Genomic DNA, 115,343 nt, shown 5'->3' with positions numbered 1-115,343 from the left:
GATGCCGGCGTCCAGGAAGGCCCGCATCTGGTCGGTCAGCTTGGCCAGGTAGGTCTGGTCGAGCTGGCCCCGGGTCGGTTCCGCGCCGGCCCAGGAGACCAGGAAGCGGACCGCGTTGGCCCCGGTCAGGCCGCGCATGGCCTGGGCCGAGGACTGCGCGTCGGCCGTGCTGGCGAACGGCAGGAAACCGTTCTCGGCCAGCTTCACCTCACCCGAGACGTTGAAGCCCCGCAACACCACCTCGCGGCCATAACCGTCCACAAAGGATCCGTTGTGGACGGTCAGCTGGCGCGCCCGGACGTCTTCGGCCACCGCCGCGGGGGCCGTGCCGAGCACCGCCGTCGCCGCCGCGAGCACCGCGATCAGTGCCCTCATCACGCTCCCAATAACGTGAAAAAAATTCGCGACTGACGGTAGTGGGCGAGGGAAGGCGGGGGCAATGGGCCGTTCCGGTGGCAGGCGACGCCAGGAACGGCCCGATACTGGCGCTGGGCGCAGTGAACGGCCCTTTCCTGGCGTCCAGTGCAGTGAACGGGCCTGGCGTTTGGAGCGGGGCGAAGGGACTCTTTCGGGCGTTGGATGCCAGGAAGGGCCCCTTCATGACACCGAACGTCATGAAGGGGCCCTTCCTGGCGTTGGGCGAGAGGATCGGTCCCTTGATCTTGGTGGGGGTGCTCGGAAGGGGGCTTTCCTCCACTCGGAGTGGAGGAAAGCCCCCTTCCGAGCGTCACAAGGGCGTCGCAAGGGCGTCGGGAGGGGTGGGTGGGGTGGGTTAGGAGTGTTGGGCCTTCTCGTACAGCGGCTTGGTGATCTTGGTGTCGAACTGGGGGCCGACCAGGTGCCGGGTGCAGCCGCTGTGGTCCGGGGTGGCGCAGACGTCGTCGGCGCCGGTGGTGAAGAAGCCGGCGTGGGTGTTGTTGCCGACGACAGTGCCGATGCCGTAGGCGAAATCGGCGATGCGGGGGCCGCCGCTGGAACCGCCGCCCATGGTGCAGGCCGGGCCCCACTGGCCGGGGGAGTCCGGATAGTCGGGCGTGCCCGGGTACTCCTTGGCGACGCCGTGGCAGTAGGCCAAACGCTCGCCGGTGTACTCCGGCAGGTTCTGTCGCGCGGGATCGCTGCTGGCACGGGGATAGCCGAACTGGAATTCGACGGTGGCGCCGGGCCGGTCGAAGCCGATGCGCTGGGCCTCGCCGACGGCGTCCTGCACGCGTCGCCCCTGCGCGTTGGGGTTGAGCACCACGAAGGCCTGGTCGTAGGCGTCGAACTTCGCGGCGTTCTGCTGGTCGTTCACCAGCCACGTCGAGTCGGCCACGCCGAGCTTGCCGACGAACTTCCCGTACGGGGCCTGTCCGTCGTGATAGCCGGGAATGAACAGCACATTGGTGGTCCACTGGTCGTTGTCGCCGATGAGGTCGGTGTTGTTGACGCAGTGCCCGGCGGTGACGACCGTGCTCCGGTTGGCGCTGTCGACCACGGTCGCGGTGCAGCTGGCGTCCTCGCCGTGGTCGGTGAAGAACAGCCGGCCGATGGTCGCCGCCGGCCCGGTCCACGGCGCGCCGTCCGGGCCGGCCTTGGGCGGATTGTCCACAGTGGACGGCACGATCAGCGCCTTGATCCGCTCCGGCGTCCAGTAGGCCAGCACCGCCTGCCGCGCCGCGGCGTCGACCGCCTGCGGATGCGTCGCCACGGTGTCCGCGGCCGCCGCCGGCGCGGCCAGAACCGTGCCGGCCAAGAGAATTCCGATACCCAGTGCGGTTCGCATGCCACGCAAGGTAGGCAGCGGATGTCAGGAACCTGTTGCCACGGAATTCAGGTGTTGTGGTGCGAGTGGTCCGCATCTGGCAGTCGGCGGACCCTTACCCCAGCACTTCCCGCAGCTTCTCCGCGTAGGCCTTGGGGTGGGTGGTGTTTCCATTGTGGCCGCCGGGGAACTCGGCGAGGTCGTGGCCGACGAGTGCGGCGAGGAGCTGGGCGCAGCGGTAGTCGAAGACGGTTCGGGGCGTGGTGCGGCCGGCGGCGGGGACGACGAGGGCCGGGGAGAGGTCGCCGAGCGTCAAGGAGTCCTTGACGACGGCGGTGAAGTCGTGGCGGATGAACAGGTCGAAGTTGGCGCGGCGCTGGTCGGTGAGGGGCTGCGGGGTGAGATCGGGTTCGGTGTCCTGGGCGGCAGGGTCGATGCCGAGGACGCGGGCGATCTCGGGGAAGGCGGCGGCGAGGCCACCGGAGGCGTAGACCTCTTGTAGAGCAAGGAGTTCCTGGCGGTGGTGGGCAGCATCGGCGTCCGGCAGCAGCCAGGGGGCCACGGGCTCGTGAGCGACGAGGGTGTGCAGCTGCCCGGGGTGTTTGACCGCGAGGTGCAGGCCGATGACGGCGCCGAGGCTGCACCCGAGCATGGCCACCGGCTCGTCGGTGAGCTCGGCCAGCAGGAGGTGCACGTCATCGGCATGGTCGGCGATGGCGCCGGGTGGGCCGGTGAGGGTGCTGCGGGACAGGCCACGGCGGTCGTAGGTGATCACGGTGTGGTCGTCGACCAGATGGTTCACCAGGTCGACGGTGCGGTTGGCGTCGCCCTCGCCGCTCTGGCTGATCAACAGCGTCGGCCCCTGACCCCGAACCTCGTAGTACAGCGTGGCCCCGGGCACCGTCATCGTGGTCATGGGCGCAGGCTAGACGCCGACCGGCCGCGAGGACGGGCGTTTTGATCACCGGTCACCCCGCCTGCTGGGCCTCCTGTTCCGGGGCGGTGCTCTCGGTCAGGGAGGCGGCGCGCAGGGCGACCTCCAGCTCGAAACGGGCGTCGGGGCAGCGGAGCTGATCGCCGAAGAGGCGTTCGACCTGGCGCATGCGGTAGCGGACGGTCTGTGGGTGCACGCGCAGGCGGGCGGCGATCTCGGGGGCGCCGCCGCGGGTCTCCAGCCAGGCCAGCAGGGTCTCGCCGAGGCGTTTGTGCTGCTTGTCGGTGAGTGGGGCCAGCGGGGCGAGGCGGGTGCGGATGAGCTGCTCGACCAGGAACTCGTCGGTGAGCAGCCACAGCGTCGACAAGTGATCCGCGCAGCGCACGGGGAACGTGTCGGCGATGGTGGTGCGGCGCACCAGGTCCCGGGCCAGCTGGGCGTGCCGGTGCGACTTGGCCGCGTCGGCCAGCACGGTGGTGGGGCCGATCACCACCCGCCAGCCGGCGAGCGCCTCGGCGCACGCCGGCCACCAGTCGGAGCCGTCGGGATCGGGCACGAGCAGGCAGCCGGCCGCGCCCTGGAAGTCGGCGAGGACCTCGGCCGGCAGCTCGGGCTCGGCCTCGACCGGGCCGACCCGGTCGACCAGCACCACGCACAGCCGCTCGGGCAGCGGCCAGCGGGCGGCGGTGGCCAGCTCGGCGGCCTCGGCCCTGGCCGTGTCCTCCTCGCTGATCAGCAGCCGCAGCAGGCGCTTGCGCCGCCGCTGCCGACCTTGCTCGCTGCGGGCCTGCATGTCGGCGTAGCCCTCCACGGACAGCGCGATGAGCTCGTCGGCGTAGGCCAGGGTGGCCTCGCCGAGCGTCCACATCATGGCCGTGGGCAGGCCGCTGCGCTGGCGGAACCGGATCAGGTGCCGCCACGCCACCCGGGTGCCCAGGCGGTAGGCCTTCTGCAGCGAGTCCAGGCTGCGGCCCTCGCTGGCCTCCAGCCGGCCGAGCTGGCGGTACACCTCGGCGAAGTCCGGGCGGGCCCGGTCGGGATCGGCGATGCGGTCCACGAACTGCGTCAGGGCCTGGTTCACGCCCAGCCGGATGGCCTGCCCGTAGCAGCCGTCCAGCGGTTTCGCGTACTCCGGGATGGTCGCCCGGATGGCGTGGACGATCTCCTCGGCCAGCGGGGCCAGCTGAGGCCGGATCAGTGTCGCCAATTCCCTGGGCAGCCGTTCGGCGGTCGTTCTCATGGCTTCATCCCCAGAACTGTCGGGTGTCCGGCGATTCTGCCACATCGGACCCGGTTTTGACTCCGGTCGGTAATCGTCAGAATCGTGACAGTGAATGCTCACGCGCATGACAAAACACCGGGGTGGAGCGCTTCCACGCGCCCCACCCCGGTGTAGAAAGGCCTTTCAGCTCAAGGTGAGCGCCGTGTCGTCCACGACAAAAGACGTCTGGAGTGAGGAGTCCTCGCTCCCGGAGAATGAGACGGTGACGGTCTGGCCGGCCAGACTCGAGACGTCGTACGAATGCTGAACGTAACCGGTGGCCGCGTTGAGGTTGGAGAACGTGGCCACGGTGGTCGAGCCGACCTTCACGGTCAGCTTGTCGTACTGCGTGGTCTTCGTGGTCTCGGCGGTGTCGACGTGCAGGTAGAACGACAGCGACGCGTGGCAGCCGGCCGGGATGGCGACGGACTGGGTGGCCGAGTCGGTGTGCGTGCTGCCGTAGCCGTCCAGCCAGGCGAAGTGGGTGCCGCCGTGCGCGGTCTCGCCGGAGCCGTTGGCGCTGACCACGCCCGAGGTGGTGGTCCACGGCGCGGTCCCGGACTCGAACCCGGCGTTGCCCAGCTGCTGGCCGGAGCAGCCGCCGCCCCCGCCGGTGGTGATCGTCCACGAGAACGAGGCGCTGCCGGTCTTGCCGGCGGCGTCGGTGACGGTGGCGTTCACGGTGTACGAGCCGGCGGTGGTCGGCGTGCCGGAGATCAGGCCGGACGTGGAGATCGACAGGCCGGGCGGCAGGCCGGTGGCGCTCCAGCTGTACGGGGTGGTGCCGCCGGTGGCCGAGAGCTGGAGGCTGGCCGCGGCGCCGACGACCCCGGACTGGCTGCCCGGGTTGGTGACGCTCGGCGAGCCGGGCGGCGGCGGGGTGCCGCCGGCGGTGAAGGCGGCGGTGCCGTTGGGGGTGCCGAGGCCGGTCGGCCCGTCCCAGCCGGCGCCGGCCTTGCACTGCACCGCGGTGGAGCAGCTGCCGTTGCTGCCCGAGGTCACGTCGTAGAGGGCGCTTGGGTTGGCGTACGGGTAGGCGGCCGGGCGGTCGCCGGAGCCGGGGACGCCGGCCAGCGCGTAGACGGAGGCGATGATCGGCGAGGAGGCGCTGGTGCCGCCGTAGACGGCCCAGCCGCTGCCGCCGTAGGTCTGGTACACCGCGAGGCCGGTGTTGGGGTCGGCGACCGCGGACACGTCGGCGTCGGCGCGGTTGGCGCAGCCGGTGGTGACGCCGCTCTGGAACGACGGCTTGGCCACGTCGCTGGAGCAGCCGGATCCGGCGCCGCTCCAGGCGGTCTCGCTCCAGCCGCGGGAGTTGCTGGCCTTGCTCAGCGAGGTGCCGCCGACCGCCGTCACGTATGCCGACGAGGACGGGTAGCTGATGCCGTAGCCGCTGTCACCGGTGCTCGCGGTGATCGCCACGCCCGGGTGGTTGAAGTAGCTGGAGTCGGAGGAGTTCTCGGTGCCGTCCTCGGATCCGCCGTAGCTGTTGGACACGTACTTCGCGCCCATGCTGACCGCGGTGTTCACGGCCGTGCCGAGGTCGTCCATGGACGGCTGGTTGGCCTCCACCAACAGGATGTGGCAGCCGGGGCAGATCGCCGACACCATGTCCACGTCCAGCGAGATCTCGCCGGCCCAGCCGGTGTCGCCTGACGGCAATGGGCTGGTTTGCCCGTTTTCGTTGACCTTCTTGAAACATCCGTTGGCGGTGGTGCACGCCGGCAGCCCGTAGGTGGACCGGTAGGTGGCCAGGTCGGACTCGGCGTTGGGGTCGTCGTTGGAGTCGATGATGGCCACGGTGGCCGAGGCGCTGCCGGTGGCGGTGAGGTTGTAGGCGCTGCGCAGGTCGCTGGGGCCGTAGCCGCTGGGTAGGGCCGGCGTGTTCGGCGTGGCGGCGACATCGGTTCTGCGCAAGGCGAAACAGGACACGAAGCCGGGCTTCGGGTTCTGGTCGCAGACGTGGGCTGCGGGGTGGGCGGCGGGCGTGACGACCGGGCCCGAGGTGTCCAATGGCGCCGCGGCGGCCGTCGCCGAGCCGGCGGTCAGCGCGAGCGCCGCCGTCGCGGCGAGGGCGGCCAGCCATCTGCTGGTACTGCGCACAGTTTCCTCCCTGGCAGGGTAGAGGGAAAGCCGTGTCTGGATGTGTACCGTGCCCTGGCGTCAACCGGTGGCGCACCGGTGTCAGTGGCACTAATGTGCCGAAACGACGCCAGCCCAGGGAGAGACCATGGTTTCGGCGGACACCGGTCATCTGGTCACCCTCGGACTCGGCGAACAGGCCGCCCGGGCCTATCTCGCGCTCGTCGCGCTGGGAACGTCCACACTGGACCAACTGGCCGATGCGGCCGGCCATCGACCGGAGCAGATTCGTTGCAGTGTCGAGGAACTGCTCCAGGTGGGGCTGGCCGGGCGGTCCGGGGCCGAGCTGGTGGCCATGCCGCCCGGCCCGGCGCTGGACCTGCTGGCCCGGCGCCGGGAGGTCGAGCTGGCGGCGGCGCGGGTGGCCGCCGCGGACACCTTTCGCCTGCTGCGCCAACGGGTCTCGGTCGGCGTGGATAGCCTGCTGGAGATCATCGACGAGGCCGCCGTGCAGGACCGGATCCGGCAGCTGGAGCAGTCGGCGCGGGCCGAGGTGCGCGGCCTTGACTCGCCGCCGTACTACGCCGGGCCGGACGGCAATCCGACCGAATTGGACAATCTGGCCGCCGGCGTGCGCTATCGCGCGGTATACGCCAAGACGGCGCTGGAACGCTCGGAGTACTTGGCGGACAACGTGGTTCCCGCGGTGAAGGCCGGCGAGGAGGCCCGCACCCTGCCCGACGTGCCGGTGAAACTGTTGATATTCGACACGGACTGCGCGGTGGTGTCGCTGTCGGCGGCCGAGGCCGACAACGTGGGCGGCTCGGCGCTGCTGATCCGCCCGTCCAGCCTGCTGTCCGCGCTGATCGGGCTGTTCGAGATGTGCTGGCGGGCCGCGCTGCCGCTGGCCCTGGGCGAGTCGGCCGGCGGCCCGTTCCTCCAGCCGAGCGAACGTCGGCTGCTGGGCCTGCTCGCCGCCGGCCTCGGCGACGAGCAGGTGGCCCGGACCCTGGGCATCAGCCGGCGAACCCTGTTCCGGCACCTGGAAAGCCTGATGTCCCGCACCGGCGCCGCCAACCGCTTCCAGCTGGCCCTGCACGCCAAACGCAACAACTGGATCTGACCGACCCCCACTGTCCCGCTCAGCGTCACAGCGAATGTGTGAAACGGATTCGGCAGTTCGGTGTGACTGTGGGCGGGACTGCGGGGGTTTCAGGGGTGGATGGCGACTAGGGACTTGGTGAGGCCGGCGGCGCGCTCGTGCCAGATGTCCGAATCGGGGAAGAGCAGGCGCATCTCGGTCAGGGACAACAGCTCGGTGGCCAGGACGGCGTCGGCGGAGGCGGCCCAGCCCTCGGCCTTGGCGTGCCCCAGCGGCCACACCCGGATCGCCGCGGCCCGCGCCGACACCGGCAGGAACTGCAGGCCCGGGAAGGCCCAGTGCGGCTCGATCGGGAAGTACCGGTACGGGGTCTGCACCCAGTGCCCGTCGGCGAAGCCGTGGATCACCTCGGCCAGCTGCCGCCGCCGGGCGTAGCCGCCGACGTGCTCCAGCAGGCTGTTGGACACCACCAGGTCGAACTTCTCGCCGTCCAGGCCCTCAGGCGCGCAGGCGTCGCCGACGATGTGGTTCACCCACGGCTCGTCGGCGTCGGCCGGGACCAGGTTCACGGTGGTGACATGGGCGGGCCGCACCGCCGACTTGCGCCAGAAGTCGGGCAGGCCGCCCAGATCGAGCACCCGCATCTCGGCCAGCGACGGGAAGCGCCGCATCAGCTCGTCCCAGCGCTTGGCCCGGGCTCGCGCGGACAGCGACCGGGGATTGTTCGGATTGGTCAGCCGCTGCTGGATCCGCCGGGCCACGGTCATGACAGGCTCCTCGTCCATCGCGTCATACGGGACCCATCGTCGCGGCGGCCGATCAGTTACGGGTGGCCGGCCGGATCGGCGCGATCGGGCCAGCGCCCTTCGACCACCCGCGTGACTCCGTAGACTCCGCCAGGTGAGCGAAACGGCCGGTGTCCCAGTCCGCCAACAGGGGATGCGCGACCACAACCTGGGCGTGGTGCTGCGCTGCGTGGCCGACGGCGAGGGCGTGTCCCGGGCCGAGGTGGCGGCCGCCACCGGGCTGACCAAGGCGACCGTGTCCAGCCTGGTCGACGAGCTGGCCCGGCACGGGCTGATCGTCGAGGCCGGCCCGGCCGGCAACAGCGTCGGCCGGCCAGGGCAGGCGCTGCGGCTCAACCCGGACGGCCCGGTCGGCCTGGGCGTGGAGATCAACGTCGACTACCTGGCGTGCTGCGTGCTGGACCTGTCCGGCCGGCCCCGGCACCAGGCGGTGTCCCTGGTGGACAACCGGGATCGCCCGGTGGCCGAGGTGCTGGCCGCGGCGGCGGGCCTGGTCGAGGCGGCGCTGGACGCCACCCGGGCGGCCGGCCTGCCGGCGGCCGGTGTGGTGGCGGCGGTGCCGGGACTGGTCCGCACGTCGCAAGGGTGGCTCGCTTCGGCCCCGAACCTGGGCTGGACCCAGGTGCCGGTGGCGGCCGAGCTGTCCCGGGACGGCTGGCCGCCGGTGAGCGTGGAGAACGAGGCGAACCTGGCGGCGCTGGGCGAACTCTGGTTCGGCGAGCCGCCGAGGACCGATTTCATCCACGTCTCGGGGGAGATCGGCATCGGCGCCGGCGTGATCGTCGGCGGCGAGCTGTTCCGTGGCCGCAACGGTTTCGCCGGCGAACTCGGCCACGTCACGGTGCGGCCGGACGGGCCGGTCTGCGGCTGCGGGGCGCGGGGCTGCCTGGAGGCGATCGCCGGGCAGGAGGCGATCCTGCGCGCCGCCGGCCTGCCGCCGCGCACCGGCACCACCCTGGCCACGCCGGCCGGTCCGCTGGCGCGACTGGTGGAACGGGCCGAGGCCGGCGACGAGCGGGCGGTCGACGCGGTGGAGGTGGCCGGCGAGGCCCTGGGCGTGGCGCTGGCCGGCATGGTCAACCTGCTCGACCTGGACGCCGTGCTGCTCGGCGGCATGTTCGCGCTGCTGGCCCCGTGGCTGCGGGAGCCGGTGCAGGCCGAGCTGTCGGCGCGGGTGCTCGGCGCGCAGTGGACCGAGCCGCAGGTGGTGGTGTCCCGGCTGGGCTGGGAGGCGGCGGTGCGGGGCGCGGCCGGGTCGGTGATCAACCGGATCGTGCAGAATCCCGCCGATCACGTGCGCCGCAGTGCCTAATTCCTTGGGCGCCGACGGTGCGGGTCGTCGGCATGGGGCTGACGACCCTCGGCGGCGGGTTCCGCGTCCCGTTGGCGCACAAGGCTCTTCTGACCGACGGCGCCGTGACTTCGCTGGTGCTGCACGATCACGCGTTGGCTCTCGTGACATCGGTGAAGGCGGTCGAGCGCTCGGTCATCGAAGCCGCCTCCTCCGGATCGAGGGCCGCCGCGCTGCGGGCGTTCGCCGCCAATCCGCTGGTCGACTCGGTGTCGGTCGCCGCGCGCCTCTTGGACCGACACGTGGAAGAACATCCCGAGCTGGCCTGCCTTCGCCGACCGTGACCGTTCCCGCCGATAAGGTTGTGTCCTCAAACTTTCGGCTACAGTGACGCTCCGGGGGAGGTGAGGATCTTGAACATCAAGCGCGCCTATCACCAGTACTGCGGCCTGGCGGTCGCGCTGGACGTGCTGGGCGAGCGGTGGACGCTGCTCATCGTGCGGGAGCTGCTGCTGGGGCCGCGCCGCTACAGCGACCTGCTGGCCGACCTGCCCGGGCTGGGCACCAACCTGCTGGCCGACCGGCTGAAGTTCCTGGTCGACAAGGGGGTCATCCGGCAGGGCCCGAGCCGGCCGGCCTACGAGCTGACCGAGGCCGGCGCGCTGCTGCGGCCGGTGGTGCTCGACCTCACCCGCTGGGGCTTCGCCTTCACCCCCGACAAGTCCACTGTGGACGCCGTCCGGCCGCGCTGGGGCTTTCTCGCCGCCGAGACCCGGCTGCGCGCCGAGCTGGCCGGGGACGTGGACGAGGACTACGAGTTCCACGTCGACGACGAGGTCTTCCGCTTCGAGGTCCGCGCCGGCCAGGTCCAGGCGGCCGCCGGCCGCGCCTCCGGCCGGCCCACCGTCGTCGCCACCGCCGACGCCGTCACGCTGGTGCGATTAGGCTCCGGCCAGATGACCGCCTCCGACGCCCTCGCCGCGGGCGAGCTGACCATCAGCGGCCCCGACGACGCCGTGCGGCGCTGCCGCCGCCTCCTCGACCTCGCCTGAACCCGCACACCCCTCCCCACGTGAGTGGCTCATTTACCCCTGTGCGCCACCTGAGCCACTCAGGTAAGGCCGGCGTGCGCACGTGAGTGGCTCACTCGACTCCGTGCGCCAAGTGAGCCACTCAGGTGAGCCATCAGGTATAAGCCGGAAGCCGCGGGGATTGCGACATCAGGGGCAGGTCTTCCACGCGAAGTGGTAAGTGGTGGTGATGCTGCCGTCCGTAGAGTCCATCGACAAGAAGCTGGTTGTCGTCTTCGGGTTGGACGTTCCGGCGGCAACCCGCAGTTCGGTGTTAATGTTGAAGTTGCGTTCCTGGCCGCACGGCTCCCAGATCAGGGAGGCGATGTCGGTCTTGTCGGTGAACTGCCAGTCGTCGTCGAACGACCCGTTGATGTTGTGAGCAATGAACGCGGTCGGCGCGTTACCCTGGAAGTAGTAGTTGGCACGCTCCTGTCCGGTGGCACCTGTCTCCAGATGGCCGTATCCGCGGTAATCGGCCTCGGCGATCGCGTAGGTGAATCCTGACGGCACGTGAACCGCCAGGTTCAGCTGACAGTTCTTCCGTAGGTCGGTCGGCAGCGCGCCCACGCCGACCTGCGCGGTGTAGTTGCTGTAGGTCACCGTGAACGCCGTGTTGTCCGGGGACACGGCCACTGCGGCCGTGCCCGTCGGGCACCCGGAGCCGATCACCGTCGCGACGTCGATGACAATCTTGTCTGGCGGCGGCGGGTTGGTCCACGCAAACGGTTGGGGTGTTTGCAACAGTGATAAAAGCACACCGGTTGCGGCCAGCGCTTTCAGCATGGGTGTCCTTCCCAATACTCCACGACTGGGGGGCGGGTGCGACCCACGGTAGCCGCAAATGCGAATAATGGGGCCCACTGAACGGAGTAACAAGTTGAGTCGTATTCAGCTTCGTCCTGACAGGGCACGATGGGATCGTCCCATGAGCGGTCTTGATTGTGTCAGCCGCGCCCGATGAATGGCATCGTTGTCGCCATCACCGTCATGAACTGCACATTGGCGCTCAAGGGTAGTCCCGCCATGTAGAGCACCGCATCGGTCACCGCCGAGACATCCATACGCGGTTCCGGGCGAATGGAGCCGTCGGCCTGCGGCACACCGTCGGCCATTCGGGCGGTCATCGCCGTCTCGGCGTTGCCGATGTCGATCTGGCCGCACGCGATGTCGTGCTGACGGCCCTCCAGGGACAGCACGCGGGTCAGTCCGGTGACGGCGTGCTTGCTGGCGGTGTAGGCCACCGAGTTGGGCCGCGGCACGTGCGCGGACAGCGAGCCGTTGTTGATGATCCGGCCGCCCCGGGGCCGCTGGCGCTTCATCACCCGGAAGGCGGCACGGGCGCACAGGAACGATCCGGTCAGATTGGTGCCGATCACGTGCTGCCACACCTGCGCCGACATGTCCTCCACCGGCGCGGCCCGGCCGTTCGTGCCGGCATTGTTGACCAGAAGGTCGAGCCGGCCCCAGGTCCGCTCGACGGTGTCGAACAGGTGCCCCACCTGCTCCTCGACGGCCACGTCGGTGGGCACGACCAGGGCGTTCTCCCGGTCCCCGGCCGTGTCGGCCAGCGTCTGCTCGCGCCGCCCGGCCAGCGCCACGTGGTAGCCGGCGTCCAGCAGGGCCACCGCCACCGCGGCCCCGATGCCGGCGCCCGCGCCGGTCACGATTGCAGTCCTCATGCTGGTCAACGTACCGTCGGACGTCCATAGTGGACCGGCTGCGGGTGTGGCGAACACCTACTGCCCGTAGTAATGCGTGGTCGCTATTGTGTGACCCACGAGGACGTGCGGGTTTGGGTGTTCACGAGGAGTAATCGGTCATCGACACGGGGCAGCTGATCGCCGGGCACTACCGGCTGGTCGAACGGGTGGGCAGCGGCGCCATGGGCGTCGTCTGGCAGGCCAGGGACGAGCGGCTCGAGCGCATGGTCGCGATCAAGCAGCTCGTGCTCCAGCCGGGCCTGTCCGAGCAGGAGTGGGACGAGGCGCGGCGGCGCGCCATGCGCGAGGCCCGGATCGCCGCGCGGCTGCAGCACCCCAACGCGATCACCGTGTTCGACGTGGCCGAGAACGACGGCGAGCCGTGCCTGGTGATGGAGTTCCTGCCGTCCCGCAGCCTGTCCTCGGTACTGGCCGAGCGGGGCACGCTCTCGCCCGAGGAAGCGGCCAAGATCTGTGCCCAGGTGGCCTCGGCGCTGTCGGCCGCGCACGCCGCCGGCATCGTGCACCGGGACGTGAAGCCGGCCAACATCCTGCTCACCGAGAACGGCACCGCCAAGATCACCGACTTCGGCATCTCCCGCGCGGTCGGGGATGTCACCGTGACGCAGACCGGCATCTCGGCCGGCACCCCGGCCTACATCGCGCCCGAGGTCGCCCGCGGCCACGACCCGAGCCCGGCCGCCGACGTCTTCTCGCTCGGGGCCACGCTCTACAACGCCGTCGAGGGCCGCCCGCCGTTCGGCACCAGCCAGAACCCGCTGGCGCTGCTGCACGCCGTCGCCACCGGCGTGGTGCCGCCGCCCAAGCAGGCCGGCGCCGTCACCACGCTGCTGATGGGCATGCTCGACGCCGAGCCCGAGGCGCGGCCGACCATGCGTGAGGCCGCCGCGGCGCTGACCGAGGTCGGCGCCGGCCGCGCCGCCGGCTGGACGCCCACCGCCCGGACCACCGTGCTGGCCGCCGAGTCCGCCGACCCGGAGCCGCCGCTGTTCCTGGCCACCGCGGTGATGCCGGCCGACCAGTCCAGCGCCACCACCCAGAGCGCGCGGGTGGTGGACGACAAGCCGGCGTCGCGGCGGGCGCTGATCATCGGCACGGTCGCCGTGGTGCTGGTGATCGCCGCCGGGCTGACGGTGATCGCGCTGCTCAACAACAACACGACCACGCCGCCGCCGTCGAACACGACCAACCCGCCGACGACCAGCGCGGGCCAGGCGCCCCCGCCGGCGACGACCACCACCCCGTCGCCGACCACGCCGACCACCTCGTCCTCGACCACCGGCAGCTCCACCACCACGACGACGCCGTCGACCACGACGACCACCCCCGGCAGCGTCACCAACGACCCGACCGGCGGCCCGATCGACTTCGGCCAGGCCGGCACGCTGGTGATCAACTTCTTCGACCAGGACCCCGGGCCGTCGGCCCACTGGGCCATGCTCTCGCCCAACGCCCAGGCCCTGTTCGGCAGCCAGGACCAGTTCAACGCCTACTGGGCGCAGTACAGCAACGTGGTCGGCAACAACGCCATGGGCGTCACCGCCAACCCGGACGGCTCGGACAACGTGCCGGTCGACGTCACGTACACCAAGCAGGGCCAGCCCGGCGTCACCGTGCACAAGAACATCAAGGTGATCCGCTACAACGGCCAGATCCTCATCGACGGCGACCCCCGCCAGTAGCGGCCCCTGTCAGCTCTACGTGAGTGGCTCAGGTGGCCCTGGAGCGCAAATGAGCCACTCACGTAGCGCAGATGGAGCGCCTCAGCCGGTGAAGGCCTCGAAGCGCTTGCTGAAGTCCCACGGCTGCTGGGTGACGTTGGTGCAGGTGGTCAGGCTGCCCTGGCAGGCGTTGCGGTCCCGGGTGACCTCCCAGAACGCCAGTTCGCCGAGGTGCTTGCCGTTGGCGTAGGTGGCCAGCGCCGAGGCGTCGGCCAGCGTGAACGTGGACGAGTCGTCGTTCACGCCGAGCATCGGCGTCACCCCGACCAGGCCCCACAGCTGGGCGTCGGTCTTGGCCGGGTAGATCGTCTTGAGCTGGTCGTGGGTGGCCTGCGCCGCCTGCTGCGCCTTGAGCCCCATGTCCACGCCGTCGTGCTGGCCGTAGTCCATGGCCATCACGTTGACCAGGCTGAGGTTCACGCCGTGGCTCGCCGCCGACTGCACGATGTAGGCGCCGTCCGCGGTCAGGCCGTAGGGCATCACCGGCAGCGTGTACGAGATCTGTAGGCCGGGGTTGGCCGCCTGGAGCTTGGCCAGCACGGCGTTGCGCCGGTCCACCGAGGTGTGGTCGACGACCGCCGCGCCCTCGATGTCGAAGTCGATGCGGCTGGCGGCGTAGGCGGTGACGATGGCCTGGTACTGCTGCTGGATCGCGGCCTGGTCGGTGCAGGAGCCGGCCAGCTCGGTGCCGGCCTCGCCGCCGAAGGAGATCGTCACGTCGCCGCCCTGGGCTCGCAGCGCGTCGATGTCGTCGCGGTCCCAGCCGGTGGTCGGGTCGTAGGCGTTGAACCAGGTCGCCTTGCAGCCGTTGCCGGTGACGAAGGCCAGGGTGAAGTTCTGCAGGCCGGAAGCGTTGGCGGTGTCGGTCAGCACCGGCGTCGGCCACGAGCCCATGTCCACGTACGGGGCGACCTTGAGCGGCCAGGTGCTGCCGCTGCCGGAGCCGGCCTGGGTGGTGACGGTGATGGCGTTGGATGCCGCCGACTGGTTGCCGGCGAGGTCGTGCGCCCTGACCGTGAACGTGTACGAAGTGGACGGTGCCAGCCCGGTGACCGTCGCCGAGGTGCCGGCGATGGTCAGTGCCTTGGTCGTGCCCTTGTAGACGTCGTAGCCGGTGACGCCGATGTTGTCAGTGGCCGCCGACCACGACAGCGAGACGCCGGTGGTGGTGATGGCGCCGGCCTTCAGGCCGCTGGGGGCCGACGGCGGCGTGGTGTCCACGACCCCGGCGCAGGTGGCCCCGTTCAGCAGGCAGTTCGTCGGCACGGCGGATCCGGCGGCCACGAAGCCGAAAGCGGCGGTCGCCCCGGCGGCGACCGTGCCGTTGTAGCTCTTGTTGGTGAACGTGTAGTGGTTGCCGCTCACGGTTTCGGTGGCGTCCCAGGATGACGACACCGTGGTCCCGGCGGGCAGGTCGAACTCGACCTTCCAGCTGGTGATCCCGTGGTTGCTCTGGTTGGTGACGGTGTACTGGCCCTGGTATCCGCCGCCCCAGGTCGAGGTCTGGGCGAAGTCGGCGCTGACCGCGCCGGGTGTCGCCGCCGCGGCGGGGACCGCGGCGATCGCCGCGAGCGCCAGGACGGCCGCCGCCGGCAGGGTGAGGCGTCTGAACATGTGGCTGCTCCATTGTGGTGGTGGCAGCCGTGCACATGGTGCGGGACCCTCCGGCGGTCGCGCTAGGGCCGTTCGCCGTAGCCTCCACCCATGCAACCGGTGTTGACCTCCATCTCGGTCGTGGTGTTCACGGTGGTGACCTCGCTGCTGTTCGCGGCCATGGTGTCCCGGCTGCTCGGGATGAGTTTCGGGCTGGTGCGGCGGCTGGCCGCCGGCGCGATCGCCATCGCGCTGCTGGACCCGGTGCTCAACGGGATGCGGTCGACCATCGCCGACGCCGGCGCGGCCGCGCAGTTGTTCCTGAGCCTGCTGGGCCTGTGCGTCTGCGTGCTGGGCGCGATGATCTTCCTGGTGCTGGCCGAGGTGCTGGTGCCGACCGGTTCCCTGCCGCAGCCGATGGAGCTGGCGCGCGGCCTGCGCGGCCGGCTGGCCCGGGCCCGGCGGTACTCCAGGATCACCCGGATCGCCGTCAAGCACGGCCTGGGCCCCTACCTGTCCGGCCGCCGCCGCGCCGACTTCGAGCTGCCCAGCGGCCGGTCCCGGCTGGCCGCCTCGCTGGCCGAGGCCCTGGACGAGGCCGGCGTGACCTTCGTGAAGCTGGGCCAGATCCTGTCCACCCGCCGCGACCTGCTGCCGCCGGAGTTCGTGACCGAGCTGAGCCGGCTGCGGGACCGGGTCGCCCCGGCCCCGTGGGTCGAGGTGGAGGCGGTGCTGGTCGCGGAGCTGGGCCGCCCGGTGGCGGAGGTGTTCGCCGAGTTCACCCGGGAGCCGCTGGCCGCCGCCTCGATCGCCCAGGTGCACGCCGCGACGCTGAAGTCGGGGGAGCGGGTCGTGGTCAAGGTGCAGCGGCCGGGCATCGGCTCGGTGGTGGAGCGCGATCTGGACATCGTGGCCCGGCTGGCCGCGACCCTGCACGCCCGGACCCGCTGGGGGCGCGCGATCGGCGTGCGGGAGCTGGCCACCGGCTTCGCCGACGCCATGCGCGAGGAGCTGGATTTCCGTGTGGAGACGGCGAACATGTTGGCGGTGGCGGCCGGAAGCCGTACCGGGGTTCGGTATCCCGTGCCGCAGGAGTCGTTGAGCGGCCGGCGGATCCTGGTGATGGAGCGGCTGGACGGGGTGTCGCTGAGCGAGGCCGGCCCGGACACCCCGGACCGCGAGGGGCTGGCCCGCACGCTGCTGGACACCATGCTCCGCCAGGTCATGATGGACGGCGTCTTCCACGCGGATCCCCATCCCGGCAACGTGTTGCTGCTGGCCGACGGCGGACTCGGCATGATCGACTTCGGCTCGGTCGGCCGGCTGGACGGCGCGCTGCGGGAGGCGTTGCAGCGGCTGCTGCTGGCCATGGACAAGGCCGACACGCTCGGCGTGGCCGACGCGCTGCTGGAGGTGGTGCGCCGGCCCGACGAGATCGACCAGGTGGCCCTGGAGCGGGCGGTCGGCCAGTTCCTGGCCCGCCACCTCGGCCCCGGCTCCTCGGCCGGCGTGCGCATGTTCACCGACCTGTTCAAGATCGTCGCCGATTTCGGGCTGTCGGTGCCGCCCGAGGTGGCGGCGGTGTTCCGCGCGCTGGCCACCCTGGAGGGCGGCCTGACCCAGCTGGCCCCGGGCTTCGACCTGGTGGCCGAGGCCCGCGGCGTGGCCACCGGGTACGTGCGCCAGAGCCTGGACGGCGACACCCTGCGCCGCGCGGCGATGGACGAGCTGGTGACCCTGGTGCCGATGCTGCGCCGGCTGCCGCGCCGGGTCGAGCGGATCGCCGGCGCGCTGGAGAACGGGCGGCTGAGCCTGAACATCCGGCTGTTCGCCGACCAGCGCGACCGCGAGCACGTGACCGGGCTGCTGCACCAGGTGCTGCTGACCGCGCTGGGCGCGACCGCCGGTGTGATGGCCGTCATGCTGCTCACCGCCGAGACCGTGACCCCGCAGATCACCCTGTTGCAGCTGTGCGGGTACAGCCTGCTGATCATTAGCGCCGTGCTCGTCCTCCGCGTCCTGGCGCTCATCTTCCGGCGAGAACGGTAACGTCACGACCGTGATCGAGGATCTGCTGCCCGCCGAGGTGGTCTCCGCGGACGTGCTCGGCGACGACCCCGACGCCCGGCTGCTGCCCGAGGAGGAGCCGGAGGTCGCCAGGGCGGTGGAGAAGCGGGTGCGCGAGTACACCATCGCCCGCAGCTGCGCCCGTCGGGCGCTGGGCAAGCTCGGCCTGCCCGAGACGCCGATCCTGCGCGGGTCCAAGCGGCAGCCGCTGTGGCCGGACGGCATCGTCGGCAGCATCACCCACACCCGGGGCTACTACGCGGCGGCGGTGGCGCGGGCCGAGGAGATGCTGACCGTCGGCATCGACGCCGAGACCCACGACGTGCTGCCCGAGGGCGTGCTGGGCATCGTCACGCTGCCCGAGGAACGGGAGATGCTGGACCGGCTGCCGGCCGGCACGCACTGGGACCGGATCCTGTTCAGCGCCAAGGAGAGCGTGTACAAGGCCTGGTTCCCGCTGACCCACAAGTGGCTGGGCTTCGACGACGCCCGGCTGACCTTCCACCTGGACGAGAACCGGTTCTCGGTCGAACTGCTGGTCGAGCCGCCGCTGGTGCGCGGCGTGCCGTTGACCGGTTTCACCGGCCGCTACTTGATTCGCGACGGTTATGTGGTGACGGCGATCGCGGTCCGCTGATACCGTGTACTAGAACACGTTCTAGTACACGGTGAGGTGTCATGAGGTTCGGTGTGGTGCTGTTCAGCAGCGACCGGGGCATCGCGCCGGCCGTGTGCGCGAAGGCGGCCGAGGACGCCGGCTTCCACTCGTTCTACGTGCCCGAGCACACGCACATCCCGGTCCGGCGGGACGCCGCCCATCCCCGCACCGGCGGCGCGGACCTGCCCGACGACCGCTACCTGCGCACCCTGGACCCGTGGGTCTGCCTCGGCGCCGCCGCCGCGGTCACCTCCACCATCCGGCTCGCGACCGCCGTCGCGCTGCCGGTGGAGTCCGACCCCATCACCCTGGCCAAGACCATCGCCACCCTGGACTTCCTGTCCGGCGGCCGGGTCACGCTCGGGGCCGGCTTCGGCTGGAACACCGACGAGCTGGCCGACCACGGCATCCCCGGCCGGTTCCGGTACACCGCGCTGCGGGAGTACATGGCGGCCATGCGGTCGCTGTGGACCGAGGACGTCGCCTCGTACCAGGGGAAGTTCGTGTCCTTCGGCGACAGCTGGGCCTACCCCAAGCCCGTGCAGGCCCACCTGCCGCTGCTGATCGGGGCCGGCGGCACCGAGCGCACCTTCGACTGGATCGCCGCCCACGCCGACGGCTGGATCACCACCCCGCAGGAGGGCGACGTCGACGGCAGCGTGCGGCTGCTGGCCGAGCGCTGGGCCAAGGCCGGGCGGGCCGGCAAGCCGTACATCGTCGCCCTCGACCGGGCCACCCCCGACCGCGTCGAGCACCTCGCCGGCATCGGTGTGGACGAGATCGTCATCGGCGTGCCCGACACCGACGAGCCGGCCGCCCTGGCCTTCCTGGCCAAGATGGGCGGCCGGCTGTTCGGCTGATCAGAGGTGGTCGAGCACGAAGTTGAAGCCGGCTTCCTTGTGCTCGTTGCCGGCCGGGCAGCGGCCGTTGGTGGAGTAGCCGAAGAAGAACAGCCCGTAGCACTTCACGCAGAACCGCCAGGCGTCCTGGGACTTCGGGCCCGGCGGCACGTCGTGGTTGAGCACGAAGTTGTGGAAGAAGGACTGCTGGTCACCGTCGGGACCCGAGTCGTGGCCGCCGCCCGTCGCGCACACGCCGTCGGTCGGGTAGCCCCGCCAGAACAAGCTGAAGCACTTCTGGCACAACCGCCAGTTGGCCTGGGCGTTGGCGGTCTCCGAGACGTTGTAGGGCAGGATGAAGTTGTAGCCGGCCTGGGTGTGGTTGCCCCCGGCCGGACAGATGTTCAGCCCACCTGGGGGCGTGATCACGCCGACCGTCATACCGAAGCACTTGGTGCAGAAGAAGTAGTAGCTGTGCGCGGACGCCGAGGCCGGGCCGGCCAGCGCGGTGGGCAGGACCGCCGCCGTGGCGGCGACGGCGGTGATCTTGGCAGCCTTGGCCAGGAAGGCCCGGCGGGAGTCGGTCATGGCGATCACCCTCGGTCCCGGCGCTTCCCGGCCACCAGGGGGTGCGCACATGCGCACCCGGGCACTTTTCCCGACCCCCCGGGACAACCCACGCTGGACGACCCGCGCCGGGCGTTGCCCGGTTTCTGATTCCGCCTCGCTAGTTGCCGCCGGCGCTGGTGATCACGCTGATCGCGACGCCCAGGGTGGCGGTGTTGTAGAGAAAGCTCAGCACGCCGTGGGAGAGGACCCGGGCCCGCACCGCCGTGGTCCGGGTCTCCACATCGGACACGGCGAAGGTGGTGCCGACGGTGAAGGCGAAGTACGCGAAGTCGGCGTAGCCCGGCTGCTCGGTGTTGGGGAACTCGAACTGCTTGACCGGCAGGGCCGAGTAGTACGCGGTGGCGTAGCGCTCGGCGTAGCCGAAGTGCAGGATCGCCCAGGCCAGCAGCACCGCCGGCACGCCGATGAACTTCTCCTCCAGCGTGCCGCCGAGGATGATGGTGAAGGCCGCGCCCACGCCGACCAGGCTGGTGAAGACCGTGAACAGCAGCCCGAGCCGGGCGAACAGCCCCGCGGTCACCGGCATGAGGTCGTCGCCGGCGGCGGAGTGGCGCACCCGCCACGCGCCCAGCAGCACGTAGATGAACGCGAGCATCACCCAGATCGCCAGGTATGTCTCGTTCTCCGAGAAGAACACGAACAAGCCGAAGATGAACAGGGCGAGCTCGTCCAGCAGCAGGATAATCCGGAAGATCACGGCACGGACGGTACCGCAGCCAGCGCGGCCAGCACCGCGCCCACCGCGGGGCGGGTCCGGGAGCCTGCCCGCACGACCGCGTCGATGCTGCGCGAGCGGTCGGTGGGCGTGACGGGCACGTCGGCGTGCCGCAGCGCCAGCCGGGGCAGCACGGCCGCGCCGACCCCGGCCGCGACCAGACCGGCGATGGTGGCCAGACCCATGAACTCCCAACGGGAATCGGGCCGCACCCCCAGTTCGGCCATCACCTCCTCGGCCACCCGGCGGGACGGCTGGTCGTCCGGGGCGACCAGCCAGGTCGAGTGGTCCACGGGTCCGGCGATGACCACCGGGTCGACCATCAGCCGGGTGCGGACCAGGCCGGGCGGCGGGGGAGCGTCCCGCCAGGTGTCGATGACGGCGATGTCCACCTCGCGGGCGCGGAGCCGGTCCAGCGCCTGGGTGTCGTCGGTGTGCTGGCGCAGCACGACCCGTGGACCGCTCAGTTCGACCAGCCGGGGCGCGACGGCGACCGCGACGGTCGGGATGGTGCTGATGACGATCCGGCCGCTGGTGTCGTCGGCCGCCCGGGCCAGATCGGCCTCGGCCGCCTCCACCGCGTCCAGCACCGTGGCGGCGTGCCCGGCCAGGCGGCGGCCGGCTTCGGTGAGGGTGGCGCTGCGGGCGGTGCGCTCCAGCAGGGCGACGCCCGCTTCCCGTTCCAGCACGGCCAGCTGCTGCGAGACCGCCGAGGCCGAGTAACCGGTGGCGGCGGCCACGGCGGCGATGCTGCCGAGGGCGGCGAACCGATGCAGCAGGGTGAGACGGTGCAGATCGAGCATCGGCACAGCTTATGCTCGGCCTCGACGATTCGCGCTGTACGTGATGCTCCCGTCACGGCACGGTGGGGTCATGGCCGTCTCCGCAACGCTCGCCGCCAACGACGTGATCGCCCGCCGCCGGGCCGAGGGCCTGCCGGTGGTGCCGCTCGGCTTCGGGGAAGCCGGCCTGCCGGTGCACCCGCTGCTGACCGCGGCCCTGGGCGAGGCCGCCGGCAGCGCAGGGTACGGGCCGGTCGCCGGCATTCCCGAGCTGCGCGAGGCGGCCGCCGGCTACTGGAGCCGGCGCGGCCTGCCGACCTCGACGGCGCAGGTCGTCGCCGGGCCGGGCAGCAAGCCCCTGCTGTGGGCGATCCTCGGCGCCCGGCGCGGCGTCATCGCGCTGCCCAGGCCGAGCTGGGTCAGCTACGCCGCGCAGGCCACCATGCAGGGGCTGGACGTCGTTCGGATCCGAAGCATCGGCGGGGTGCCCGACCCGGCCGAGCTCGACGCCGTCGCCGCGGCCCTGCGGCTGTCCACGGTGATCGTCACCCTGCCGGACAACCCGACCGGCCGGCTGGCCCCGCCGCCGGTGATCCGGGAGCTGTGCGAGGTGGCCGAGCGCCGTGACCTGCTGATCATCTCCGACGAGATCTACCGCGACCTGACCGATGCCCAGTTCCTGAGCCCGGCCGAGATCGCGCCGCATCGGACGGTCGTCACCTCCGGCCTGAGCAAGAGCCTCGCCCTCGGCGGCTGGCGGCTCGGCGTCGCCCGCTTCGCCGACGAGGACCTGCGTGACGCCGTCGTCGACGTCGCCAGCGAGGTCTGGTCGGCCCCGGCCCGTCCGGTCCAGCACGCCGCCGCCCTCGCCTTCGCCGAGCCGCCCGCGCTGGTGGAACGCGTTGCCCAGAGCCGAAAACTGCACCTCGCCGTCGCCTCCGCCGTCGCCGAGCTCTTCGGCACGCCCGCCCCCGACGGCGCCTTCTATCTCTACCCGCACGTCCCCGGCTTCCGCACCGACCGTGAGATCGCCGAGCACCTGTTGTCCCGCAACGGAATCGTCGTGCTACCGGGCTCCGAGTTCGGCGACGACCCGGCCGCCGGCATGATCCGCGTCGCCACCAGCCAGCTCTACGGCGAAACGGACGAGCAGAAGGAGCAGGCCCTCCGCAGCGACAACCCGACCGCGCTGCCCTGGATCGCCCAACACCTCGACCGCATCGCCGCCGCCCTCTGACCCCGCTCGCCTTTGTCCCCACGTGAGTGGCTTACTTCGCCTCCACGGCCACCTAAGCCACTCACGTGGGGCCGATGGCGCAAATGAGCCACTCACGTGGGGCAAAGGCGCACAGGTGGCGTCAGGTCCATTCCCAGCGGATGCCGTGCACGCCGGGCCGGGCGTCGAGGGTGACCGTGTGCGCCGAGAGGTCGCCGGTGAGGGCGATGGGCGTCTCCACCATGGCGGCGCCGATTCCCTGGTACCCCAGGCATCGCGCCGGCGGGGCGGCCGGATGGAAGCGGACCTGGATGACCAGGTCCCAGGCCGGTGCGGTGAGGACCTGCTCCCAGTGATCGGCCGGCAGCCGGTTCTGCTCGTACTCGACGATGCACGTCTCGCCGGTGAGCAGCGGGTTGTCCAGTAGCAGCACGGGTCCGGCGGCCCGGCAGTTATGAGTGTCGATCACCCGCGCTCCCGGCTCGATGCCGGGCAGGAAGCGGTCGACGCCGTCGCGGCGGGCGCGCAGCACGGCCCGGGTGCGGGCGGTCTGCCGGGGCGCGTGGACGACGGTGTGCAGCGAGACGATGAAGGTGTCGGCGGCATCCAGAGGGTCGCAGGTGGTTCTGGGGGCGGGAATCGTCGGCACGGTACTCCCCAACGCGGCGGTCGTCCGGTGTTGATTCTCCGCCGCCGAACGGTCCCCCGGATGCCTTAACTCTTCACTGCCGGCGGGACGAACATCACCACGATCGTACTAGGATAGGCTGACCTAAGTTAGGTTAGGGTTCCCTGAACCGTGGGGACAGTCTAGGGAGCGACATGACTGCTGAGGCCGGCGAACAGGTCCCGATCTACGACGTCGTAGGGGTGGGGTTCGGGCCGTCGAACCTGGCGCTCGCGATCGCGCTCGCCGAGCACAACGGCAGCTCGGCCGAGCCGGTGACGGCGCATTTCCTGGAACGGCAACCGCAGTTCGGCTGGCATCGGGGCATGCTGATCGACACCGCCACCATGCAGGTCTCGTTCCTCAAGGACCTGGTCACCATGCGCAACCCGACCAGCGAGTTCAGCTTCGTCAACTACCTGCACTCGGTGGGCCGGCTGGTCGACTTCATCAACCACAAGAACCTGTTCCCGCTGCGGGTCGAGTTCCACGACTACTTCGAGTGGGCGGCGGCCAAGGTCGACGACGTCGTCTCCTACGGCGTCGAGGTCACCTCGGTCGAACCGATGCGCGACGGCGACGAGATCGCCTTCTTCGACGTGACCACATCGGACGGGGGCACGCTGCGGGCCCGCAACCTGGTGATGGGCACCGGCCTGCGGCCCCAGCTGCCGGCCGGAATCGAGGTGGGGCCCCGGATCTGGCACAACAACGAGCTGCTGCACCGCGTGGAACGCCTGCGGGACAGCGATCCCCGGCGCTTCGTGGTGGTCGGGGCCGGGCAGAGCGCGGCCGAGGTCGCCGCCCTGCTGCACGACGAGTTCCCCCGCGCCGAGGTGTGCGCGGTGTTCGCCCGCTACGGCTACAGCCCGGCCGACGACAGCTCGTTCGCGAACCGGATCTTCGACCCCGAGGCGGTCGACCAGTTCTACCGGGCCGGCGAGCCGGTCAAGGACCGCCTCATGCGCTACCACGGCTCCACCAACTACTCGGCCGTGGACGTGGACCTGATCGACGAGCTCTACCGGCGGATGTACCGGGAGCGGGTGCTCGGCACGCAGCGACTGCGGCTGCTCAACGTCTCCCGGCCGGTCGAGGTCGTCGACACCGGCGCCAGTGTCACCGCCGCCATCGAGTCGCTGACCACCGGCGAGCGCACCGTCCTCGATGCCGACGCCGTCATCTACGCCACCGGCTACCTGCCGGCCGACCCCACGCCGTTGCTCGGCGAGCTCGGCCCGCAGTGCGCCCGCGACGAGGAGGGCCGGCTGCGCGTGGAGCGGGACTACCGCATCACCACCCACCCCGAGGTGCGCGGCGGCATCTACCTCCAGGGCGGCACCGAGCACACCCACGGCATCACGTCGTCGCTGCTGTCCAACACCGCCGTCCGCGTCGGCGAGATCCTGGCGTCCATTGTGGACCGTCGCGCCGCCGCCACCCCCGCCGCCGAATACGCCATCAGCGCCCACTAGCCCCACCCCGCCCCACTGTCAACCCTTCGTTGCTTGGAAGGGGGCCTTCCTCCACTCCGAGTGGAGGAAGGCCCCCTTCCAAGCGCGGAGGTCAGGCCGGGGTGCGGTGGTGGCGGCTGATGGGGATGACCAGGGGGGTGCCGCTGACCGGGTCCGGGGAGATCTGGCAGCGGACGCCGAACACGGTGTCGACCAGCTCCTCGGTGATGACCTCGGACGGCCGGCCGGCGGCGACGATCCGCCCGGCCTTCATGGCGATGACGTGGTCGGCGTAGCGGCAGGCCTGGGGCAGGTCGTGCAGCACCATCACCACGGTCCGGCCCTCGTCCCGGTTGAGGTCCACGACCAGGTCCAGCACGTCGATCTGGTGGGCCAGGTCCAGGTAGGTCGTCGGCTCGTCCAGCAGCAGCACGGGAGTGCCCTGGGCGACGGCCATGGCGATCCAGGCCCGCTGCCGCTGCCCGCCGGACAGCTCGTCGACGCGGCGGTCGGCCAGGTCGGTGAGTTCCGTTGCCGCCAAAGCAGCCGTGACCGCGCCTTCATCCGAAGTGGACCATTGCCGCCACCAGTTCTGGTGCGGGGCCCGGCCCCGGCTGATGAGGTCGGCGACGGTCATGCCCTCGGGGGCGACGGGGGACTGGGGCAGAATGCCCAGCCGCTGCGCGACCTGGCGGGTGGGCAGCGAGTGGATGGACTTGCCGTCGAGGTACACCCCGCCGGCTCTCGGTGTCAGCAGCCGGGCCAGGGTGCGCAGCAGAGTGGACTTGCCGCACGCGTTGGCCCCGACGATGGCGGTGATCTGCCCGGGCGGGATCTCCAGGTCCAGCCCGTCGATGACGACCCGGTCGTCGTAGGCGACCCGCAGCCCCCGCACGCGCAGCGATGGCGTCTCAGATGTCATTGTCAGCCTCCGGAGCCGGATCGGTTGGCCCTGATCAGCAGCCAGAGCAGGACGGGTGCGCCGAGCGCGCCGGTGACGATGCCGACCGGCAGGCCGGACGGCGTGATCACGCGGGCGATGATGTCGCTGCCCAGCACCAGAACCGCGCCGCCGAGCGCGGACGCGGTGATCGGCGGCGCGGGCAGCCGGGCCAGCCGCTGGGCGATCTGCGGCGCGGTCAGGGCGACGAAGGCGATGGGGCCGGCCGAGGCGGTCGCGAAGGCGACCAGCCCGGCGCCGGCCAGCATCAGCCCGAGCCGCACCGGCTGCACCGGCGTGCCCAGGCCGGCGGCGACCTCGTCGCCGAGTTGGAGCGTGCCCATCAGCCGGGACAGGCCCAGTGCCACCGAGCACAGCACGGCGAACGCGATCAGCAGCGGGATCACGTTCTCCCAGCCGCGGTTGGCCAGGTTGCCGACCAGCCAGCCGATCGAGGCCTGCGCGTCGGTGATGTTGGCCCGGCTGAGCAGGTAGTCGGTGAGGCTGGTGGCCATGGCGTACACGCCGATGCCGACCAGCAGGATGCGGTAGCCGGTGGTGCCGCGCCGCCAGGCCAGCACGTACACCAGCAGCCCGGTCAGCAGGCCGCCGAGCAGGCCGAGCGTGGTGGTGCCGAGGCCGTCGCCGAAACCGAAGCCGATGCCGGCGACCACGGCGGTGGCCGCGCCGGCGTTGATGCCGATCATGTCCGGGCTGGCCAGCGGGTTGCGGGTGATGGTCTGGAACACCGCGCCGGACGCGCCGAAGGCGGCCCCGGCCAGCAGCCCGGTCAGCGCCCGGGGCATCCGCAGGTCCTGCACGATGTACGTGGCGCCGGCGTCCCCGGCCCCGAACACCGCCGACAGCACGTCGGACAGCCCCAGCGGGACGTCGCCGATGGTCATTCCCAAGCAGCCCAACAGAAACACCAGCAGGGCGAGGATCAGGCAGACCAGCACCAGGCGCGGCCGGACGCGGACCGACAGCTCGGGCCGGGCCAGGCGGACCGTGATCCGGTCGCGGCGCAGCAGCGGCAGGCTCATCACGACTCCAGCTGCTTGCGCCGGCGGACCAGGTAGATGAACAACGGCGCGCCGAGGAACGCGACGATCACGCCGGCCCGGATCTCGCTGGGGCGGGCCAGGATCCGGCCGAGGATGTCGGCGGCCAGCAGCAGGCAGGGCGCGAGCACCGCCGAGTACGGCAGCAGCCAGCGGTGGTCGGGGCCGATGACGAACCGCACCGCGTGCGGAATCAGCAGGCCCAGGAACACGATCGGCCCGGCGACGGCGACGGCGGCCCCGGTCAGCAGGGTGATCGCCAGCGCGCCGCGCAGCCGCAGCGGCCCGAGCCGCCGGCCGAGCGCGACGGCCACGTCGTCGCCGAGGGCGAGGCTGTTCAGCGCCGGCCCGCTGGCGATCGCCAGCACCATGCCGACCAGCATGAACGGCAGCACCTGGAGCAGCGCGCCGGCGTCCACCCCGGTCAGCGAGCCGGCCGACCAGAAGCGGAAGCGGTTGAGCGCCACCGGATCGGTCAGCACCATGGCGCTGGTGAACGACCCGAGCAGCGCCGTGACGGCCGCGCCGGCCAGGGTGAGCTTGACCGGGCTGGAGCCGGCGTTGCCGCGGGTGCCGAGGAAGTAGACGACGGCGGTCGCGGCCAGCGCCCCGGCGAAGGCGAACCAGATGTAGCCGTACAGCGAGCTCACGCCGACCACGGTGATCGAGAACACGATGGCGAACGCGGCGCCTCCGCTGACTCCGAGCAGGCCGGGATCGGCCAGCGGATTGCGGGTGATCGCCTGCATGACCGTGCCGGCCAGGCCCAGCGCCGCGCCGACCAGCACGCCGAGCGCGGTCCGCGGCATCCGGACACTGTGGATGATGACGGCGTCGGCCGAGCCGTCGTTGTGCAGCAGCACCCGCCAGACCTCGCCGAACGGGATCTCCTTGGACCCCAGCCAGATGCTCAGCAGGCACAGCAAGACCAGCACGCCGAGCGCGGCCACCAGACCGACCGCCCGGGCCGCCTGCTGTGGCGGACGTCGCGCCAGGACGACGCCTTCGGGGTCTGGCCGCACCACGCCTCCGATGGGTACAAAATTTAGGTAAGGCTAACCGATGGTACAGGAGTGCATCCTTACCTTCCTTTTGTTAGGGTCACCTAAGTTTGTGCCCGGTCGTGGGCACCGTGAGCAGCGAGAGGCTGGTTATCGGTGAGCAACGGTGACGCTGTGCAACAGGTCGCGGACCTCGGGTTCTGGCTTGATCGCCTGGCCACCGCCCCGAAGGAGCTCCTGCTGCCCGTGGACCGGCCGCACCCGGCCGAGCCGACCCCGCCGAGGGCGGTGCGCACTCGGCAGCTGGCGTTGGCCGACCGGCTGACCGGCGACCGGCAGGCGACGCTGATGGCGGCGTTCGTGGTGTTGCTGCACCGCTATGCCGGCACTGCCGACATCGTCTTCGGCACCGGCTCGCTGGTGCCGGTTCGCGTCGATCTCGGCGGTTCGCCCGGCTTCGCCGACGTCGTCGCGCGGGTGCGGGCCGCCCATGCCGAGGCGATCGCCCACCAGGTTCCGTTCGACGAGCTGGTCGGCGAGTTGCAGCCGGAGCAGAGTCGCGGCGGCGCGGTGCTGGTGAACGTCGGCTTCGCCGCCGAGACCGACCGCCCGCTGGATCTTGTGCTGTCGTTGGACGGCGCCGTGCTCGCCGCCCATTACCGCGAGGACGTGCTCGATGCGTCCACAGTGGACCGGATGCTGCGGCACTTCGAGCAGTTGCTGGCCGACGGCCTCGACCGTCCACAGTGCCCGGTCGGGCAGCTGAACCTGTTGTCGGATGACGAAACCCGGCAGCTGCTGGTCGAGTGGAACGACACCGATCTGAGCACGCCGCTGGCGACGCTGCCGGAGCTGTTCGCGGCCCGCGTCGCCGAAGCGCCGGACGCGGTCGCGCTGGTGTTCGGCGACCGGCAGCTGACCTACCGCGAGCTCGACGCCTGGGCCAACCGCTTGGCCCACGTGCTGATCGGCCACGGCGCCGGCCCCGAGCGCGTGGTCGCGCTGGCGGTCCCGCGGTCGATGGAGATGATCGTCGCCGAGCTGGCCGTGCTCAAGGCCGGTGCCGCGTACCTGCCGCTGGATCAGGACTATCCGGCCGAGCGCATCGCGTTCATGGTCTCCGACGCCGGGCCCGTGTGTGTGGTGACCACGCGCGAGCTGGCCGACCGTTTCGACGGCGACGTCGTGCTGCTGGACGAGCTCGACCTGACCACCGCCCCGGCCACTGATCCCGCGGCCGCGATCGTGCCGGCCAACGCCGCCTATGTGATCTACACGTCTGGTTCTACCGGGCGTCCCAAGGGTGTTGTGCTCCAGCACTCCGGTGTCGCCAAGTTGGTGGCGACGCAGGTGGAGCGGTTCGGGGTGGGGTCGCGGAGCCGGGTGTTGCAGTTCGCGTCGCCGAGTTTCGACGTGGCGTTCTGGGATCTGTGTCTGGGTTTGCTGTCCGGTGGGCGGCTTGTCGTTGTCCCGTCGGAACTTCGCTTTCCCGGGGCCGGGCTGGTGGAGTACGCCCACGCCCACGAGGTGAACTTCATGATCCTGCCGCCGGCGCTGCTGGCGGAGATCCCGGAGGATCTTGACCTTCCTCGGGATAGTGTGCTGCTGGCGGGCACCGAGCGTGTGTCGCCGGAGCTGGTTCGCCGTTGGGCTCCGGGTCGTCGGATGTTCAACGCTTACGGTCCGACTGAGGCGACGACCAATTCCACGCTTGGTCTGTGTGATCCGGCTAGTTCTCTTGTGCCGATTGGTGTTCCGGATCCGGGGACCAAGGCGTATGTGCTGGATGCGTCGCTGCGGCCGGTGCCGCCGGGTGTGGTCGGTGAGCTCTATCTGGCTGGTTCGGGTTTGGCGCGGGGGTATCTCGGTCGGGCGGCGTTGACGTCTGAGCGTTTTGTTGCGGATCCGTTCGGTGATGGTGGTCGTTTGTATCGGACCGGTGATCTGGTGCGGTGGTTGCCGGATGGTCGCTTGGTGTTTCTGGGTCGGGCCGATGACCAGGTGAAGATCCGGGGTTATCGGATCGAGCTCGGCGAGATCGAGTCGGTGGTGGCCGAGCACCCGCAGGTGGCCCAGTCGGTGGTGATCGCCCGGGACGGTCGCCTGATCGCCTACGCGGTGCCGGCCGCGACCCGCGACGAGAAGTCCGAGCTTGATCACGTCGGCGAATGGCGTGAACTGCACCAGGACGTGTTCACCGACGCGGCGGCCGGTGGCATGGAGGAGAACTTCGCCGGCTGGAACTCCAGCTACGACGGCACTCCCATCCCGCTCGACGAGATGCGGGAGTGGCACGCGGCGACCATTGACCGGATCTCGTCGCTGAACCCGAAGCGGGTGCTGGAGATCGGCGTCGGCTCCGGCCTGATCCTGTCCCGGATCGCCCCTATCGCCGACGAGTACTGGGGTGTCGACCTCTCGGCCGAGGCGATCGCCAACCTGCGCCGGGAGATGCCGCCCGAGTTGGCGGCCAAGGTGCACCTCGCGGCCCGTCCCGCCCATGATCTGGGCCAGTTGCCGGCCGAGCCGTTCGACACCGTGGTCATCAACTCCGTCGCGCAGTACTTCCCGAGCGCGGCGTACCTGGCCGAGGTCATTCGAACAGCCGCCGCCCACCTCGCCCCCGGCGGCGTGATCTTCCTCGGCGACATCCGTAACCTCCGCTCGCTCAAGGCTTTCCGGACCGCGACCGAGCTCAGGCACGGCCGCCGCACGGTGGCGGCGGTGGACCAGGCGATCGCCCGCGAGGGCGAACTCGTGCTCGACCCCGACTTCTTCACCGGCTTCGCCGGCCTCGACGACGTCGACGTCCTGGTCAAGCGCGGCGTCGCCCACAACGAGCTCACCCGGCACCGCTACGACGTGGTTCTGCGCAAGGCTTCCCGGCCGGCCGCGCCCGAGGAGAAGGTTGTTCCGTTCACCTCGATCGACGAGTTGGCGGACGTTCTCCAGGGGCAGGTGTCTCGGTTGCGGGTGACTGGTGTGCCGGATGCGCGCCTGTCGGGGGAGTTGGCGGCGGTCCGCGCGCTGTACGAGGCGAACCCGGGTTTGGGTCTTACCGCGCTTGATGAGCGTTCCGGGATTGATCCGGAGGATCTGCACCGGCTTGGGGAGCGGGCGGGTTTCCGGGTGGCTGTCACGGTGACGGCCGAGGCCGGTGAGCTGGAGGCCGTCTTCACGAAGGGGGAGGACGGCCCCGCTTACCGGCCGGGGGCGGCGAAGGCCGCGTACGCGAACAACCCGGCGGCCCGGCGCACGAACACCGCGCTGGTGTCGGCGGTCCGGGCGCACGTGCGGGATCGGTTGCCGCAGTACATGGTGCCCTCGGCCTTCGTGGTGCTGGACCACCTGCCGGTGCTGGCCTCGGGCAAACTGGACCGCAACGCCCTACCCACGCCGGAACGGGCCACCGCCGGGCCCGGGCGGGCCGCGCGCAACCCCGTGGAGCAGTTGCTGTGCGAGCTTTTCGCGGACGTGCTCGACGTGCCGGGCATCGGGCCGGAGGACGATTTCTTCGAGCTGGGCGGGCATTCGCTGATGGCCACCCGGCTGATCCAGCGGATCCGCTCGGCCATCGGGGCCGAGGTGTCGGTGCGGGCGGTGTTCGACGCGCCGACCCCCGCCGCGCTCTCCGACCTGCTGGCCGGGACGGTGTCGGGCACCGCGAGGCCGCCGCTGACCCGGGCCGAGCGGCCGGCGCAGTGCCCGCTTTCCTTTGCCCAGCAACGACTGTGGTTCCTGCACCGCCTTGAGGGCGGCTCCGCGACCTACAACGTCCCATTCGTGCTGCGGCTCAACGGAGAGCTCGACGTCGAGGCGCTCCGGGCGGCCCTGGCCGACGTGCTCGACCGGCACGAGTCGCTGCGGACCATCTTCCCGACCGCCGATGGCGTGCCGTATCAACACATCCTGCCCTCGGCCGAGATCGAGCTGGCCGTGCGGCCGGTGGCGGAGTCCGAAGTGGACGCCGCCGTGGACGACCTGGTCCGCCGCGTGTTCGACCTGGAGTCCGGCCCGGTCGTCCGGGCTGAGCTGCTGGAGATCGACCAGAGCCGGCACGTGTTCGTGCTTGTGGTGCATCACATCGCCGCCGACGGCTGGTCGATCGCCCCGTTGTGGCGGGACATCGCCCGGGCCTATGCGGCTCGGCGGTCGGGCTCGACTCCACAATGGACCGAGCTGCCGGTGCAGTACGCGGACTATGCCCTGTGGCAGCGGGAGATCCTGGCCGGCGAGGAGGCCGCGCAGCTGGCGTACTGGCGCAAGGCCCTCGACGGGCTGCCCGCGCGCATCGCGCTGCCGGTTGACCGGCCGCACCCCTCGGTCTCCTCGTACCGGGGCGAGTTCCTCACCTTCGTCTGGGATTCTGATGTCCATGCCGGCCTGGCCGAGCTGGCCCGGGCCTGTGGGGCCAGCGTGTTCATGGTCGTGCACGCGGGGTTGACGGCCTTGTTGTCCCGGTTGGGCGGCGGCGCCGACATTCCCATCGGCACGCCGATCGCCGGCCGGACCGACCAGGCGCTCGACGACCTGGTCGGGTTCTTCGTGAACACGTTGGTGCTGCGGGTGAACACCGGCGGCGACCCGACCTTCCGGGATCTTGTCGCCCGGGTTCGCGAGCGCGGCCTGGATGCCTACGCGCATCAGGACGTGCCGTTCGAGCGACTGGTCGAGGCGCTGAACCCGGCGCGGTCGCTGGCCTATCACCCGTTGTTCCAGACGATGTTGGCCTGGCAGAACGCGCCGGCGTCCGATGTGGAGCTGCCGGGCCTGAGCGTGACCGAGCAGCCGGTCGGCACCGGCACGGCCAAGTTCGACCTGTGGATCTCCTTCACCGAACAGGCCGACGGCCTGCACGGCCAGACCGAGTTCAACGCCGAGGTCTTCGACCGGGTCACCGTGACCGCGCTGCTGAACCGGCTGGTGGTGCTGCTGCGCCAGGCCGTGGTGAACCCGGACCGTCGGATCGGCGGCCTGGACGTGCTGACTGCGACCGAGCGGGACCGCCTGGAAACGGTGTGGTCCGGGGATGTTCGGGAAGTTCCGGCGATCACGGTGCCGGAGCTGTTCGCCGCGCAGGTCCGGCGCACGCCTGACCACCCGGCCCTGTACTTCGAGGGGGAACAGCTCAGTTACGCCGAGCTGGACGCCGCCTCCGACCGGCTCGCGCACGCCCTGATCGCGCGCGGGGCCGGCCCGGAGCGGGTGGTCGCGCTGGCGCTGCCGCGTTCGGTGCACCTGGTGGTGTCCATCCTCGCCGTGCTCAAGTCGGGGGCCGCATACCTGCCACTCGACCCGGGCTATCCGGCCGACCGCATCGAATTCATGCTGGGCGACGCGAATCCGGCGCTGGTGCTGGCCGTCGCCGAGACCAGCGTGCCCGGCGCGCTGCTGCTGGACGATCCGGCGACCGTCGACGAACTGGCCGGGCTGCCGGCGACTCCGCCGCGCGATGCCGTGCTGCGGCCGGAGAACCCGGCCTACGTGATCTACACTTCCGGCTCCACCGGCCGGCCCAAGGGCGTTGTCGTGCCGCACGCCGGCATCGTCAACCGTCTACTGTGGATGCAGCACGAGTACGGCCTCGGCCCCGACGACAAGGTGTTGCAGAAGACGCCGTCCAGCTTCGACGTCTCGGTCTGGGAGTTCCTCTGGCCGCTGATCGTCGGGGCCACCGAGGTGGTTGCCCGGCCGGACGGCCACAAGGATCCGACCTATCTCGCCGGCCTGATCCGCGACCAGCGGGTCACCACCGTCCACTTCGTGCCGTCGATGCTCCAGGTCTTCCTCCAGGAGCCGGCCGCCGCCGAATGCACGAGCCTGCGCCGGGTGGTGTGCAGCGGCGAGGCGCTGCCACCCGAGGCGGTCGCCCAGTTCCACCGCACCCTCAACGCCGAGCTGCACAATCTGTACGGCCCCACTGAGGCTTCGGTCGACGTCACCGCGTGGCAGACGTCCACTGTGGACGCAAGCGTGCCGATCGGCCGGCCGGTGTGGAACACCCGCACCTACGTGCTCGACGCCGCGCTGCGCCCGGTCCCGCCGGGCACCCCGGGGGAGCTGTACCTGGCCGGCGTCCAGCTGGCCCGCGGCTACCTCGGCCGCACCGCGCTGACCTCGGAGCGGTTCGTCGCCGATCCGTTTGGAACTCCGGGTTCACGCATGTACCGCACCGGCGACCTGGCCCGGTTCCGCCCCGACGGGGTGCTGGAATTCCTTGGCCGGGGCGATGAGCAGGTCAAGATCCGCGGTTTCCGCATCGAGCCGGGGGAGATTGCCGCCACCCTCGCCGCCCACGACGGCGTCGCCCACGCCGTGGTCGTGCCGCGCGAGGACCGGCCCGGCGATGTCCGGCTCGTCGGCTACGTCGTGCCGGCGGCCGAAGATGCCGAGCCGGCGGCGCAGACCGAGCAGATCGGCGAGTGGCGCGAGCTCTACGACTCCATGTATGCGGTATCGACAGATTTGGGGCAAAGCCAGGAGGGCGACGACTTCACCGGCTGGGATTCCAGCTACACCGGCGAACCCATCCCGCTGGCCGAGATGCGCGAGTGGCGGGACGCGGTGGTGGACCGCATCCGCGAGCTGCGGCCGCGCCGGGTCCTGGAGCTCGGCGTCGGCACCGGCCTGTTGCTGACCGAGCTGGCGCCCGAGTGCGAAAGCTATTGGGGCACCGACTTCTCGGCCGAGGTCATCGCGTCGCTGGGCCGGCGGGTCGCCGCCGACCCGAGGCTGGCCGGCCGGGTCGAGCTGCGCACCGCCGACGCCGCCGACCTCTCCGAGCTGCCGGCCGGGTTCTTCGACGTCGTCGTGCTCAACTCCGTCGTCCAGTACTTCCCGAGCGGGACCTACCTGCTCGACGTGCTGCGCGGCGCGCTGAACATCGTCGCCCCCGGCGGCGCGGTGGTCATCGGCGACGTCCGCGACCTGCGCCAGGTGCGGGCCTTCCACACCGCCGTGGCCCGGGCCCGGGGCGAGGAGGACCGCGTCGAGCAGCGGCTGCTGCGGGAGAAGGAACTCCTGGTGGCGCCGGAGTTCTTCGCCGGCCTCGACGGGATCGCCGGGGCCGACGTCCGGGTCAAGCGAGGGCGGGCGGTCAACGAGCTCACCCAGTACCGCTACGACGTCGTCCTGCACACCGATCCGGCCCGGGTGTGCCCGGTGCCGGCGGCCGCCCTGGACTGGGGTGTCGATGTGTCCACAGTGGACGAGGTGGCGGCGCTGCTCCAGGACGACAGCGAGCTCCGCATCAACGGCGTGCCCAACGGCCGGACCGCCGAGAACGGCATCGACCCCGAGACCTGGTACCAGCTGGGCGCGGTGGTGACCTGGTCCGCCACCGGCGACGGCTCGGTGGACGTCGTGTTCGCCGCCGATGACCGGTTCCCAGTCGGCGCGTTCCGGCCCGGCATCGAGCAGCCGTTGTCCTACACCGGAAACCCCGGCCGCTTCCGCCGGATCACCGCCCTGTCCACGGAACTGCGGGCGCTGGCGCAGGACCGGCTGCCGGAGCACATGGTGCCGTCGGCGATCGTCGTGCTCGACGCCTTGCCGGTCACGGCCAACGGCAAGCTCGACCGCCGGGCCCTGCCCTCGCCGGACCCGGTGGCCCCGACCTCGGAGCGCGAGCCGGCGACCCCGGCCGAGCGGCAGCTGTGCGAGCTGTTCGCTGACGTCCTCGGCCTGCCCAAGGTCGGCCCGGACGACAGTTTCTTCGAGCTGGGCGGGCATTCGCTGCTGGCCACCCGCCTGATCGCCCGCATCCGGACCGCCTTCGACGTGCAGCTGGAAGTGCGCTCGGTGTTCGAGACGCCGACCGCCGCCGGCCTGGCCGGCCTGCTCGGCGCAGCCGGTTCGGCCGCGCGACCGGCGCTGACCCGGCGGGACCGCCCGGAACTGGTGCCGCTGTCCGGCGCTCAGCGGCGGCTGTGGTTCCTGGACAGCCTGGAAGGACCGTCCGCGACCTACAACGTGCCGCTGATCATGCGGCTCGAAGGCGACATCGACGTTGTGGCGATGGACGCCGCACTGTCCGATGTGGTCGGTCGGCACGAGGCGTTGCGCACGAGGTTCCCGCAGCGCGACGGCGTGCCGTACCAGGACATTCTGGACGACGCCGGGGTACGCCTGCGGGTCCGCGACATCGCCCCGGACGAGTTCGACGAGGTCCTGACCGGCTTGGTCCGGGGGCCGTTCGACCTCGAACGACACGTGCCGATGCGAGCGGAGCTGCTGCGGCTGGGCGCGCGGGAACACGTGCTGGCCCTGGTGTTCCACCACATCGCCTCCGACGGCTGGTCGATGGCCCCGCTGTGGAGGGACATCGCCGCCGCCTACACGGCTCGCCGCGCCGGCAAGGCTCCACAGTGGACCGATTTGCCGGTGCAGTACGCGGACTACACGCTGTGGCAGGAGGAGCTGCTCGGCGGCGAGGACGACCCGGACAGCGCGCTGTCGGCCCAGCTGGACTACTGGCGAAGCACGCTGGAGGGCCTGCCGGACCGGATCGAACTGCCGCTGGACCGGCCGCACCCGGCAACCGCCACGTTCAAGGGCGAACTGCACACCTTCGACTGGGACGCCGACCTACACGCCGGCCTGGCGGCGCTGGCGCGCGAGTGCGGGGCGAGCGTGTTCATGGTCGTGCACGCCGCTTTGGCCGCGCTGCTGACGCGGCTGGGCGCGGGCACCGATGTGCCGATCGGCTCGCCGATCGCCGGCCGGACCGACGAGGCGCTGGACGACCTGGTCGGCTTCTTCGTGAACACGTTGGTGCTGCGGGTCGACACCTCCAGCGAGCCGTCGTTCCGCGAGCTGGTGGCCCGGGTCCGCGAGCGCAACCTCGATGCCTACGCGCACCAGGACGTGCCGTTCGAGCGGCTGGTCGAGGTGCTCAACCCGACCCGTTCGCTGTCGTACCACCCGCTGTTCCAGGTGATGATCGCCGGCCAGAACAACGCGCGGGCCGAGGTGGTGCTGCCCGGCCTGACCGTCACCGAGGTCCCGGTGACCACCGGCACGTCCAAGTTCGACCTGTCGATCTCGCTGACCGAGCGGGACGCGGGCATCGCCGGTGTGCTGGAGTTCAACAACGACGTGTTCGACCACGCCGGCGCCGACGCGATCCTGCGCCGCCTGGAAGTGTTGCTGCGGGCCGCCTTGGCCGCGCCGGACCGCCCGGTCGGGGCGCTGGACCTGCTGGCCGGCGACGAGCGCGATCGGGTGCTGACGCAGTGGGCCGGCAGTCTGGAGCCGGCCGGCGCCGAGACCTTCCCCGGCCTGTTCGCCGCCCAGGTGCTGGCCCGGCCGGACGAGGTCGCGCTGGTCTTCGACGACCGGCGGCTCACCTACGCCGAGCTCAACGCCGAAGCCAATCGTTTGGCACACCTGCTGATCGCCCGGGGCGCGGGCCCGGAGCGGGTGGTCGGGCTGGCGGTGCCGCGGTCGATCGAGATGATCGTCGCCGAGCTGGCGGTGCTGAAGGCCGGCGCGGCCTACCTGCCGCTGGACGCCGACTATCCGGCCGACCGCATCGAGTTCATGGTCGAGGACTCGGCCCCGGTCTGCGTCGTCACCACACCTGAGGTGGCGGCCAAGCTGCCGGCCGAGGTGCCGACGGTGTTCACGGACGACCTGGCCCTGCCGTTGATGTCCACTATGGACCCTGAGGTCGACGTGCGGCCGGCCAACGCCGCGTACGTCATCTACACCTCGGGATCCTCGGGCCGCCCCAAGGGTGTTGTGCTCCAGCACTCCGGCGTGGCCAAGTTGGTGGCGACGCAGGTGGAGCGGTTCGGGGTGGGGCCGCGGAGCCGGGTGTTGCAGTTCGCGTCGCCGAGTTTCGACGTGGCGTTCTGGGACCTGTGCCTGGGACTCCTGTCCGGCGGTCGGCTCGTCGTCGTGCCGTCCGAGCTGCGGTTCCCCGGCGCGGCGCTGGTCGACTACGCGTTCGCCAACGACGTCAACTTCATGATCCTGCCGCCGGCGCTGCTGGCCGAGATGCCGGAGGATCTTGACCTTCCTCGGGATAGTGTGCTGCTGGCCGGTACCGAGCGTGTGTCGCCGGAGCTGGTTCGCCGTTGGGCTCCGGGTCGTCGGATGTTCAACGCTTACGGTCCGACTGAGGCGACGACCAATTCCACGCTCGGCCTGTGTGATCCGGCCAGTCCCATTGTGCCGATTGGTGTTCCGGATCCGGGGACCAAGGCGTATGTGCTGGATGCGTCGCTGCGGCCGGTGCCGCCGGGTGTGGTCGGTGAGCTCTATCTGGCTGGTTCGGGTTTGGCGCGGGGGTATCTCGGCCGTGCGGCGTTGACGTCTGAGCGTTTTGTCGCGGATCCGTTCGGTGATGGTGGTCGCTTGTATCGGACCGGTGATCTGGTGCGGTGGTTGTCGGATGGTCGCTTGGTGTTTCTGGGTCGGGCCGATGACCAGGTGAAGATCCGGGGTTATCGGATCGAGCTCGGCGAGATCGAGTCGGTCATCGTCGAGCACGAGCGCATCGGGCAGTCGGTGGTGATCGCCCAGGACGGCAAGCTGATCGCCTACGCGGTGCCGGTGGCCGGCCGCGACGAGGAATCCGAGCTCGATCACGTCGGCGAATGGCACGAGTTGCACGAGAACGTGTTCACCGACGCGGCGGCCGGTGGCATGGAGGAGAACTTCGCCGGCTGGAACTCCAGCTACGACGGCACTCCCATCCCGCTCGACGACATGCGGGAGTGGCACGCGGCGACCATCGACCGCATCTCTTCCTTAAACCCCCGCCGGGTGCTGGAGATCGGCGTCGGCTCGGGCCTGATCCTGTCCCGGATCGCCCCGATCGCCGACGAGTACTGGGGCGTCGACCTGTCCGAGAAGGCGATCGCCAACCTGCGCCGGGAGATGCCGCCCGAGCTGGCGGCCAAGGTGCACCTGGCCGCGCGGCCGGCCCACGACCTGGGTGAGCTGCCGGACGAGCCGTTCGACACCGTGATCATCAACTCCGTCGCCCAGTACTTCCCGAGTACCGACTACTTGGCCGAGGTCATCCGCGCGGCGGCCGCGCGGGTCCGGCCGGGCGGCGTGATCTTCATGGGCGACATCCGTAACCTCCGCTCGCTGCGGGCCTTCCGGACTGCCACTGAACTCCGGCACGGTCGCCGCACGGTCGCGGCTGTTGATCAGGCGATCGCTCGTGAGGGTGAGCTCGTGCTCGACCCCGACTTCTTCGCTGGCTTCGCCGGCCTCGACGATGTCGATGTCCTGGTCAAGCGCGGCGTCGCCCACAACGAGCTCACCCGGCACCGTTACGACGTGGTTCTGCGCAAGGCTTCCCGGCCGGCGGCGCCCGAGGAGAAGGTTGTTCCGTTCACCTCGATCGACGAGTTGGCGGACGTTCTCCAGGGGCGGGTGTCTCGGTTGCGGGTGACTGGTGTGCCGGATGCGCGCCTGTCGGGGGAGTTGGCGGCGGTCCGCGCGCTGTACGAGGCGAACCCGGGTTTGGGTCTTACCGCGCTTGATGATCGTTCTGGGATTGATCCGGAGGATCTGCACCGGCTTGGGGAGCGGGCGGGTTTCCGGGTGGCTGTCACGGTGACGGCCGAGGCCGGTGAGCTGGAGGCCGTCTTCACCACCGGCGAGCCGACGCGGATCTACCGCTCCCGCGCCGCTCGCACCGCCCTGGGCAACAACCCCGTGGGGCAACGGGACACCAGTGCGCTGGTCTCCTCGCTGCGGGCCCACGTGCGGGATCGGTTGCCGCAGTACATGGTGCCCTCGGCCTTCGTGGTGCTGGACCGACTGCCGCTGCTGGCTTCCGGCAAGCTCGACCGGCGGGCGTTGCCGAGCCCGGACCAGCAGGCGATCACGTCCGGCCGTGCGCCGCGGACCCCGGTGGAAGAGGTGCTCTGCGGCCTGTTCGCCGAGGTCCTGGACGCCCGGTCGATCGGCATCGACGACGACTTCTTCGCCCTGGGCGGCCATTCGCTGATGGCTACTCGCCTGGTCGCGCGGCTGCGGGCGGTGTTCGGCGTCGAGTTGCCGGTGCGGTCGGTGTTCGAGACGCCGACCGTCGCCGGCCTCGCCGCGCTACTGTCCACTGCGGACTCGTCGACGACCCGCCCGGCGCTGGTGCGGGTCGAGCCGCGACCCGAGGTGCTGCCGCTGTCCTTCGCCCAGCAGCGCCTGTGGTTCCTGCACCGGCTCGAAGGGCCGTCGCCGACGTACAACATGCCGACGGCGGTCCGGCTCAACGGCGTGCTCGACGTCGAGGCGCTGCACTTCGCGCTGACCGACGTGATCACCCGGCACGAGGCGCTGCGCACCGTGTTCCCGGAGATCGACGGTGAGGCCCGACAGCTGGTCGTCGAGGACGTGACGGTGGCGCTGCCGGTCCACCGGGTCACCGAGGCCACGCTGGCGGCCGCGGTGTCCGAGGCGGCCAACACCGTGTTCCAGCTGGAATCGGAGATCCCGCTCCGGGCCACGTTGCTGAGCCTGGGGGAACGCGAGCACGTCCTGGTGCTGGTGTTCCACCACATCGCCTCCGACGGCTGGTCCACCGCCCCGCTGTGGCACGACCTGGCCGCCGCCTACACCGCCCGCCGGGCTGGCGATGCTCCACAGTGGACCAAACTGCCGGTGCAGTACGCGGACTACACGCTGTGGCAGCGGGAAGCCCTGTGCGAGTCGGTGATCGAGCCGCAGCTGGCCTACTGGCGGCAGGCCCTCGCCGACCTGCCGGAGCGGATCGAGCTGCCCACGACCCGGCCGCACCCGGCTGAGGCCTCCTACCGGGGCGAGCAGTTCGGCTTCGCCTGGGAACCCGAGCTCCACAGTGGAATCGTCGACCTGGCCCGCGCCTGTGGGGCCAGCGTGTTCATGGTCGTGCACGCCGGCCTGACGGCCCTGCTGTCGCGGTTGGGCGGCGGCGCCGACATCCCGATCGGCACCTCCATCGCCGGCCGGACCGATCAGGCCCTGGACGACCTGGTCGGGTTCTTCGTGAACACGTTGGTGCTGCGGGTGAACACCGGCGGCGACCCGTCCTTCCGGGACCTGGTGTCGCGGGTGCGGGACCGCAGCCTGGACGCCTACGCCCACCAGGACGTGCCGTTCGAGCGGCTGGTCGAGGCGCTGAACCCGGCGCGGTCGCTGGCCTACCACCCGCTGTTCCAGACCATGCTGGCCTGGCAGAACAACGCCGTCGCCGACATCGTGCTGCCCGGCCTGACCGTCACCGAGGAACCGGTGGGCACCGGCACCTCCCGGGCCGACCTGGTGTTCTTCGTCGGCGACCAGGGCGGCATCCGCGGCACCGCCGAGTACAACAGCGACGTCTTCGACCGAGCCGACGTGGAGGCGATCCTGGCCCGGCTGCGCGACTTGCTGCGCGCCGCCGTCGCGAACCCGGACGTCCGGATCGGCGATATCGACCTGCTGACCGAGGCCGAGCGAAACCTCCTGGTCGACGACACCGTGACGTCGTTGCCGGCGGAAACGGCCGGCGAGCTGTTCGCGGCCCAGGTCGCTCGCACTCCGGACGCCACCGCGCTGGTGATCGGTGCCGAGCGGCTGACCTACGCCGAAGTCGACGCCAGGGCCACGGAATTGGCCCGTGGGCTGCTGGCTCGGGGCGCCGGTCCGGAGCGGGTGGTGGCCATCGCGCTACCGCGGTCGGTCGAGCTGGTCACGGCGATCTTGGCCGTGCTCAAGACCGGCGCCGCCTACCTGCCGCTGGACCTGAACCACCCGGCCGAACGCATCGCGCTCATGCTCACCGATGCCGCCCCGCACCTGGTGATCGCCGAAGACGGCTTCGGCGACCGGCTCGTCCGCCCGGACGCGACCGGGCCGGAACCGTCGGCCTGGCCGGTGATCAGCGCGGACAACCCGTCGTACGTGATCTTCACGTCCGGCTCGACCGGCCGGCCCAAGGCGGTGGCCGGCACTCAGCGGGCGCTGGCCAACCGCCTGCACTGGGGCCGCGATCAGCTGGCCGGCGTGCGGATCGCCAAGAGCGCCTTGACGTTCATCGACGGCTCGACCGAACTGCTCGGCGGGCTCGTGGCCGGCGACCCGGTGATCCTGGCCGACGACGCCACCGCCACCGACCCGCTGGCCCTGGCCGACCTGGTCCGCCACAGCGGGGCCCAGGTGCTGACCGTGGTGCCCAGCCTGCTGGCCAGCTTCGTCGAGGACGCGCCGGCCGGCGCGTTCGAGTCCGTGACCACGTGGATCACCAGCGGCGAGGCGCTGTCCTCGACCCTGGCCGAGCGGGTGACCGCCCGGTGGCCGCAGGCCCGGCTGGTCAACCTCTACGGCTGCTCCGAGGCCACCGGCGACAGCCTCATGCACATGTGCACCAACGAGAACGGGGCCGTTCCGGTCGGCCGGCCCATCGCCAACACCCGGGCCTACGTCCTCGACGATCGACTCAACCCGGTGCCCCCGGGCGTTCGCGGCGAGCTCTACCTGGCCGGCGCCGGGCTGGCCCGGGGTTATCTGGGCCGCTCGGCCCTGACTGCCGAGCGCTTCCTGGCCGACCCGTTCGGGGAGCCGGGTTCCCGCATGTACCGCACCGGCGACCTCGTCCGCCGTCGGACCGATGGCTCGCTCGACTTCCTCGGCCGCGCCGACCAGCAAATCAAGATCCGCGGCTTCCGGGTCGAACCCGGTGAGGTGGAAGCGGTTCTGCTGACGGACCCGTCGGTGGCCAAGGCCGTGGTGATCGCCCGCGATGACCGGCCCGGCGACGTCCGCCTGGTGGCCTACGTCGAGCCCGCTGGTGATCCGGCCGCGCTGCGCAAGCTGGTAGCCGACCAGCTGCCCGAGTACCTGGTGCCGACCGCGGTTGTCGTCCTGCCGCAGTTCCCGGTGAACGCCAACGGGAAGCTGGACCGGCGAGCGCTCCCGGCCCCCGAGATCCAGGCCTCGGAGCGCACCGCCCGGACCCCGGTCGAGCAGGCGCTGTGCGAGCTGTTCGCCGACGTGCTGGGCGTGCCGGCGGTCGGCCCGGACGACGGATTCTTCGCGCTGGGCGGGCATTCGCTGCTGGCGACCCGCCTGGTCAGCCGGATCCGGGCCATGCTGGGCGTGGAAGCGCCGATCCGGGCGGTGTTCGACGCGCCGACACCGGCCCGGCTGGCCGAGCTGCTCGACCCGGGACGCGGCCGGCGGCCGGCGCTGACCCGGGCGACCCGGCCCGAGGTGCTGCCGCTTTCCTATGCGCAGCAACGACTGTGGTTCCTCGACCGGCTGGACGGCCGCACGCCCACGTACAACATCCCGTGGGCGTGGGAACTGACCGGCCGGGTCGACGCCGGGGCCCTGGCCCTGGCGCTGGCCGATGTCGTGGCGAGGCACGAGATCCTGCGCACGGTGATCGTCGAGGACGACGGCACGCCGCGACAGGTCGTGCTGCCCGAGGCCCGACCGGTGCTGGAAACCGCGTTGGTGAGCGAGAAGGACGTCGCCGGCCGGGTGGCCGAGGCGGCCGGGCACTGCTTCGAGCTGGACGCGGAGATCCCGGTGCGGGCCACGCTGGTGTCGACCGGGCCGGAACGGCACGTGTTCGTGCTGCTGGTGCACCACATCGCCGGCGACGGCTGGTCGCTGCCGCCGCTGAAGCGGGACCTCGACACCGCCTATGCGGCCCGCCGCCGAGGCGAGGCTCCACAGTGGACTCCGCTGCCGGTCCAGTACGTCGACTACACCTTGTGGCAGCGGGAGGTCTTCGGCCGCGCCGACGACCCGGACAGCCTGCTCGGTCAGCAGGCCGAGTTCTGGCGGGACACCCTCGCCGGCATCCCGGACGAGCTGACCCTGCCGGCCGACCGGCAGCGCCCGCCGCGCGCCACCAACCAGGGCGGGGCGGTGCCGTTCACCGTGCCGGCGGCCGTGCACCGTGGGCTGCGTGAACTCGCGAACGGCAGCGACACCAGCACGTTCATGGTGTTGCAGGCAGCGCTGGCCGCCCTGCTGACCAGGCTCGGCGCGGGCGTTGACATCCCGCTCGGCACTCCGGTGGCCGGCCGCACCGACCACGCGCTGGAGGACCTCGCCGGCTTCTTCGTCAACACGTTGGTGCTGCGCACCGACACCGCCGGCGACCCGACCTTCCGCCAGCTGCTGGCCCGGGTGCGCGAGGCCGACCTCGCCGCGTACGCCCACCAGGACCTGCCGTTCGAGCACCTGGTCGAGCTGCTCAACCCGCCCCGCTCGCTGGCCAGGCACCCGCTGTTCCAGGTCATGCTCGCCGTCTATCATTCGGCTGCGGGTAAGGAAAAGCTGATCGGGCTGCCATCGTCCTATCGGGACACCGGCCTGCGGCAGGCCAAGTTCGACCTGTCCTTCGACCTGGTCGAGACCGCCGGCGCGGACGGGATCGACGGCGAGCTGGAGTTCAGCCTCGACCTGTTCGACGAGTCCACCGCCCGCACGCTGACCGAACGCCTGGTGCGGCTGATGACCGCGGTCGTCGCCGACCCGGACCAGCCGCTGAGCCGCATCGATGTCCTCGAACCGGTTGAGCGGCAACGGATCCTGCACGAGTGGGGCGAGGGGCAGCCGCTCACCATGACCGCGCCGACGGTCGTGGACCGGCTGGCCGCGCAGACGGCGGCGACGCCCAACGCGACCGCGCTGAGCGATGCCCACGGCAGCGTCACCTTCGCCGAGTTCGCCGCCCGCACCGAGCGGCTGGCCCGGTGGCTGGCCTGCCACGGCGCGGCCCCGGAAACCGTGGTGGCCCTGGTGTTGCCGCGTTCCGCCATGGTGATCGAGGCGATCTTCGGCGTGCTCAAGTCGGGTGCCGCGTACCTGCCGGTCGACCCCGACCAGCCGGCCGAACGCATCGCCGCCGTCATCGAGGACTCCGGCGCCGCACTGGTGTTGACGACCAAGGCCTTCGGGCTTTCCGGCGATCGAGTCCTGTTCGTCGAGGACATTGTGGACAGTGACGCGGTGATCACACCGCCGGCCCCGGCGAACCCGGCCTACGTGCTCTACACGTCCGGCTCGACCGGCAAGCCCAAGGGCGTGGTCATCCCGCACTCCGGCCTGGTGAACCTGTTCCACAGCCACCGGGAAACCCTCTACCGGCCGGCGGTCGCCGCCGCCGGCGGACGGCAACTGAAGGTCGGGCACGCCTGGGCGTTCGCCTTCGACGCCTCATGGCAGCCGCAGCTGTGGATGCTGGACGGACACGAGGTGCACGTGGTCGACGACGACACCCGTCGAGACCCGGACCGCCTGGCCGCAGTGGTGATCGAGCGGGGTATCGACTTCATCGAGCTGACGCCGTCGCATTTCGCCCAGATCGCTGCCGCCGGCGTGATCAAGGACGGCCAGTGCTCGCTCGGCGTGGTCGGTGTCGGCGGCGAGGCCATTCCCCAGCCGCTGTGGGAAACCCTCCGCGAGCTGCCCGGGACCGAGGCCTACAACCTCTACGGCCCAACGGAAGCCACCGTTGACGCCCTCGTCGGCCGGGTGCGCGACGCCGATCGTCCGGTCGTCGGCCGGCCGGTCGGCAACGCCCAGGCCTACGTCCTCGACGAGCAGCTCAACCCCGTGCCCCCAGGCGTTCGCGGCGAGCTCTACATCGCCGGGGCCGGCCTGGCCCGCGGCTACCTCGGCCGCCCCGAGCTGACCGCCGAACGGTTCGTGGCCGATCCCTTCGGGGCTGCGGGCTCTCGCATGTACCGCACCGGCGACCTGGCGCGCTGGCGGGCCGACGGGCAGTTGGAGTACCTCGGCCGTGGCGACGACCAGGTCAAGATCCGCGGCTTCCGAATCGAGCCAGGCGAGATCGAGACCGTCCTATCGCGACACTCCGAGGTGGACCAGGCGCTGGTCGTCGTGCGTGAGGACCGGCCGGGGGACAAGCGCCTGGTCGCCTACACCACACCGGAAACGGCCGATCCGCGACGGCTGCGGGAGCACGTGGCCCGCTCGCTGCCGGAGTACATGGTGCCGGCGGCCATCGTCCCGCTCGCGGCGTTCCCCGTGACCCGCAACGGAAAGCTCGACAAGGCTGCGCTGCCCGTGCCCGACCTGGGGGCCCGCGGCCGGGCCCCCGAGACGCCGTTGGAGAAGTCCCTCTGCGAGGTGTTCGCCGAGGTGCTGGGCGCCGACTCCGTCGGCGCCGACGACGATCTGTTCAGCCTCGGCGGTCACTCCATGCTGCTGGTGGTCCTGCGCAACCGGATCACCGCACGGCTGGGGACCGAGATCCCGATCGCCGAGTTCTTCCGCACGCCCACCGCCGCCGGCCTCGCCGCGCTGCTGACCCGAGACCCGAGGTAGTCGATGCACCGCACCCTGATGAACGGCAAGATCCACCGGGCCACCGTGACCCAGGCCGATCTGCACTACGTCGGCTCGCTGACCATCGACGCCGACCTGATGGCCGCCGCCGACATCGTGGAGGGCGAGCGGGTCCAGGTCGTCGACATCACCAACGGCGCCCGCCTGGAGACCTATGCCATCACCGGCGAGGCCGGCTCCGGCGTGATCGGCGTCAACGGCGCGGCCGCGCACCTGGTGCACCCGGGCGACCTGGTGATCATCATCACCTACGCCCAGGTCGAGGAGTCGCAGCGGGCGCGGCACCGGCCCAACGTGGTGCACGTGGACGCCGACAACCGCCAGGTCCACTTCGGTCACGACCCGGCCGAGCCGGTGCCCGGGGCCGAGAAGCAGCTGTCCGGCCGGCGCTGACGGGACGTGAGTTAAGGTATGCCTACCCTAAGAACTGGCGAGAGGTGACCATGTCCGTGTTTCAAGGCGCCGCCGGGCTGAGCAGGCGCGGATTCCTGGTCGGGGCGGGCGGCGTCGCCGCCGCGCTGGCTCTCGCCGCGTGCGGCAACGGCGCGCAGTCCACCCCGGCCGCCTCGGGCGGCCCGTGGACGTTCACCGACGACCGCAACCAGAAGGTCTCCCGCGACCAGCGGCCCTCCCGGGTCGTGGCCTACGCCAGCTCGGCCGCCGCGCTGTGGGACTACGGCGTGCACCCGGTCGGCGTGTTCGGGCCGCAGAAGACCGCCGACGGCAAGAAGGAGGTGCAGGTCGGCAACGTGGACCTGAACTCCGAGACCTCCATCGGCAACGCCTGGGACGACTTCAGCATGGAGAAGTTCGTCGCCCTCAAGCCGGATCTGGTGGTCACCGGCCTGACCGGGACCAAGCCCACCGACCTGTGGGTGCTCAAGGACGACCTCGGCACCAAGGTGCAGGCCATCGCCCCGATCGCCGCGCTCTCCGAGTACAAAGTCACCTGGCCCAAGGTCATGCAGCGCTACGAGGACCTGGCCGTGGCGCTCGGCGGCGACGCCAAGTCCGCGACGATCACCAAGGCCAAGGCCGACTTCCAGCAGGCCTCCGACGACCTCAAGGCGGCCATCAAGGCCAAGCCGGGGCTGAAGGTCCTCGTCGTGTCCAGCGACAAGGACAACATGTACGTCTGCAAGCCGGAGTTCTTCGCCGACCTGTCGTACTACCGCGACCTGGGCATGGACCTGGTCGCCGGCGGCGGCCCCGACGACTACTTCGAGACCCTGAGCTGGGAGCAGGCCGGCAAGTACCCGGCCGACCTGATCCTGGTCGACAGCCGCACCTTCGCCCTGTCGCGCCAGCAGCTCGCCGCCATCCCCACCTGGGCCCAGCTGCCCGCCGTCAAGGCCAACCAGCTGGCCGACTGGTCCACCGAGCCCCGGTTCAACCCCGTGCTCGCCGCCCCGGTCATCCAGAAGATGGTCGAGGTCGTCCGCAACGCCCGCACCGACATCGTCGCCTGAGGAGGCCGGCCGTGACCAACCCGTTCGAGGACCAGGACGGCACCTACCTGGTGCTGGTCAACGCCGAGAACCAGCACAGCCTCTGGCCGGTGGCCGTGGACGTGCCGGCCGGCTGGACCACCGCCTTCGGCCCCGACGCCCGCCAGGCATGCCTGGACTACGTCGAGGCCAACTGGACCGACATGCGCCCCAAGTCCCTCGCCGACACCATGGACTCCTGACCGCCGCCCCCCAGACCGGCCCCCCGGGCCGCCCCCCGCACAGGCCCCATCGACGCTTGGAAGGGGGCTTTCCTCCACTCCGAGTGGAGGAAAGCCCCCTTCCAAGCGCGGATTTGGGGGTTAGGGGCGGTGGCCGGACCAGGCGGACCAGAGGGTGGCGTACTGGCCGTTGGCGGCGACCAGCTCGTTGTGGGTACCGGTTTCGACTACGGAGCCGGCGTCCAGGACGACGATGCGGTCCGACGCCGCCGCCTGGGTGAGGCGGTGGGCCACCACCAGGGCGGTCCGGCCCTCCAGTGCCGCGGCGGCGGAGGCCTCCAGCACCCGGGCCCCGGCGCTGCCGGCGTCGGCGGTGGCCTCGTCGAGGATGGCGATGGGCGGATCGGCGAGCACGAGCCGAACCAGGGCCAGCTGTTGGGCCTGGGTGACGGTGAGCTGGTGACCGCCCTCGCCGACCACGGTGGCCAACCCGTCAGGCAGACCGTCCACCCAGGACCGAGCGCCGACTTTCTCCAGTGCGGCAAGGAGTTCCGCGTCGGTGGCGTCGGGGCGGGCCAGGCGCAGGTCGTCGGCCAGCGGCCCGGCGAATACGTGCGCCTCCTGGCTGATCAGGGCCACGGTCCGGCTGGTGCCGGTGGGCCCGAGCTCGTTCAGGGACACGCCGCCGAGCGTGATCGAGCCGGCGGAGGGACGGTGGATGCCGGCGATCAGCTTGGCCAGCGTGGTCTTTCCCGCGCCGGACGCGCCGACCAGGGCCACCCGTTCGCCGGGGGCGACGGACAGGTCGACGTCCCGCAGCACGGGATGACCGTCCACATAGGAGAAACTGGCGCCGGCGGTCTTCACCGAGGCGTCGACCGGACGGGCCGGCTGCACGGGCTCGGCGACCGGCGGCAGGTCGGCGGCGCCGATCAGCCGGGCGAGGCTGGCGGTGGCGGCCTGGGCGTCGTCGACCAGCGCCAGGGCGGCGGTGATCGGCCCGAACAGGCTGTGGAAGTACAGCGCGGCGGCGGTCGCCACACCGACGGTGACGGCGTCCGCGCCGACGAGCAGGAAACCCATGGCCAGAATGGCCGACAGCCCGACGAACTCGGCCAGGTTGAGCCGCGCGTAGAACCGGGTCACCAGCCGAACCCCTTGCAGGGCAAGGTCGACGGCGCTGGTGGAACGCTGCCGCACCCGGTCCAGGTGGGTGTCGGCCAGCCGGAACGCCCGCACGGTGGCGGCCCCGCCGATCGTGTCCAGCAGCTGTTGTTGTTGCGTGCCAACGGCTTCACGCTGGCGGGCGTACAGCGGCTTGGCGCGCGGCACGTACCAGGTCACGGTCCAGACCTGGATCGGCACGGCCACCAGGGCGGCCAGCAGGAACCGCCAGTCCAGCACGGCCAGCGCCCCCAGTGTGAGCACGACGGTCAGCACCGACTGCCCCAGCTCGGGCAGCGCCTCCCGGACGGCCTCGGCGATCACCGAGACGTCGTTGGTGACTCGGCTGGTGAGGTCCCCGGAGCCGGCCCGTTCGAGCTGGTCCAGCGGCAGCCCCAGGGCCCGCTCGACGAAGCGTTCGCGCAGCGTGGCCAGGATGGTCTCGCCCAGCCGCGCCACCAGCGACACCCCGATGGCGGTGGCGATCGCCTGCCCCACGGCGACGAGCACCAGCTCCACCGCCGGCGTCACTAGCTCGGTGGCCGGCCGGTGGGCGGTGACCAGGTCGACGACCCGGCCCAGCAGGGGAGCGGTGAACCGGCCGATGGCGGTGGCGATCACCAGCATGGCGAACGCCGCGACGGTCTGGCCCTTGGCCTGGCCGAGGAGTTCGCCGACGACCGCGCGGACGCGGCGCCCGTCCGCGACGGGCAGGAGTTCGCGCGTCATGCCAGCACCGCCGCCTGGTAGTCGGAGCGCACGACCAGCTCGGCGTGGCTGCCCTGCTCGACGACACGACCGCCGTCGAGCAGCACGACCCGGTCGGTCGCGGACAGCAGGGCCGGGCTGGTGGTGACGAGGATCGTCGTTCGGCCACGCCGTAACTGCGCCAGTCCGGCCGCGATTCTGGCTTCGGTGACGGTGTCGACGGCCGTGGTCGGATCGTGCAGCACGAGCACCGGCGCGTCGACGGCCAGCGCCCGGGCCAGCGCGACCCGCTGCCGCTGCCCGCCGGACAGCGACCGCCCGCGCTCGGTGACGGCGGTGTGCACGCCGTCGGGCAGCGCGCTGGCCACCTCGTCCACGGCGGCGGTGGTCAGCGCCTCGCCGGCCTTCGGCCCGTCGCCGACGTTCTCGACGATCGTGCCGGCGAACAGGTCGGCGTCGTGCGCGGCCACCAGCACCACCTCGCGGACCCGGCTCGGGTCCACAGTGGACAGATCGATCGAGTCGACGAACACCGCGCCGGCCGACGGGTCGGCGGCGCGGCCGAGGCAGTCCAGCAGGTCGGTCGCGGCGGCGGCGTCGGTGGCGACCACGCCCACCAGCTCGCCCGGCCGGGCCTCGAACTCGACGCCTCGCAGCGCGCCCCGGCTCAGCCCGTCGACCCGGACGTGCCCGGCCGGGGGAGTGGGCAGCGCCGCCGCGCCGGCCTCGACCGCCGGCGGAGCGTTGAGCACGTCGGCGATGCGTCCGGCCGAGGCGCGGCCCTGGGCCAGCTCACCGTTGACCCAGGAGAAGATGGAGAACGGCGTGATCAGGTACTGGGCCAGGCCGACCGCCGCCACCAGGTCGCCGACGCTGATCTGCCCTGCCGCCGCCAGGTTGCCGCCGACCAGCGCCACCACCGCGATGAAGATCCCGGTCAGGGCCAGCAGCGCCCCGTTGTGCCAGGCCTGGGCGCGGGCCGCCCGCAGCGTCGCCCGCAGCGAGTCCTGGCTGGTCCGCCGGTAGCGGTCGATCGCCGCCCGCTCGGCCCCGATGCCTTTGAGCACCCGCAGGCCGCTGACCAGGTCGGTGGCCACGCCGGAGGCGTAGGCCGACCGCTCCTGCTCCGCCTCGCTGCGGCGTTCCAGCGGCTTGCCGATCAGGTGGGCCAGGTAGAGCATCGGCGGCGTGCCGAGCAGCACCAGCAGCCCGAGCGGCAGGGACCGGGTCAGCAGCGCGACGGCCGTGACCAGCAGCCCGGCCAGCGCGGCCGCGCCGAAGGGCAGCACGTGGTTGACCTGGCCGACCCGCTTCGCGTCCGAGGTGCCGACGCTCACCAGCTCACCCGCGAGGTTGCCGGCCTCCGCGCCGCCGGCGGGGTGCAGCACCCGGCGGGCGATGTCCTGGCGCAGTTCCTGGGCCGCCAGCTCGGCCGCGCGCAGCGCGAACCGCGCGCCGTGCCGGTAGCTGGTCGACAGCGCCGCGAACAGCACGCCCAGCACCGCCAGCCACAGCACCAGCGTGCTCACCGATGCCCCGGCCACGGCCTGGTCGATGACAACGCCGATCACCACCGGCACCAGCGCCTCGCCGCCCTGATGGCCCGCCGTCAGCAGCGATGCCAGCGTCACCGACCGTCGCTGCCCGGCGATCGACCGGCGGAGGACTTCCCGTCCGGTAGTGCTCACCCGCGCCTCCCTCTCCCCGTCATAGGTAAGGTAAGGCTAGACTAAGTGAGCAGCCCGGGAACACAGCCAGTCATCACCCCCAGCTAGCCGCACCGCCACGCTGCCATGGGGGGTGCAGGGGGGCGAAGCCCGCCCTGCCTGGGGGTGTGGGGCGCGAGCCCCACAAGACACACCGAGCGAGATGGCCAGCGCTTTCCGCTGGCACACCTCGCCCACGCGCTCGGGCGGGCCAGCGCTTTCCGCTGGCACACCTCACCCACGAGCTCGAAGCGCGAGGAGGCCCTGGCGGCTCCATGCCAGGGCACACCTCTGCCATCAATCCACACTCAATGCGCGGCCTGGAAACGGGTCACCAGTTCTGCTGGGATGCGGCCGCGGTCGGAGATCTTCTCGCCCTGGCTGCGCGCCCATTCCCGGATGGCCTGGTTCTGGGCCTTGTCGCCGGTGCGGCCGGTGGGCTTGCCGATCGCGCGCTGCTTGCGGCCGCCCACCCTGCGTGCGCCGTCCACATAGGCCGAGAGCGTTTCTCGCAGCCGTTTCGCGTTCTCCGTGGACAGATCGATGCTGTACTCGATGCCGTCGAGGCCGAATACGACGCTCTCGGAGGCAACACCGCCGTCCAGATCGTCGACGAGTTCGACGATCGTCTTCTGTGCCATCGTTGCTCCACCTGACGTATGCCAATAACTCGGGCTCGATTCCACCGTATCGCACGGTCGCCGGTTTTGGAGCGGACTCGCCGACTGAATACCACGGATAGGTGCATGCGTGGGGAGCACGGCAATGCGCCATTCGACAGCCATATTGCCGCCGCCGGGCTGGTCGTCTATGTTGGTATACCAGATACCAACGAGAGAGGGCGGTCATGCTGGAGGACGTCAAGCCGGCGCTGCGCGCCGTGGTGATGATCACGGTCACCCCGTTCGACGGCGCCGGGCAGATCGACGGCCCCGGCTACCGGTCGGTGCTGCGGCGGACCCTGGACGCGGGGATCGACGTGGTCACCCCGAACGGCAACACCAGCGAGTTCTACTCGCTCACCGCCGTCGAGCGGGACCAGGCGCTGGCGTTGACCGTCGAGGAGGCCGCGGGCCGGGCACTGGTGGTCGCCGGCGTCGGCTACGACATGCGGACCGCCGTGGAGTCGGCGGTTTCCGCGCGTGCCGCCGGCGCCGGCGCGGTGATGGTGCACCAGCCGGTCCACCCCTACCTGTCGGCCGACGGCTGGGTCGACTACCACCGCGCCGTCGCCGAGGCCGTGCCGGAGCTCGGCGTCGTCTGCTACCTGCGCAGCCCGCACATCCCCGCCGGCGCGCTGGCCGAGCTGGCCCGAGTCGCCCCCAACTTTGTCGGCGTCAAGTACGCGGTGCCCGACCCGGTCGCTTTCGGGCAGGCGGTGACGGTGGTCGACGAGGCCGCCGGGGCCGACCGGCTGGTCTGGATCTGCGGCCTGGCCGAGACCTGGGCGCCGTTCTTCTGGCCCGTCGGCGCCGAGGGCTTCACCTCCGGCCTGGCCAACGTCACCCCGGAGCTGTCGCTACGGCTGCTGGACGCGCTGCGCACCGACCCCGCCGCCGCCCGCGACCTGTGGCGGCAGCTCAAGCCGTTCGAGGACCTGCGCGCCGCCAACGGCAGCGCGGACAACGTCACCGTGGTCAAGGAGGCCCTGGCCCAGCTCGACCTGTGCCGCCGCACGGTCCGCCCGCCGATCAGCGAGCTGCCGGCCGCCGGTCAGGCCGAGGTCGCCGCCTGGCTGAAGGCCGTCAGCGCGTAAAGGGTGAATGAGTCACCCTGCCCGTAAACCGTCGCTCGATCGAGCGACATTGAACGCCAAGAATCGCCGGTCAACGCCTTGAGTCGAACGGAGCAGCGGGCTGGGCCGCCGAGGCCACGACTTCCACGGCCCGCTGCCCCGACAGTTCTATGTGCCGACGGGTCAGCCGCTGGGCCGATTCGGCGTCGCCGGCCTCGACCGCCTCGAGGATCCGTTCGTGTTCGACGTGTTCCTCACGCCAGGTCGGCCAATGCGGCCACAACAGGCTCACCGCGGCCAAGGCGGCCAGATCCCGCACGCCGTCGAGGCTGCCGACCACGAATTCGTTGCCGCACCCGGCATAGAGGGCGCGGTGGAAGTCCCGGTTGGCCACGCTCAGCTCACCGTGGTCCACGGTGTCCAGATTGGCCGCCGACCGAGTCAGCGCCGCCCGGGCCCGGGTGATCGCGTCCTCGTCGCCCAGCCGGGTCGTCGCGGCCACCGCCCACGGCTCCAGCAGCAGCCGGACCTCCTGGATCTTGCGCAGGTCGTCGGCGTCCAGCAGCCGCACCGAGGTGCCGCGGGTCGGCGTCAGCACGACCAGGCCGCTGGCCGCCAGCATGATCAGCGCTTCCCGCACCGGCGTCTTGGACACGCCCAGCTCGGCCGCCAGCCGGCGCTCCACCAGCGTGTCCCCGGGCCGGACCCGGCCGGCCAGCACGGCCGCCCGGATGGCCTCGGCCACCAGGTCGGCCCGGCTGGCCACCGGGCTGAGCGGACTCAGTCCCAGCGACGGCATGGTCGGCCCGGACCCGTCAAGGGACATCAGAACTTGAGCAGCCGCTTGCGCCGGGCGGCCATCGCCTGCACGGCCTTGCGCCGCTCGTCCCGCAGCTTCTCGATCACCGGGATGTCCAGCGGGGCCAGCGGTTCGCCGACCGCCCAGCTCAGCAGCAGGTCCGCGAACTCGGGGTTGCGGGCCAGCACCGGGCCGTGCATGTAGGTGGCGACCACACGCCCGGCGTAGGCCCCGTCGACCCCGTCGCCGTTGCCCGTGCCGTAGACGACCTTGGACAGCGGCCGCGCCCCCGGCCCGAGCTGGGTGTGGCCCTGGTGGTTCTCGAAGCCGGTCATGGACGACTGGAGCAGCGCCGGGTCCGGCGTGGTCAGCAGCTCGCCGACGGCCCGCGCGCCGGGGCCGGGCGTGGTCCGCAGGTCCAGCAGGCTCAGGCCGCGGTGGGTGATGCCGTCGGAGCCGGTGAAGTCGTGGCCGAGGATCTGCAGGCCGGCGCAGATGGCCAGCACGACCGCGCCGCGCCCGGCCGCCTCCTGCATGCCCGGATTGGCGGTCAGGTGGGCCACGGCCAGCGTCTGCGCCCGGTCCTCGCCGCCGCCCAGCAGGTAGAAGTCCAGCGAGTTGGGCACGGTCTCGCCGACCGGGAGGTCGACGACCTCGGCCTGGTAGCCGCGCCACTCCAGCCGCTTGCGCAGCACGGTGGCGTTGCCCGAGTCGCCGTAGGTGCCCAGCACTTCCGGCATGACCAGGCCGATGCGCACGACAGAGTCACGAACCATTGGTCAACCCCGTCTTCAGGTCCCGGAACGCGGTGTAGTTGGCCACCAGCTCGATCGGGCCGGGCGGCATCGAGTCGATCGCCTGGTACGGATCGGGGATGTGGGTGTGGCGCACGTCGGCGTAGGTCAGCCGCACGGCCAGGTCGGCCGAGCGCTCGCCGGTGGCGATCACGGTCCGGCCGCGCAGCCGCTCGAACGGCACGTCCCACAGCCACGACTTGTCCCGGCCGTCGGCCTCCCGGCCGTTGATGGCGATGATCACCGGGTGGTCCGGGCTCTTGTCCAGCAGCGGCAGCGTCTCGGCCCAGCCGGCCGGGTTCTTGGCCAGCAGCAGCCGCACCACCCGCTCGTTGCGGGTCAGCGTGGTGTAGCGGCCGCCGACGCCGGTGATGGTGCGGATCCGCTCCAGGGCCGGCCGCAGCGGCACGCCCAGGTGGGTGGAGGCGGCCAGGGCCAGGGTGGCGTCGGCCTCGTTGGCGCTGCCCGGCAGCCGCAGGTTCAGCTCGAAGGACTCGCCGTCCGGGCTGGTCATCTTGCCGTCGACGACCGACCAGCTCGGGGTGGGCCGGGCGAAGCCGCAGTCGCAGTACCAGTCGGTGGCGCCGCCGTGCACCCGCATGCCGCAGCGCGGGCAGGAGGTGGAGTCGCCGCGCCAGTTGCCGCCGGCGCTGACCCAGATGACGCGGGTGGGGGAGTCGATCGCGGCCGAGGTGACCAGCACGTCGTCGCAGTTGGCGACCACGGTGGTGGTGGCCAGCCGGGCGATGGCGGTGCGCAGGTTGCGCTCGGTGTGCCGGACCTCGCCGACCCGGTCCATCTGGTCCCGGCTCAGGTTCAGCAGCACGATCACCGCCGGCTGCACCGCGTCGGCGATCTTGGGCAGGTAGTTCTCGTCGATCTCCAGCACGCCCACCGGCGCGGTCTGGTCGGTGGACAGCGCCGCCACCAGGCCGTCGGGCATGTTGGCGCCGGTGTGGTTGGTGGCCACCGGGGCGATCACGCTCATCGCCTTGGCCAGCATCATGGTCGTGGTGGTCTTGCCGTTGGTGCCGGTGACCAGCGCGACCGTGCGGTCCCGGGACAGCTGCGCCAGGGCGTTGGGGTCCAGCGCCAGCGTCACCCGGCCGCCGATGATGCCGCCGGCGCGGCCGGCCGCCTTGGACAGCCGGGAGGCGAGGTTGCCGGCCTTCACCGCGGCCGCCGTTCTGGTCGGCAGGTCACCGCCCAGATGGCTGGACGACACGTCCAGCCCGCTGCTCCTCGGATCCATCGGCCACCCATCAGTCGACAGCAAGATCTTAAGCTGTTCTCAGACTACGTGTTTCGGGGCGTGCTCCCGGAACCGGGGTAACCCCGGACACGCCACGGGGCCCGCACGGCACCATGGTGCCATGCGGGCCCCGCGAAACCCCGTCTCAACCCGCCAGCATGCGGTGACCCATGTCAGGCCCGCACAGTCATCCACTTCCGCATGGAGTGCTCGACCAGCGTGATCAGCGTCTGCTTGGTCGACTCCCGGTTGCGGGCGTCACACGTCACGATCGGCACCGACTCGTCGATGGTCAGCGCCTCGCGCACGTCGTCGATCCGGTGGTGCAACATGCCGTCGAAGCAGTTGACCGCCACCACGTAGGGCAGCTGCCGGTCGTCGAAGAAGTCGATCGAGGCGAACGCGTCGGCCAGGCGTCTGGTGTCGACCAGCACCACCGCGCCGATCGCGCCCCGCACCAGGTCGTCCCACATGAACCAGAACCGGTGCTGGCCGGGCGTGCCGAACAGATAGAGGATCAGATCGCTGTCCAGCGACACCCGACCGAAGTCCATCGCCACCGTGGTGGTGACCTTGTTCGGCGTGGCCGACAGATCGTCCACGCCCAGACTGGCCTCGGTCATCACCGCCTCGGTCGTCAACGGCACGATCTCGGACACCGACCCGACAAAAGTCGTCTTGCCGACCCCGAAGCCACCGGCCACCACGATCTTCGCCGACGTCGTCGCCTGCCGGGCGACCTGCGCGCCCCGGCCCTGTCCAGATTCCACTCGGCTCCAGCCCTCTAGAACCGCCGCGTCGCTCACCTGCGCGCCGCGGCCAACTGCAACTGCTCCCGCAGCTCGGGGGTGAGCTGCTGGCCGACCCGTTCCACCAGCCTGGCCATGGCGTACCCGACCAGTCCGATCTCGCAGCCGGGCGCCGCGAGCACCGCGAGGCACGACCCGTCGCTGATGGACATCAGGAAAAGATACCCGCGCTCCATTTCGACGACCGTTTGGTTCACACTTCCGGCCTCGAAGCACCGCGCGGCCCCGGCCGTGAGGCTGATCAGACCAGAGGAGACGGCGGCCAGCTGCTCCGCTCGGTCGCGCGGCAGACCCTCCGTCGAGCAGAGCACGAGGCCGTCCGCGGAGACCACCACGGCGTGCGCGACGCCGGCCACCCGGTCGACGAAGTCGTCGATGAGCCAGCTGAAATCGGTGACCTGTTGTTGGTCCTGGGCGGTGCTCAAGACTGCTCCTTGCCGTGCTCGGGGGCCGGCTCCTGATAGCCGGCGTCGATGGCCTCGTCGGGGGCGGCCGTCGGGGCGGAGTGTCGGCCGAGGCTGACACCGTGCTGGTAGGTGGACATCCGGTTGCGCAGCGCGTCGGGCGAGCGGCGGGGGACGGCCGGCGTGCCGCGGGCCGGCTCGGCCTGCGGCCGGGGCGCGGCCGAGCCCGGCACCAGCTGCGACTTCGGCACCCGCTTGGGCAGGCCGGCCTCGGTGACGGTCTCGGGCTCGCGGGCCAGCAGCGTGTTGGCGGCGGCCCAGCCCTCGTCGCCGGCCGAACGCCAGCCGTGGCCGTTGGCGTCGGCATTGCCGTTGCCGTTGACCGGCGGCGGGGGCTCGGGCGCGGTCAGGGTCTGGGTGGCCGGCTCGGCGTCCTCTTCGCGCGGGGCCGGGACGGCGCTCTCGGCCTCGCCCTCCGCGATCTGCTCGGGCTCGGCGGTCTCCTTGGGCCCGGCCGTCTCCTCGGGTTCGGCGGGCTCGGCGGGGGAGTCCTTGACCGGGGTCCCGTCGGTGGCCGTGGAGAACCACTGCGACAGGACTTCCTGGTATATCGGCAGCCGCTCGGTCGGCGGGTCGTCGTAGTCGAACCGCCGCTGCGGCGTCGGCCACGGCTCCACGCTGGTCGCCGGCGTCACCTCCGGTTCGGCCGGCGTCGACTTGCGGCGCGGCGCGAACAGGTCGACCGACTCGGTGACCTCGGGCTCGGTCGGCCGGTGTGTGACGATCGGCGGCAGCTGGCCCGGGGCCCACTTGGGCAGGCCGACGATGTCCTGCGGCAGGTCCGGCTCGGGCAGGGGAGTGCGCTGGGTGGCGGCGGCGGCCACGGTCGGCGGGGCGGCCGGCGGCAGCGGCAGGGCCTCGGCCACGTCCACCAGCGCCGCCGGCACGATCACGTGCGCGGTCACGCCGCCCTCGATGTCGGCGTTGTCCCGCAGCCGCACCTTGATGTCGTGCCGCTTGGCCAGCTGCGCCACCACGAACAGGCCCATCTGCCGGGCCGCCGTGACGTCGACCTCGCCCGGCTCGGCCAGCCGCTCGTTGGCCGCCGCCAGCTCGGCCTCGGGCATGCCGACGCCGCGGTCGTGGATCTCGATGGCCAGCTCGCCGCGGCGCATCTTGGCCGACCGCACCGTGACCTTGCTGGAGGGCGGCGAGAAGGCGGTGGCGTTGTCCAGCAGCTCGGCGATCAGGTGGGTGATGTCGTTGACGGCCCGGCCCTGGATGGTCAGGTCCGGCGCCGGGGCCACCTGCACCCTGGCGTACTTCTCCACCTCGGACACGGCCCCGCCGAGCACGTCGGAGACCAGCACCGGCCGGTTCACCCGCCGGGTCAGCGTGGTTCCGGCCAGCACCAACAGGTTCTCGCTGTTGCGGCGCATCTGGGTGGCCAGGTGGTCCAGCTCGAACAGGCTGGCCAGCTGGTCGGGGTCCTGCTCCTCCTGCTCCAGCCGGTCGATCACGCCGATCTGCCGCTCCACCAGGGCCTGGCTGCGCCGCGACAGGTTGACGAACATCGCGTTCACGTTGCCGCGCAGGGCCGCCTGCTCGGCGGCCAGACGCACGGCCTCCCGCTGCACGGCGTCGAAGGCGCGGGCGACCTGGCCGACCTCCTCGGTGGTGTGCACCGGCACCGGCTCGACGGCCTCGCCCTCGGCCTCGCGGTCGCGCAGGATGCGCTCGATCGCCGCGGGCAGCTTGGTGCGGGCCACTTCCAGCGCGCTGCGGCGCAGCACCCGCAGCGGGATCACCATCGAGCGGGCGACGATCACGGTCACCGCCAAGGCGATCAGCAGCGCCACGACCACCAGCGCGCCGTCCCGGAACGCGTCCACGCGGGCCGCGCCGATCAGGCTGGTGACGGCGTCGTTGGCCTGCTGCTGGATCTGCCCGATCACCTTGGTGAACAGGGAGGCGGTGGTGGTGGACAGCGACTGCACGTCGGCGGCCCGCACGGCGACCGCGCCGTTGCCCTCGCCGGCCTGGACCAGGGCCAGCTGCACCACGCGGTTGCGCTCGTCGACGTCCGGTCCGCTGACGGTGTCCTGCAACAGCTGGCGGTTGTCGGCGCTCGCGGCGTTGGTGAAGTCCTCGATGTCGGCGCCGTAGCGGGCCTGCGTGGCCCGCAGCTGGTCGACCAGGTCGGGCGCGAACTCCTTGTGCAGCGCGGCGGAGACCACGATGGTGCTTTGCAGCCGCAGCTGCTCCTTGGCGTCGGTCAGGGCCTGCACCGAGGCGTCCAAAGTGGACAGTCGAGGGTGGCTCACGTTGGTGGCCGTGACCCGGACGATCTGCAGCAGCGAGTCGATGATCTCGGTGTACGAGGTCATCGCGGCCACGTCCGGCAGCCGGGTGGTCAGCGAGCTGTTGCGCAGTGCGGACAGCCCGTCCAGCTCCTCAAGGGCCTTGTCCACGGCCTCGCGCACCGGGCCGGTCACGCCGACCTGGTCGTCGTCATTGCGCAGGGCGTCGATGGCGGTGTCCACCGGCCCGAACTTCGGGGCCTGGTCGACCCGGCCGGCGGCGACGTAGGCCACGACGCCGTCCCGCTCGGCCTGCAGCAGGTCGACCACCGTGGCCGCCTGGCCGGCCACCGCCAGCTGCTGGCGCTCGTCGCCGTACTGGCGGGCGTCGTCGAGCTGGCTGTAGAGGCGCAGGCCGGCCAGCGTGAGCGTGCTCAGCGCCGGCACCAGCAGGATGACCACCAGCTTGCGGCCCAGTTTCCAGTTGCGCAGCCGCCACCCGGCGCCCGGGCTCGAACCGGTCCGCCCGCGCCGCTCGGACACAGCCTCCTCGGCCGGACCACGCACGGTCAGCACTCCCCCACGGTTCGTCCACTCCATCGCCGAAGGTGGATCTTGGAGTGCTTCAGGCTCATTCCGTACCGCCGATCGGAGTACTGGAGAGGACGGTCACGCGCATAGTGGTGCCTTCGGGCCAATCTGATCAAGCGTTCGGGGGGTCTGGACGGCGGTGGCGGCCGGTCGGGATGATCCTGCACCGTGAAGGGGCGGTGACGTCCGGTAGCGGTGCGGGGGGAAGGAAAATTGGCACCTACCGCAATACATCACCTGTCCGTGTGTCATCTGTGTGCATGATTGAATCACGCAGGGTGTTCGACCGGCTACGGTGGTCGCCGTCGCGGGCCAGATGTGCCCGGGAATGGGTCATTCCCTTCACAACCGCACCCCGAGCTCCACTCAAAACCGTTGATTAAAGGAGAGTCCTCGATGGCTACCCGCGCCACTCGCTGGGCCGCCGTGCTCGCCGTGACCGTTCTCGCCGCTTCCGGGTGCAGCCTGCTCAACGGGGCAACGTCCGACACGTCCGCGCCGTCGGCGGGCCACACCAAGATCAACGTCGGCATCATCGCCACCGTCGACGACGCGCCGGTCAAGCTGGCCCAGGCCAAGGGCTACTTCGCCGAGGAGGGCCTGGACGCCACCGTCAAGGTCTATCCCTCGGTGACCCAGACCATGCCGGCGCTGCAGTCCGGCGAGATCGATGTCACGCTGATGAACTACGTCTCGTTCTTCCAGGCCGAGGCGGCCAAGACGCTGGACGGCAAGGTCGTCTCCGACGCCTACCAGGGCACTCCCGACTCCCTGGTGCTGCTGGCCAAGCCCGACTCCGGCATCCGCGCCCCCAAGGACCTGGCCGGCAAGAAGGTCTCGGTGCACGCCAAGGGAAACATCGTGGAGCTGCTGATCAAGGCCGTGCTCCAGGACAGCGGCGTGGACCCGAACTCGGTGACCTACCTGGAGGTCAAGTTCCCGCAGATCCCGGCCGCGCTGGCCAACGGCCAGATCGACGCCGGCGGCGATCTCGAGCCGTACATCACGCAGGGTGAGCAGCAGTTCGGCGTGCAGCCCACGTTCAAGATCGTGACCGGCGCCACCGACAACATCCCGCTGTCCGGCTACGTGGCCACCAACAAGTGGATCACCGCCCACCCCGACAGCGTGGCGGCGTTCCAGCGGGCCATGGTCAAGGCCCAGAAGGCGGCGGCCGACCGCAGCGCCATCAGCTCGGTGCTGCCCGACCTGACCGGCGTGGACAAGCAGACATCGGCGCTGCTCAAGCTCGGCGTCTATCCCACGTCCGTGGACGCCACTCGGTTACAGCGCGTGGTCACACTGATGAAGACCTACGGTTACCTCCAGCAGTCGATGGACGTGAGCGCACTCGTCGTGCCCACGCCCAACAGCTGACCCGTGGCGCCCCCGTTCGTCCGCAAGCTCACCGGCCTGGTCGGCTTCCTGCTGCTGTGGGAGGCCGCCAGCCGGCTGGGCCTGGTCGACGCGCGCGTGCTGCCGCCGCCTTCGCAGGTGCTGGTGCGGTTCGCGCTTCTGTTCACCGACCAGCGCTTCGTCGCCGACGTCGTCTCCACGGTGCTGTCGTGGCTGATCGCCCTGGTGTGCGCGACCGTCATCGGGGTGGGGCTGGGCATGCTGTTCGGCTCGGTGCCGGCGCTGCGTCTGATCAGCATGCCGGTGGTGGAGTTCCTGCGGCCGCTGCCCGCGGTCGCGCTGATCCCGCTGGCCATCGCCCTGTTCGGCACCCAGGCCCAGACCAAGATCGTGCTGGCCACGTTCGCCGCCACCTGGCCGATCCTGCTCAACACCGGCTACGCGCTGGGCGAGGTCGACCCGCGGCTGGTGGAGACCGCCCGGTGCTTCCGGGTCCGGCGGTGGCGGCTGCTGACCGGCGTGACCCTGCCCAGCATCGGGCCGTTCGTGCTGACCGGGGTGCGGATCTCCGCGTCCATCACGCTGATCGCCGTCGTCGGCACCGAGTTCCTGGCCGGCGGCAGCATCGGGCTGGGCCAGTACGCGTTCCTCCAGGGCACCAGCGGCGGTCGAATGGACGTGGTGCTGGCCGCCACCGTGTTCGCCGGTTTGTTCGGTTGTCTGGTGAACGCCGGATTTCTCGCCGCGCAACGGCGATGGGTGTCATGGGGCACTGGAGAGGTGGCGGCGTGAAGACCTGGCTCGTCCTTCTCGGCGCCGTTGTCGTCTGGCAATTGGTAACACTGGTCACCGCCAATCCCTACTTTCCGCCACCCTTGCGAATCGCCGAGGCGGCCGTTCGGCTATGGCCGTCCGAGCATTTCACCGGCGATGTGCTGCCCAGCCTGCTGCGGGTGCTGGGCGGCTGGGCGGCGGCGTCCGCGCTGGGCGTTGTGGTGGGTGTGGCGCTGGGCCGTTCGCGCGCCGCCGCCGACTACTTCGAGTACGTCTTCACCTTCCTGCGCACGCTGCCGCCGCCGCTGCTGGTGCCGGTGTTCATGCTGATCTTCGGCATCAGCACCGAGATGGAGGTGGCCACCATCGTGTTCGGGTCGGTGTGGCCGGTGCTGCTCAACTCGGTGGACGGCGCTCGCTCGGTCGACCCGGTGATGGCCGACACCGCGCGGGTGTTCCGCTTCTCCCGCAGGCGTTGGATCCTCGGTGTGGTGCTGCCGGCGGCCGGGCCGAAGATCTTCGCCGGGCTGCGGGTGAGCCTGTCCATCGCGCTGATCCTGATGGTGATCGCCGAGGTGGTCGGGTCCACCAGCGGCATCGGCTACCAGCTGGGCACCGCCCAGGGCGCGTCCGACCTGCCCGGCATGTGGTCGTGGATCGCGTTGATCAGCCTGCTCGGATACCTACTCAACAGGGGGTTGCTCGCCGTGGAGCACAGGGCGCTGGCCTGGAGCCGGCCGTGAGCATGCTCGAAGTGGCCGGGCTGGGCCACGCCTACGGATCCCACCACGCCTTGCGGGACGTGTCCTTCTCCGTCGAGCCGGGGGAGCTGGTCTGCATCGTCGGGCCTTCCGGCTGCGGCAAGTCCACGCTGCTGCGGGCCGTCTCCGGCCTGCTGCCGGCGACGCGGGGCGAGATCTTCCTGCACGGGGACCGGGTTTCCGGCGTGCCGTCCGATCTCGCCGTCGTTTTCCAGGACTACAGCCGTTCCCTGATGCCGTGGAAGACCGTCGCCGCGAACGTCGAGTTCCCCCTTCGGGACCGTGGTCTGTCCACTGTGGAACGCCGGGCCCGGGTGTCCGAGGCCCTGGAGTGGGTCGGGCTCTCCTCGGCCGCCGGCAAGCGTCCCTTCGAGCTGTCCGGCGGCATGCAGCAGCGGGTCTCCATCGCCCGCGCCCTGGCCTACCGCCCGGCGTTGATGATCATGGATGAGCCGTTCGCCTCCGTCGACGCCCAGACCCGCGCCGACCTCGAGGACCTCGTGCTCCAGGTCCGCGCCTCCGTCGGCATGACGGTGCTGTTGGTGACCCACGACATCGACGAGAGCGTCTACCTGGCCGACCGGGTGCTCGTCCTGTCGCCGTCGCCCGCTACTGTCGTGGAGACGCTGAAGGTCGACCTGCCTTCGCCTCGTGACCAGATCAGCACCCGGGGGAGTGAGACGTTCGTGGGGCTGCGCACCGAGATCGCCCGGCTGATCCGGCGGTAGTCGATGGAACTGCGCGAGATCGCCTCTGCGCTGCTGCCCGGTGTCCGTCTCGACTCCGCCTTCGTGGCCGCCGACGGCAATGTCCATGACGTGCTGCTGATTCCCGGCATCGCCGCCGTCCGCGTCAGCAAGCGTCCCCTGGCTGCCTCACTCATGCCTCGTCGCGTCGAAGTCCTGCGGCACTTGGCCTCTTCCGGCCTGCCGTTCCAGGTCCCCGAGCCGCTGACCCCCGTCACCCTCTTCGAGGGCCGCGCCGCCGTCGCCGTCTCGTGGGTCGACGGCGTCGCTCTGCCCGAGGGGCAGGGCTCTCCGACCCAGATCGCCGAGGTCCTCGACGCCGTCCGCTCCGTGCCGTTGACCCCGCCGCTGCTGGCCGCCCTGGACGGCCGCTCCGAGGGGCCCGCCTGGCACACCGTGATCGAGTCCTCCGTGCTGCCCCTTCTGCCGCCCCGCTGGCAACCCGAAGTCCGCCGCCGCCTCGACGCTGCCCTCGCCCTGCCTCCCGTCCCCGATGCCCTTGTGCACGGCGACCTCGGCGGCTCCAACGTGCACTACTCGTCCGACGGCAAGCTGCTCGGCATCCTCGACTGGGACATGGCCATGCCCGGCGACGCCGCCATCGACGCCGCCCTGATGGCCTGGCACGGCTGGCCCACCGTCCGCCAGGCCGTGTCGCCGGCTACCTATCACCGCGCCCGCACCTGGGACTGCCTGCTCGGCGTCGGCCACCTCGTCGCCACCATGAACGGCCGTGAGATGACCAGCCCCGCCGGCTTCGTCCAGGCAGTCGTCCCTTGGCTGGAGCAGAACGCCTAGCCGGCGGTCCTTTCCGCCCCAAACCTGCATTCGCCCTGTCCCAGAGCGCGACTCGCGGGGGTGAGATCAGTCCACTGTGGACACGGGATGGTGGGCCGCTTCGCGGGCGATCTCGCTGCGGGAGTGGGCGGCGAGCTTGACGAGGATGTGCGAGACGTGGGTCTGCACGGTGCGGCGGGACAGGAACAGGGCGGCGGCGATGTCGGGGTTGGAGCGGCCCTGGGCGACGAGGTGGGCGACGCGGAGCTCAGTGGGGGTGAGGCTTTCCCAGCCGGTGGTGGGTCGGGCGCGACGGCCCCGCTGGCCGCGGCGGACGCCGTAGGGGCGGGTGCGGGCGTCGGCGCGGCGGATGTCCCAGTCGGCGCGGAGTTCGGTGTAGACCTCGATGGCCTCGGACAGGGCGGCCCGGGCGCGGACGAGGTCGTTGGCTTCGCCGAAGAGGACGGAGGCGTCTTCCAGGGCGTTGGCGAGCTCCAGGCGGCGGCCGGCGGAGCGGAAGTGCTCGGCGGCGGTGACCAGGCGCTGGGGATCCCGTTCCAGCAGGCCCTGGCAGCGGGCGGCGGCGGCCTCCTTGACGGGCATGGGGGCCTCGTCGGCCTCGGCCAGGCACTGCTGGGCGGCGGACAGGGCGGTCTCCCGATCGCCGGCGGCCAGGGCCAGGCGGGTGAGCTCGGGCAGACACAGATAGCGGACGTTCATCTCCAGACCGGTCTGCGGACTGAGCAGCACGGGCGAGAGCTCGGCGACGGCTTGCACGGAGAGCCCGTCCCGTTCACAGGCCAGGGCCCGCGCCAGCAGCACGTAGCCGGCGTTGCGGCGGTCGTCGGCGATGGCCAGGGGCTCGGTCTGCACGGCCTTGAGGTGCACGGCGGCGGTGGTGCGGTCGTCGCGGTGCCCGGCGATCAGGGCGAGCATGCCGTGCAGGTTGAGGAAGGAGTACCGGCCCTCGGTCAGCTCGGGGATGGACTCCAGCTCGCTGAGCGCGTCGTCCCAGCGCCCGAGCTGGCTGTAGTACGCGGCCATCATCACGTGCACCTGCGTGAACCGCGCGGCCCCGGCCTGCTCGGCCAGCGCGCGGACGCTGGTGATCCGCTCGTCGATGCCGGCGGTCTCGTCCAGGTTGAGGTCGGCGACGATGCGGTTGCACAACAGGAGCAGGCGCAGGTCCAGGTGTTCACGGTCGTCGCCGAGCACGGTCAGGGCCTGGTCGATCAGCTCCCGGTTGCCGCGCTCGTCGCCGACGAAGCTGCGGTCCAGCGACATCACGTGCAGGGCCATGCCGACGGCGAAGCGGTCGGGCGCGGCCTGCCCGGCCTCGATGGCCTCGGCGGCGGTGCTCAGCGCGGTGGTGGTGTCGAGGTCCACGGCCTGCACGAGCGCGGTGAGCGACAGCAGCCGGGCCCGCCAGCCCGGGGCCAGCGAGGTGGCCAGCCCCTGGGCCAACGCCTCCAGGGCCTCGGCCGAACGCCCGGTGCGCAGCGACGTGTAGGCCAGCACCCAGCTCATCTCGGCGACCCGGTCGGGATCGGTGGTCCGGCTCAGCACCTGCTGGGCCTGCTGCGCGGCGTCGGCGTTGCGGCCCATGCCGGCCAGCGAGGTGGCCAGCCAGCTGGCGAACACGTCCCGGCGCGGATCGTCCGAGCCGACCTGGTCGATGGCCCGCCGCAGCAATTCGATCGCGGTCTGCGGCGCACGGTGCGTGAGGATGGGGGCCGCCCCGGCCAGCCAGTCCAGGAACCACTCGTCCTCGCTGCCGGCGGCCGGCAGCAGCTGCTGGGCGACCTGCGAGGTCGGCGCGCCGGCTTCAGCCAGGGCCTTGGCCGCCTCCCGGTGCAGCGCGGTGCGCACGGCGATCGGGGTGCCGTCGTAGAGGGCCTGCCGGATCAGCGGATACCGGAACGCCAGGTGGTTGCCGGCCTCGGTGATCACGCCGGCGCCGACGGCCTCGGCCAGCAGCAGGGCCAGCTCGGCAGCCGGCATGCGGGCGACCACGGCCAGATCGTGCACGGCGAACTCGGCGCCGAGCAGCGACGCCACCCGCAGCGCCGAGGTGGTCTCGTCGGACAGGAAACCCAGCCGGTCGGCGACGGCGGCGGCCAGCGAGGCCGGCGCGCTCCAGCCGACGGCCCGCCCGGCCAGCTCGGCGACCCGGCCGACGACCCGGACGGCGTTCTCCCGCAGCAGGGCGTCGACCAGCTCGGTGAGATAGCCGGGATTGCCGGCGGCCCGTTCGGCCAATCGGGTGAGCTCCGGCCCGACCTCACGGCCGCCGGTGCGCACGGCGATCAGCTCGGCCACCTCGTCGGCGGCCAGCGGCCGCAGCGACAGCTGCACGCCGCCGCGGGTGGCGGCGCTGCGCCGCAGCTGGTCCAGCTCGGTGCGCCGCGGCACCGGCCGGTAGGCGCCGACGAGCAGTAAAGGGAGCTGCTCGGTGGCCCGGGTGAGCCGGTGCCAGACCAGGAGGCTGGCCTGGTCGGCCCACTGGAGGTCGTCCAGCACCATCAGCACCGGCTTGGCCTCGCAGGCCCGGTCGACCAGCGCCAGCAGCTGCTCGGCCGCCCCGAGCACGGCGTCGCCGGTGCCGGTGACGCCGGGGGAGTGCTCCTGGCGCAGCAGCCGCAGGATGTCGGCCCGCCACGGGTCCTCGGCCCGGCCGACCACGTCCAGGCAGTCCAGCACGGCCCGCAGCGGGAAGGGCTGGCCGAGCTCGTCGGCGGCCGCCCAGAACACCTCGCAGCCCAGGTCCCGGGCGGTGCGCAGGCCGGCGGCCAGCAGCGCCGACTTGCCGATGCCGGGGTCGCCCTCGACCAGCACGGACTGGCCGCGGCCGGCCACCACCTCGCGGGAGAGCCGGCCGAGCAGGGCAACGTCCGCGTGCCGTCCCACGAAGGTCTCGGTCGCCGCGGTAGGCCCCATAGAGTGAGAGAGTAGACGGATCTTGAGCCGGGTCGCTCGTCCACCACCCGGACGCCAGCGCTCACCGGTCCGTGTGCGGAGCGTGCTGGTATGGACCAATTCACCGGGGCTCGGCGACTCTGCGTCACCACGGGGTGGAGTGACGGTCACAATTCTCCGCCGGATGGCGGATGTCCTTGACGGTGCATGCGCGCATGGTAATCGTTGTGGCGGCTGCCACACCTCAACAGAGTAGTTGAGGGGCGAACTCGGAAGGCGGTGAGCACGGATGGTGCTCTCGGTACAGCACCCCGATGCCACTCCCACGGGCGAGCGCGGGCTCGAGGCCCTGCTCGACTCGTACCACCACATCGCCGCGGACGTGCTCAACGCGCACGTGCGGACCGGTGAGCACTGCCAGGACTGCGGTCAGGTCTGGCCCTGCGCCCCGGTGAACTCGGCGGCATTCGCCCTCGACCTCTAGGCCGCCGTCGGCCACAGGGGGATTCCGGGCCCGGCACTGGGAGGGGTCGGTCCGGAGGGGTCGCGTCCGCGCGGCTCCGGGGGAACAGCTCAGCACAGAGGGCCGCGCCGGCGAGAAACCGGCGCGGCCTGTTTGCGTCCACAAGCAGATAAGCCCAGGTGGAGAAGCTCGTCACACCTGTCTGGGCTATTCGTGCACACTTTGGGTGCCGGGTGGCCGATCGCACGCAGCCAACCAGTGGGAACATTGGTCCGGCGCTACCGCTGTGGCCTGGCCTGGCCGTAGCGTCGCTGCCGTGGGAACGGGCATTGCGCTGCATCCGATCTGGTGGGTCGAACAGAACGAGACCGAGCTGGCCATCCAGGTGACGCACCCGGAGGGGGCGCGCTTCGCCGACCGCGCGGTGAGCGAGGCCGGCGCCGAGGTCAAGGTGGAGCTGGCCACGCTGGCCGGAGCCGCTCCGGTGGACGCGGCCCTGTCGACGCTGCGGGTCCGCCTGCGCGAGCCGATGGCCGACCGTCGCCTGGTGATGCTGGTGGACGGCGAGCCGATCACCGCCGCCCGGGTCAACCCGACCATCCAGAACCTGTCCACCGACCCGTTCGACCCGGCCCGGCACCGTGCCGGCGAGCCGGTCCGCGCCGGCATCCCCGAGGACGGCCGGGTGCCGCGCTACTACGCGGTCAAGACCCAGCTGCTGGAGCTGACCGGCAAGCTCGGCGAGGGCGCGGCGCTGCCCTCGGAGCGGGAGCTGGCCGAGCGCTTCGGCGTGGCCCGCATGACGCTGCGCCAGGCCGTCTCCGAGCTGGTGCTGGAGGGCAAGCTGCAACGCCGGCACGGCAGCGGCACCTACGTGATGCCGCCCAAGCTCGTGCAGCCGCTGTCGCTGACCAGCCTGTCGGAGGGCCTGCGCCGGCAGGGCGCGACGCCCGGCCGCAAGCTGGTCACCCTGGAGCACCTACCGGCCGACCCGACCCTGGCCGCCGACCTGCACATCGCCCCCGGCGACCTGGTGCTGCACATCGAGCGCACGGTCGAGGCCACCGGCCAGAACGTGGGGCTGGAGTCGACCTACCTGGCCGCGGCCCGCTTCCCGTCGCTGCTGGACGTGTTCGACCCGGCCACCTCGCTCTACAACTGCCTGTCCAACCGCCTGGGCGTGGTGTTCGCCGAGGCCGAGGAGCGGGTGGAGACGGTGCTGGCCACGCCGCGCGAGGCCAAGCTGATCGGCACCAACCCGGCGTTGCCGATGCTGCTGCTGCACCGCAGGTCGCTGGACCCGGACGGGGTGCCGATCGAGCGGGTCCGGTCGCTGTTCCGGGGCGACCGGTTCAGCTTCAGCACCCGGTTGCGCCCCGAGCACTGATTCACGTCACCGGCATTTCACCCTGCCGGGCGTCTCAATTCGGCATGGGTGGATGACGATGTTTACCGATCGGTCCGACGGGGTAACGACCGCCCGTGCCCTTTACGGTGGTCGGTTCACGCCCGGTTCGTCCCGACGGCGGTTTCCCGGCCCAACCAGGACCCGATCGGGTAATTCCCGGCCCGGCCGACGGCACCGGCTTGCCGGGGCGGCCTCGGCCGTATCATCGTGACCGTGGCCGGGTGGGCAGACCCGGGCATTGTAGAAACCGGCGGTGAATGCCGGGTGAAAGCCGGGGGAGGAACCGCGTCTCACCCGGGCCAACGTATCCGGCGAAGCCGCGGCCGGACATGGTGCGGCCGAGTCGGTGGCATGTCAAGCTCGCTTACGAGGCGAGTGATGTAGATCACGTAACACCCGAAAGAGGCGCTCCACGCTGACAGGTCCTCGATATACTCGGGGACAGTGCCGCGAATTCCGGGGACCAAGAACCGCGGCTGAATATGTGGAGAGCCACGTGTTCGTTAGGGCCCTGGTATGAGCATGTTGGACGGAGCCGCCCCGCGGGCGGTGTCGCGCCCCATCAGCGACGTCTGCGCCGAGCACCTGGCGGTCGCCGCCGGCTGGCGGCGGCTGGCCGAGCTGGTGCGGTGTGATCCGGAGTTGCGACTGCATCTCGCGCTGCGTCCCCCGCACGACCTGTCCGCCGATCTCGGCGACGGTCCGCAGCCGCCGCATCCGCGCGCGTCCGACCGAGTCCACATCGTGCCGCTGGCCGAGCTGCTGGCCCGGGGCTCCGCCGACGAGCGCAGCCTGCTGGAGCAGGTCATCGCCAACCAGCACGAGCCGGTGGACGCGCTGGACTTCCTGGTCGAGCACTTCGTGCGGCCGGTCGTCACGGTCTGGCGCGCGTTGCTGGACCGGCACGGCCTGATCCTGGCCGACCTGGACGCCGAGCACCTCACCTTCGAGCTCACGCCGGGCGTGCGGGCCACCGGCCGGCTGGTGGTCACCTCCGCGGCCGAGCTGCGGGAGGCCGCCGAGGTCGACGCCCTCGACGTGGACCGGGCCGCCCGCGACCTGCACGGCGCGCTGATCGCGCTGGCCGGCGGCTTCCAGCGGTCCACCTTCGACGGCCGCCGCTACCGGGGCCGGGCCGTGCGCGCGGCCGTGGAGTCCGTGCTGTCGACCGAGCTGCGCCACCTCGCGCCGGCCACCGCCGACCTGCTGCACGGCGACCATCCGCTGGACCGGCACGTGCACTCCGTGCCCGAGGAGCAGGACCGGCTGCTGCGGGAGGTGCTGCGCCGGGTCGAGGAGAGCTCGGCCGCCCGCCGTCGGGACCCGGCGCTGCCGGTGCCGGGCGTGGTCATCGACCTGGACCTGTGCGGGCTGGTCCCCAAGGCCCGGACCCTGCACGCCGCCCGCACCCTGGCCGGGCCGCGCGAAGGCGCCCCGCGGGGCATCCCGGAGCTGGCCCGGCCGGACACGCTGGCCGCGCTGCCCTCCTACTCCAAGCCGGCCTGGGACCGGTTCCTGGAGGTGTCCGGCGTGGCCGGGCGCTACCCGGACGTGGAGTGGGACGACGTGCACGCCGAGTTCTGCCCGGCGTTCTACCGGCCGTGGGAGCGGCTGCGCTCCGACTCGCTGGCCCCCGGCCTGGTCCGGTTCGTGCGGGACGTGGAGGACGCCGGCGGCGAGGTCGTGTTCAACACCGGCCGGCGCGACCGGGTCCGCGAGCACACCACCGCCGTGCTGGCCCGCGGCGGGCTGACCCACGTCCGGCTGCTCACGCTGCCCGACGACCGGGTGCGGCCGATCGCCGAGCTGAAGGTGGAGAACCTGCGCCGGCTGGCCGGGCTGGACGTGATCGCGGTGTTCGACGACCTGACCGAGAACCGCCAGGTCTTGCGGGACGCGTTCCCCGAGGCGATGGTGGTCGCCGTGGAGGCCCCCGGCTTCGCCAGCGATCGGGCGCCCGGCTGCCCGCCGCCGGACGGCGCGCCGCTGATCGCCACCTTCGAGCGACTACCCCGGCAGGCCGGCTCGGCCACGCCCGCCCTGTCCCACACCCATTCCATCGCCGAGCTGCACGTCGGCGAGCTGTCGGTCGGCCTGCCGGCCCGCGGCCACGCCGTCAACCTGTCCGTCGCGCAGACGCTGGCGCTGATCGACCGGCTCGTCGCCGAGGCCGACACCTCGGCCCAGCGCACCGCGGCCGCCGCGCCCGGGCACCTGCGGGCTGCGCTGTCCACCGTGACCGATCCGCTCGACGAGACCGTCTTGCTGCTGCACCACGTGTTCATGCGCAAGCAGTTCCACCGCGGGTCGCGGGCCACCTACACGCCCGAGATGGCCGCCACCGACCTGCTGCCGTTCCTGCGCGAGCGGAAGCCGATCCAGGTGGTGGTGCCCGGTTTCCCGGTCAAGCAGAGCCAGAGCGGCCTCAAGGCCACCGGTGTGCTGCCCGACCTGGCCGAGCTGGGCGTGCTGGTGCGGCTGCGGGAGCTCCAGCAGGCCGTGAAGTGCGTCTACAGCCCGGGGCTGAAGATCACCGTGCTCACCGACGGGCACCACTTCCGGCCGCGGCCCACCGTGATCGTCGAGTCCTACCTGCGCAAGCTCAACCAGTACCTGCGGCTGGTCGGCGGCCAGGACTTCCTGGAGTTCGCCGACATCGACGACGTGGCCAGGGCCCGCATCGGATCCACTTTGGACAGTGAGCGCATCGTGCTCATCGAGTACTACCAGAACATCTTCCGCAAGGCCTTCCACGAGCTCGACATCACCGCCGACCCCACGGCCGTGCTGTCGCGGGTGTCCGATGTGGACCCGATGGCCGAATACGGCGCCGGGCAGACGTTCCGGGACATGTTCCGGTCCATCCTGCACTCGGTCGCCCTGGACGTGCCGCCCGGCCGGGACCGCATGTCCTGGGCCCGCGCCGTCTACACCGACCCGTACCAGCTGGCCGATCCGGCCACGCCGGCCGAGATCGTGCGGGCCCGCAAGCAGGTGCTGCGGCAGGCCTGGAGCGACACCGTGCGCTACCTGTCGGCCGTGCTCACCGACCGGGAACTGGGCTATGACAACCTGTTCGAGCACCGCGTCCGGCTCACCGTCAGCATGCCCTCGCCCGGCCGCGTCGGCTTCGCCGCCCTCGGCGGCTCCGCCCTGCTGCCCTGGCACGGCACCGCCGCGGTCGACGAGAAGGGCACCCTGTCCACCGACTTCGCGATCTGGCTCTACGACCAGGGATTCGTGCCGGTGTACTCCCCGGTGCTGGGCTACCGCCAGCCCTGGCTGATGGCCCCGGTCACCTCCACCGCCGTCGACAGCGCCCGCGGCGCCCAGCTGATCCCCGAGCTCCTGGAGGGCATCCACCTCCGCCGCAAGTGACCGAGGGCACGCCGGCGCGACGCCATCACCGCGCCGGCGTGCCGGTGATCTTCGCCGGGCTCTCGTTCCGCATCGGGCCGCTGGCGCCGGCCCTGTGCGCGCTCGCCCTCACCCTGCCCCCGACGCTTGGAAGGGGGCTTTCCTCCACTCCGAGTGGAGGAAAGCCCCCTTCCAAGCACTCACCCCAAGATCAAGGGACCGATCCTCTCGCTCAACGCCAGGAAGGGCCCCTTCATGACACAAAAAGCGCCCGGAAAGGGCCGTTCACCGCGTCCGGAGCCAGGATCGGGCCAGCAGAGCGGGGGTCAGGCCGAGTAGTCGTAGAAGCCGCGGCCGGACTTCTTGCCCAGCAGGCCGGCGTCGACCATGCGCAGCAGCAGCGGCGGCGGGGAGTACAGCGGCTCCTTGAACTCCTCGTACATCGACTCGGCGATGGCCTTGGTGGTGTCCAGGCCGATCAGGTCGGTCAGCTGCAGCGGCCCCATCGGATGCGCGCAGCCCAGCACCATGCCCTGGTCGATGTCGGCGGCGCTGGCGTAGCCCGACTCCATCATCCGGATCGCCGAGAGCAGGTACGGCACCAGCAGCGAGTTCACCACGAAGCCGGCCCGGTCCTGGGCGGTGATGACCTCCTTGCGCAGCTGCCCGGCCGCGAAGCCCCGCGCCCGCAGCGCGGTCTCCGGACTGGTCAGCAGCGACGGCACCAGCTCGACCAGCTTCAGCACCGGCACCGGGTTGAAGAAGTGGATGCCGATGACGTTGGCCGGCCGCTGGGTGGCCATGCCCAGCTTCATGATCGGGATGGACGAGGTGTTCGACGCGAAGAGGGCGTCGGGGTCGGTGACCACCTTGTCCAGCGTGCTGAACACCTCGGTCTTGAGCTGCTCGTTCTCGGCGATGGCCTCGACCACCAGCTCACGGTCGGCGAAGTCGCCGAGGTCGGTGGTGAACCGCAGCAGGCCCAGCGCCGCGTCCCGGTCGGCCTCGGTCAGCTTGCCGCTGCGCACGCCCCGGCCCAGCGACTTGGCGATCCGCTCGCGGCCCGCCTCCATCGCGCTCGGGTTCGCCTCGCTGACCACCACGTCCAGTCCGGCCCGCGCGCACACCTCCGCGATGCCCGAGCCCATCAGTCCGGCGCCCACGACGCCCACCCGGCGGATCTCAGCCACAGGGATCGTTCCTCCTTGATCGCTCCACGTCGCCGGACGGGATCGCCGGCCGGCGGCTCAACTGTATCCGCCGGCTCACAGGCCGCCGGCGACCCGCAGAATCGCGCCGGTGGCGTAGGAGGACTCGGGCGACAGCAGCCAGGAGACGGCGTTGGCGATCTCGGCCGGATCGCCGGGCCGGCCCAGCGGGATCCGCCCGGCCGCCTTCCAGGCCCGCTCGGGATCGCCGGAGACGGTGTGGATCTCGGTGTCGACCATGCCCGGCGCCACCGTGTTGACCCGGATGCCCTCCTTGGCGACCTCCTTGGCCAGCCCCACGGTCAGCACGTCCACCGCGCCCTTGGACGCCGCGTAGTGCACGTACTCGCCGGGCCCGCCGTGCGTCGTCGCGGACGAGGAGATGAACACGATGGAGCCGCCGCTGCCGCCGCGGGCGGTGGACATCGACTGCACGGCGCGCCGGGCCGACAGCAGCGCGCCGAGCACGTTGACCTCGATGACGTAGCGCAGCTGGCTCACCGGCTGGTCGGCCAGCGGCATCATCGGACTGGTCACGCCGGCGTTGGCCACCAGGCCGGTGATCTGGCCGAGTTCCTCGCGGGCGGTGCGGAACAGCACCTCGATGTCGTCCTCACGGGAGACGTCGGCCCGCACCGCGACGCACCGGCCGCCGGCGTCCACCACCTCGCGGACGACCTTCTCGGCGGCGTCGGAGTCCTCGCGGAACGACAGGCACACCGCGTGCCCGTCGGCGGCCAGCCGGCGCACCGCCGCCGCGCCGATGCCGCGGCTGCCGCCGGTGACGATCGTGACTGGAGACAATTCGGTTTTCTCCCTACTCGGGCTTGTCGACAAGGGCATCATCTCAACTGTGGGGGTGCGCTACGGGATCCTCGGCCCGCTCGAGCTGACGATCGACACCAAGCCGACAGCCCTGCCGGCCGCCAAGCACCGCATCGTGCTGGCCGCGCTGCTGCTCAGCGCCAACCGGCCGGTGTCGGTGGACGAGCTGGCCGAACGGCTGTGGGGCGAGCGGCCGCCGGCCAGCGCCAAGGCGACGTTGCAGGGCTACGTGCTGCGGCTGCGCCGCACGCTGGCCGCCTCCGGAGTGGACCCGGTGCGCACCCGGCCGCCCGGCTACCTGATCGAGGTCGGCCCGGAGCAGCTCGACCTGGACCGGTTCAGGGCCCTGGTGGCGACGGCCGAGCCGGCCCCGGCGGCGATCGCCGCCGACCGGCTGCGGGAGGCGCTGGAGCTGTGGCGCGGGCCGGCGCTGTGCGATGTGCCGTCGCCGTCCCTGCACGCGGTCGCCGGGGCCTGGCTGGCCGAGCTGCGGATCAACGCCCTGGAGCGGCGCATCGACGCCGACCTGCGGCTGGGCCGGCACGCCGACCTGCTGGGCGAACTCGCCGGCCTGGTCGCGGATTCGCCGCTGCACGAGCCGTTCCGAGCCCAGCTCATGCTGGCCCTGCACCGCGCCGGCCGCACCGCCGACGCCCTGGAGACCTATCGCGACGCCCGCGCGGTGATCGTCGGCGAGCTGGGCATCGAGCCGGGGGAGCGGCTGCGCCAGCTGGAACGCGGCGTCCTGACCGGGGATCCGGCCCTGGACTGGCGGCCCGAGGCCCCCGAGCGGGCCTTCGCCCGGCCGCAGGCGCTGCCGCCGGACGTGCCGTTGGTCGGCCGGGCGGCGCTCGCCGACGAGCTGACCCGCCGGCTGGCCGCGCCGTCCCCGCGCAGCGGAATGCCGGTGGTGCAGGTGATCGCCGGCATGTCCGGCGTCGGCAAGTCCGCCCTGGCCGTCCACATAGGTCACCGGCTGCGGGAGTCCTTTCCGGACGGCCGCCTGCACGCCACGTTGAGCGACGCCACCGGGCCGGTGCACCCGGCCGAGGTGCTGGGCCGGCTGCTGAGGCTGCTCGGTGTGCTCGGCACCCACCTTCCGGACAGTGTGGAGGGCCGTTCGACGCTGCTGCGGGACCGGTTGGCCGGCCGTCGGGTGCTGCTGGTGCTGGACGATGCCGCCGACGAGGCGCAGGTCCGGCCGCTGATTCCCGGCGACGAGTGCTCGGCCGTGCTGGTCACCAGCCGCAACCGGCTGACCGGGCTGGCCGGGGCCCGCACCGTCGACCTGACCGTGCTCGACGACGAGGAGTCGTTGCGGCTGCTGGAAACCGTGCTCGGCTCGCCGCGGGTGGCGGCTGAGGCCGATGCGGCTCGCGACCTGGTCCGGCACTGCGGCGGCCTGCCGCTGGCCCTGCGGGTCGCCGCGGCCCGGTTGGCGGCGCGGACTTCCCGGCCGCTGAGCTGGCTGGTGGCGCAGCTGGCCGACGAGCAACGGCGGCTGGACGGCCTGGAGGCCGGCGACATGCAGGTGCGGGCCAGCCTCGCCGCCGGCTACCGGGCGTTGGACGACGAACGGCGTCGGGCCCTGCGGCTGTTGGGTTCCTTGGACACCATCGAATACTCCACCGGGTTGGCCGCCGCCGTGCTGGATCGGCCGCTGTTTCGGACGGAACGGCTGGTCGAGGACCTTGTCGACGCCCAACTGCTGGAGCTGACCGGGGTCGCCGACCGGTACCGGATGCACGGCCTGGTCCGCGTCTACGCCCGGGAACAGGCCGACGACGAGCGGGATCCGGCCGTGTCGCGGGCCCTGGCCGCGTGGCTGGCCGCCGCCGAGGAAGCGGAGGCGTCGCTGCCCAACGCCGGCTGGCTGCCGCACCTGCCAGGGCACGGCGCGCCGGCCACCGACGACTCGATGGCCTGGTTCGAGTTGGAACGCCAGGAACTGGCCGTGGCCATCGAGCAGGCGGCGGCCGAGGGATACGCCGACCACGCCTGGCGGTTGGCCGCCGCCTGCGAGGGATTCCTGGAGCTGCGTGGGTACTGGGACGACTGGCGGCGGTGCCAGGAGCGGGCCCTGGTCGCCGCCGTGACCGCCGGCGACCGCTGGGGCGAGGCGCGGATGCGGTACGGGCTGGGGCGGCTGTGCTTCGCCCAGGACCGGCACGTGCTGGCCGAGCGGCTGCTGAACCAAGCCGTTCAGTTGTGGGAGGACGACGGGTTGTCGCATGCGCACGCGTTGATGGCGCTCGGGGACGTGCACCATCACAACGGGCGGCTGGACCTGGCCCGGCGCTGCTTCGACGAAGCCGCCCTCGGCTACACGAGGGCTGGCGACGAGCGGGGCACCGCCAACGTCGGCTTCTGCCTGGGGCTGGTGGCCCGCGACCGGGGCGACGCCGACGCCGCGAAGGCGGCCTTGGCGGCGGCGCTGTCGGCCTTCCGCGGCCTCGGCGACTCGTACGGTCAGGCCCAGGTGCTGCTGTTCCTCGGCGCCTCGCACAGCAAGTGGGGCGACCCGGACGCCGCCGAACGCTGCCTGCTGGAGGCGACCGTGCTGTATCGGGGCTTCGGGGACCGGCTCGGCGAGCTGCGCTGCGTCCGGCTGTTCGGGCACGTGCTGGTCACCCGCGGCGAGACCGCCCGCGCCGAACGGGTGCTCACCGGCTGCCAGCGGGCGTTCGCCGAGATCGGGGACCTGTTCGGGGAGGCCACCAGCCGCTGGAGCCTGGCCGAACTGGCCCTGCGGGACGGCGACGAGCGGCTCGGCCGGCGGCGGCTGACCGCCGCCCTCGACCTGTTCACCCGGGCCGGGCTCGGGCCGTGGCAGCGGCGCATGCGCGACCGCCTGGCGCAACTGCCCAGGTCAACCCCGGTGTGAACGCCCCCGGTGACCAGTGCGGCCGATCGGCGGTACCCGATGGTCGGTCGCACAGCTGCGCCGAACGGCACCCGTGGTGACCCCCGCCGCAAGTCGATCACGTGATGCCGATCGCAGCTGGGCGACGTATCCGACCCGGCGGGCGCGGGCGGCCGGCAATCCGGTTTCGAGCGGGGGAAACGGGTCCAGAATCGTCGCCATCGGGTAGCGCACAGCGACCGGGACGACTTCCCGGACCGTACCCCGCACGGAGGATTCAGCTAGTCATGAGTGTCACTGCCGAGGCAACCAGCCAGTTCGAGGCGAACCGCAACTCCCGTCCGCTGCCGACCGCGCCGTGCAGCGTCGTGTGGAGCGGTGGGCACGCGTACGTCCTGGAGGGATCGCACGGCCGGGCCCGCTGGGTCGGCGTCGACGACCGCGGCCGCCCGCGCTTCTACACCGGTGACGAACTCCAGCTCCGCGGCTGGTCCCGCTCCCGCTGACCCCCGCTCAGCGACAGACCGAACGCACGTCTCCGGCAGGCCCGCCCGTGCCATCCCGTCGGGCGGGATCCCGGCCGTCGCCTAGGCTTGTGCCGTGGTTCACGGCGACGCGCACGTCCGGTCCGACCGGGTGTTCACCATCCCCAACCTGCTGAGCGTTCTGCGCCTGGCCGGCGTGCCGCTGTTCCTGTGGCTGCTGCTCGGCCCGCACGAGGACGTGTGGGCCATCGTCGTGCTGGCCCTGGCCGCCATCTCCGACTGGCTCGACGGCAAGCTCGCCCGCTGGCTCAACCAGACGAGCCGCCTCGGCACCCTGCTCGACCCGGCCGCCGACCGGCTCTACATCCTGGCCACCGCCTTCGCCTTCGTGGTGCGCGGCATCCTGCCCTGGTGGTTCTTCGCCCTCATCTTGCTGCGTGACGCCGCCGTGTCCCTGTGCCTGCCCCTGCTGCGCCGCGCCGGCTACGACACGCCCGAGGTCATCTACCTCGGCAAGGCCGCCACCTTCTGCCTGCTCTACGCGCTGCCCATCCTGCTGCTGGCCCAGATCGGCCCGGGCACGGCGATGATCGCCGGCCCCATCGGCTACGGCTTCGCCTTCTGGGGCCTGCTCATGCACGTGTGGTCGGGGGCGCTGTACGTCTTCCAGAGCCTGAACGCGGTCCGCCGCCCCATTCGCGGCTGACGCCGCCGCTCCACCCCGCCGGCCCGCGCGGGCGCGCCTTCGCCCGCCTTAGTTTCGTTACACCTATTGACTGTAACCTAACCTCGGCCCTACGGTGGATCCCACCGGCAGCGAGGAGGCAGCACGTGACCACCGCCCAGGAGTTGCTCGACCGCAGCATCCCGTTCCTCGACGAGGTGAAGAACCGGACCGCGGGCGGCAAGCTGGAGACCTGGCTGAACCAGACCTACGGCCCCGGCACCGCCCTGTACGACGACCTGGCTCGCATGATCGGCGACGGCGTGCGCGCGGGCTGGGCGGCCAACATCGAGGTGGACGGCCCGCACTACCGGCGCAGCCGCATCGCCGATCCGGCCGACGTCCTCAACTACTTCAGCATCACGGCCGTCTACATGGACAGCGTGGAGCCGTTGCGCGGCCAGTACCACCAACACCCCTACGGCGAACTGAACCTGGTGGCGCCGCTGACCCCCGGCGCCGAGCTGATGGGCCCGCGCGGCTGGCAGGGCCCCGGCTGGACCGCGCCCGGCCCGGGCAGCCACCACTACCCGGAGGTCCGCGGCGGCGCCCTGATCGCGCTGTTCTACCTGCCGGCCGGGCGAATCTCCTACGACATCACGCCGCCGGCCGCGTAGGTCCACAGTGGACTTCGCGCAAGCGTTGGCGAGCAGGCGAAGTTGCCGCGCCTACCGGCCCACGCCGGTGCCCCGCGACGTGCTGGAGCGGGTGCTGGCGCTGGCGTCGAAGTCGGCCAGCAACTCGAATTCCCAGCCGTGGCAAGTGCATGTGGTCACCGGCCCGGCGTTGCGCCGCCTGAGCGAGGATCTGCTCAAGGCCCACGCGGCCGGCCATCGCGGCGCCGACTACGACCACCAGCCGCCGGCCGAGCGGTGGCCGGAGCCGTTCCTCGGCCGCCGGCGGGAGATGGGCCAACGCCTGTACGGGGAAGCGCTGGGCATCGGCCGCGACGACGTGGAGCGACGGCTGGCCCATCACCGCCGCAACTACGAGTTCTTCGGCGCCCCGGTCGGCATGATCCTCACGGTCGGCCGCGGCCGGCGGCAGGGCGCGCTGGTCGACGTCGGCTTGTTCCTTCAGGCGTTGATGCTCGCCGCGCGGGCGGCGGGTCTGGACACCTGCGCCCAGGCGGCGCTGAGCGACTACGCCCCGGTGCTGCGGCGAAACCTGGGCATCCCCGACGACGAACTGGTCGTGTGCGGGCTGTCACTGGGCTACGGCGACCCCGACCATTCGTCCACTCGTTGCCGTACGTCCCGAGTACCGGTCGCCGAGTTCGCCATGTTCCACGACGGCGGCGGCGCATACTCCGGCACATGAACGAGGCGCGGCGAAGACGGGATGACTGGCCGGAGGTCGGCTGGACATCGTTGCGGCTGAGGCAGTTCGACAACGCCGAGCAGGCGGAGTTGCGTCTGCCGCCCAGCGACGACCAGTCCATCGTGCTGGTCGACTCCGGGGCGACGACCATCGAGTCGCGGCACGGAACTTCCTGGCATGGCGCGGAATACGGCCCCGGCCTCCTCGGCCTGACCGCGCCGGGGCAGGCCACCGACATCCGCTGGCGCGGCCCGGAACGGACTTTCACCACGCATGTGGAGCTTCCAGGGGCGCTGATCGACCGTGTCTGCGTGGAACTGTGGGGTCGGGACGCGACCCGGCTCGGCCGGCCGGACGTGCTGGCCGTGGAGGATCCTGTGCTGTCGTCGGTGATCGGCGCGCTGTGCGCGGCGGCGCGGGCCGGGGTGGACGAGTTCTACGCCGAATCGGCGGCCACCTTCCTGGCCGCCCACCTGCTCACCGCGCACGCCGCCGCGCCGCCGCCACGCGAGCCGGGCCGGGAGGACCGCCGGGTGCGGCGGGCGGCGCGGTTCATCCGCGACAACCACCAACTTCCGTTGACCCTGGCCGAGATGGCGGCCGTCGCCGAGCTGAGCCCGTTCCACTTCCTCCGCGTTTTCAAGGCGCACACCGGCCAGACGCCGTACCGGTTCCTGACCAAGGTCCGGGTCGAGCAGGCCCGCCGCCACCTGGCCCGGCCCGGCCTGTCGGTCACGGAGATCGCCCACCTGTGCGGGTTCGCCTCGCCGTCAAGGCTCACCGCGGCCTTTCGCAGCGAGACCGGCCTGTCACCGTCCGAGTTCCGGGCCGCCGCACCGCAATAATCGAGTGTTGACAACGCAATCCGTGGAATGCGCCGGCCCGGTCGGCACCCTACGGTGTGCGGGGTGTCCACGAACGACTTGGTCAAGGTGACCTGCACGGTCAACGGTGAAGCGGTCAGCCTCGGGCTGGATCCGCGGGAATCGCTGCTGGACGTGCTGCGCGAACGGCTGGCTTTGACCGGCACGAAGAAGGGCTGCGACCAGGGCCACTGCGGCGCGTGCACGGTGCACCTGGCCGGCCGCCGCGTGGTGTCCTGCCTGACCCCGGCCGTGCAGGTCGACGGCCAGCAAGTGCGGACCATCGAGGGTGTCGCCGGTCCGGACGGCGAGCTGCATCCGTTGCAGCAGGCCTTTGTCGACAACGACGCCCTGCAATGCGGCTACTGCACGCCGGGCCAGATCATGTCCGGGCTGGCCTGCATCGCCGAGGGGCATGCCGCCGACGACGACCAGATCCGTGAGTACCTCAGCGGAAACGTCTGCCGCTGCGGCGCTTACGTGGGAATCGTGGCCGCTGTGCGGCAGGCGGCGGGGCAGCCGTGAAGCCTTTCGCCTACGCCGCACCGGATAGCGTCCCGGCGGCCATCGACGCGTTGCGCGACGCCCGGCCCGGAACCAAGATCCTGGCCGGCGGCACCACCTTGTACGACTTGATGAAGCTCGGTGTGGAGGCCCCGCCGGCGGTGATCGACGTGCACCGGTTGCCGGAGCTGACCGGCATCTCGGTCACGGATTCCGAGCTGATCTTCGGGGCCGGCGTGCGGATGGCCGACGTGTCCGACCATCCCGTGGTGAGCGCCCGATATCCGGCGCTGGCCGAGTCGATCTGGCGGGCGGCCTCGCAGCAGCTGCGGAACATGGCCACGCTGGGCGGGAATCTGTTGCAGCGCACCCGGTGCAGCTACTTCCGGGGCACGGACTTCGCCTGCAACAAGCGCAAGCCGGGCAGCGGGTGCGACGCGACGCAGGGGCACGACCGGCATAACGCCCTGCTGGGGGCCAGCTCCTCGTGCAGCGCGACCTATGCCGGCGACTTCGCCATCGCGTTGCTGGCCTTCGACGCTGTCGTGGACGTGCTCGGGCCGCTCGGAGAGCGCTCTCTGGCCCTGGCCGACCTCCACGTCGAGCCGGGGGAGAACCCGTCCCGGGAACACGTCCTGGCCCACGACGAGCTGATCGTGCGGATCCGGGTGCCGCTGACCGCCGCCGGCCGGGGCTCCACGTACCTGAAGATCCGCGACCGCGAGTCCTACGCGTTCGCGCTGGCCTCGGCCGCGGTCGGGCTGGTGCTCGACGACGGCGTGGTCACCGAGAGCCGGATCGCGCTGGGCGGCGTGGCCACCCGGCCGTGGCGGGCGGTCGAAGCGGAGCAGTCCCTGCTTGGGAGAGCGCTCTCCGAAGATGTCGCCCGGCAGGCCGGCGAGATCGCGTTCGCGGCCGCGCGCCCCGGCCACACCAATGCATTCCGAGTCGAGTTGGGCATCCGCACGGTCGCCGAGGCCGTGCGGATCGCCGGGGAGCGAGCCGTGCGATGAGAGTCGACGCGTACGACAAGGTCAGTGGGAGAGCGCTCTACGGGGCCGACCGGGTGCTGCCCGAGATGGGCTTCGCCGCCCTGGCCCTGGCCAAGATCGGCCGTGGTCGGCTGTCCCGGGTGGACACCGGCGCCGCCGAGGCCGTGCCGGGCGTGCTGCTCGTGGAGACCCGGTTCGACCTGGCCAGCCCCGGTTTCGTGATGGGCGGCGGCTTCGGTTTCCAGAGCCTGCAACCCATGACCGGCGACCACATCGCCTACCGTGGCCAGCCGATCGCGATCGTGGTGGCCGAAAACCCGGTCGCCGCCACCGAGGCGGCCGAGGCGATCACCGCCGAGTACGAGCCGGAGCCGTTCGCCCTGCACCTGGACTCCGAGGGCGCCACCACGCTCGTCCAGGAGGAGGCGATCCCGCTGCCGTTCCTGGCCGACATCAAGGTCGGCGACCCGGACGCGGTGATCGCCGCCAGCCCGGTCCAGATCGACAACGTGTACGAGCACCCGCCGCAGCACGCCGTGCCGATGGAGCTCAACGGCGGCGTCGTCGAATGGCAGGGCGACACCCTGATCGTGCACGAGGGCACGCAGAACGCCAACGCCGTGCGCTTCGGCCTGGCCCAGCAACTCGGCATCGACCCGGCCGATATCGAGGTGCGTTCGCCCTACCTCGGCGGCGGCTTCGGCCAGAAGAACTCGCTGTTGCTCCACATCGGACCGTTGGCCGTGCTGTCCCGCCGGCTGGGCCGGCCGCTGAAGCTGGTGCTGGCCCGGCCGCAGACCTTCCACAACGGCAGCTTCCGGCCGGCCACCAAGCACCGGATCCGGCTCGGCGCCGACGAGTCCGGCCAGATCCTGGCCGCCATCCACGAGGTCGACCAGCAGACCTCCCGGCACGACCTGTTTCCCGCCATGCACACCGAGGTCACCGGCCGGCTGTACGGGTTCTCCGCCTTCCGGGGGCGGCAGCGCCTCGTGCAGACCGACGTGCAGACCCCCGGCTACATGCGGGCCCCGTTCGAGAGCCCGTCGATGTTCGCCTTCGAGCAGGCCGTCGACGAGCTCGCCATCGCCGTCGGACGGGATCCGGTGGAACTGCGGCTGGCCAACAACACCGACACCGATCCGATCACCGGCCTGCCGTTCTCCAGCCGGCACGTGGACGACTGCCTGCGGCGCGGGGCCGAGCTTTTCGGTTGGTCGGCAAGGAATCCCGAGCCTCGGTCGATGCGGGCCGAGGACGGGTCGCTGGTCGGCTGGGGTGTGGCCATCGGCAACTATCCCGGCAACGTCGCCGCCGCCATGGCCACGCTGACCGCCGACGCCGGCGGCCGGGTCACCGTCAGCGTCGACGGACATGAGATGGGGCAGGGGATCCGCTCCTCCATCGCCCTGCATGTGGCGCAGGATCTCGGCATTCCCGTCGCTGATGTGGTTGTCCAGGTCGGGGACACCACAGTCGGCACCCAGCACCTCACCGCCGGCTCGTGGGGCACCGCCACCGCGCTGCCGGCCGTCCACTCCGGACTGCGCGAGCTTCGCAAGCTGCTGAACGTGGCAGACTCCGGCGACGTCGACGTCGCCGCCGCGGTCTCGATCGCCGGCCAGCCCGTTCAGGTCACCGTCGATTCCCTTGGCCCTGGCCAGTCCCCGGACGTCTTGGGCCAAGCCAGGTCCGGTCACCTGGCCATCGCCGGCCCGGTGTTCCCCGGCTTCGTCACCTTCAGCTGGATCGCCCACTTCGTCGAGGTCCGGGTCGAGCCCACCACGTGCCGCATCCGGGTGCCGCGAGTCGTCAGCGTCGCCGACTGCGGCCGGGTCGCCAGCCCCGTCACCGCCGCCAGCCAGGTCCGCGGCGGCGTCATCTGGGGCATCGGCGCCGCGCTGCGCGAGGAAACCCTGATGGACGACCGACACGGCTTCCTCAACACGACCCTGGAGGAGTACCCCGTCATGGTCAACGCCGACGTCCGCCGCATCGACGTCGACTTCATCGACAAGCCCGACTACCAGTTCAACCCCGTCGGCGTGAAGGGCCTGGGCGAGGTCTCGATGGTCGGGGCCGCGGCCGCCGTGGCCAACGCCGTCCACCACGCCACCGGCCGACGCCACCACCGACTGCCGATCCGCCTTGAGCACGTCCTCTGATCGCCCATCCGCCAGCACCCCGAACCCGTCGCCCGCCTCGCCTGGCCGTCCACCGGCCAGCACCCCGGATGCGTTGGCTGGGTCGTCTGGTCGGTCGGTGAGTGGCTCGGGTGTGTTGGGCGCTTCGTCTGGCCGGCCGTCGGTGAGTGCCCCGGACGCGCTGGGTCCGGAAGCGCTGGCCGATGCTCGGCGGGAGCAGCCGCGACGAGGGCTGCTGGGGCTGCTGTTCGTGTTGCCCGCCACGGCGTTGCTCGCGGTGGGCTGGGGCGGACCGGTGTCCACGTTCACGGTGCTCGGGCCGCTGCTGACGTTCGCGTTGCCGATCGTGGCGGTGATCGCCTTCTGGTGGCAGGACTGGCCGGGCTCGCTGCTCGGCGGCGGATGGTCCGGGCTCGGCGACACGGCCATTGTCGCCGTCGGGGGAGTGCTGCTGGCGTTGCTTGGCCAGGGGCTGCTCGAAGGCGTTGACCTGCAAGGGGTTTTCCAGCGCGGCGCGTCGGCGGAGGTCCCGCTCGCCGTGGCGATCTTCGGCGTCATCCTCCAGCTCACCCTCGTCGGCGAAGGCTGGCCGCTGCGGGGCCTGCCTCGACTGTGGTCCGGCCTCGCCGCGTTGGCATTGTGCTGGCTCATCGGATTGGTTGTCTACAGTGGACTCGTCCGTGTGGTCGGCGGCGAGGTCCTCGTCAGCTGGTTCGCCGCCCTCGGCGTCTGGCAGATGGTCTGGTACGTGGCGCTGCGCGGCTGGCCGTTCGCCCGCATCCGTGGCCGCGCGGCCCGGCTGGTGACGGCCCACCTCACCGTCATTGCCTGCGGCTGGGTCAGTTACCTTGCGGCGGAACGGGTTCTGGGCTGGGAGCCCGGCCGGATCGCCGAAGTCTCGGGCTCCGCCATCGCCGCAATCCTGGTCGTGGCCATGCTGTTCGAGGGCTGGCCGGCGATCCGGCTCGCCGAGATCCCCGGCCGCGGCCTCGTGCTGGTGCTGGCGGCGGCCCTCACCGCCGCCCTGTCCACCCTGCTCCCGCTCCTCGCCACCCGGCTTTTCGGCCTGTCCGAACGGGAAGCGCTGAGCTGGTCCACCCACACCACCCTGAACGCCTTGAGCCTGGCCGTGATCCTGCACGTGGCCGTCTGGCGGCGATGGCTGGCCGACTAGCGTCGGTTCAGTCCAGACAGAACTCGTTGCCCTCGATGTCCTGCATGTTCTGGCACGACTCGTTGTACTCGTCGGCGAGCAGCAGCCGGCCGCGGGTCGCGCCGAGCGCCACCAGCCGTGCGGCCTCGGCCTCGAGCCGGTCCAGGCGCTCCTGGCCGACCAGGCCGGTGGCGACCCGAACGTCGAGGTGCACCCGGTTCTTGGCGACCTTGCCTTCCGGCACGCGCTGGAAGTACAGCCGCGGGCCCACACCCGTGGGATCGCTGCACACCGCACCCGCGCCCTGGCGCTCGGGCGGCAGCGTCTTCTCGTACTCGTCCCAGTTGGCCGGGATCACGTAGCCCAGCACCTCGCACCAGAACCGCGCCACGCGCGCGGGGTCGGCGCAGTCGAAGGCGATCTGGACCTGTTTGATCGATGTCACCGCCCCACCCTAACCGCCGTGAGCTGGATTTACGGCGAAACGGCCAACTCCGGCCACGCGTGGGGCCACGCCGAGGTGGCCCCACGCGCTGGGTCAGTCCAGGAGCTCGATGTAGCCGTCGGTTCCGTGCACACGGATCCGCTGGCCGTCCCGGATCAGCCGGGTGGCCTGCTCGACGCCCACCACGGCCGGCAGACCGTACTCCCGGGCGATGACCGCGCCGTGCGTCATCAGGCCGCCCACTTCCGTGACCAGGCCGGCGATCCCGACGAACAGCGGCGACCAGCTCGGGTCGGTGAAGGGCGTCACCAGGATGTCGTCGGTGTCGAGATCGGCGTCGGCCATGTCGAGGATCACTCGGGCACGGCCCTCGACGGCGCCGGCGGAGACCGCCACTCCGATCAGGGCGCCGTCCGGCACGTCGTCTCGCCGGTACGCCCCGGTGAGGGCCTCGCCGTCCGACGTGAGCACCCGGGGCGGGGTGAGCGCGTGGTAGGACCGGAAGGATTCCCTGCGCTGCCGGATGAGTTCGTGATCCACCTGGTGCGAGCCCACGGCGTCGCGGAACTCCTGGAAAGTCAGGTAGAACACATCTTCCCTGTCCGCCAGCACATCGGCCCGGACAAGGCGTTCGGCCTCGGCCATCAGGGCCTGCTTGTAGACGAAGTAGCGGCTGATGATGCCGTACTTGGGATACTCGCGGTACCCGATGAAGGTCCGGACCCGGTCGATCATCCGCTTGGTCTCGTCGGCTTTCTGCTCGCCGTCGGGCAGGGATCGCAGGCGTGCCAACACATCCCGCTCCTTGGCCGCGGCCTTCTGCCGCCCCTGCTCGAAACGCCGCCCGGCCGCGCCCGGCTCGAAGTTCCGGAGGTTGTCGAGGATCGCCGGCACCAGCGTGGTCGGGCGTTCGCGCCAGCGCGGCCGGGTGATGTCGATCTCGCCGACGCAGCGCATGCCGTATCGGTCCAAATAGGACTCGATGGCGTCGCGCGCCTCGGCTCCGCCCGGCAGCTTGGCCAGCTCCGCCAGGAAGTCCTCGTCCTTGACCCCCTGGAGGAAGGCCACCACCTCCGGGTGCGGGCGGATCACGTCGGCGACGTCCATCAGCCCCAGGCCCATCTCCGACGTGATGTTGTCGGGGGCGGACAGCGTCAGCGTGTCAGCGGCGTTCTTCTCGCCCAGCCACTCCCACAGCTGGTCGTTGAGCCACCACGTGGCCTCCATCCCGGCCATGATCGCCTGCATGCTCAGCGGATCGGTGAGGAACCGCTTGTGCTCCTCGAACGCCGCCATCAGGAAGTCGAACAGCGCCGGGCCGGACTTGGCGCGGATTTCCCTTTCCAGGGCGGCGATCGACGTGCGGCTGCGTTCGATCAGCTCGGTGACGACGGCCGGATCCGTCTCGATCGGGGCGGGCCTGGCGCCGGCCTGCGGCCGGACCGGAGCCGCGTCCGGCAACGACGGCACAAAATCGTCGCGTTCGAGGACCGTCTCCAGCGCGTCCTTGACCAGCGGATCGCCCTTGCCCATGACATCCAGCAGTGCGGCCCGGCTGGCCGGCACGGCCAGCCGTGGGGTGACGTCGACGAACAGCCGCCCGGCGGCCTCGTACATGTCGGTCATGGCCGTCAGTTGCCACATCGAGTACCCCAGGGGCCGCATGGGGTCGGTCATCATCTGGTTGTGGCCGACCGAGACGTAGACGTGGTTCTCGTCGTCGTCGCGCTCGGGCACGGGGAACAGCGTGGTGATCGGCCGGCTCTGCACGATCCGGAAGCCGTCGTCGACCAGACACCACTCGATGTCCTGCGGACAGCCGAATTCCGCCTCGATCCGCCGTCCGAGCTCCACCAGTCGCACGGCCTGCTCGTCGGTCAGCGCCGGCAGCTCCTGCCGCTGCTCGTCGATCACCACTTCCCGCGTGCCACCGCCCGGTTCGGCCTGCACGGCCCGCTGCTTGGCCGCGATCGTCTTGTCGACGACCTCGCCGTCGCGCACCTTGAACACGTCCGGGTTCACCAGTCCGGAGACCAGCGCCTCGCCCAGCCCGAAGCTCGCGTCCACAGTGGACACCGTTCGGTTGCCGGTGACCGGGTCGGCCGTGAACAGGATTCCCGATGCCTGCGGGAAAACCATCTCCTGCACGACGACCGCCATGCGCACCGTGCGGTGGTCGATGCCGCTGCGCTGGCGATAGGTCACCGCTCGCTCCGTGAACAGCGATGCCCAGCACCGGCTGACGTTTCGGAGGATCTCCTGCTGGCCCACGACGTTGAGGTACGTGTCCTGCTGACCGGCGAACGACGCCGTCGGCAGATCCTCCGCCGTGGCACTGGACCGCACCGCATACGCCGTCTGCCCGCTCACCGCCTCCGTGATCTCCGCCGCCAGCTCCTCCGGAACCGCCGTCTCCTCGATGATCCCCCGGATCTCCGCACTCAGCTTGCGGATCCCCTCCCGGTCATCCGCCTTCAGCCGCGCCAGCTCATCGAGCCGCTCCTCAACCGCCGCCCCCGCCATGACCCTCTGGAACGCCGCCGTGGTCACACAGACCCCGGCCGGCACCCTGACTCCCTCGATCCTCGCCAGCCCACCGAGATGCGCAGCCTTGCCGCCTACCTTCGCGACCTGCTTTTCGTCGACTTCCCGCAGGTCCACCACGTACCGCTCGATCATCGCGCCACCTCCGAGCCGGTCGTGCCCCGTCGCCTCGATCGAATCACCCGTGGCGCCCCGTGCGTGGACAACACACCCACGTCCTACCCCCCATTACCTCGTCAGTGCCGCTTGCGGCCGCCGATTCTGCGGCAAGACCGGGGTCTTGCCGCAAGCCCCCCGGTGCGCTATATGTTGAAGTGGGAGGGAGTGCCAGTCGCCCCGACCAGCCCCCAAGTCAGGTTGGCTCGTTTCCCGGGCGCCTGTCGCTCGCCGGCCCAGTGCCCGAGTGCTCGCTCTCGCCTATCGGCCTGTTGCCTCGGGCCCGGTCCACAGTGGCCCCGGGAGTTCCGGCGTGAAGGGACGATCCCAGCGGTTGCGGCCGCTGACCTCGTGCACCGGCCGGCGGTCGGCGGCGACGGCCCAGCGGCCGAGCATGGCGGTCAGTTGCCAGCCCTCGTCAGTGGGCACGCACGTCCATGATCACTCCCGGCCGACGGCCGGCCACAGCACGGCGACGACCCGCTCGGCCAGGTCCTTGGTGGGCTCGCCGCGGTAGAAGGCGGCGAAGTAGCTGCCGAAGCACATGATCGCGATGGTGTGCGGGTCGATGCCGTCACGCACCTCGCCCCGGTTCTGCAGCTGGGTGAGGACGTCCTCGACCAGCGACACGCGGGGCTCGACGGCGTGCGTGCGCAGGATGTCCAGCAGTTCCGGGGTGCGGATGGCCTCGCCGGCGAAGTTGCCCATCAGCACCATGGCGTCGGGGTTGAAGTAGGCCGGATCGAGCCGCCGCACGGCCTCGGTCAGCGCTTCCCGGGGCGACAGGTCGGACAGGTCGATCGTGTACATGTCGCGCTGGCGGCGGAAACCGTAGTCGAGCGCGTCGACGACGAGGTCGAACTTGGTGCCCCAGCGGCGGTACAGCGTGGGACGGGTGACGCCGGCGTCGGCGGCGATGTCGCCGATGGTCATGCGCGAGTAGCCGTCCCGCACCAGCCGGTCCCGGGTGGCCAGGATGATCGCCTCGTCGATGGCCGCGTCGCGGGGACGCCCGCCGAGGTTGCGCTCGCTGTCGTGGGGCATGGGCTCACCGTACCGGATAAGTTACAGCAGTTGTTTGTAACCCTGATCTGGCCGAGTTACAGTCAGCACTTGTAACGAAACCAGAAGGAGGGTGGCCGTGGTCCGGCACTGGTTCGACTTCATGTGCCCCTTCTGTTACGTGGCCAAGCGTCGCAACGCCATCCTTGAGCGGCACGGGATCGAGGTCGTGCACCTGCCGTACCGGATCCATCCGGAGATCCCCGTCGGCGGCGTCGAGGCGGGGCGCGGGTCGGGACGATGTACGACAACCTCGATCGGGAGGCGCGCGCCGCCGGGCTACCGCTGCACTGGCCCGCGCGGCTGCCAACACTCGGAGAGCGCTCTCCGTGGCCGAATGGATCCGCCACGCCACACCCCGCGCCATTCCCGCCTCCTCGATGTCGTTTCGGTGACGCCCGCCCAGCCTCTCCCGGCGCCTCGCCACAATCGCCGGTGAGTTGATGACGGGGATGTGCAGCCGCCTATCGCATCGGAGGCAGAGGGTGAGCGAGGGGCGCGGGAGGTTGGCGTGGGCGATGGGAGGCGCGTGGGTACCGATTCGGGGGATGGCGGGGATGGGGAGTGGTCTCGTGGAGAAGACGAGGGCGAGAGGGGGTGCGAGGGTTCGGGGCTGAGCAAGGTGCTGGGGGATGACTGGCTCGGGGAGGGAGAAGCGGAGGACGGGCGGCCCGAGAGGCGGCCGACGAACTGGGAGAGCGCTCTCCGAGGGTCACGTGGGCTGGGGCGGTTGGCAGCGGTGTTGGTGGTGCTGGTGGGACTGGCGGCGGTGGGGGTGGGGGCGCAGCGAGGGGTGGATGGGGAGCGGGACCAGGCGGTGATCGGGAAGGTCCTCAGCCAGGTGAAGGATTTGAGGGCGAACGATTCGGCGCTGGCGGCGCAGCTGGCGGTGGCGGCGTATCGGCTGGAGCCAGGGGAGGAGAGCAGGAGGGCGGTGCTGGGGATGCTCGCCACGCCGTACGGGACGAGGGTGGCGGGGGCGGGTGCGGAGGCCTTCAGGCTGGCGGTGAGCCCGAACGGGCGGCTGCTGGGGGTGGCCGAGGGAAACGAAGTGCGGCTGTGGGACATCGGCGACACGGTTCGGCCACAGGCAAGGGAGAGCGTCAGCACGAAGTTTCCCGTGTATGCGCTGGCGTTCAGCGCGGACGGGCGGACGTTGGCGACGGCCGGGCCGGACAGGGCGGTGTTGGTGTGGGACGTCAGCGGGGCGAAACCGTTGCTCAGGGCGGATCTTCCGGGATTCGGCACGGTGGAGTCACTGGCGTTCAGCCACGACGGCCGGCTGCTCGCGGCGGGGACGGAGCAGGGATCGGTGCAGGTGTGGAACGTGGAGGGCACTGGAGAACCGCGTCGCGGGACATCGGCCACTGTGGACGGTGAGGTGCGGTATGTGGCGTTCAACGGCGTCGATCACGTGCTGGCCGTGGGCAGGGTGAATGCGGCTGGGGCGGTCGCCGAGCTCAGGGATGCCGATGATCCGGGGCGGTTGTTGGGGTCGCTGCCGGTCACCTCGTCCGAAGGGTGGGTCATGGCCTTCTCGACGGACGGGAGGGCGATGGCGGAGGGGAATGTCGACAGCGGGGTCAGGTTGTGGGACGTGGGCGACCGGAGTGCGCCGAAAAACGTTGCGACGCTGACGGGTCCGGTCGGTGGTGTCCGGTCGCTGGTGTTCAGTCCGGACCGTGGCACGCTGGCGGCCAGTGGCGCCGACGGCAACGTTCTACTATGGACGATCACGGATCCGGCGCGGCCGACAGTGCAGCCGCCTCTCAGTGGAATGGGCGCCAACGTCTCAGGACTGGCGTACCTGCCGGATGGCCGCACCATGGCTGTGGCGGGCGATGACGGCTCCGTGAGACTGGAGCGGTTGGCGGACTACACGTTCTCGGCGCGCACGGGTGGCATCGTCACGTCGCTGTCGTTCAGTCCGGACAGCAAAACCCTTGTCGCTGCGGAAGATTACCGGCGCGGGGTCGAGTTGCGTGATGTCGCGGATCCGTGGCACGTGTGGAGTGCGCCGGCCGATGTGGGCCCGGACGCCCGGGTGTTGCTGGCGCCTCGGGGCAACCTCATGGTCATCAGCGATGCGGGTGGCTCGACAACCCTGTGGGACACAACGGATATCCGCCGGCCGGCCAGCCCGGCGCCGCTCGTGCCGTATCTGTCCACGGCAAACGGTCCGCTCGCGGTCAGCGGCGACGGCCGCATCCTTGCCGACGTGGGCTTCGGCAACGTCGGCCTGTGGGATATCGGCAATCAGCAAGCGCCGCAGATGCTGGGCGGACTGCCGCCCGATTCGGAACCGACGACGGCGGTGGCGCTGAGCCCGACGGGCCGCCTCCTCGTGCGGGCCGGGGCCGGCCGGATCACCGCCCTTTGGGACCTGGCCAAGCCGTCCTCGCCCCGCCTGATCACCCTGCTGCCCGGCCTCGCGCCCGGCCCGGTGCGCGCCGTGGCCTTCAGTCCGGACGGCCGGCTGCTGGCCGTGTCGAGCGATGACAACACAGTGCACCTGTGGGACGTCAACGACCTCGCCCGGCCGAGGCCGGTGGGCGTCCTGGCCGGGCATGCCGGCCCGATCAACGCGCTGGCCTTCAGCCCGGATGGCCGGACGCTGGCCACCGGCAGCGGCGACGACACGGCGCGGCTGTGGGACGTGCACGATCCCCACCATTTCGACCTGATCGCAACCCTGGAGGGCCACACCGGCTCCGTCACCGCGGTGGCGTTCAGCCCCGACGGCCGGATGCTCGCCACCGGCAGCAGCGATCGGAGTATCGGGCTGTGGGACACGGACGCCGAGCACGCGGTCGAACGCCTGTGCGCGCTGGCGTGGCCGCGGATCAGTCAAGGGGACTGGGAACGCTATCTCCCGGGCTTCGACTACCGGCCACCCTGCCCGGAATGACCGCCTTGTCGGGATCGGTTGCGGAGAGCGCTCTCCCGGGAGTGGTCACTGCTCCGTACGGGCGATCACGCCACCACGCTGAGTGTCTTTCCTTCGCCTCCGTTTGATCACGATCCAGGTACGGTGGGCACTCCCGGCGGCGGTTCGGCGGCGGCGGGTGACATCCTCGTCGGTGCGGCCGACGCGGCGATGACCAGGAAGAAGGAAGGCTCGTTAGGTGGTTCCACAGGACCTCAGGTACACCCGTGAGCACGAGTGGGTGCAGGTGACGGCGCCGGGCACGGTGCGCATCGGCATCACCGGCTACGCCCAGCAGCAGCTCGGCGACGTGGTGTTCGTCCAACTGCCCGATCTCGGCGCGCGGGTCGCCGCCGGTCAGACGCTGGGCGAGGTGGAGTCCACCAAGAGCGTGTCCGACATCTACGCGCCGCTCGACGGCGAGGTCAAGGCACGCAACGACGAGCTGGACGGGACCCCGGAGCTGATCAACTCCGATCCGTACGGCAAGGGCTGGCTGGTCGAGCTGGGGTCGGTCGACGAGGCCGCCGTCGCGACGCTGCTCACGCCGGCCGACTACACGGAACTCACGGAGCAGGGCTGATGTCGATCTTCCAGAAGCTCTTCGGCTGGTTGGGGAGCCGCCAGGGGCGCGATCAGTCCAGCACGGTAGGTTTGAGCGGTCCCGAAGGATCCACCAGCAGGAGGCGAGCTCAGGTGAGCACGAACGACGGGCCCGGTGTTCCGCCGGAGCAGTCCCCGGAGCGGACCACTGTCTTCCGGGCCGACTTCCTCACCGACGCCGAGGGCGTCGGGGCCCCTGTCCAGGAGCCGGCGGTCGCCGGCGTCGACGCGCTGCCGGCCGGGTCCGCCCTGCTGGTGGTCAAGCGCGGCCCCAACGCCGGTTCGCGCTTCCTGCTCGACCAGGACACCACCAGCGCCGGTCGGCACCCCGACAGCGACATCTTCCTCGACGACGTCACCGTCTCCCGTCGGCACGCCGAGTTCCGGCGTGAGGGCGGCGAGTTCGTGGTGATCGACGTGGGCAGCCTCAACGGCACCTACGTCAATCGCGAGCCGGTCGACCAGGCCGTGCTGGCCAACGGCGACGAGGTGCAGATCGGCAAGTTCCGCCTGGTGTTCCTCACCGGCCCGGGAGCCGGGGGTCAGGGGGGCCAGTGACGGCGGCCGGGCGGCCACAGCGCGACGGACTGAGCATCGGGGCGGTGCTGGCGCAGCTGCGCCCCGAGTTCCCGGACGTGACCATCTCCAAGATCCGGTTCCTCGAGTCGGAGGGGCTGCTGCGCCCGGCGCGTTCACCGTCGGGCTACCGGCAGTTCACGGACGCGGACGTGGACCGGCTCCGTTACGTGCTGGCCGCCCAGCGTGATCACTACCTGCCGCTCAAGGTGATAAAGCAGCAGCTCGACGCGGCATCCGACCCCGACCAGCCGGCTCGCGGCCTGGTCGGGGTCGATCGCTTACCCACGCCTGAGGACTTCGCCGCCGGCCATGAGGTGCGGATGACCCGTGAGGAACTCTTCGCCGAGACCGGCATCGATCAGCGGCTGCTGACCGAGTTGGAGAACTACGGCCTGGTCCGGTCCGGCGCGGCCGGCTTCTACGACCAGGACGCCATGCTGGTCGCGCGCATCGTCGTGGCCATGGGCGAGTTCGGCATCGAGCCCCGCCACCTGCGCACTTTCAAGGTGTCGGCCGACCGCGAGGTGGGGCTGCTGCACCAGATCGTCGGCCCGATGTACCGGCACCGCGATCCGGACGCGCGGGAGCGCGCCGACGAGATCGTTCGGGAACTGGCGTCGCTCTCGGTTGCGCTCCATACACTTCTGGTCAAGACCGGCCTGCGCGGCGTGGCCGGCGGGTGATCTTGGCTACGGTCCGCCCGCAAGCGTCGTGCCCGCATGGCGGGTAGCGTTGAGACAGTCCGTGGGGGATCCTCGTAGGTGCGGGGACGCCGAGGTTCAGCCCGCTGAGGGAGGCGATACCCGATGAGCGAGATGCGCGTCGTCGGAGTTCGGGTCGAGCTGCCCGCGAACAGCCCGATTCTGTTGCTGCGCGAGACCGAGGGGGACCGCTACCTGCCGATCTGGATCGGGAACGCGGAAGCCACCGCCATCGCCATCGAGCAGCAGGGCGTGCGGCCCGCTCGGCCGCTGACCCATGACCTGCTCAAAGAGGTGATCGCCGCGCTGGGCCGGGAGCTCACCCAGGTGCGTATCACCGACCTCCAGGAAGGCACCTACTTCGCCGAGCTGGTGTTCGACGGCGGAATCAAGGTGTCGGCCCGCCCGAGCGACTCGGTCGCGCTCGCGCTGCGCGCGGGTGTGCCCATCCACGCCGAGGAATCCGTGCTGGCCGAGGCCGGCCTCGTCATCCCGGACGAGCAGGAGGACGAGGTCGAGAAGTTCCGCGAGTTCCTGGACTCGGTCTCGCCCGAGGACTTCAGGGGCGCGGAACAGTAGGGCGCTGTCGCGGAGCGGAATAAAAGGCGCTGTCGCGGAGCCGAACGGCAGGCGCTGTCGCGGGAGCCGGAGAGCAGCGAACCTTCACGCCAGGAAGGCCCGATACTGGCGCGGGGCGCAGTGAAAGGGCCTCTCCTGGCGTTTTTTGTGTCATGAAGGGCCCCATACTGACGTTGAACGTGAGGAAGGGCCCCTTCATGACACCAGACGTCATGAAGGGGCCCTTCCTGGCGTTGGGCGAGAGGATCGGTCCCTTGATCATGGGGAAGGACCGACTTTCGGAGGGCGGCGGGGTCACGGCGTAGGCTCTAGGGTGTCCCGATGATCTCCAGTCGGGTTCTCGCGATCGCCGCCGCTGCCGCCGTGCTGTGCCTGTCCGGGGTCGTCTCGGCCAGCGCCGCGCCCACCGTGAACACGCTTGACGTGCCCGTGAAGCCCAAGGCCGTGCCGGCGGCGCCGGCCGACAACCCGGCCTGCGTCTACACCAAGGCGGTGCCGGCCGACAGATTCAAGGGCCTGCCCAGCTTCGACCCGGTGAAGGCGGCCAAGCCGTACACCGCGCGGCTGGTCACCGACCAGGGCCTGATCACCTTCCAGGCGCTGACCGACAAGGCGCCGTGCACCACGAACTCGTTCCGCTTCCTGGCCGAGCACAACTACTACGATCTCACGCACTGTCACCGACTGGTGACCCAGCGGATCTTCGTGCTCCAGTGCGGCGACCCGACCGGCACCGGCAGCGGCGGCCCCGGCTACTCGTTCCCGGACGAGAACCTGACCGGCGCGACGTACCCGGCGGGCACGGTCGCCATGGCCAACGCGGGGCCGAGCACGAACGGCTCCCAGTTCTTCTTCTGCACCGAGGACACCAAGCTGTCCCCGAACTACACCCCGTTCGGACGAGTGACCGGCGGCCAGGACGTGCTGCGCAAGATCGCGGCCGGCGGCGAGGACGACCAGAACAGCACCGGCGACGGCTTCCCCACCCTGCCGGTCGACATCCTGCACGTGCAGATCTCGCCCCGGTAGACACTTACTGTCAACGCTGTCATCGGTTCAGTGACACGCAGTCGTCACCGTGACGACCGCCTCCACATGACGCTTTCGCCGCTCCGCGCGTCGCGTTGACCCGTCCGATGGCCGGACTTACCGTCAGAGGGGAGTCGGCCGTGACGGTGTGAACCCCCATCGTTGCGGCCTTGTGACCGACGGTTCCCCGGAAGGAGGACCGTTGGTTCCGGTCGCCGGTCGTCAGACCGGTCGAGGGGAGGCTGTCGTGGTGGAGGGTGCGCCCGCGCACGCCGGCGCCGGTGAACAGGGAGCCCTGTTCCCGGACGCGTCGGCGCCCGACGAGCTCGTCGGCTATCGGGGGCCCGCCGCGTGCCAGATCGCCGGGATCACGTACCGGCAGCTGGACTACTGGGCGCGCACCGAGCTGGTCGCGCCGACGATCCGCAGCGCGCACGGCTCGGGCAGCCAGCGGCTGTACTCGTTCAAGGACCTGCTGGTGCTCAAGGTGGTCAAACGGCTGCTGGACACCGGCGTCTCGCTCCAGAACATCCGGGTCGCGGTGGAGCACCTGCGCCGCCGCGGCGTGGCCGACCTGGCCCGGATCACGCTGTTCAGCGACGGCACGACGGTGTACGAGTGCACCTCGCCGGAGGAGGTCGTCGACCTGCTCCAGGGCGGCCAGGGCGTGTTCGGCATCGCGGTCAGCGGGGCGATGCGGGAGATCAGCGGCACCATCCACGAGTTCCAGGCCGAGCGGGCCGACGGCGTCGAGCTGGAGCCGCAGGCCGAGGACGAGCTGACCCACCGCCGCCGGACCCGCCGGACCGGCTGAGGGGCCCTACCCCGGGCAGCCGAACGCCGCGGCCGTCGAACGTGATCGAGATGACACGCGGCGACCGAGGCTGGGTCTGGTAACCCGCCCGGGGTAAACTCGGCGGGTAGTCGCACACCCCGTGCGGGAGAGTCCGAGTCGGTGACCAGCCGGTTCGGCGCCGAAGGAGCAAATCCTCCCCGGAACCTCTCAGGCCCCAGGACCGCACGGGACAGACGCCTCTGGAAAGAGGGCGTGGGGTGACACCCGCGTCCCGCCGACGGTGCAAGCCCACCTGCGTGGGTGAAGCTCTCAGGTGCCCGTCACGGGCGGGGACAGAGGGGGAGGGCCAACGGCCCGCGCCCGCTTGCCCCGGAGGCTCAACGCATGACGACTGACCGCATTCCCCTGGCCGCGCTCGAGCACGGCACGCCCTTCGCGGACCGCCACGTCGGTCCCCGTGCCGCGGAGCTCGGCAAGATCCTGGACGTGATCGGCGTCGGCTCCCTGGAGGAGCTGGCCCAGCGGGCAGTGCCGTCGGCCATCCGCAGCGATGCCCTGGCGCTGAGCCTGCCCGACCCGGCCACCGAGACCGAGACGCTGGCCGAGCTGCGGGCGCTGGCCGCCCAGAACCGGCCGATGACCCAGATGATCGGCCTCGGCTACCACGGCACGATCACGCCCGGCGTCATCCTGCGCAACGTGCTGGAGAGCCCGGCCTGGTACACCGCCTACACGCCGTACCAGCCGGAGATCTCCCAGGGCCGCCTGGAGGCGCTGCTCAACTTCCAGACCATGGTCGGCGACCTGACCGGGCTGGACGTGGCCAACGCCTCCATGCTGGACGAGGCGACCGCCGCCGCCGAGGCGATGACCCTGGTCCGCCGGGCCGGCAAGTCGAAGTCGAACAAGTTCGTGGTCGACGCGGACACGCTGCCGCAGTCCATCGCCGTGATCGAGACCCGGGCCGAGCCGCTGGGCATCGAGGTCGTGGTGGCCGACCTGTCGCAGGGCATCGAGGGCCTCGGCCTGGGCGGCGACTTCTTCGGCGCGCTGCTGTCCTACCCGGGCGCCTCCGGCGTCATCCGCGACCACGAGTCGGTGATCGCCGAGATCCACGCCGCCGGCGCCGCCGCGGTCGTCGCGGCCGACCTGCTGGCCCTGACCCTGCTGCGGGCCCCCGGCGAGATCGGCGCGGACGTCGTGGTCGGCACCACGCAGCGGTTCGGCGTGCCGATGGGCTTCGGCGGCCCGCACGCCGGCTACATGGCCGTGCGCAAGGGTTTCGAGCGGCAGCTGCCGGGCCGGCTGGTCGGCGTGAGCGAGGACGCCGACGGCAACCGCGCCTACCGGCTGGCGTTGCAGACCCGTGAGCAGCACATCCGCCGTGAGAAGGCGACCAGCAACATCTGCACCGCGCAGGTGCTGCTGGCCGTGATCGCCTCGATGTACGCCGTCTACCACGGCCCCGACGGCCTGCGGGCGATCGCCACCCGCGCCCACCGGATGGCCACCGTGCTGGCCGCCGGCCTGTGCGAGGGCGGCGTGACCGTCGTGCACGGCGAGCTGTTCGACACCGTGCTGGCCGAGGTCGAGGGCCGGGCCGCCGAGGTCGTGGCCAAGGCCCGCGAGCTGGGCGTGAACCTGCGCCTGGTCGACGCCGACCACGTCGGCATCGCCTGCGACGAGACCACCACCCGTCAGCACCTTTCCCTGGTGTGGCAGGCGTTCGGCGTCACCGTGTCCGATGTGGACGGTCTGGACGCGGACACCGCCGACGGTATCCCGCCCGCCCTGCGCCGCACCTCCGAGTACCTGACCCACCCGGTGTTCCACCAGCACCGCTCCGAGACCGCGCTGCTGCGCTACCTGCGGGCCCTGTCCGACAAGGACGTCGCGCTGGACCGGAGCATGATCCCGCTGGGCTCGTGCACCATGAAGCTCAACGCCACCACCGAGATGGAGGCCGTGACCTGGCCCGAGTTCTCGGGGCTGCACCCGTTCGCGCCGGCCGAGGACGCGGCCGGGCTGCTGACCGTGGTCAAGGACCTGGAGCAGTGGCTGGCCGAGATCACCGGCTACGACGCGGTGTCGTTGCAGCCCAACGCCGGCAGCCAGGGCGAGTTCGCCGGTCTGCTGGCCATCCGGGCCTACCACCGGTCCCATGGCCACGGCGAGCGTGACGTCTGCCTGATCCCGGCCAGCGCGCACGGCACCAACGCCGCCAGCGCGGTGATGGCCGGCATGCGCGTTGTCGTCGTCAAGTGCGACGAGCAGGGCAACATCGACATGGACCACCTGCGGTCCACCGTCGCCGAGCACAGCGCCGACCTGGCCGCGATCATGATCACCTACCCGTCCACGCACGGCGTGTACGAGGACACCGTGCGCGAGGTCTGCGGCCTGGTGCACGACGCCGGCGGCCAGGTGTACGTGGACGGGGCCAACCTGAACGCGCTGATCGGCCTGGCCCAGTACGGAAAGTTCGGCTCCGACGTCTCGCACCTGAACCTGCACAAGACGTTCTGCATCCCGCACGGCGGCGGCGGCCCCGGCGTCGGCCCGATCGGCGTGCGGTCGCACCTCGCGCCGTTCCTGCCCAACCACCCGCTCCAGCCGGCCGCCGGCCCGGAGACCGGCGTCGGCCCGATCAGCGCCGCCCCGTGGGGCAGCGCCTCGATCCTGCCGATCTCGTGGGCGTACGTGCGGATGATGGGGGCCGACGGCCTGCGCCGGGCCACCCTGACCGCCGTGGCCGCGGCCAACTACGTGGCCCGACGGCTCGACGAGTACTTCCCGGTGCTGTACGTCGGCGAGGGCGGTTTTGTCGCCCACGAGTGCATTCTCGACCTGCGCGGCATCAGCAAGGCGACCGGCGTGACCGTGGACGACGTGGCCAAGCGGCTGGCCGACTACGGCCTGCACGCGCCGACGATGTCGTTCCCGGTGGCCGGCACGCTGATGGTGGAACCGACCGAGAGCGAGGACCTGGCCGAGCTGGATCGCTTCTGCGAAGCCATGATCGCGATTCGGCGGGAGATCGACCGGGTCGGCTCGGGCGAGTGGCCGGTGGACGACAACCCGCTGCGCAACGCCCCGCACACCGCGGCCTGCCTGACCGAGCAGGAGTGGAAGCACCCCTACACCCGGCACGAGGCCGTGTTCCCGGCCGGCGTGAACGCGCCGAAGATCTGGCCGCCGGTGCGGCGCATCGACGGCGCCAAGGGCGACCGCAACCTGGTCTGCTCCTGCCCGCCCATGGAGGCCTACCAGAACTGACCCGCCGGTCACGCCACCCGCGAGTCGCGCTCACAGACGTACGACCGGCCACGTACTCGGCGGGTCGCTGCTCGGCGTCTTCTGCTTCGCGCTGCTCACTCTTGGCTGATACCTGTCGACCGCGCGTTCGGTCTGCCGTGTGTTCGACTCACGGCAGACCGAACCGCCAGGTCCGTTATCGCCTAGCTGATCGGGTGTGCCCACTTGCTGTGTCTCTTGGGACGTAGGCGTCCCCAGCGTCAACTAGTGGAGCGTGACAGTCTGACGTCCTTCACGGATCGTCCACGTCCACGCCTCAATCGGCGGCTGGCCATGTCCCTTCCACCAATTGACTGCCCTCTCTGCCTCATCCCACAGGCGTCGTGGACCAAACTGGCGCACGACCGACTTTCCGTCGGAAAGCGGTTCGACGCGTGCCCATGACTCCGAAATCGGATCCATGAGCCAAGTCACTTCGTGATTGCGATGCTGCGTCGCGTCTTCGATTTCGTATCGACATGACGGGAGTGTGATCGCCAGCGCCCAGCGACACCGTTCGTTCGAGAGCTCCTCGGACGGGTCGACCTGGCTGTGTGAAACATACCCGACATTCGCATGGCGAAGATCAGCCAAGGGAGATTTTCGAAACACAGGCAGACGACGGGTTTATGGTGAACACAAACCCCAATCGATGGTCGGGTACACGGATGGTCGAGCATCTTCTTGGCCGCCTGCGTCCCGGCTCCGACCACGCTGACCTCAACATCCACACGCTGTGGTCGCTGATCTTGGCACGTCCCACGGTGCTTGATCATCGCCCCGAGCTGCGACGTCTGGCGCTCGGCAAGATCGACGAGCTCGAAAGTGACCCCGACCTGGCCTCCCGTGCCCGCCAGGAGTTGACTAGCGTGGCCTACGCGATCCGTCTCAGAGACCAATAAGGAAGGCTTCACATGACTTCTGACGCCAGCAGCGGTTCGACACCCGAGGTCGACGACGGCGCGATCGGCATCGCCACCTACATGTTCGAACAGGGTGTGCTCAAGCGGATGCGTCGCGCAGGCTGGTGGCATGTTGGAGTGCGTGACCCCGAGTCAGTGGCCGAGCACAGCTTTCGCGTTGCCCAGTTGGCGAGCCTGATCGCCGCCGAGGAAGGGGCGGACCCCGCACGAGCGGCACTGATGGCCATTTTCCACGACTCGCAAGAAACGCGAACCGGGGACATCCCCCACACGGCCAAGCCCTACATTCCGAGTAGCGGCGACAACGAATCCATCACGCGCGACCAGGTTTCAAGAATGCCCGAAGCCGCTGCGAAGACGGTCCAGGAAGCGGTCAGCGAGTACGAGTCGCAGTCAAGCCTGGAAGCTCGATGTGCAAAGGACGCCGACAAGCTGGAGTGCCTGATTCAGGCTGTCGAGTACGCCAAGGCCGGCTATCAGGGGGTTGAGGGGTGGATCACCTCCTCGCGGGATGCGCTGCGGACCGACACAGCGAAGCGCATCGCGGACGCTGCGCTGACCACGTCGCACACATGGCCTGGCGCGACCGAAAGTGACCACTGAGACATAGCTCCTCGGCCCCCGTCAGACGACGGGGGCCGAGTTGCGCTCGCGGTTGCAGTTCACAGCTGATCGGGGCCGTTCAGGTACGTCTGCCGTGTCCGTGACCTGCACAGACAGACGTCAGCGAACCACCACGTGCCAGCTTCCAGATACATACCGAATGCAGGTTTCCGGCAGCAACGGGACCAGACGTCTCGAATCTGCTTGATACCTGCATGCGGTCTGGCGCTGGGCGCGACTCGCGGGGGTTTGGCGTCAGGGCTGGCCGGGGGAGGCGATGGGGAGGCCGGCCGCCTTCACGGCCTCGAGCAGTCGCTTGTCGTAGGTGACGAAGGCCTCGAACCTGGTGCCCGGCTGGCCGGCGACGAACTGCGCGGTGGCGAGGTGGATGGCGTCCAGCGACCGGAGGTTCGGGTCGGTGTAGGTCGCGGCGGTCGCCCGGATGACCGAGTCGATCGCCAGCCGGTAGAGGCGTCCCAGCACGGTCGGCACCGCGGGCAGCGACCCGGGGGCGTTGCGGCGCAGCGCGCGGGGCACCTCCACCTCGGCCAGGCTCGACGTGACCAGGGGCAGGTTCCGGCGGTCGTTGAGCCAGTCGACGAGCTGCTCGCTGCCCGGTTCGACGTGCGCCAGCTTCACGATCGCGGCCGAGTCGAGATAGATCACCAGCGCTCCTCGTCGCGGGCGGCGGCCAGCTCGGCGGCCACGTCGACCGTCGGGTCGCCGACCGGCACGGGGAGCGGGATCGGTCCGGTGACCGTCGGGGAGGCCGCGCGTCCCTCGCTCACCAGGACGTCGAGAAACAGCGTGACCGGCTCCACCGGGACGAGCTGGGCCACCACGCGGCCGTTCGACGTGATCGCCAGGGTCTCGCCCCGTTGGGCCCTGGCCACGATCGCGCTGGTCTGCTGGTTGAGGTCTCTGATCGGGATACGCTCCACAGCGCGAGTGTAGAACAATTTCTTCTACGGTGCTGGGTCAGAGCAGCAGGGCGGCGTCCAGTTCACGCACGGTCATCGTGGCCCCCGTGAGCACGGCGACAGCGGCGTGGTGGCGGGGTCCAGGGTCCAGGGTGGCCAGCCGGACCTGGTCCACGGGGATGTCCAGCGGCCAGGCGACCAGCGCCGGCGGGTCGGCCGCTGGGGAGACCTCGATACGGCTCATGGGCATGCGCAGACCGTGGCCGGTGGCCTTGAGCAGCGCCTCCTTGCGCACCCACAGCCGGCGGAAGTCCGCGCCGGGATCGCCCGATCTCTCCACTATGGACAGTTCGCGCGGGCTGAGGATGTTCTCGGCCAGCTCGTGGTCGAAATGCCCGGGCAACGGCGCGAACTCCACGTCCACGCCGACCTCGCCGAGACGGGTCAGCGCCACGGCGACGCGGTCGCCGGCATGGGAGACGGAGACCTCGACGCCGACGGAGGCGGGCAGGCGGGGGCGGCCGTGCTGCTGGCCGCAGTCGGCGCAGGTCCGGTCGAGCAGCACCTCGGACGGGCGGTCGCCGGTGATCGCGGCGACGGCGGTGCGCAGCAGCCAGGCGCCGGTGAGTGAGCGCTGCCGGTCCAGCCGCTGCCGGTAGCGGCCGGCCCGGCGCTGCTCGGCCTCGGGCACGGCGGCCAGCAGCAGGTCGTCGGACACTTGGTCGGGCCGGGCCCACCAGACCTGGCACTCGCCGTCGAGCAACTGATCAGCAGCCACGTCAGCCACGGTAAGGCCGGGGCAACGGGCTATTCCGGTGACTTCGGCGTCCGATCCGGTGTACCGTACTCACCTATCGAGTTGGACATGTCGAGTTTGACCCGTTGGGGGGAATTGTGAGGCCTGGTGGCGGTCGACCCGGTGGCGGGCGGCGCAAGGCGACCACGGTGCCGGACAGCGGACTCACCGGGTCGGTGGACATCCCGGATCCCGAGCCGCCGGACGAGCCCAAGGACCTGAAGTCCCGGCTGGCCCGGCTGCGCCGCTCGGTCGGCGGCCTGCTCAGGGGCCTGCCCCGGGTGCTCAAGCTGGCCTGGGACGCCGGCCGCTGGCCGACGCTGTGGCTGGTGTTCGCCACCCTGGTCGGCGGCCTCACGCCGACCGCGACGGCCTACATCTCCAAGCTGCTGATCGACTCGGTGACCGGGGCGATCCGGGTGCACAGCGAGCACCTGCCGGACGCGGTCCGGCTGGGCCCGGTCACGCTGACCACGGTGCAGGCGATCATCGCGGTGGCCGGCCTGCAACTGCTGGTGTACGTGCTCAACGCGCTGATGACAGCGGCCTCCACGATCAGCCAGCAGGTGCTGACCGACCGGGTGTCGCAGACCATCCGGCTGCGGGTGATGGCCCACGCCAGCCGCCTGGACCTGGCCTTCTTCGAGGGCTCGGCCTCCTACGACCTGATCCGCCAGGCCCAGGACGAGGCCCCGTCCCGGCCGGTGGCCATGCTGACCTCGGTGTTCGGCCTGATCCGCACCGGCATCACCTTCGCCAGCATGATCGCGCTGCTGCTGTCGATCAGCCCGCTGCTGGCGCTGGTCGCGGTGCTCTCGCCGATCCCGGCCTTCATCGCCGATTCCCGTTACGGGGCACGCAGTTACGTCTTCGCGGTGTGGACCTCGCCGATCCGCCGGCGGATGGACTACCTGTCCTCTCTGGTCACCACCGACACCTACGCCAAGGAGGTCAAGCTCTTCGGCCTCGGCGACTACCTGGTCGACCGGTTCCGCCGGATCAGCGCCATCTACTTCGCCCGCAACCGAAAGCTGGTCACCGAGCGGAACCTGCGCGGCACCGGCTGGGGCCTGATCACCACGATCACCGGCTCGCTGACCTACCTCTACATCGCGCTGGAGGCGGTCAACGGCCGGCTCACCGTCGGCGACCTGCTGCTGTTCACCCAGGCCTCGAACTCGGTGCAGCAGTCGGTGTCCCAGCTGTTCAGCGGTTTCACCGGCATGTACGAGAACAACCTCTACCTGGACAACCTGTACAAGCTGCTGGCCACCGAGCCGGCGGTGGTGGCGCCGAAGCGCCCGCGGCAACTGCCCGAGCGGGTGCGCGGGCACGTGGAGTTCCAGGACGTGACCTTCAGCTATCCGGGCACGGATTCGGTGGCGCTCAACGGGGTCAGCTTCGAGATCCGGCCCGGCCAGACCACCGCGGTGGTGGGCCGCAACGGGGCCGGCAAGTCGACGCTGTTCAAGCTGCTGTGCCGGCTGTACGACCCGACCAGCGGCCGAATCCTGTTGGACGGCGTGGACATCCGCGAGTACGACCCGGACGCGCTGCGCCGCCAGATCAGCGCCATGTTCCAGGACTACGTGACCTACCAGGCCAGCGCCTCGGAGAACATCGGCGTCGGCGACATCGAGCACGTCACCGATCGGCCGCTGATCGAGAAGTCGGCGGTGGCCGGCGGCGCGGACGAGTTGATCGCCGGCATGCCGATGGGCCTGGACACGCCGCTGGGCCGCTGGTTCAACGAGGGCGCCAACCTGTCCGGCGGCGAATGGCAGAAGATCGCGCTGAGCCGGGCGTTCATGCGGGACACACCGCTGCTGATCCTGGACGAGCCGACCTCGGCCCTGGACGCGCAGGCCGAGTACGACCTGTTCGCCCGGCTGCGCACGCTGTCCGAGGGCCGGACCACGCTCTACATCTCGCACCGGTTCTCCACCGTGCGCCAGGCCGACCGGATCCTGTTGCTGGAGCACGGAAGTCTCGCCGAGTACGGCACGCACGCCGAGCTGATGGCCGCCGGCAAGGAGTACGCGCACCTGTTCACGTTGCAGGCGGCGGCGTATCTCGACGCCCCCGAGCGGAGCTCCTGATGTCGTTGCGGCACGCGCTGTTGGGGCTGCTCGAGTTCGGCCCCAACAGCGGCTACGGCCTGGCCAAGCTGTTCGAGAACCCGTTGCGGCAGATCTGGAACGCCCGCAACCACCAGCTCTACCCGGAGCTGGCCCGGTTGTCGGCCGACGGGCACGTGGAGATCGTCGAGGAGGGCACGCGCGGCAAGCGGATCTACGCCATCACCGACGCGGGCCGCGAGGAGTTGCGGCACTGGCTGGTCGAGGTGGAGCCGGACCGCACCATGCGCAGCGAGGTGTACCTGCGGGCGTGGCTGCTGTCGACGGTGCTGGCCCGGGCCGACGCCCTCGACGTGCTGGCCCGTGACATCGAGGCGTGGCAGGAACGACGCGAGGGCCTGCTGGTGATGATGGAGCGCAGCGCCGCGATCTCCCCGCCGCATGGCTCCCACAACCTGTCCATGGACCTGTCGCTGCGGCTCACCGACGCGATGCTGGGCTGGTCGGAGGAAGCGGCCCCGGGGGGCCCCCCCCCCCGGGGGGGGGGGGGGGGGGGGGGGGCGGCGCCCCCCGCCCCCCCCGGGGGGGGGGCCCGGGGGGGGGGGGGGGCGGGGGGGGCCCGACGGCTGATCGGAGGAAACCACCCGCAGCATAGGCATGTGGCCGTAACATCCTTCGGCTCACGCCGAAAGTAGGGGCATGAGCCGGTTCATCGACATCTTCTCCCGACCGATCGACCGGACCGAGCCGCCGTTGCCCGAGCCGGAGCCCGTGGTGGCGGGGCCTGTGGGTTCTTAATCGCCGCTCAGGTCGGCAGGGCAAGCTGATCACGTGGCAGGCAGCAGGGGTCATCTCAGGCAGGTGGATCTGGTCCGGGTGGTGACGTTCGCGGCGGTGATCGCGGTGCACACCATCAGCCAGACCAGCGATCCCGGCAACGTCGCCGCCAACGCGCTGCTCACGCCGCTGCACTTCACCCGGTCGATGTTCTTCTTCCTCACCGGGTTCGTGCTGGTCTACACCTACCGCGGCCGGCCGCTGGACCCGGCGAAGTTCCTGCGCCGCCGGCTGACCCTGGTCGGCGTGCCGTATCTGGTGTGGACGGTGCTGTACTTCGGCTTGCAGCAGGTGGACGCGCCGCCGCTGGCGCTGCCGGACGCGGTCAAGACGCTGTGGGACGACATCTACCGCGGCATCGGCTGGTACCAGCTGTACTTCCTGTTGGTGTCGATGCAGTTCTACGTGCTGTTCCCGGTGGTGATGCGGCTGTTGCACCTGGCCCGCCGGCATCACGCGGCGGTGCTGGGCGTGAGCCTGGCCGTGCAGTTGCTGGTGACGGCGACGCTGACTTACGCGCCCGCGCCGTCGGCCGACTCGTGGCTGGGCGACCTGTGGGCCAACCAGGGCACGCTGGTGGTGAGCTACCAGTTCTATCTGGTGGCCGGATGCCTTGCGGCGTACCACTTCGAGGCGTTCCAGGCCTGGATCGACGAGCACCGCGGCCTGGTCGTCACCACAGTTCTCGCCACACTGGCGTTCTCCGAGGCCTGGTACTTCACGGAGTTCGAGCGCGGCGTGCCGCCATGGCAGGCGACCAGCGTGCTCGGCCCGGAGATGGTGCCGTGGTTCGCCGCGGTGGTGCTGGGCCTGTACCTGCTGGGCTCGTGGTGGTCGAGGCGGACGCCGGCCGGGCCGGCGGGCGACCGCCTGGTGGCGGCCGCCTCGACCCGGTCGTTCGGGGTCTTCCTGGTGCACCCCGCGTTCATCTGGTTCTTCTCCTGGGTCGACCACGGCTGGCTGCCGGCCCACCTGTGGCCGTTCGCCGCGACCCTGGCCACCTACGCCTTCGCGGTCGGCGGCTCGCTGGTGTTCGTGGAGGCGGTGATCCGCAGCCCGCTGTCGAAGGTGCTGATCGGCCGCGAGCGGCTCACGCCGAAGGCCAGCACCATGAGCATCCCGATGCCCAGCCAGACGTAGGCGTCGCCGGGGATGTGCTGCCACACCGTCCAGGTCATCTCCCGGTCGGCACTGGACGGCATCCACTTGAACGGCGCGATGCAGAACACCGCCAGCGCCCCGAGCAGCGCCGGCGTCCACCGCCAGGCCCGGTTCCGCCACACCAGCCAGCCCAGCGCCACGAACGCCGGCGCGGCCCAGACCCAGTGGTGCGACCAGGAAACCGGGGAGGCCAGCAGGCCGGCGACGGCGATGGCGATCAGCGCGATCACGTCGTTGGCGGCGCGGCGGGCGGCCCGCCAGGCCAGGGCCAGCACCATGATCGTCAGCACCGCCCACAGCAGCGTCTCGATCACCGGCAGCGGGTGCACGCGATGCAGGAAACCGCGCAGCGACTGGTTGTTCATGTAGGCCAGCCCGCCGATGCGGCTGGGGTCGAACACCGTGCTGAACCAGTACTCACGGGAATCGGTGGGGTCGAAGAGAAAACCGACCAGCCCGAAGCCGACGAACGAGGCGATCGAGGTCGCCGCGGCCTTCCAGTCCCGCTTGACCAGGAAGTACAGCACGAACACGGCCGGCGTGAGCTTGATCGCCGCCGCCAGCCCGACCAGCACGCCCCGAAACCGCTTGACGGCCAGGCAATCCAGCGCGACCAGGCCCATCAGCGCCAGGTTGACCTGGCCGAAGTCGAACGTCGAGTGCACCGGCTCCAGCCCGATCGCCACCACCGCGGCCACCGGCCCGAGTGTCCACTTGAGACGATGGTCGAGCCGGCCGGCCAGCACCACCGACGCCGCCGACAGGGCCAGGAAGCTCACCGTCGTGAGGATCGCCCGCGCCAGCCAGAACGGCATCGACGCGAACAGGCTGAACAGCACCGCCGACAGCGGGGGATAGGTGAACGGCAGCCGCGGCCCGGGCAGCACGCCCGGGAAGCCGTCGTACAGCGAGATCCCGTTCAGCCAGGCCAGGCCGCCGGTGCGGTACACCTGGAGATCCAGCATGCCGCTGTCCTGCACCCCGACCACCCACAGCGGCAGCACCACGACCGTGACCGCCCACACGGCGACGGACAGGCGGCGGGCGATCCGCAGTCCCCGCTCGGAGGTGACCGAGGCCAGGAGCCGTTTCGGCGCCAGCACGTCCTCGTTGGCTCGCATTTCGCTCCCGATTCCAAGAGGGCACGGCGCACCGGTCCCCAAATATGAACCCCTTAATGGTGTGGAAGGTGGGCGCGCGGCGGCCACCGTCACATGACTCAATGTCTGGTCGGGCGACGACCGGGCATATTTCGCCACATCAGTCATTCGACTGCGCGCACCGGTGTTGACCAGGTGTTTCGCGTCCACGAAGACCTATTGACCGTAGCTGCGTGAAGCGTTTTCAAAATCTCGATCAGGTAACGATGGTTGGTGTGTTGGGAACGCGAAACGGAGTGGCGGTGAATATGGGTTCGTGCGAACGCCTTTCGAACATGGGGAATTCCTTGGCCTGAAGCGCTTCCCGGCGCTGGACGGGTTGCGCGCGGTCGCCGCGCTGATGGTGGTGCTGTTCCACAGTCAGGGGCCGGACTGGCTGCAGGGCTGGCTGGGCGTGCAGGTCTTCTTCGTGCTGTCCGGTTTCCTCATCACCACGCTGCTGCTGCGCGAGGAGAGCCGCAAGGGCCGGATCAACCTGCGCGAGTTCTACCGGCGGCGGGCGTTCCGCATCCTGCCGGTGTACTTCCTGGTGCTGGTGCTGACCGCGGCCGGCCTGCTGGTCGCCGGCGAGTTCCTCCGCGACCCGCTCGGCCACGACTTCCCGCTGTACCTGGTGTTCTTCAACGAGTTCGGGCACGGCGGCCCGTACGGCCAGTCGTGGTCGCTCGGCATCGAGCAGAAGTTCTACCTGCTGTGGCCACTGCTGGCGTTCGTGCTGTGCTCTCCTTCGCTGGGGCGTAGCCGCCGGCTCGGCGTCACGCTTGTGCTGATGGCCGTCGCGCTCGCGGCCGCCCCGTTCACGGTGTCGGCCGACCCGCGCGGCTGGCCGGTGCACTACTTCTCCGTGCTGGTCGGGTGTCTGCTGGCGATCACCATGCACAGCCCGCGCGGCTACCGGCTGATCCGCCCGCTGACCCGGCCCTGGGTGACCGTGGTGGCGGCCGTGCTGTTCGTCGGCGCGCACCTGTCGGTCACGGCCGTGTCGAACGCGCTGGACAAGAGTTGGCTGCTGCCCACGATTCCCGGCTTCGTGTCGGTGGTGCCGCTCTACGCCGTCGCCGTCGCGCTGATGCTGCCGGCGCTGCTGGCGCCCGGGCCGCCGCAGTGGCTGTTGTCCCGGCGTCCCATGGTGTTCCTGGGCGAACGGTCGTACTCGATCTACCTGTGGCAGTCCATCGCCCAGGGCGTGGTGATCGCGATCCTGCCGGCCTCGGCCGGCGTCGGCCGGTGGCTGCCGACCGCGATCGTCGCCGTCGTCCTGGCCGATCTGTGCTACCGCTGGCTGGAGCGGCCGATGATCCGGCTCGGGCGGACGATCGGTCAACGGCGGCAGATGGCCCTTGACGCGGCGGGTGGCCACTGATTGTCTCCAACCCGTCACTGAGCGGTTCTCGGTGACAACGTTGTCACCGAGAAGGGAGCGCTGTCTCGATGCGTCGATCCCTGGGGTTGGTCATCCCCGTGGTGTTGGCGGCCGGGGCGCTGGCGGCCGTGCCGGCCAGCGCGGACGTCGATCACGGCAGTGATCTGGCCGCCTACGTGAACCCGTTCGTCGGCGCGGCCGCCGGCCAGCAGCCGGAGAGCAACGGCTACGCCGGCGACACGTTCCCGGGCGCGGACGTGCCGTTCGGCATGGTGCAGTGGAGTCCGGACAACCCGCTCGAACCCAAGGCCCCGAACGGGGTCGGCCGGTACTACGTGCGCGACCGCGACAGCGGCTACGCCTGGGAGGAGAACACCCTCAGAGGCTTCAGCCTGACCCACTTCAACGGGGCCGGCTGCGGCGGCGCGGACGGCGACGTGCCGTTCATCCCGTACGCGGGCCAGGTGACCACCTCGCCGGCCGCCGACCAGGCCCACTACTACTCGACCTTCTCGCACGACAGGGAATCGGCGTCGCCGGGCTACTACAAGGTCACCACCGACGCCGGGATCACCACCGAGCTGACCGCCACCCTGCACTCCGGCATGGGCCGATTCACCTTCCCCGCCAACGCCCCGGCCACGTTGCTGGTCGACACCGCTGACTCGGCGATGGGCAGCGACGACGCCTCGGTGACCGTGGACGCGGCCAAGCGCACGATCTCGGGCTGGGTGTCGAGCGGCCACTTCTGCGGCGGCCCCTCCAAGTACAAGGTCTACTTCACCGCCACCTTCGACCAGCCCTTCGCGAGCGTCGGCACCTGGCAGAACTCGACGGTGACGCCCGGCGGAACCCAGGCCCACGGCGGCAACCTCAGCAACGCCACTTGGGACAAGCAGGTGGTCACCGCCGACGGCGGTTCCGGCGCGTTCGTGTCGTTCAAGCCGGGAACCACCGTGCAGGCCCGAGTTGGTCTGTCCTATGTGGACCCGAGTGGGGCGGTGAACAATCTGCGGGCCGAGCAGGGCGGCTTCGACCAACTCGTCCGGCAGGCTCGTCAGGCCTGGAACGACCGGCTCACGCAGGTCCGGATCGGCGGCGCAACCAAGGACCAGCTGACCACGTTCTACACCGCGCTGTACCACTGTCTTTTGCAGCCCAACGTCTTCTCCGACGTGGACGGCCGGTACATCGGCTTCGACAACCAGATCCACCAGCAGCCGCGCGGCCATGCCCAGTACGCCAACTTCTCCGGCTGGGACGTCTACCGCGACGAGATCCAGCTGCTGGCGCTGCTGGCCCCGCGGGAGACCTCGGACATCGCGCAGTCCCTCTACAACCAGGCCACCCAGGCCGGCGGCATCTGGGACCGCTGGTCGCAGAACAACGACTTCATGGGAGTCATGGCCGGCGACCCGTTCCACTCGATGATCGCCAGCGCCTACGCCTTCGGGGCCCGCGACTTCGACGTCCAGGGTGCGCTGGCGTCCATGGTGAAGGGGGCGACCCGGATCCAGCAGCCGGGGGAGCGGGCGCTGGAGCGGCCGGGCCTGTGGGACTACGAGACGCTCGGCTACCACCCCGACAACGTCTCCGACATGCTGGAGGAGACCACCGCCGACTTCGGCATCGCGCAGCTGGCCGGTCGGCTGGGGCAGCGTGACGTGCAGCAGCAGTTCATGACCCGGGCCCAGTACTGGGAGAACGTCTACAACCCCGACACCGGGTATCTGCAGACCCGGGACCGCACCGGGCAGTTCGCCACGCCGTTCGACCCGGCGGTGCACCAGGAGTTCCAGTACCAGGAAGGAAACGCCGCCCAGTACACGTGGATGGTGCCGTACAACGTGTCCGGCCTGGTGACCGCGATGGGCGGGCCGGCGGCCACGACCAAGCGGCTGGACTACTTCTTCACCGAGCTCAACAGCTCCCAGGACTCGCCGTTCGCGTTGATGTCCAACGAACCCTCGTTCGAGGTGCCGTGGGAGTACTCCTACGCCGGCGCCCCGGCCAAGACGGCGGATGTGGTGCGGCGCAGCGCCGAGCAGTTGTTCAAGCCGACGGTGGACGGCCTGCCCGGCAACGACGATCTCGGCGCGACCTCGTCCTGGTACGTGTGGGCGGCGCTGGGCATGTATCCGGAGGCTCCGGGGCGGGCCGAGATGGTGTTGGCCAGCCCGCTGTTCCCGAAGATCACCGTCACCCGCGAGGGCGGGCAGCGGATCGAGATCGACGCGCCGGCGGCGTCCTCGGCCAACCGGTACGTGCAGTCCTTGCGGCTCAACGGAAAGTCCAGCTCCAAGCCGTGGACCCCGGAGTCGCTCGTGGTCAACGGAGGCCGGCTGGACTACACGCTCGGCTCGACGCCGAGCCAGACCTGGGGCACGAGCCCCCAGGACGCGCCGCCCTCGTTCCGTGACGGCGAAGTGCCGGTTCGGGGCGCGGTGTCCGGAACGGTTCATGTGGTGCCCAACGGATCGGCGACCGCGACCGTGCGGGCCGAGGGCATCACCGGCTCGGGAACCGTGACGTGGCAGGCGAATCCGCCGGCCGGCATCACGGTGACCCCGTCCAGCGGCACCCTGACCGTCGGACCGAACGGAAAGTCCACACAGGACGTGAAGGTCACCGTCTCCGGACCGACATACACCACGGTTCCGTTCAGCTTCAAGGGATCCGGCGTGCAGCAGCTACCGGCGCCGCTGACCGTCGACGTGACCGAGCCGGGCAGTTTCGCCGCCGCCGCCGACAACATCGGCGTCAGCGACGACAACACCGTGTGGCTGGGCAAGTTCGGCGACACCAGCCTGTATCCCGGCAACTTCGCCTACTCCAAGCAGCAGTTGGCGGCCAAGGGCATCACGCCCGGCGGCTCGGTGAACGGCTTCACCTGGCCGGCTGCCGCCGGCTCCGGCGCGCCGGACAACATCGTCGCGAATGGACAGACGGTGCGGGTCGACGCGCCCGCCACCGCGTCCAAGCTGGCGTTCTTGGGCGCAGCGACGGGCGGCGACGCCACCGGCGAGGTCACCATCACCTACACCGACGGCAGCACCCAGGCGGCCGATCTCGGGCTGTCCGAGTGGCTGCTGCAAGGGGGACAGGAGAAGCCGCAGTTCGGCAACACCGTGGTCACGAGCACGCCGTACATCAACTCGGCGTTCCCGCGCTACGGGTTCCGATACCACCGGCCGTACACGTCCTACCTGTTCGCCACCGCGCCGATCACGCTGGCGGCGGGCAAGCAGGTCCGCAGCGTCACCCTGCCGGCGGGAACGTCCGGCGGCTCGGCGCACGTGTTCGCGATCTCCGTGAGCTAGACCGGGTTTCGGTGGCCTCCTGTCTCACCCAGGAGGCCACCCACCCCCGACGGGCCGGTGCCGCTCAGGCCAGGTCGTCGAACTCGCCGTCCTTGATCCCGCCGAGGAACGCGGTGATCTCGGCCTGCGTGTACACCAGGGCCGGGCCGTTCGGGAACCGGGAGTTGCGGACCGCGATGTCGCCGTTGGCCAGCCGGGCCACCTCGACGCAGTTGCCGACCGCACCGCTGCGCTTGCTCTTGCGCCACGCGACGCCGGTCAGGTCGGTCGCGGACATGCCGTTGTGGATCTCGATCTGGTCTGCCATGACCCCTCCCGGATCACTAGCCGTTCCAGTGCACATGCACGTGCAGGGGCGCGTGCACCTCGTGACCGTACCAGCTCATCGTGCACGTGCATATGGGCGTGCAGTCGGCTCAACGCCGTGACCAGCGGCGGTGACCAGGCAATGTCATCCCATCGAGTGACGCGGACGCACAACGGGAGGACAGGTTGCTGTGAGGTTCCCCTTGTGGCCACTCGGTCACGCTGTGCGACAGGATCGCCTTTCACGATTCCAGGGAGGGAAATCGATGATCAGGAGCGCTCTCGCCGCACTGCCGGCGGCCGCCGCCGTCGCCGTGCTGGCGGTCCCCACCGCGTTCGCCGACACCACTCCGGTCGCCAGCATCGACATCACCGCCCAGCCCGGCGCGTACCCGCAGGCGACCAGCGGGCACTGGGCCGCGCCCGACCAGGAGGTGATGGTCGGCTACCCGCAGAACGTCCTCAAGGCCCAGACCGACAACGGCCGCGGCTACCTCGCCGTGCTGCTGCGGGCTCCGCACAACGAGCCGCTGCACGTCGGCGCCTACGCCAACGTCGGCTACCCGCCGGACCACCCGGAGTTGGCCAGCGTCCTGGTCATCTCCGACGGCCTCGGCTGCTACGCGGAGCAGGGCGGCTTCACCGTCGACCGCATCGAGACCGATCCGGCCAGCGGTGTGCTGACCGCCTTCGACGGCAGCTTCGACCAGCGCTGCCCCGGCTCCACCGGCTCCGCCCACGGCGAGATCCACTTCCAGCGCTGACCCCTTTTTTTGTGTCATGAAGGGCCCCATACTGACGCTCAACGTCAGTATGGGGCCCTTCATGACGTCAGATCACGGGATCAGCAGGAGCTTGCCGGTGGTGCGGCGGCCCTGGAGGTCCTCGTGGGACCTGGCCGCGTCGGCCAGGGGGTAGCGGCCGCTGATGCGGATGTTGAGCTTGCCCGACTGGATGCCGGCGAAGATCTCGCCGGAGCGCCAGGACAGCTCGTCCACGGTGAGGGTGTGGTGGGCCAGCGTCGGCCGGGTGACGAACAGCGAGCCACCCGAGTTGAGGCGCTGGAGGTCGACCGGCGGCACCGGGCCGCTGGCCGCGCCGTAGAGGGCGAGCGTGCCGCGGATGCGCAGGCTGTCCAGGCTGGCGTCGAAGGTGTCCTTGCCGACGCCGTCGTAGACCACGTTGACGCCCTGGCCGTCGGTGAGCCGGCGGACCTCGGGCGCGACGGCGGTCTCGGTGTAGCGGATGATCTCGTCGGCCCCGGCCTCGCGGGCCAGCTTCTCCTTCTCTGCGTTGGACACCGTGCCGATGACCCGCCCGCCCAGCGCCTTGACCTGCTGGGTGAGCAGCAGCCCCATGCCGCCGGCGGCGGCGTGCACGAGCACCGTGTCGCCCTCCTGCACCGGGTAGGTCGACCGGGTCAGGTAGTGCGCGGTCATGCCCTGGAGCATCGCGCCGGCGGCCACGTCCAGCTCGACGCCGTCGGGCACCGCCACCGCGAGGTTCTCGGGCACCCGGGTCAGCTCGGCGTAGCTGCCGATGGCGCTGGCCCAGGCCACCCGGTCGCCGACCTTGAACCGGCTGACGCCCGATCCGACGGCGATCACCTCGCCGGCCCCCTCCATGCCCGGCACGAACGGCGTCGGAATCGGGTAGGCGCCGGTGCGGTGATAGGTGTCGATGTAGTTCACGCCCGCGGCTGCCACCCGGACCAGCAGCTCGCCCGGCCCGGCCTCCGGATCGGCGACCTCGGCCAAGACCAGCGCCTCGGGACCGCCGGGAGTCTGCACCTGTACCGCCCGCATGGGCTCTCCTCCTCGATCAAGCTCTTTAGTCAGCGCCAACCAGCGAACTCGCCCGGTTGTTCCAGCACAACTCGACGGGCCAGGCCCAGCGGCATCGCGCCGGAGCCGGCGATCCGGTCGTGG

The 115,343-nt window shown here is 71.0% G+C and carries 88 protein-coding genes, 1 pseudogene and 1 riboswitch (2 of these 90 running past the window's edge); of the genes and pseudogenes, 50 read left to right on the top strand and 39 right to left on the bottom strand.

Features of this window, described 5'->3' with window-relative positions:
* The 5 genes from ACIG5F_RS15800 to ACIG5F_RS15780 all read right to left on the bottom strand — a co-directional run.
* Window positions 1-375, bottom strand: the beginning of a protein-coding gene (locus tag ACIG5F_RS15800) for a cellulase family glycosylhydrolase (RefSeq protein ID WP_396518405.1). Its footprint begins 1,368 nt before the window's first position; 375 of the gene's 1,743 nt are visible here — the first part of the coding sequence; its start codon is at window positions 373-375; its stop codon lies off the left edge, out of view.
* Window positions 376-772: 397 nt separating this feature from the next.
* Window positions 773-1,765 (bottom strand): trypsin-like serine peptidase, encoded by a 993-nt coding sequence (locus ACIG5F_RS15795; protein ID WP_396518404.1) that lies wholly within the window; start codon window positions 1,763-1,765, stop codon window positions 773-775.
* Window positions 1,766-1,859: 94 nt separating this feature from the next.
* Window positions 1,860-2,660, bottom strand: a complete 801-nt coding sequence (locus tag ACIG5F_RS15790; protein WP_396518403.1) for an alpha/beta fold hydrolase — start codon at window positions 2,658-2,660, stop codon at window positions 1,860-1,862.
* Window positions 2,661-2,712: 52 nt separating this feature from the next.
* Window positions 2,713-3,918 carry a helix-turn-helix domain-containing protein gene (locus tag ACIG5F_RS15785; RefSeq protein ID WP_396518402.1) on the bottom strand — a complete coding sequence of 402 codons (1,206 nt, stop codon included), beginning with the start codon at window positions 3,916-3,918 and terminating at the stop codon, window positions 2,713-2,715.
* A 165-nt stretch (window positions 3,919-4,083) separates the two neighbouring features.
* Window positions 4,084-6,042 carry a putative Ig domain-containing protein gene (locus ACIG5F_RS15780; protein ID WP_396518401.1) on the bottom strand — a complete coding sequence of 653 codons (1,959 nt, stop codon included), beginning with the start codon at window positions 6,040-6,042 and terminating at the stop codon, window positions 4,084-4,086.
* Window positions 6,043-6,169: 127 nt separating this feature from the next.
* Between ACIG5F_RS15780 and ACIG5F_RS15775 the strand changes: the two genes are divergently transcribed.
* Window positions 6,170-7,144: a LuxR C-terminal-related transcriptional regulator gene (locus ACIG5F_RS15775; RefSeq protein WP_396518400.1), complete on the top strand. Its 975-nt coding sequence runs from the start codon at window positions 6,170-6,172 to the stop codon at window positions 7,142-7,144.
* An 89-nt stretch (window positions 7,145-7,233) separates the two neighbouring features.
* Here ACIG5F_RS15775 and ACIG5F_RS15770 read toward each other — a convergent pair whose 3' ends face one another.
* Window positions 7,234-7,890, bottom strand: a complete 657-nt coding sequence (locus ACIG5F_RS15770) for a class I SAM-dependent methyltransferase (RefSeq protein WP_396518399.1) — start codon at window positions 7,888-7,890, stop codon at window positions 7,234-7,236.
* Between the two features lie 133 nt (window positions 7,891-8,023).
* Here ACIG5F_RS15770 and ACIG5F_RS15765 point away from each other — a divergent pair, with 133 nt between their 5' ends.
* From ACIG5F_RS15765 to ACIG5F_RS15755, 3 genes are all read left to right on the top strand, one after another.
* Window positions 8,024-9,241, top strand: coding sequence for an ROK family protein (locus ACIG5F_RS15765; RefSeq protein ID WP_396518398.1), 1,218 nt, complete (start codon window positions 8,024-8,026; stop codon window positions 9,239-9,241).
* 32 nt (window positions 9,242-9,273) lie between these two features.
* Window positions 9,274-9,564, top strand: coding sequence for a hypothetical protein (locus tag ACIG5F_RS15760; RefSeq protein ID WP_396518397.1), 291 nt, complete (start codon window positions 9,274-9,276; stop codon window positions 9,562-9,564).
* 69 nt (window positions 9,565-9,633) lie between these two features.
* Window positions 9,634-10,272, top strand: a complete 639-nt coding sequence (locus tag ACIG5F_RS15755) for a winged helix-turn-helix transcriptional regulator (protein ID WP_396518396.1) — start codon at window positions 9,634-9,636, stop codon at window positions 10,270-10,272.
* Between the two features lie 168 nt (window positions 10,273-10,440).
* Here ACIG5F_RS15755 and ACIG5F_RS15750 read toward each other — a convergent pair whose 3' ends face one another.
* Together ACIG5F_RS15750 and ACIG5F_RS15745 are read right to left on the bottom strand one after the other, a co-directional pair.
* The gene (locus ACIG5F_RS15750; protein ID WP_396518395.1) at window positions 10,441-11,076 is read right to left on the bottom strand and encodes a DUF4360 domain-containing protein; all 636 of its coding nucleotides are present in this window, start codon (window positions 11,074-11,076) and stop codon (window positions 10,441-10,443) included.
* A gap of 161 nt (window positions 11,077-11,237) precedes the next feature.
* Window positions 11,238-11,972, bottom strand: a complete 735-nt coding sequence (locus ACIG5F_RS15745; protein WP_396518394.1) for an SDR family oxidoreductase — start codon at window positions 11,970-11,972, stop codon at window positions 11,238-11,240.
* A 203-nt stretch (window positions 11,973-12,175) separates the two neighbouring features.
* Between ACIG5F_RS15745 and ACIG5F_RS15740 the strand changes: the two genes are divergently transcribed.
* Window positions 12,176-13,696 (top strand): serine/threonine-protein kinase, encoded by a 1,521-nt coding sequence (locus tag ACIG5F_RS15740; RefSeq protein ID WP_396518393.1) that lies wholly within the window; start codon window positions 12,176-12,178, stop codon window positions 13,694-13,696.
* An 81-nt stretch (window positions 13,697-13,777) separates the two neighbouring features.
* Here the strand turns inward: ACIG5F_RS15740 and ACIG5F_RS15735 are convergent, their stop codons facing one another.
* The gene (locus ACIG5F_RS15735) at window positions 13,778-15,349 is read right to left on the bottom strand and encodes a cellulose binding domain-containing protein (RefSeq protein ID WP_396518392.1); all 1,572 of its coding nucleotides are present in this window, start codon (window positions 15,347-15,349) and stop codon (window positions 13,778-13,780) included.
* A 90-nt stretch (window positions 15,350-15,439) separates the two neighbouring features.
* Between ACIG5F_RS15735 and ACIG5F_RS15730 the strand changes: the two genes are divergently transcribed.
* From ACIG5F_RS15730 to ACIG5F_RS15720, 3 genes are read left to right on the top strand one after another with little or no spacing between them, the layout of a single operon-like run.
* Window positions 15,440-17,377: an ABC1 kinase family protein gene (locus tag ACIG5F_RS15730; protein ID WP_396518391.1), complete on the top strand. Its 1,938-nt coding sequence runs from the start codon at window positions 15,440-15,442 to the stop codon at window positions 17,375-17,377.
* A 10-nt stretch (window positions 17,378-17,387) separates the two neighbouring features.
* Window positions 17,388-18,032, top strand: coding sequence for a 4'-phosphopantetheinyl transferase (locus ACIG5F_RS15725; protein WP_396518390.1), 645 nt, complete (start codon window positions 17,388-17,390; stop codon window positions 18,030-18,032).
* A gap of 41 nt (window positions 18,033-18,073) precedes the next feature.
* Window positions 18,074-18,913: an LLM class F420-dependent oxidoreductase gene (locus tag ACIG5F_RS15720; protein WP_396518389.1), complete on the top strand. Its 840-nt coding sequence runs from the start codon at window positions 18,074-18,076 to the stop codon at window positions 18,911-18,913.
* Here the strand turns inward: ACIG5F_RS15720 and ACIG5F_RS15715 are convergent, their stop codons facing one another.
* From ACIG5F_RS15715 to ACIG5F_RS15705, 3 genes are all read right to left on the bottom strand, one after another.
* Window positions 18,914-19,480 carry a hypothetical protein gene (locus tag ACIG5F_RS15715; protein ID WP_396518388.1) on the bottom strand — a complete coding sequence of 189 codons (567 nt, stop codon included), beginning with the start codon at window positions 19,478-19,480 and terminating at the stop codon, window positions 18,914-18,916. It lies immediately after the preceding gene.
* 139 nt (window positions 19,481-19,619) lie between these two features.
* On the bottom strand, window positions 19,620-20,219 hold the full coding sequence (locus ACIG5F_RS15710) for a DUF1345 domain-containing protein (protein ID WP_396518387.1): 600 nt from the start codon (window positions 20,217-20,219) through the stop codon (window positions 19,620-19,622).
* The gene (locus ACIG5F_RS15705; RefSeq protein WP_396518386.1) at window positions 20,216-21,040 is read right to left on the bottom strand and encodes a LysR family transcriptional regulator; all 825 of its coding nucleotides are present in this window, start codon (window positions 21,038-21,040) and stop codon (window positions 20,216-20,218) included. The genes ACIG5F_RS15710 and ACIG5F_RS15705 overlap by 4 nt, the downstream gene beginning before the upstream one ends.
* Before the next feature lie 70 nt (window positions 21,041-21,110).
* Here ACIG5F_RS15705 and ACIG5F_RS15700 point away from each other — a divergent pair, with 70 nt between their 5' ends.
* Entirely contained in the window at window positions 21,111-22,256 is a 1,146-nt protein-coding gene (locus ACIG5F_RS15700) for a pyridoxal phosphate-dependent aminotransferase (RefSeq protein ID WP_396518385.1), read from the top strand.
* Window positions 22,257-22,377: 121 nt separating this feature from the next.
* On the opposite strand, the gene ACIG5F_RS15695 is transcribed toward ACIG5F_RS15700, so the two are convergent.
* A complete protein-coding gene (locus ACIG5F_RS15695; RefSeq protein ID WP_396518384.1) occupies window positions 22,378-22,884 on the bottom strand; it encodes a hypothetical protein in 507 nt (168 codons plus the stop codon).
* A 173-nt stretch (window positions 22,885-23,057) separates the two neighbouring features.
* Here ACIG5F_RS15695 and ACIG5F_RS15690 point away from each other — a divergent pair, with 173 nt between their 5' ends.
* On the top strand, window positions 23,058-24,377 hold the full coding sequence (locus tag ACIG5F_RS15690; protein ID WP_396518383.1) for a lysine N(6)-hydroxylase/L-ornithine N(5)-oxygenase family protein: 1,320 nt from the start codon (window positions 23,058-23,060) through the stop codon (window positions 24,375-24,377).
* 91 nt (window positions 24,378-24,468) lie between these two features.
* On the opposite strand, the gene ACIG5F_RS15685 is transcribed toward ACIG5F_RS15690, so the two are convergent.
* Genes ACIG5F_RS15685 through ACIG5F_RS15675 form a run of 3 tightly spaced genes read right to left on the bottom strand, consistent with a single transcriptional unit; the run spans window position 24,469 to window position 27,379 of the window.
* The gene (locus ACIG5F_RS15685) at window positions 24,469-25,278 is read right to left on the bottom strand and encodes an ABC transporter ATP-binding protein (RefSeq protein WP_396518382.1); all 810 of its coding nucleotides are present in this window, start codon (window positions 25,276-25,278) and stop codon (window positions 24,469-24,471) included.
* A 2-nt stretch (window positions 25,279-25,280) separates the two neighbouring features.
* Window positions 25,281-26,339, bottom strand: coding sequence for a FecCD family ABC transporter permease (locus tag ACIG5F_RS15680; RefSeq protein WP_396518381.1), 1,059 nt, complete (start codon window positions 26,337-26,339; stop codon window positions 25,281-25,283).
* Window positions 26,339-27,379 (bottom strand): FecCD family ABC transporter permease, encoded by a 1,041-nt coding sequence (locus ACIG5F_RS15675; RefSeq protein WP_396518473.1) that lies wholly within the window; start codon window positions 27,377-27,379, stop codon window positions 26,339-26,341. The genes ACIG5F_RS15680 and ACIG5F_RS15675 overlap by 1 nt, the downstream gene beginning before the upstream one ends.
* A 135-nt stretch (window positions 27,380-27,514) precedes the next feature.
* Between ACIG5F_RS15675 and ACIG5F_RS15670 the strand changes: the two genes are divergently transcribed.
* The 4 genes from ACIG5F_RS15670 to ACIG5F_RS15655 are packed head-to-tail and all read left to right on the top strand — an operon-like array spanning window position 27,515 to window position 47,354.
* The gene (locus ACIG5F_RS15670; protein ID WP_396518380.1) at window positions 27,515-45,643 is read left to right on the top strand and encodes an amino acid adenylation domain-containing protein; all 18,129 of its coding nucleotides are present in this window, start codon (window positions 27,515-27,517) and stop codon (window positions 45,641-45,643) included.
* Window positions 45,644-45,646: 3 nt separating this feature from the next.
* Entirely contained in the window at window positions 45,647-46,057 is a 411-nt protein-coding gene (gene panD / locus ACIG5F_RS15665) for an aspartate 1-decarboxylase (RefSeq protein ID WP_396518379.1), read from the top strand.
* Between the two features lie 50 nt (window positions 46,058-46,107).
* Window positions 46,108-47,133, top strand: a complete 1,026-nt coding sequence (locus tag ACIG5F_RS15660; protein ID WP_396518378.1) for an ABC transporter substrate-binding protein — start codon at window positions 46,108-46,110, stop codon at window positions 47,131-47,133.
* 11 nt (window positions 47,134-47,144) lie between these two features.
* Window positions 47,145-47,354 (top strand): MbtH family protein, encoded by a 210-nt coding sequence (locus ACIG5F_RS15655; protein ID WP_396518377.1) that lies wholly within the window; start codon window positions 47,145-47,147, stop codon window positions 47,352-47,354.
* A 120-nt stretch (window positions 47,355-47,474) separates the two neighbouring features.
* Here the strand turns inward: ACIG5F_RS15655 and ACIG5F_RS15650 are convergent, their stop codons facing one another.
* The 3 genes from ACIG5F_RS15650 to ACIG5F_RS15640 form a co-directional block, all read right to left on the bottom strand.
* Entirely contained in the window at window positions 47,475-49,226 is a 1,752-nt protein-coding gene (locus tag ACIG5F_RS15650) for an ABC transporter ATP-binding protein (RefSeq protein WP_396518376.1), read from the bottom strand.
* Complete coding sequence (locus ACIG5F_RS15645) at window positions 49,223-50,893, bottom strand: ABC transporter ATP-binding protein (RefSeq protein WP_396518375.1); 1,671 nt, start codon at window positions 50,891-50,893, stop codon at window positions 49,223-49,225. Before ACIG5F_RS15645 ends, ACIG5F_RS15650 begins: the two co-directional genes overlap by 4 nt.
* Window positions 50,894-51,219: 326 nt before the next feature.
* Window positions 51,220-51,552 (bottom strand): Lsr2 family protein, encoded by a 333-nt coding sequence (locus ACIG5F_RS15640; protein ID WP_396518374.1) that lies wholly within the window; start codon window positions 51,550-51,552, stop codon window positions 51,220-51,222.
* Between the two features lie 206 nt (window positions 51,553-51,758).
* Here ACIG5F_RS15640 and ACIG5F_RS15635 point away from each other — a divergent pair, with 206 nt between their 5' ends.
* Window positions 51,759-52,667: a dihydrodipicolinate synthase family protein gene (locus ACIG5F_RS15635; RefSeq protein ID WP_396518373.1), complete on the top strand. Its 909-nt coding sequence runs from the start codon at window positions 51,759-51,761 to the stop codon at window positions 52,665-52,667.
* A gap of 70 nt (window positions 52,668-52,737) precedes the next feature.
* Here ACIG5F_RS15635 and ACIG5F_RS15630 read toward each other — a convergent pair whose 3' ends face one another.
* From ACIG5F_RS15630 to ACIG5F_RS15605, 6 genes are all read right to left on the bottom strand, one after another.
* Window positions 52,738-53,472 (bottom strand): GntR family transcriptional regulator, encoded by a 735-nt coding sequence (locus tag ACIG5F_RS15630; protein WP_396518372.1) that lies wholly within the window; start codon window positions 53,470-53,472, stop codon window positions 52,738-52,740.
* Window positions 53,472-54,221 carry a type 1 glutamine amidotransferase gene (locus tag ACIG5F_RS15625; RefSeq protein WP_396518371.1) on the bottom strand — a complete coding sequence of 250 codons (750 nt, stop codon included), beginning with the start codon at window positions 54,219-54,221 and terminating at the stop codon, window positions 53,472-53,474. The genes ACIG5F_RS15630 and ACIG5F_RS15625 overlap by 1 nt, the downstream gene beginning before the upstream one ends.
* Complete coding sequence (locus tag ACIG5F_RS15620) at window positions 54,211-55,491, bottom strand: MurT ligase domain-containing protein (RefSeq protein ID WP_396518370.1); 1,281 nt, start codon at window positions 55,489-55,491, stop codon at window positions 54,211-54,213. Before ACIG5F_RS15620 ends, ACIG5F_RS15625 begins: the two co-directional genes overlap by 11 nt.
* 173 nt (window positions 55,492-55,664) lie before the next feature.
* Window positions 55,665-56,261: a GTP-binding protein gene (locus ACIG5F_RS15615; RefSeq protein WP_396518369.1), complete on the bottom strand. Its 597-nt coding sequence runs from the start codon at window positions 56,259-56,261 to the stop codon at window positions 55,665-55,667.
* Window positions 56,262-56,293: 32 nt separating this feature from the next.
* Window positions 56,294-56,725 (bottom strand): roadblock/LC7 domain-containing protein, encoded by a 432-nt coding sequence (locus ACIG5F_RS15610; protein WP_396518368.1) that lies wholly within the window; start codon window positions 56,723-56,725, stop codon window positions 56,294-56,296.
* Complete coding sequence (locus ACIG5F_RS15605) at window positions 56,722-59,580, bottom strand: nitrate- and nitrite sensing domain-containing protein (RefSeq protein ID WP_396518367.1); 2,859 nt, start codon at window positions 59,578-59,580, stop codon at window positions 56,722-56,724. Before ACIG5F_RS15605 ends, ACIG5F_RS15610 begins: the two co-directional genes overlap by 4 nt.
* A 411-nt stretch (window positions 59,581-59,991) precedes the next feature.
* Here ACIG5F_RS15605 and ACIG5F_RS15600 point away from each other — a divergent pair, with 411 nt between their 5' ends.
* The 5 genes from ACIG5F_RS15600 to ACIG5F_RS15580 are packed head-to-tail and all read left to right on the top strand — an operon-like array spanning window position 59,992 to window position 64,030.
* Window positions 59,992-60,972, top strand: a complete 981-nt coding sequence (locus ACIG5F_RS15600) for an ABC transporter substrate-binding protein (RefSeq protein WP_396518366.1) — start codon at window positions 59,992-59,994, stop codon at window positions 60,970-60,972.
* A gap of 3 nt (window positions 60,973-60,975) precedes the next feature.
* Window positions 60,976-61,743 (top strand): ABC transporter permease, encoded by a 768-nt coding sequence (locus ACIG5F_RS15595; protein WP_396518365.1) that lies wholly within the window; start codon window positions 60,976-60,978, stop codon window positions 61,741-61,743.
* On the top strand, window positions 61,707-62,468 hold the full coding sequence (locus ACIG5F_RS15590; protein ID WP_396518364.1) for an ABC transporter permease: 762 nt from the start codon (window positions 61,707-61,709) through the stop codon (window positions 62,466-62,468). Before ACIG5F_RS15595 ends, ACIG5F_RS15590 begins: the two co-directional genes overlap by 37 nt.
* 2 nt (window positions 62,469-62,470) lie before the next feature.
* Window positions 62,471-63,214 (top strand): ABC transporter ATP-binding protein, encoded by a 744-nt coding sequence (locus tag ACIG5F_RS15585; RefSeq protein ID WP_396518472.1) that lies wholly within the window; start codon window positions 62,471-62,473, stop codon window positions 63,212-63,214.
* Window positions 63,215-63,217: 3 nt separating this feature from the next.
* Complete coding sequence (locus ACIG5F_RS15580) at window positions 63,218-64,030, top strand: aminoglycoside phosphotransferase family protein (protein WP_396518363.1); 813 nt, start codon at window positions 63,218-63,220, stop codon at window positions 64,028-64,030.
* Between the two features lie 66 nt (window positions 64,031-64,096).
* On the opposite strand, the gene ACIG5F_RS15575 is transcribed toward ACIG5F_RS15580, so the two are convergent.
* A complete protein-coding gene (locus ACIG5F_RS15575) occupies window positions 64,097-66,946 on the bottom strand; it encodes an ATP-binding protein (protein WP_396518362.1) in 2,850 nt (949 codons plus the stop codon).
* A 268-nt stretch (window positions 66,947-67,214) separates the two neighbouring features.
* Between ACIG5F_RS15575 and ACIG5F_RS15570 the strand changes: the two genes are divergently transcribed.
* From ACIG5F_RS15570 to ACIG5F_RS15560, 3 genes are all read left to right on the top strand, one after another.
* Complete coding sequence (locus tag ACIG5F_RS15570; protein ID WP_396518361.1) at window positions 67,215-67,409, top strand: hypothetical protein; 195 nt, start codon at window positions 67,215-67,217, stop codon at window positions 67,407-67,409.
* A 508-nt stretch (window positions 67,410-67,917) separates the two neighbouring features.
* On the top strand, window positions 67,918-68,775 hold the full coding sequence (locus ACIG5F_RS15565; protein WP_396518471.1) for a GntR family transcriptional regulator: 858 nt from the start codon (window positions 67,918-67,920) through the stop codon (window positions 68,773-68,775).
* Window positions 68,776-69,312: 537 nt separating this feature from the next.
* Window positions 69,313-72,174 carry an L-tyrosine/L-tryptophan isonitrile synthase family protein gene (locus tag ACIG5F_RS15560; protein WP_396518360.1) on the top strand — a complete coding sequence of 954 codons (2,862 nt, stop codon included), beginning with the start codon at window positions 69,313-69,315 and terminating at the stop codon, window positions 72,172-72,174.
* 305 nt (window positions 72,175-72,479) lie between these two features.
* Here the strand turns inward: ACIG5F_RS15560 and ACIG5F_RS15555 are convergent, their stop codons facing one another.
* Together ACIG5F_RS15555 and ACIG5F_RS15550 are read right to left on the bottom strand one after the other, a co-directional pair.
* Complete coding sequence (locus tag ACIG5F_RS15555; protein ID WP_396518359.1) at window positions 72,480-73,343, bottom strand: 3-hydroxybutyryl-CoA dehydrogenase; 864 nt, start codon at window positions 73,341-73,343, stop codon at window positions 72,480-72,482.
* A 75-nt stretch (window positions 73,344-73,418) separates the two neighbouring features.
* Window positions 73,419-74,165 (bottom strand): SDR family oxidoreductase, encoded by a 747-nt coding sequence (locus ACIG5F_RS15550; RefSeq protein WP_396518358.1) that lies wholly within the window; start codon window positions 74,163-74,165, stop codon window positions 73,419-73,421.
* Between the two features lie 49 nt (window positions 74,166-74,214).
* Between ACIG5F_RS15550 and ACIG5F_RS15545 the strand changes: the two genes are divergently transcribed.
* The 10 genes from ACIG5F_RS15545 to ACIG5F_RS15500 all read left to right on the top strand — a co-directional run bounded on the left by ACIG5F_RS15545 (window position 74,215) and on the right by ACIG5F_RS15500 (window position 85,255).
* Window positions 74,215-77,070, top strand: coding sequence for a BTAD domain-containing putative transcriptional regulator (locus tag ACIG5F_RS15545; RefSeq protein ID WP_396518357.1), 2,856 nt, complete (start codon window positions 74,215-74,217; stop codon window positions 77,068-77,070).
* A 266-nt stretch (window positions 77,071-77,336) separates the two neighbouring features.
* Entirely contained in the window at window positions 77,337-77,555 is a 219-nt protein-coding gene (locus ACIG5F_RS15540) for a hypothetical protein (protein ID WP_396518356.1), read from the top strand.
* Window positions 77,556-77,649: 94 nt separating this feature from the next.
* Entirely contained in the window at window positions 77,650-78,240 is a 591-nt protein-coding gene (locus ACIG5F_RS15535) for a CDP-alcohol phosphatidyltransferase family protein (RefSeq protein WP_396518355.1), read from the top strand.
* A gap of 125 nt (window positions 78,241-78,365) precedes the next feature.
* A complete protein-coding gene (locus ACIG5F_RS15530; RefSeq protein WP_396518354.1) occupies window positions 78,366-78,875 on the top strand; it encodes a DUF4863 family protein in 510 nt (169 codons plus the stop codon).
* A 7-nt stretch (window positions 78,876-78,882) separates the two neighbouring features.
* The gene (locus ACIG5F_RS15525; protein ID WP_396518353.1) at window positions 78,883-79,578 is read left to right on the top strand and encodes a nitroreductase; all 696 of its coding nucleotides are present in this window, start codon (window positions 78,883-78,885) and stop codon (window positions 79,576-79,578) included.
* The gene (locus ACIG5F_RS15520) at window positions 79,575-80,423 is read left to right on the top strand and encodes a helix-turn-helix domain-containing protein (protein WP_396518352.1); all 849 of its coding nucleotides are present in this window, start codon (window positions 79,575-79,577) and stop codon (window positions 80,421-80,423) included. Before ACIG5F_RS15525 ends, ACIG5F_RS15520 begins: the two co-directional genes overlap by 4 nt.
* A 63-nt stretch (window positions 80,424-80,486) precedes the next feature.
* On the top strand, window positions 80,487-80,966 hold the full coding sequence (locus ACIG5F_RS15515; protein WP_396518351.1) for a (2Fe-2S)-binding protein: 480 nt from the start codon (window positions 80,487-80,489) through the stop codon (window positions 80,964-80,966).
* Window positions 80,963-81,958, top strand: coding sequence for an FAD binding domain-containing protein (locus ACIG5F_RS15510; protein WP_396518350.1), 996 nt, complete (start codon window positions 80,963-80,965; stop codon window positions 81,956-81,958). The genes ACIG5F_RS15515 and ACIG5F_RS15510 overlap by 4 nt, the downstream gene beginning before the upstream one ends.
* Complete coding sequence (locus ACIG5F_RS15505) at window positions 81,955-84,102, top strand: xanthine dehydrogenase family protein molybdopterin-binding subunit (RefSeq protein ID WP_396518349.1); 2,148 nt, start codon at window positions 81,955-81,957, stop codon at window positions 84,100-84,102. The genes ACIG5F_RS15510 and ACIG5F_RS15505 overlap by 4 nt, the downstream gene beginning before the upstream one ends.
* Window positions 84,103-84,244: 142 nt before the next feature.
* The gene (locus tag ACIG5F_RS15500; protein ID WP_396518348.1) at window positions 84,245-85,255 is read left to right on the top strand and encodes a hypothetical protein; all 1,011 of its coding nucleotides are present in this window, start codon (window positions 84,245-84,247) and stop codon (window positions 85,253-85,255) included.
* Between the two features lie 7 nt (window positions 85,256-85,262).
* On the opposite strand, the gene ACIG5F_RS15495 is transcribed toward ACIG5F_RS15500, so the two are convergent.
* The 4 genes from ACIG5F_RS15495 to ACIG5F_RS15480 form a co-directional block, all read right to left on the bottom strand.
* A complete protein-coding gene (locus tag ACIG5F_RS15495; RefSeq protein WP_396518347.1) occupies window positions 85,263-85,679 on the bottom strand; it encodes a VOC family protein in 417 nt (138 codons plus the stop codon).
* 93 nt (window positions 85,680-85,772) lie between these two features.
* Entirely contained in the window at window positions 85,773-88,358 is a 2,586-nt protein-coding gene (gene rph, locus ACIG5F_RS15490; RefSeq protein ID WP_396518346.1) for a rifamycin-inactivating phosphotransferase, read from the bottom strand.
* Between the two features lie 282 nt (window positions 88,359-88,640).
* The gene (locus ACIG5F_RS15485; protein WP_396518345.1) at window positions 88,641-88,808 is read right to left on the bottom strand and encodes a hypothetical protein; all 168 of its coding nucleotides are present in this window, start codon (window positions 88,806-88,808) and stop codon (window positions 88,641-88,643) included.
* A 12-nt stretch (window positions 88,809-88,820) separates the two neighbouring features.
* Entirely contained in the window at window positions 88,821-89,423 is a 603-nt protein-coding gene (locus tag ACIG5F_RS15480) for a TetR/AcrR family transcriptional regulator (protein WP_396518344.1), read from the bottom strand.
* A gap of 91 nt (window positions 89,424-89,514) precedes the next feature.
* Between ACIG5F_RS15480 and ACIG5F_RS15475 the strand changes: the two genes are divergently transcribed.
* The 11 genes from ACIG5F_RS15475 to ACIG5F_RS15425 all read left to right on the top strand — a co-directional run bounded on the left by ACIG5F_RS15475 (window position 89,515) and on the right by ACIG5F_RS15425 (window position 101,474).
* Entirely contained in the window at window positions 89,515-89,880 is a 366-nt protein-coding gene (locus tag ACIG5F_RS15475; protein ID WP_396518343.1) for a DsbA family protein, read from the top strand.
* Window positions 89,881-90,180: 300 nt separating this feature from the next.
* Window positions 90,181-92,349, top strand: a complete 2,169-nt coding sequence (locus ACIG5F_RS15470; protein WP_396518342.1) for a WD40 repeat domain-containing protein — start codon at window positions 90,181-90,183, stop codon at window positions 92,347-92,349.
* 217 nt (window positions 92,350-92,566) lie between these two features.
* Window positions 92,567-92,950: a glycine cleavage system protein GcvH gene (gcvH, locus tag ACIG5F_RS15465; RefSeq protein WP_396518341.1), complete on the top strand. Its 384-nt coding sequence runs from the start codon at window positions 92,567-92,569 to the stop codon at window positions 92,948-92,950.
* Window positions 92,951-93,063: 113 nt separating this feature from the next.
* Entirely contained in the window at window positions 93,064-93,528 is a 465-nt protein-coding gene (gene garA, locus ACIG5F_RS15460; RefSeq protein WP_396518340.1) for a glycogen accumulation regulator GarA, read from the top strand.
* Window positions 93,525-94,232, top strand: a complete 708-nt coding sequence (locus ACIG5F_RS15455) for a MerR family transcriptional regulator (RefSeq protein ID WP_396518339.1) — start codon at window positions 93,525-93,527, stop codon at window positions 94,230-94,232. The genes garA and ACIG5F_RS15455 overlap by 4 nt, the downstream gene beginning before the upstream one ends.
* A 123-nt stretch (window positions 94,233-94,355) precedes the next feature.
* Window positions 94,356-94,829, top strand: a complete 474-nt coding sequence (locus tag ACIG5F_RS15450; protein WP_396518338.1) for a bifunctional nuclease family protein — start codon at window positions 94,356-94,358, stop codon at window positions 94,827-94,829.
* 321 nt (window positions 94,830-95,150) lie between these two features.
* Window positions 95,151-95,858 carry a peptidylprolyl isomerase gene (locus ACIG5F_RS15445; protein ID WP_396518337.1) on the top strand — a complete coding sequence of 236 codons (708 nt, stop codon included), beginning with the start codon at window positions 95,151-95,153 and terminating at the stop codon, window positions 95,856-95,858.
* Between the two features lie 247 nt (window positions 95,859-96,105).
* Window positions 96,106-96,672, top strand: coding sequence for a MerR family transcriptional regulator (locus ACIG5F_RS15440; protein WP_396518336.1), 567 nt, complete (start codon window positions 96,106-96,108; stop codon window positions 96,670-96,672).
* 114 nt (window positions 96,673-96,786) lie between these two features.
* A riboswitch (glycine riboswitch) is annotated at window positions 96,787-96,887 on the top strand.
* 151 nt (window positions 96,888-97,038) lie between these two features.
* The gene (gene gcvP / locus ACIG5F_RS15435) at window positions 97,039-99,930 is read left to right on the top strand and encodes an aminomethyl-transferring glycine dehydrogenase (RefSeq protein WP_396518335.1); all 2,892 of its coding nucleotides are present in this window, start codon (window positions 97,039-97,041) and stop codon (window positions 99,928-99,930) included.
* Window positions 99,931-100,616: 686 nt separating this feature from the next.
* Window positions 100,617-100,850 carry a hypothetical protein gene (locus ACIG5F_RS15430; RefSeq protein WP_396518334.1) on the top strand — a complete coding sequence of 78 codons (234 nt, stop codon included), beginning with the start codon at window positions 100,617-100,619 and terminating at the stop codon, window positions 100,848-100,850.
* 12 nt (window positions 100,851-100,862) lie between these two features.
* Window positions 100,863-101,474 (top strand): HD family hydrolase, encoded by a 612-nt coding sequence (locus tag ACIG5F_RS15425; RefSeq protein WP_396518333.1) that lies wholly within the window; start codon window positions 100,863-100,865, stop codon window positions 101,472-101,474.
* A gap of 255 nt (window positions 101,475-101,729) precedes the next feature.
* On the opposite strand, the gene ACIG5F_RS15420 is transcribed toward ACIG5F_RS15425, so the two are convergent.
* Genes ACIG5F_RS15420 through ACIG5F_RS15410 form a run of 3 tightly spaced genes read right to left on the bottom strand, consistent with a single transcriptional unit; the run spans window position 101,730 to window position 103,172 of the window.
* The gene (locus tag ACIG5F_RS15420) at window positions 101,730-102,140 is read right to left on the bottom strand and encodes a type II toxin-antitoxin system VapC family toxin (RefSeq protein ID WP_396518332.1); all 411 of its coding nucleotides are present in this window, start codon (window positions 102,138-102,140) and stop codon (window positions 101,730-101,732) included.
* Entirely contained in the window at window positions 102,137-102,415 is a 279-nt protein-coding gene (locus ACIG5F_RS15415; RefSeq protein ID WP_396518331.1) for a type II toxin-antitoxin system Phd/YefM family antitoxin, read from the bottom strand. Before ACIG5F_RS15415 ends, ACIG5F_RS15420 begins: the two co-directional genes overlap by 4 nt.
* A gap of 37 nt (window positions 102,416-102,452) precedes the next feature.
* Window positions 102,453-103,172, bottom strand: coding sequence for a 4'-phosphopantetheinyl transferase family protein (locus ACIG5F_RS15410; protein WP_396518330.1), 720 nt, complete (start codon window positions 103,170-103,172; stop codon window positions 102,453-102,455).
* 167 nt (window positions 103,173-103,339) lie between these two features.
* Here ACIG5F_RS15410 and ACIG5F_RS15405 point away from each other — a divergent pair, with 167 nt between their 5' ends.
* From ACIG5F_RS15405 to ACIG5F_RS15395, 3 genes and pseudogenes are all read left to right on the top strand, one after another.
* A complete protein-coding gene (locus ACIG5F_RS15405) occupies window positions 103,340-105,289 on the top strand; it encodes an ABC transporter ATP-binding protein (protein WP_396518329.1) in 1,950 nt (649 codons plus the stop codon).
* Complete coding sequence (locus ACIG5F_RS15400) at window positions 105,289-105,963, top strand: PadR family transcriptional regulator (protein WP_396518328.1); 675 nt, start codon at window positions 105,289-105,291, stop codon at window positions 105,961-105,963. The genes ACIG5F_RS15405 and ACIG5F_RS15400 overlap by 1 nt, the downstream gene beginning before the upstream one ends.
* Before the next feature lie 136 nt (window positions 105,964-106,099).
* A pseudogene (locus ACIG5F_RS15395) lies at window positions 106,100-107,062 on the top strand (acyltransferase); the annotation flags it as partial.
* 44 nt (window positions 107,063-107,106) lie between these two features.
* On the opposite strand, the gene ACIG5F_RS15390 reads toward ACIG5F_RS15395, so the two are convergent.
* Window positions 107,107-108,387, bottom strand: a complete 1,281-nt coding sequence (locus tag ACIG5F_RS15390; protein ID WP_396518327.1) for a glycosyltransferase 87 family protein — start codon at window positions 108,385-108,387, stop codon at window positions 107,107-107,109.
* A gap of 295 nt (window positions 108,388-108,682) precedes the next feature.
* On the opposite strand from ACIG5F_RS15390, the gene ACIG5F_RS15385 reads away from it, so the two are divergent.
* A complete protein-coding gene (locus ACIG5F_RS15385; RefSeq protein ID WP_396518326.1) occupies window positions 108,683-109,789 on the top strand; it encodes an acyltransferase family protein in 1,107 nt (368 codons plus the stop codon).
* Between the two features lie 68 nt (window positions 109,790-109,857).
* Window positions 109,858-113,109, top strand: coding sequence for a GH92 family glycosyl hydrolase (locus ACIG5F_RS15380; protein ID WP_396518325.1), 3,252 nt, complete (start codon window positions 109,858-109,860; stop codon window positions 113,107-113,109).
* A gap of 64 nt (window positions 113,110-113,173) precedes the next feature.
* On the opposite strand, the gene ACIG5F_RS15375 is transcribed toward ACIG5F_RS15380, so the two are convergent.
* Window positions 113,174-113,416, bottom strand: coding sequence for a DUF397 domain-containing protein (locus ACIG5F_RS15375; RefSeq protein WP_396518324.1), 243 nt, complete (start codon window positions 113,414-113,416; stop codon window positions 113,174-113,176).
* Between the two features lie 265 nt (window positions 113,417-113,681).
* Between ACIG5F_RS15375 and ACIG5F_RS15370 the strand changes: the two genes are divergently transcribed.
* Window positions 113,682-114,179 (top strand): hypothetical protein, encoded by a 498-nt coding sequence (locus ACIG5F_RS15370; RefSeq protein WP_396518323.1) that lies wholly within the window; start codon window positions 113,682-113,684, stop codon window positions 114,177-114,179.
* A gap of 72 nt (window positions 114,180-114,251) precedes the next feature.
* Here the strand turns inward: ACIG5F_RS15370 and ACIG5F_RS15365 are convergent, their stop codons facing one another.
* Both ACIG5F_RS15365 and ACIG5F_RS15360 read right to left on the bottom strand, forming a co-directional pair.
* Window positions 114,252-115,220 (bottom strand): quinone oxidoreductase family protein, encoded by a 969-nt coding sequence (locus ACIG5F_RS15365; RefSeq protein WP_396518322.1) that lies wholly within the window; start codon window positions 115,218-115,220, stop codon window positions 114,252-114,254.
* Window positions 115,221-115,249: 29 nt separating this feature from the next.
* Window positions 115,250-115,343: the 3' end of a DUF885 domain-containing protein gene (locus ACIG5F_RS15360; RefSeq protein ID WP_396518321.1), read on the bottom strand. It continues 1,514 nt past the right edge of the window; the window shows 94 of its 1,608 coding nt (coding positions 1,515-1,608); its start codon lies beyond the right edge, outside the window — the gene reads right to left on this strand; the stop codon is at window positions 115,250-115,252.

It is taken from the genome of Kutzneria sp. NPDC052558, assembly GCF_044547355.1.
Classification (GTDB): Bacteria; Actinomycetota; Actinomycetes; order Mycobacteriales; family Pseudonocardiaceae; genus Kutzneria.
This window is presented reverse-complemented; position numbering and strand designations above follow the sequence as displayed.

Bases quoted from the DNA above. Each gene is read 5' to 3' on its own strand.
- ACIG5F_RS15795 (WP_396518404.1), bottom strand. From the start codon at position 1,765: ATGCGAACCGCACTGGGTATCGGAATTCTCTTGGCCGGCACGGTTCTG.
- ACIG5F_RS15790 (WP_396518403.1), bottom strand. From the start codon at position 2,660: ATGACCACGATGACGGTGCCCGGGGCCACGCTGTACTACGAGGTTCGG.
- ACIG5F_RS15785 (WP_396518402.1), bottom strand. From the start codon at position 3,918: ATGAGAACGACCGCCGAACGGCTGCCCAGGGAATTGGCGACACTGATC.
- ACIG5F_RS15775 (WP_396518400.1), top strand. From the start codon at position 6,170: ATGGTTTCGGCGGACACCGGTCATCTGGTCACCCTCGGACTCGGCGAA.
- ACIG5F_RS15770 (WP_396518399.1), bottom strand. From the start codon at position 7,890: ATGACCGTGGCCCGGCGGATCCAGCAGCGGCTGACCAATCCGAACAAT.
- ACIG5F_RS15760 (WP_396518397.1), top strand. From the start codon at position 9,274: ATGGGGCTGACGACCCTCGGCGGCGGGTTCCGCGTCCCGTTGGCGCAC.
- ACIG5F_RS15750 (WP_396518395.1), bottom strand. From the start codon at position 11,076: ATGCTGAAAGCGCTGGCCGCAACCGGTGTGCTTTTATCACTGTTGCAA.
- ACIG5F_RS15745 (WP_396518394.1), bottom strand. From the start codon at position 11,972: ATGAGGACTGCAATCGTGACCGGCGCGGGCGCCGGCATCGGGGCCGCG.
- ACIG5F_RS15740 (WP_396518393.1), top strand. From the start codon at position 12,176: ATGGGCGTCGTCTGGCAGGCCAGGGACGAGCGGCTCGAGCGCATGGTC.
- ACIG5F_RS15735 (WP_396518392.1), bottom strand. From the start codon at position 15,349: ATGTTCAGACGCCTCACCCTGCCGGCGGCGGCCGTCCTGGCGCTCGCG.
- ACIG5F_RS15730 (WP_396518391.1), top strand. From the start codon at position 15,440: ATGCAACCGGTGTTGACCTCCATCTCGGTCGTGGTGTTCACGGTGGTG.
- ACIG5F_RS15720 (WP_396518389.1), top strand. From the start codon at position 18,074: ATGAGGTTCGGTGTGGTGCTGTTCAGCAGCGACCGGGGCATCGCGCCG.
- ACIG5F_RS15715 (WP_396518388.1), bottom strand. From the start codon at position 19,480: ATGACCGACTCCCGCCGGGCCTTCCTGGCCAAGGCTGCCAAGATCACC.
- ACIG5F_RS15705 (WP_396518386.1), bottom strand. From the start codon at position 21,040: ATGCTCGATCTGCACCGTCTCACCCTGCTGCATCGGTTCGCCGCCCTC.
- ACIG5F_RS15700 (WP_396518385.1), top strand. From the start codon at position 21,111: ATGGCCGTCTCCGCAACGCTCGCCGCCAACGACGTGATCGCCCGCCGC.
- ACIG5F_RS15690 (WP_396518383.1), top strand. From the start codon at position 23,058: ATGACTGCTGAGGCCGGCGAACAGGTCCCGATCTACGACGTCGTAGGG.
- ACIG5F_RS15685 (WP_396518382.1), bottom strand. From the start codon at position 25,278: ATGACATCTGAGACGCCATCGCTGCGCGTGCGGGGGCTGCGGGTCGCC.
- ACIG5F_RS15680 (WP_396518381.1), bottom strand. From the start codon at position 26,339: ATGAGCCTGCCGCTGCTGCGCCGCGACCGGATCACGGTCCGCCTGGCC.
- panD (WP_396518379.1), top strand. From the start codon at position 45,647: ATGCACCGCACCCTGATGAACGGCAAGATCCACCGGGCCACCGTGACC.
- ACIG5F_RS15660 (WP_396518378.1), top strand. From the start codon at position 46,108: ATGTCCGTGTTTCAAGGCGCCGCCGGGCTGAGCAGGCGCGGATTCCTG.
- ACIG5F_RS15650 (WP_396518376.1), bottom strand. From the start codon at position 49,226: ATGACGCGCGAACTCCTGCCCGTCGCGGACGGGCGCCGCGTCCGCGCG.
- ACIG5F_RS15640 (WP_396518374.1), bottom strand. From the start codon at position 51,552: ATGGCACAGAAGACGATCGTCGAACTCGTCGACGATCTGGACGGCGGT.
- ACIG5F_RS15635 (WP_396518373.1), top strand. From the start codon at position 51,759: ATGCTGGAGGACGTCAAGCCGGCGCTGCGCGCCGTGGTGATGATCACG.
- ACIG5F_RS15630 (WP_396518372.1), bottom strand. From the start codon at position 53,472: ATGTCCCTTGACGGGTCCGGGCCGACCATGCCGTCGCTGGGACTGAGT.
- ACIG5F_RS15625 (WP_396518371.1), bottom strand. From the start codon at position 54,221: ATGGTTCGTGACTCTGTCGTGCGCATCGGCCTGGTCATGCCGGAAGTG.
- ACIG5F_RS15620 (WP_396518370.1), bottom strand. From the start codon at position 55,491: ATGGATCCGAGGAGCAGCGGGCTGGACGTGTCGTCCAGCCATCTGGGC.
- ACIG5F_RS15600 (WP_396518366.1), top strand. From the start codon at position 59,992: ATGGCTACCCGCGCCACTCGCTGGGCCGCCGTGCTCGCCGTGACCGTT.
- ACIG5F_RS15590 (WP_396518364.1), top strand. From the start codon at position 61,707: ATGGGTGTCATGGGGCACTGGAGAGGTGGCGGCGTGAAGACCTGGCTC.
- ACIG5F_RS15585 (WP_396518472.1), top strand. From the start codon at position 62,471: ATGCTCGAAGTGGCCGGGCTGGGCCACGCCTACGGATCCCACCACGCC.
- ACIG5F_RS15580 (WP_396518363.1), top strand. From the start codon at position 63,218: ATGGAACTGCGCGAGATCGCCTCTGCGCTGCTGCCCGGTGTCCGTCTC.
- ACIG5F_RS15575 (WP_396518362.1), bottom strand. From the start codon at position 66,946: ATGGGGCCTACCGCGGCGACCGAGACCTTCGTGGGACGGCACGCGGAC.
- ACIG5F_RS15570 (WP_396518361.1), top strand. From the start codon at position 67,215: ATGGTGCTCTCGGTACAGCACCCCGATGCCACTCCCACGGGCGAGCGC.
- ACIG5F_RS15565 (WP_396518471.1), top strand. From the start codon at position 67,918: ATGGCCGACCGTCGCCTGGTGATGCTGGTGGACGGCGAGCCGATCACC.
- ACIG5F_RS15560 (WP_396518360.1), top strand. From the start codon at position 69,313: ATGAGCATGTTGGACGGAGCCGCCCCGCGGGCGGTGTCGCGCCCCATC.
- ACIG5F_RS15540 (WP_396518356.1), top strand. From the start codon at position 77,337: ATGAGTGTCACTGCCGAGGCAACCAGCCAGTTCGAGGCGAACCGCAAC.
- ACIG5F_RS15520 (WP_396518352.1), top strand. From the start codon at position 79,575: ATGAACGAGGCGCGGCGAAGACGGGATGACTGGCCGGAGGTCGGCTGG.
- ACIG5F_RS15505 (WP_396518349.1), top strand. From the start codon at position 81,955: ATGAGAGTCGACGCGTACGACAAGGTCAGTGGGAGAGCGCTCTACGGG.
- rph (WP_396518346.1), bottom strand. From the start codon at position 88,358: ATGATCGAGCGGTACGTGGTGGACCTGCGGGAAGTCGACGAAAAGCAG.
- ACIG5F_RS15480 (WP_396518344.1), bottom strand. From the start codon at position 89,423: ATGCCCCACGACAGCGAGCGCAACCTCGGCGGGCGTCCCCGCGACGCG.
- ACIG5F_RS15450 (WP_396518338.1), top strand. From the start codon at position 94,356: ATGAGCGAGATGCGCGTCGTCGGAGTTCGGGTCGAGCTGCCCGCGAAC.
- ACIG5F_RS15445 (WP_396518337.1), top strand. From the start codon at position 95,151: ATGATCTCCAGTCGGGTTCTCGCGATCGCCGCCGCTGCCGCCGTGCTG.
- gcvP (WP_396518335.1), top strand. From the start codon at position 97,039: ATGACGACTGACCGCATTCCCCTGGCCGCGCTCGAGCACGGCACGCCC.
- ACIG5F_RS15430 (WP_396518334.1), top strand. From the start codon at position 100,617: ATGGTCGAGCATCTTCTTGGCCGCCTGCGTCCCGGCTCCGACCACGCT.
- ACIG5F_RS15425 (WP_396518333.1), top strand. From the start codon at position 100,863: ATGACTTCTGACGCCAGCAGCGGTTCGACACCCGAGGTCGACGACGGC.
- ACIG5F_RS15400 (WP_396518328.1), top strand. From the start codon at position 105,289: ATGTCGTTGCGGCACGCGCTGTTGGGGCTGCTCGAGTTCGGCCCCAAC.
- ACIG5F_RS15390 (WP_396518327.1), bottom strand. From the start codon at position 108,387: ATGCGAGCCAACGAGGACGTGCTGGCGCCGAAACGGCTCCTGGCCTCG.
- ACIG5F_RS15380 (WP_396518325.1), top strand. From the start codon at position 109,858: ATGCGTCGATCCCTGGGGTTGGTCATCCCCGTGGTGTTGGCGGCCGGG.
- ACIG5F_RS15375 (WP_396518324.1), bottom strand. From the start codon at position 113,416: ATGGCAGACCAGATCGAGATCCACAACGGCATGTCCGCGACCGACCTG.
- ACIG5F_RS15370 (WP_396518323.1), top strand. From the start codon at position 113,682: ATGATCAGGAGCGCTCTCGCCGCACTGCCGGCGGCCGCCGCCGTCGCC.
- ACIG5F_RS15365 (WP_396518322.1), bottom strand. From the start codon at position 115,220: ATGCGGGCGGTACAGGTGCAGACTCCCGGCGGTCCCGAGGCGCTGGTC.